94 protein-coding genes, 1 pseudogene and 1 other annotated feature (2 of these 96 running past the window's edge) are annotated in these 115,343 nt (G+C 36.2%); of the genes and pseudogenes, 22 read left to right on the top strand and 73 right to left on the bottom strand.

Annotation, left to right across the window (positions count from 1 at the left end):
* The 8 genes from ccsB to T479_RS05995 form a co-directional block, all read right to left on the bottom strand.
* Positions 1 to 1,146, bottom strand: the 5' portion of a protein-coding gene (gene ccsB / locus T479_RS06030) for a c-type cytochrome biogenesis protein CcsB (protein WP_024361489.1). 36 nt of this gene lie to the left of the window's left edge; the window shows 1,146 of its 1,182 coding nt (coding positions 1-1,146); its start codon is at positions 1,144 to 1,146; its stop codon lies beyond the left edge, outside the window.
* Positions 1,143 to 2,816: a cytochrome c biogenesis protein ResB gene (gene resB, locus T479_RS06025; protein ID WP_025218908.1), complete on the bottom strand. Its 1,674-nt coding sequence runs from the start codon at positions 2,814 to 2,816 to the stop codon at positions 1,143 to 1,145. Before resB ends, ccsB begins: the two co-directional genes overlap by 4 nt.
* A 13-nt stretch (positions 2,817 to 2,829) precedes the next feature.
* Complete coding sequence (resA, locus tag T479_RS06020) at positions 2,830 to 3,363, bottom strand: thiol-disulfide oxidoreductase ResA (protein WP_024361491.1); 534 nt, start codon at positions 3,361 to 3,363, stop codon at positions 2,830 to 2,832.
* A gap of 275 nt (positions 3,364 to 3,638) precedes the next feature.
* Positions 3,639 to 4,370, bottom strand: a complete 732-nt coding sequence (locus T479_RS06015; RefSeq protein ID WP_025218907.1) for a pseudouridine synthase — start codon at positions 4,368 to 4,370, stop codon at positions 3,639 to 3,641.
* A gap of 329 nt (positions 4,371 to 4,699) precedes the next feature.
* Positions 4,700 to 5,281, bottom strand: a complete 582-nt coding sequence (locus T479_RS06010) for a hypothetical protein (RefSeq protein WP_025218906.1) — start codon at positions 5,279 to 5,281, stop codon at positions 4,700 to 4,702.
* Between the two features lie 126 nt (positions 5,282 to 5,407).
* Positions 5,408 to 6,478 (bottom strand): D-alanyl-D-alanine carboxypeptidase family protein, encoded by a 1,071-nt coding sequence (locus T479_RS06005; protein ID WP_025218905.1) that lies wholly within the window; start codon positions 6,476 to 6,478, stop codon positions 5,408 to 5,410.
* A 79-nt stretch (positions 6,479 to 6,557) separates the two neighbouring features.
* Positions 6,558 to 7,151 (bottom strand): SMC-Scp complex subunit ScpB, encoded by a 594-nt coding sequence (gene scpB / locus T479_RS06000; protein ID WP_024361495.1) that lies wholly within the window; start codon positions 7,149 to 7,151, stop codon positions 6,558 to 6,560.
* Complete coding sequence (locus T479_RS05995) at positions 7,123 to 7,902, bottom strand: segregation/condensation protein A (RefSeq protein ID WP_024361496.1); 780 nt, start codon at positions 7,900 to 7,902, stop codon at positions 7,123 to 7,125. Before T479_RS05995 ends, scpB begins: the two co-directional genes overlap by 29 nt.
* A gap of 55 nt (positions 7,903 to 7,957) precedes the next feature.
* Here T479_RS05995 and T479_RS05990 point away from each other — a divergent pair, with 55 nt between their 5' ends.
* Positions 7,958 to 8,461 carry a DUF309 domain-containing protein gene (locus T479_RS05990; RefSeq protein ID WP_025218904.1) on the top strand — a complete coding sequence of 168 codons (504 nt, stop codon included), beginning with the start codon at positions 7,958 to 7,960 and terminating at the stop codon, positions 8,459 to 8,461.
* Here the strand turns inward: T479_RS05990 and T479_RS05985 are convergent.
* From T479_RS05985 to T479_RS05930, 12 genes are all read right to left on the bottom strand, one after another.
* Entirely contained in the window at positions 8,458 to 8,829 is a 372-nt protein-coding gene (locus T479_RS05985; protein WP_024361498.1) for a GNAT family N-acetyltransferase, read from the bottom strand. The two genes, T479_RS05990 and T479_RS05985, sit on opposite strands and share 4 nt — an antisense overlap.
* Positions 8,830 to 9,029: 200 nt before the next feature.
* On the bottom strand, positions 9,030 to 10,349 hold the full coding sequence (gene lysA / locus T479_RS05980; protein ID WP_025218903.1) for a diaminopimelate decarboxylase: 1,320 nt from the start codon (positions 10,347 to 10,349) through the stop codon (positions 9,030 to 9,032).
* Positions 10,350 to 10,574: 225 nt separating this feature from the next.
* Positions 10,575 to 12,017 carry a spore germination protein gene (locus tag T479_RS05975; RefSeq protein WP_024361500.1) on the bottom strand — a complete coding sequence of 481 codons (1,443 nt, stop codon included), beginning with the start codon at positions 12,015 to 12,017 and terminating at the stop codon, positions 10,575 to 10,577.
* Positions 12,018 to 12,032: 15 nt separating this feature from the next.
* Entirely contained in the window at positions 12,033 to 12,821 is a 789-nt protein-coding gene (gene sigF / locus T479_RS05970; RefSeq protein ID WP_024361501.1) for an RNA polymerase sporulation sigma factor SigF, read from the bottom strand.
* A 10-nt stretch (positions 12,822 to 12,831) separates the two neighbouring features.
* Positions 12,832 to 13,272 carry an anti-sigma F factor gene (gene spoIIAB, locus T479_RS05965; RefSeq protein ID WP_024361502.1) on the bottom strand — a complete coding sequence of 147 codons (441 nt, stop codon included), beginning with the start codon at positions 13,270 to 13,272 and terminating at the stop codon, positions 12,832 to 12,834.
* Positions 13,265 to 13,618 (bottom strand): anti-sigma F factor antagonist, encoded by a 354-nt coding sequence (gene spoIIAA, locus T479_RS05960; protein ID WP_024361503.1) that lies wholly within the window; start codon positions 13,616 to 13,618, stop codon positions 13,265 to 13,267. Before spoIIAA ends, spoIIAB begins: the two co-directional genes overlap by 8 nt.
* Positions 13,619 to 14,045: 427 nt before the next feature.
* Positions 14,046 to 15,296: a thymidine phosphorylase gene (locus tag T479_RS05955; protein ID WP_025218902.1), complete on the bottom strand. Its 1,251-nt coding sequence runs from the start codon at positions 15,294 to 15,296 to the stop codon at positions 14,046 to 14,048.
* A gap of 13 nt (positions 15,297 to 15,309) precedes the next feature.
* Positions 15,310 to 16,491, bottom strand: coding sequence for a phosphopentomutase (gene deoB / locus T479_RS05950; protein WP_024361505.1), 1,182 nt, complete (start codon positions 16,489 to 16,491; stop codon positions 15,310 to 15,312).
* A gap of 128 nt (positions 16,492 to 16,619) precedes the next feature.
* Positions 16,620 to 17,522: a site-specific tyrosine recombinase XerD gene (gene xerD, locus T479_RS05945; protein ID WP_024361506.1), complete on the bottom strand. Its 903-nt coding sequence runs from the start codon at positions 17,520 to 17,522 to the stop codon at positions 16,620 to 16,622.
* 201 nt (positions 17,523 to 17,723) lie between these two features.
* Complete coding sequence (fur, locus tag T479_RS05940) at positions 17,724 to 18,188, bottom strand: ferric iron uptake transcriptional regulator (protein WP_024361507.1); 465 nt, start codon at positions 18,186 to 18,188, stop codon at positions 17,724 to 17,726.
* Between the two features lie 124 nt (positions 18,189 to 18,312).
* On the bottom strand, positions 18,313 to 18,825 hold the full coding sequence (locus tag T479_RS05935; RefSeq protein WP_024361508.1) for a hypothetical protein: 513 nt from the start codon (positions 18,823 to 18,825) through the stop codon (positions 18,313 to 18,315).
* A 65-nt stretch (positions 18,826 to 18,890) separates the two neighbouring features.
* The gene (locus T479_RS05930; protein ID WP_025218901.1) at positions 18,891 to 19,436 is read right to left on the bottom strand and encodes an NUDIX domain-containing protein; all 546 of its coding nucleotides are present in this window, start codon (positions 19,434 to 19,436) and stop codon (positions 18,891 to 18,893) included.
* A 76-nt stretch (positions 19,437 to 19,512) separates the two neighbouring features.
* Here T479_RS05930 and T479_RS05925 point away from each other — a divergent pair, with 76 nt between their 5' ends.
* Both T479_RS05925 and T479_RS05920 read left to right on the top strand, forming a co-directional pair.
* The gene (locus T479_RS05925; protein ID WP_025218900.1) at positions 19,513 to 20,412 is read left to right on the top strand and encodes an aldo/keto reductase; all 900 of its coding nucleotides are present in this window, start codon (positions 19,513 to 19,515) and stop codon (positions 20,410 to 20,412) included.
* The gene (locus T479_RS05920) at positions 20,409 to 20,873 is read left to right on the top strand and encodes a VanZ family protein (protein WP_025218899.1); all 465 of its coding nucleotides are present in this window, start codon (positions 20,409 to 20,411) and stop codon (positions 20,871 to 20,873) included. Before T479_RS05925 ends, T479_RS05920 begins: the two co-directional genes overlap by 4 nt.
* A 135-nt stretch (positions 20,874 to 21,008) precedes the next feature.
* Here T479_RS05920 and T479_RS05915 read toward each other — a convergent pair whose 3' ends face one another.
* Together T479_RS05915 and T479_RS05910 are read right to left on the bottom strand one after the other, a co-directional pair.
* The gene (locus T479_RS05915) at positions 21,009 to 21,275 is read right to left on the bottom strand and encodes a YqkE family protein (RefSeq protein ID WP_024361512.1); all 267 of its coding nucleotides are present in this window, start codon (positions 21,273 to 21,275) and stop codon (positions 21,009 to 21,011) included.
* A gap of 22 nt (positions 21,276 to 21,297) precedes the next feature.
* The gene (locus tag T479_RS05910; protein WP_025218898.1) at positions 21,298 to 22,482 is read right to left on the bottom strand and encodes an acetyl-CoA C-acetyltransferase; all 1,185 of its coding nucleotides are present in this window, start codon (positions 22,480 to 22,482) and stop codon (positions 21,298 to 21,300) included.
* Positions 22,483 to 22,739: 257 nt separating this feature from the next.
* Here T479_RS05910 and T479_RS05905 point away from each other — a divergent pair.
* Positions 22,740 to 23,713: pseudogene (locus T479_RS05905) on the top strand (alpha/beta hydrolase).
* 43 nt (positions 23,714 to 23,756) lie between these two features.
* Here the strand turns inward: T479_RS05905 and T479_RS05900 are convergent.
* The 6 genes from T479_RS05900 to T479_RS05870 form a co-directional block, all read right to left on the bottom strand.
* Positions 23,757 to 24,227, bottom strand: a complete 471-nt coding sequence (locus T479_RS05900) for an S-ribosylhomocysteine lyase (protein ID WP_025218897.1) — start codon at positions 24,225 to 24,227, stop codon at positions 23,757 to 23,759.
* Positions 24,228 to 24,801: 574 nt separating this feature from the next.
* Positions 24,802 to 26,256 carry a carbon starvation CstA family protein gene (locus tag T479_RS05890; protein WP_025218895.1) on the bottom strand — a complete coding sequence of 485 codons (1,455 nt, stop codon included), beginning with the start codon at positions 26,254 to 26,256 and terminating at the stop codon, positions 24,802 to 24,804.
* A gap of 340 nt (positions 26,257 to 26,596) precedes the next feature.
* A complete protein-coding gene (locus T479_RS05885; protein ID WP_025218894.1) occupies positions 26,597 to 28,006 on the bottom strand; it encodes an NCS1 family transporter in 1,410 nt (469 codons plus the stop codon).
* A 27-nt stretch (positions 28,007 to 28,033) separates the two neighbouring features.
* Positions 28,034 to 28,873: a carbon-nitrogen hydrolase family protein gene (locus T479_RS05880; protein WP_227665419.1), complete on the bottom strand. Its 840-nt coding sequence runs from the start codon at positions 28,871 to 28,873 to the stop codon at positions 28,034 to 28,036.
* A 362-nt stretch (positions 28,874 to 29,235) separates the two neighbouring features.
* Positions 29,236 to 29,748: a cysteine hydrolase family protein gene (locus T479_RS05875; RefSeq protein ID WP_025218892.1), complete on the bottom strand. Its 513-nt coding sequence runs from the start codon at positions 29,746 to 29,748 to the stop codon at positions 29,236 to 29,238.
* A gap of 85 nt (positions 29,749 to 29,833) precedes the next feature.
* The gene (locus tag T479_RS05870; RefSeq protein WP_025218891.1) at positions 29,834 to 31,516 is read right to left on the bottom strand and encodes a sigma-54 interaction domain-containing protein; all 1,683 of its coding nucleotides are present in this window, start codon (positions 31,514 to 31,516) and stop codon (positions 29,834 to 29,836) included.
* 147 nt (positions 31,517 to 31,663) lie between these two features.
* Here T479_RS05870 and T479_RS05865 point away from each other — a divergent pair, with 147 nt between their 5' ends.
* Genes T479_RS05865 through T479_RS05855 form a run of 3 tightly spaced genes read left to right on the top strand, consistent with a single transcriptional unit; the run spans position 31,664 to position 33,890 of the window.
* The gene (locus tag T479_RS05865) at positions 31,664 to 32,542 is read left to right on the top strand and encodes a polysaccharide deacetylase family protein (RefSeq protein WP_025218890.1); all 879 of its coding nucleotides are present in this window, start codon (positions 31,664 to 31,666) and stop codon (positions 32,540 to 32,542) included.
* An 11-nt stretch (positions 32,543 to 32,553) separates the two neighbouring features.
* Entirely contained in the window at positions 32,554 to 32,889 is a 336-nt protein-coding gene (locus T479_RS05860; protein WP_025218889.1) for a hypothetical protein, read from the top strand.
* Positions 32,886 to 33,890, top strand: a complete 1,005-nt coding sequence (locus T479_RS05855) for a CobW family GTP-binding protein (protein WP_025218888.1) — start codon at positions 32,886 to 32,888, stop codon at positions 33,888 to 33,890. Before T479_RS05860 ends, T479_RS05855 begins: the two co-directional genes overlap by 4 nt.
* A 147-nt stretch (positions 33,891 to 34,037) precedes the next feature.
* Here T479_RS05855 and T479_RS05850 read toward each other — a convergent pair whose 3' ends face one another.
* Together T479_RS05850 and sirA are read right to left on the bottom strand one after the other, a co-directional pair.
* Complete coding sequence (locus T479_RS05850) at positions 34,038 to 34,256, bottom strand: YneF family protein (protein WP_024361518.1); 219 nt, start codon at positions 34,254 to 34,256, stop codon at positions 34,038 to 34,040.
* A gap of 100 nt (positions 34,257 to 34,356) precedes the next feature.
* A complete protein-coding gene (gene sirA / locus T479_RS05845) occupies positions 34,357 to 34,782 on the bottom strand; it encodes a sporulation inhibitor of replication protein SirA (protein ID WP_025218887.1) in 426 nt (141 codons plus the stop codon).
* A 230-nt stretch (positions 34,783 to 35,012) separates the two neighbouring features.
* On the opposite strand from sirA, the gene T479_RS05840 reads away from it, so the two are divergent.
* The 5 genes from T479_RS05840 (at position 35,013) to T479_RS05820 (ending at position 38,432) form a co-directional block, all read left to right on the top strand.
* Positions 35,013 to 35,366 carry a lmo0954 family membrane protein gene (locus T479_RS05840; RefSeq protein WP_024361520.1) on the top strand — a complete coding sequence of 118 codons (354 nt, stop codon included), beginning with the start codon at positions 35,013 to 35,015 and terminating at the stop codon, positions 35,364 to 35,366.
* A gap of 16 nt (positions 35,367 to 35,382) precedes the next feature.
* Entirely contained in the window at positions 35,383 to 36,021 is a 639-nt protein-coding gene (locus T479_RS05835) for a PspA/IM30 family protein (protein WP_024361521.1), read from the top strand.
* 89 nt (positions 36,022 to 36,110) lie between these two features.
* Positions 36,111 to 36,791, top strand: a complete 681-nt coding sequence (gene liaF, locus T479_RS05830) for a cell wall-active antibiotics response protein LiaF (RefSeq protein WP_024361522.1) — start codon at positions 36,111 to 36,113, stop codon at positions 36,789 to 36,791.
* Positions 36,788 to 37,825, top strand: a complete 1,038-nt coding sequence (locus T479_RS05825) for a sensor histidine kinase (RefSeq protein ID WP_025218886.1) — start codon at positions 36,788 to 36,790, stop codon at positions 37,823 to 37,825. The genes liaF and T479_RS05825 overlap by 4 nt, the downstream gene beginning before the upstream one ends.
* Complete coding sequence (locus T479_RS05820; RefSeq protein WP_025218885.1) at positions 37,800 to 38,432, top strand: response regulator transcription factor; 633 nt, start codon at positions 37,800 to 37,802, stop codon at positions 38,430 to 38,432. The genes T479_RS05825 and T479_RS05820 overlap by 26 nt, the downstream gene beginning before the upstream one ends.
* A gap of 90 nt (positions 38,433 to 38,522) precedes the next feature.
* On the opposite strand, the gene T479_RS22735 is transcribed toward T479_RS05820, so the two are convergent.
* The 3 genes from T479_RS22735 to T479_RS05805 form a co-directional block, all read right to left on the bottom strand.
* Positions 38,523 to 39,029, bottom strand: coding sequence for a hypothetical protein (locus T479_RS22735; protein WP_025218884.1), 507 nt, complete (start codon positions 39,027 to 39,029; stop codon positions 38,523 to 38,525).
* 496 nt (positions 39,030 to 39,525) lie between these two features.
* Complete coding sequence (gene tkt, locus T479_RS05810; RefSeq protein WP_025218883.1) at positions 39,526 to 41,520, bottom strand: transketolase; 1,995 nt, start codon at positions 41,518 to 41,520, stop codon at positions 39,526 to 39,528.
* A 297-nt stretch (positions 41,521 to 41,817) separates the two neighbouring features.
* Positions 41,818 to 42,051 carry a DUF896 domain-containing protein gene (locus T479_RS05805; RefSeq protein ID WP_024361527.1) on the bottom strand — a complete coding sequence of 78 codons (234 nt, stop codon included), beginning with the start codon at positions 42,049 to 42,051 and terminating at the stop codon, positions 41,818 to 41,820.
* 172 nt (positions 42,052 to 42,223) lie between these two features.
* Here T479_RS05805 and T479_RS05800 point away from each other — a divergent pair, with 172 nt between their 5' ends.
* Positions 42,224 to 42,736 carry a GNAT family N-acetyltransferase gene (locus tag T479_RS05800; RefSeq protein ID WP_024361528.1) on the top strand — a complete coding sequence of 171 codons (513 nt, stop codon included), beginning with the start codon at positions 42,224 to 42,226 and terminating at the stop codon, positions 42,734 to 42,736.
* Between the two features lie 56 nt (positions 42,737 to 42,792).
* On the opposite strand, the gene T479_RS05795 is transcribed toward T479_RS05800, so the two are convergent.
* Together T479_RS05795 and yneA are read right to left on the bottom strand one after the other, a co-directional pair.
* Positions 42,793 to 43,455 carry a YneB family resolvase-like protein gene (locus tag T479_RS05795; protein WP_025218882.1) on the bottom strand — a complete coding sequence of 221 codons (663 nt, stop codon included), beginning with the start codon at positions 43,453 to 43,455 and terminating at the stop codon, positions 42,793 to 42,795.
* Positions 43,455 to 43,769, bottom strand: coding sequence for a cell division suppressor protein YneA (yneA, locus tag T479_RS05790; protein ID WP_024361530.1), 315 nt, complete (start codon positions 43,767 to 43,769; stop codon positions 43,455 to 43,457). Before yneA ends, T479_RS05795 begins: the two co-directional genes overlap by 1 nt.
* A gap of 165 nt (positions 43,770 to 43,934) precedes the next feature.
* Here yneA and lexA point away from each other — a divergent pair, with 165 nt between their 5' ends.
* Complete coding sequence (lexA, locus tag T479_RS05785; RefSeq protein ID WP_025218881.1) at positions 43,935 to 44,552, top strand: transcriptional repressor LexA; 618 nt, start codon at positions 43,935 to 43,937, stop codon at positions 44,550 to 44,552.
* Between the two features lie 141 nt (positions 44,553 to 44,693).
* Here the strand turns inward: lexA and T479_RS05780 are convergent, their stop codons facing one another.
* The 28 genes from T479_RS05780 to proS all read right to left on the bottom strand — a co-directional run bounded on the left by T479_RS05780 (position 44,694) and on the right by proS (position 98,709).
* Positions 44,694 to 45,278 (bottom strand): GNAT family N-acetyltransferase, encoded by a 585-nt coding sequence (locus tag T479_RS05780; RefSeq protein ID WP_227665418.1) that lies wholly within the window; start codon positions 45,276 to 45,278, stop codon positions 44,694 to 44,696.
* A 123-nt stretch (positions 45,279 to 45,401) separates the two neighbouring features.
* Positions 45,402 to 46,124, bottom strand: a complete 723-nt coding sequence (locus tag T479_RS05775; RefSeq protein ID WP_024361533.1) for a gamma-glutamyl-gamma-aminobutyrate hydrolase family protein — start codon at positions 46,122 to 46,124, stop codon at positions 45,402 to 45,404.
* A gap of 12 nt (positions 46,125 to 46,136) precedes the next feature.
* On the bottom strand, positions 46,137 to 46,889 hold the full coding sequence (locus tag T479_RS05770; RefSeq protein WP_025218879.1) for a prepilin peptidase: 753 nt from the start codon (positions 46,887 to 46,889) through the stop codon (positions 46,137 to 46,139).
* 297 nt (positions 46,890 to 47,186) lie between these two features.
* Positions 47,187 to 49,277 carry a DUF2339 domain-containing protein gene (locus T479_RS05765; RefSeq protein WP_025218878.1) on the bottom strand — a complete coding sequence of 697 codons (2,091 nt, stop codon included), beginning with the start codon at positions 49,275 to 49,277 and terminating at the stop codon, positions 47,187 to 47,189.
* 91 nt (positions 49,278 to 49,368) lie between these two features.
* Positions 49,369 to 49,620, bottom strand: a complete 252-nt coding sequence (locus tag T479_RS05760) for a phage holin (RefSeq protein ID WP_024361536.1) — start codon at positions 49,618 to 49,620, stop codon at positions 49,369 to 49,371.
* Positions 49,621 to 50,159: 539 nt separating this feature from the next.
* Positions 50,160 to 50,750 carry a 4'-phosphopantetheinyl transferase family protein gene (locus T479_RS05755; protein ID WP_052599456.1) on the bottom strand — a complete coding sequence of 197 codons (591 nt, stop codon included), beginning with the start codon at positions 50,748 to 50,750 and terminating at the stop codon, positions 50,160 to 50,162.
* An 88-nt stretch (positions 50,751 to 50,838) separates the two neighbouring features.
* Positions 50,839 to 51,642 (bottom strand): ABC transporter ATP-binding protein, encoded by an 804-nt coding sequence (locus tag T479_RS05750; RefSeq protein WP_025218877.1) that lies wholly within the window; start codon positions 51,640 to 51,642, stop codon positions 50,839 to 50,841.
* 33 nt (positions 51,643 to 51,675) lie between these two features.
* Positions 51,676 to 54,030, bottom strand: a complete 2,355-nt coding sequence (locus T479_RS05745; protein WP_025218876.1) for an ABC transporter permease — start codon at positions 54,028 to 54,030, stop codon at positions 51,676 to 51,678.
* A gap of 55 nt (positions 54,031 to 54,085) precedes the next feature.
* Positions 54,086 to 55,408: an MFS transporter gene (locus tag T479_RS05740; protein ID WP_024361540.1), complete on the bottom strand. Its 1,323-nt coding sequence runs from the start codon at positions 55,406 to 55,408 to the stop codon at positions 54,086 to 54,088.
* A gap of 293 nt (positions 55,409 to 55,701) precedes the next feature.
* On the bottom strand, positions 55,702 to 56,460 hold the full coding sequence (locus T479_RS05735; RefSeq protein WP_025218875.1) for a thioesterase II family protein: 759 nt from the start codon (positions 56,458 to 56,460) through the stop codon (positions 55,702 to 55,704).
* Positions 56,461 to 56,486: 26 nt separating this feature from the next.
* The gene (locus T479_RS23985) at positions 56,487 to 57,317 is read right to left on the bottom strand and encodes a hypothetical protein (RefSeq protein ID WP_174412971.1); all 831 of its coding nucleotides are present in this window, start codon (positions 57,315 to 57,317) and stop codon (positions 56,487 to 56,489) included.
* A complete protein-coding gene (locus T479_RS22725) occupies positions 57,314 to 63,079 on the bottom strand; it encodes a non-ribosomal peptide synthetase (protein WP_025218873.1) in 5,766 nt (1,921 codons plus the stop codon). Before T479_RS22725 ends, T479_RS23985 begins: the two co-directional genes overlap by 4 nt.
* Before the next feature lie 16 nt (positions 63,080 to 63,095).
* Positions 63,096 to 73,787, bottom strand: a complete 10,692-nt coding sequence (locus T479_RS05720) for a hybrid non-ribosomal peptide synthetase/type I polyketide synthase (RefSeq protein WP_025218872.1) — start codon at positions 73,785 to 73,787, stop codon at positions 63,096 to 63,098.
* Between the two features lie 34 nt (positions 73,788 to 73,821).
* Entirely contained in the window at positions 73,822 to 74,298 is a 477-nt protein-coding gene (locus tag T479_RS05715; protein ID WP_024361545.1) for a DUF6790 family protein, read from the bottom strand.
* A gap of 46 nt (positions 74,299 to 74,344) precedes the next feature.
* Entirely contained in the window at positions 74,345 to 76,297 is a 1,953-nt protein-coding gene (locus tag T479_RS05710) for an aminotransferase class III-fold pyridoxal phosphate-dependent enzyme (protein WP_025218871.1), read from the bottom strand.
* A 22-nt stretch (positions 76,298 to 76,319) separates the two neighbouring features.
* Complete coding sequence (locus T479_RS05705; RefSeq protein WP_025218870.1) at positions 76,320 to 79,157, bottom strand: type I polyketide synthase; 2,838 nt, start codon at positions 79,155 to 79,157, stop codon at positions 76,320 to 76,322.
* Positions 79,158 to 79,172: 15 nt separating this feature from the next.
* A complete protein-coding gene (locus tag T479_RS05700) occupies positions 79,173 to 86,666 on the bottom strand; it encodes a type I polyketide synthase (protein ID WP_025218869.1) in 7,494 nt (2,497 codons plus the stop codon).
* A gap of 72 nt (positions 86,667 to 86,738) precedes the next feature.
* Positions 86,739 to 87,713, bottom strand: coding sequence for an electron transfer flavoprotein subunit alpha/FixB family protein (locus T479_RS22720; protein ID WP_025218868.1), 975 nt, complete (start codon positions 87,711 to 87,713; stop codon positions 86,739 to 86,741).
* 23 nt (positions 87,714 to 87,736) lie between these two features.
* The gene (locus T479_RS05690; RefSeq protein ID WP_025218867.1) at positions 87,737 to 88,507 is read right to left on the bottom strand and encodes an electron transfer flavoprotein subunit beta/FixA family protein; all 771 of its coding nucleotides are present in this window, start codon (positions 88,505 to 88,507) and stop codon (positions 87,737 to 87,739) included.
* A 12-nt stretch (positions 88,508 to 88,519) separates the two neighbouring features.
* Complete coding sequence (locus T479_RS05685; protein WP_025218866.1) at positions 88,520 to 89,659, bottom strand: acyl-CoA dehydrogenase family protein; 1,140 nt, start codon at positions 89,657 to 89,659, stop codon at positions 88,520 to 88,522.
* A complete protein-coding gene (locus tag T479_RS05680) occupies positions 89,607 to 90,698 on the bottom strand; it encodes an HAD-IIIC family phosphatase (RefSeq protein ID WP_024361552.1) in 1,092 nt (363 codons plus the stop codon). The genes T479_RS05685 and T479_RS05680 overlap by 53 nt, the downstream gene beginning before the upstream one ends.
* Entirely contained in the window at positions 90,695 to 90,943 is a 249-nt protein-coding gene (locus T479_RS05675; protein WP_025218865.1) for an acyl carrier protein, read from the bottom strand. The genes T479_RS05680 and T479_RS05675 overlap by 4 nt, the downstream gene beginning before the upstream one ends.
* A 16-nt stretch (positions 90,944 to 90,959) precedes the next feature.
* Positions 90,960 to 91,793: a 3-hydroxyacyl-CoA dehydrogenase family protein gene (locus T479_RS05670; RefSeq protein ID WP_024361554.1), complete on the bottom strand. Its 834-nt coding sequence runs from the start codon at positions 91,791 to 91,793 to the stop codon at positions 90,960 to 90,962.
* Between the two features lie 342 nt (positions 91,794 to 92,135).
* Complete coding sequence (locus tag T479_RS05665) at positions 92,136 to 92,765, bottom strand: response regulator (RefSeq protein ID WP_051147706.1); 630 nt, start codon at positions 92,763 to 92,765, stop codon at positions 92,136 to 92,138.
* Complete coding sequence (locus T479_RS05660; RefSeq protein WP_025218864.1) at positions 92,752 to 94,992, bottom strand: sensor histidine kinase; 2,241 nt, start codon at positions 94,990 to 94,992, stop codon at positions 92,752 to 92,754. Before T479_RS05660 ends, T479_RS05665 begins: the two co-directional genes overlap by 14 nt.
* Before the next feature lie 4 nt (positions 94,993 to 94,996).
* Positions 94,997 to 95,173 (bottom strand): competence pheromone ComX, encoded by a 177-nt coding sequence (locus T479_RS23485; RefSeq protein ID WP_137036993.1) that lies wholly within the window; start codon positions 95,171 to 95,173, stop codon positions 94,997 to 94,999.
* Positions 95,174 to 95,185: 12 nt separating this feature from the next.
* Positions 95,186 to 96,055 (bottom strand): class 1 isoprenoid biosynthesis enzyme, encoded by an 870-nt coding sequence (locus T479_RS05655; protein WP_081769859.1) that lies wholly within the window; start codon positions 96,053 to 96,055, stop codon positions 95,186 to 95,188.
* Between the two features lie 1,217 nt (positions 96,056 to 97,272).
* Positions 97,273 to 98,709 carry a proline--tRNA ligase gene (gene proS, locus T479_RS05645; protein ID WP_025218861.1) on the bottom strand — a complete coding sequence of 479 codons (1,437 nt, stop codon included), beginning with the start codon at positions 98,707 to 98,709 and terminating at the stop codon, positions 97,273 to 97,275.
* Between the two features lie 204 nt (positions 98,710 to 98,913).
* Positions 98,914 to 99,129, bottom strand: a binding site (T-box leader).
* 227 nt (positions 99,130 to 99,356) lie between these two features.
* Here proS and T479_RS05640 point away from each other — a divergent pair.
* Both T479_RS05640 and T479_RS05635 read left to right on the top strand, forming a co-directional pair.
* Complete coding sequence (locus T479_RS05640; protein ID WP_025218860.1) at positions 99,357 to 99,713, top strand: YbgA family protein; 357 nt, start codon at positions 99,357 to 99,359, stop codon at positions 99,711 to 99,713.
* 71 nt (positions 99,714 to 99,784) lie between these two features.
* Positions 99,785 to 100,132, top strand: coding sequence for a BRCT domain-containing protein (locus T479_RS05635; RefSeq protein ID WP_025218859.1), 348 nt, complete (start codon positions 99,785 to 99,787; stop codon positions 100,130 to 100,132).
* 143 nt (positions 100,133 to 100,275) lie between these two features.
* On the opposite strand, the gene T479_RS05630 is transcribed toward T479_RS05635, so the two are convergent.
* Both T479_RS05630 and T479_RS05625 read right to left on the bottom strand, forming a co-directional pair.
* Entirely contained in the window at positions 100,276 to 100,887 is a 612-nt protein-coding gene (locus T479_RS05630) for a peptidylprolyl isomerase (protein WP_038510140.1), read from the bottom strand.
* 111 nt (positions 100,888 to 100,998) lie between these two features.
* Positions 100,999 to 101,832, bottom strand: coding sequence for a metallophosphoesterase (locus T479_RS05625; RefSeq protein WP_025218857.1), 834 nt, complete (start codon positions 101,830 to 101,832; stop codon positions 100,999 to 101,001).
* A gap of 293 nt (positions 101,833 to 102,125) precedes the next feature.
* Between T479_RS05625 and T479_RS05620 the strand changes: the two genes are divergently transcribed.
* From T479_RS05620 to T479_RS05605, 4 genes are all read left to right on the top strand, one after another.
* The gene (locus T479_RS05620) at positions 102,126 to 102,935 is read left to right on the top strand and encodes a hypothetical protein (RefSeq protein ID WP_105928921.1); all 810 of its coding nucleotides are present in this window, start codon (positions 102,126 to 102,128) and stop codon (positions 102,933 to 102,935) included.
* The gene (locus T479_RS05615; protein ID WP_227665417.1) at positions 102,925 to 103,314 is read left to right on the top strand and encodes a hypothetical protein; all 390 of its coding nucleotides are present in this window, start codon (positions 102,925 to 102,927) and stop codon (positions 103,312 to 103,314) included. Before T479_RS05620 ends, T479_RS05615 begins: the two co-directional genes overlap by 11 nt.
* Before the next feature lie 269 nt (positions 103,315 to 103,583).
* Positions 103,584 to 103,781, top strand: a complete 198-nt coding sequence (locus T479_RS05610) for a hypothetical protein (RefSeq protein ID WP_025218856.1) — start codon at positions 103,584 to 103,586, stop codon at positions 103,779 to 103,781.
* A 211-nt stretch (positions 103,782 to 103,992) separates the two neighbouring features.
* Positions 103,993 to 104,538: a GNAT family N-acetyltransferase gene (locus tag T479_RS05605; protein ID WP_025218855.1), complete on the top strand. Its 546-nt coding sequence runs from the start codon at positions 103,993 to 103,995 to the stop codon at positions 104,536 to 104,538.
* Positions 104,539 to 105,332: 794 nt separating this feature from the next.
* Here the strand turns inward: T479_RS05605 and T479_RS05600 are convergent.
* From T479_RS05600 to T479_RS05585, 3 genes are all read right to left on the bottom strand, one after another.
* Positions 105,333 to 106,412 carry a saccharopine dehydrogenase family protein gene (locus T479_RS05600; RefSeq protein WP_025218854.1) on the bottom strand — a complete coding sequence of 360 codons (1,080 nt, stop codon included), beginning with the start codon at positions 106,410 to 106,412 and terminating at the stop codon, positions 105,333 to 105,335.
* Between the two features lie 102 nt (positions 106,413 to 106,514).
* Complete coding sequence (locus T479_RS05595; RefSeq protein WP_025218853.1) at positions 106,515 to 106,835, bottom strand: ArsR/SmtB family transcription factor; 321 nt, start codon at positions 106,833 to 106,835, stop codon at positions 106,515 to 106,517.
* A gap of 564 nt (positions 106,836 to 107,399) precedes the next feature.
* Complete coding sequence (locus T479_RS05585) at positions 107,400 to 107,870, bottom strand: hypothetical protein (protein ID WP_025218851.1); 471 nt, start codon at positions 107,868 to 107,870, stop codon at positions 107,400 to 107,402.
* Positions 107,871 to 109,106: 1,236 nt separating this feature from the next.
* Between T479_RS05585 and T479_RS05580 the strand changes: the two genes are divergently transcribed.
* Positions 109,107 to 110,111, top strand: coding sequence for a nucleoid-associated protein (locus T479_RS05580; protein ID WP_025218850.1), 1,005 nt, complete (start codon positions 109,107 to 109,109; stop codon positions 110,109 to 110,111).
* 97 nt (positions 110,112 to 110,208) lie between these two features.
* Here T479_RS05580 and T479_RS05575 read toward each other — a convergent pair whose 3' ends face one another.
* The 4 genes from T479_RS05575 to T479_RS05560 form a co-directional block, all read right to left on the bottom strand.
* The gene (locus T479_RS05575) at positions 110,209 to 111,459 is read right to left on the bottom strand and encodes a DUF4179 domain-containing protein (protein WP_025218849.1); all 1,251 of its coding nucleotides are present in this window, start codon (positions 111,457 to 111,459) and stop codon (positions 110,209 to 110,211) included.
* Positions 111,456 to 111,956: a sigma-70 family RNA polymerase sigma factor gene (locus T479_RS05570; protein WP_024361590.1), complete on the bottom strand. Its 501-nt coding sequence runs from the start codon at positions 111,954 to 111,956 to the stop codon at positions 111,456 to 111,458. The genes T479_RS05575 and T479_RS05570 overlap by 4 nt, the downstream gene beginning before the upstream one ends.
* 127 nt (positions 111,957 to 112,083) lie before the next feature.
* The gene (locus T479_RS22715; RefSeq protein WP_024361591.1) at positions 112,084 to 112,995 is read right to left on the bottom strand and encodes a hypothetical protein; all 912 of its coding nucleotides are present in this window, start codon (positions 112,993 to 112,995) and stop codon (positions 112,084 to 112,086) included.
* A gap of 222 nt (positions 112,996 to 113,217) precedes the next feature.
* A complete protein-coding gene (locus T479_RS05560; protein ID WP_025218848.1) occupies positions 113,218 to 114,210 on the bottom strand; it encodes a zinc-dependent alcohol dehydrogenase family protein in 993 nt (330 codons plus the stop codon).
* 241 nt (positions 114,211 to 114,451) lie between these two features.
* On the opposite strand from T479_RS05560, the gene T479_RS05555 reads away from it, so the two are divergent.
* Entirely contained in the window at positions 114,452 to 115,015 is a 564-nt protein-coding gene (locus T479_RS05555) for a cysteine hydrolase family protein (protein WP_025218847.1), read from the top strand.
* A gap of 165 nt (positions 115,016 to 115,180) precedes the next feature.
* Here the strand turns inward: T479_RS05555 and T479_RS05550 are convergent, their stop codons facing one another.
* Positions 115,181 to 115,343 carry the 3' portion of a GNAT family N-acetyltransferase gene (locus T479_RS05550; protein WP_025218846.1) on the bottom strand. It continues 251 nt past the right edge of the window, so 163 of the gene's 414 nt are visible here — the last part of the coding sequence; its start codon lies beyond the right edge, outside the window — the gene reads right to left on this strand; its stop codon occupies positions 115,181 to 115,183.

The following is a 115,343-nucleotide window of genomic DNA, read 5'->3' as shown; positions in this document are numbered from 1 at the left end:
AACGGCAATAAGGTTAAATAATATAATACCAAAGCCAATTAATGCTAACCAAGCAGATTTTTCACCTTCCCAGCCCTTAGATAAACGTAGATGTAGGAATGCTGCATAGAATAACCATGTAATAAGGGCCCATACTTCTTTCGGGTCCCAACCCCAGAAACGACTCCATGCAAGTTGTGCCCAAATCATCGCAAAAATGAGTGCACCTAATGTAAATACTGGGAAACCAATAATAACAGAACGATAACCGACTTCATCCAGTAATTGGAGATTTACACGTTTAACAAGCGGTTGGAATATCGCGCTTATGCGACGACGTGCAATAAGGCGAATGAATAAGTATAGTAATGAGCCTATTAATAATGACCACACGACCGTTGTTAATTTTTTCGCATTAATCAGTGCAGGCATTTCTACTAATGGAGACATGCCATGTTCCTCTACTACCTCATACTCATTCATCCCAAAAATAGGTGGCAAATTATAAGTAATTTGGCGAGACATACCTTCTTTATCGATATACGTGTATTTCGATTCATAATCCATCGCACTAAATGTAGATGACACAATAACAAAGCCAAGCACAACGACTAAGCAGTACATAACTGCTTCAAGCCAGAAACGTTGCTTTGAAGGTTTGTTTAAATCTACAACTTTTAATAAATAAATTAAACCTGCAACTGCACTAATCGCTAAAATCGATTGCCCCATTGCAGCCGTAATAACGTGAATTGTTAACCAATGACTTTGCAATGACGGTACTAATGGACTTACTTCTGTCGGGAACATCGATGCATAGGCAATGATTAATAACGCTACAGGTAACGCCACTAAACCAAGCGCTGTTAGGCGATAAATAAAGTAAATTAAAATAAATGCACCAACAATAAACATCCCGAAAGCAGTCGTAAATTCAAACATATTACTAACAGGTGCGTGACCTGTGTGAACCCAACGTGTAATAAAATAACCAATTTGCGAAAGGAAACCTATAATTGTTACGACAATTGCCAGTTTACCCCATTTATCTGTGTTTTTGCCAGAAGCATTGGATTGTTTAATGGCGCCGCCAAATAGTAAAGTAGCTACTAGATAGGCTAAGAATGCAACAAATAATAGATTTCCACTTAAGTCAATCAAACTCATAAGGTGTTGTCACCTTCCTTTTTAGTATTGCCACGATTTGTGGACTCTTCGCCTTCTTCAGACGGCTCTAACTGATCCTTATATTGCGGTAGACCAGCAAATGCAGTCACGGCATCTAAATCTTTTTTCATGCTGAACATATTTTTATTGACATGAGCAGCCATCAGCACACGGCCATCAGGCTCTACTTGTAACCAAAGTCGACGGTGGTTCCAATATGAACCGATTGCAACGCCGATCATGAAAATAATACCACCAACAAATAAAATTGGGATTGTGCGGTCTTTACGTATTGTAAAACCAGACATATCGCGTGTTTCCACACTTTCAAACTTCATTTTGTACTGGTTTTCACCTAGTGGCTCTAATGTTTGTTTAATCGCAACGAAGCTAGTTTCACCCTCTGGTGTTTCTGGTGTTGTCATTTTAAATAGAAATGCTGGATTATTAGGAACTGACGTCGCTGTTTGCGGTACACCATTTTCAAACCCAGAGAAGTCTGGTGTGTAAACAAGTAATTTAACAGATACACCATTTCCTAAATCATATTCTTTTTTAGGGTTTGTTAAATCAATTCCTACTTTACCAAGTGATTGCTCTGTTGATTTATTTACTAATTGGAAATTCATTTGCTTCAATTCATTTAAGCGATAATCCATTTGATATAGTGCATAGCCTGCTTCTTTTAAAGGATGATTCACTCGAATTGAATAATCTCTCACCTTTTCTAGATTTTCCGTATCACCAGCAATAGCGTCTTCAGGTTGCTTATATAATGTAATATCCGTTTGGAAGTTTTTCGCAACGACGTTAACACCTTGCTTTAGCTGTTCACCTTGTGGTGTATTATCATGTGTTTCTAAAATAAAGTCTCGATTTTCAATAAAATAACCGTCCATGCCAGTAATTGCACGTGTTTCACCTTCACGTACCCATATCGATTCGTCGACATAGAAACCAGGAACTAAACGCAACATTACCCCAGTTAAAAAGATAATGAGGCCTACATGATTTATGTACGGACCGTAACGAGAGAAGCGGCCTTTTTCTGCTAACAAAGCACTGCCGTCTCGACGAACAATGTATTTCATCTCAGTCATTTTCTTTTCAACTTTACTAAGCGTCTCTTCAGGACTTGCTGTTACCTGTCCTTCTGCAACAATACGTTGGCGCTTTAAAAAACTTTCATGACGCTTAACACGTTGATTTTTCAATGATTTATAAAGTGGTATACCACGGTCAAGACTGGCAACAATAATGGATACCGCAAGCATTCCAACTAAAATTTGGAACCACCAAGAGCTATATAAATCAGACAGCCCTAATGTATAATAGATTTTCCCCACAAAACCATAAACATCCTCGTAATAGGCTCCCTTTTCCATGTCAGAAGCTTTTACGTAAAACTCTTGTGGTAGTAACGTTCCGATTGAAGCTGCTATTAATGTAATAATAATTAATGCTATCCCTACTTTAACACTTGAGAAAAAATTCCAAATTTTGTCGACAATTGATTTGTTGTACGTTTTTGAGCGAATAGCCGTACCATCATACCGCATGTCGACAACTTTATTTTGCTTTTCTTCTTCGGTTAAAGGACGACCGCATTTCTCACAGAGCTTCGTGCCAAACGGATTACTATGTCCACAAGCACAAATAATATTCTCCATCGTCTATTACCCCTCATTTTGGCTTTATTAATTCCATGTAAGAAGCGATTGTCGCCTCCGTCATTTCTCCAGTAGTAATCTTCACTACCTTACCGTCCGGATCAATTAAAACTGTTGCAGGTAAATTTCCAACATTGTAAGCAGTCATTACACTTTTTGTTTTGTCAATTACAACAGGAAATGTCAGGCCGTACTTATCAACAAAATTTTGTACTTCTAAATCCGTTTGTGCAATGTTGACAGCCAATGTCTGTACACCTAAATCCTTGAAAACTTGGTATTGGCTATTCATTGCAGGCATTTCCTTCTCACATGGTTTACACCAAGTTCCCCAGAAATTCAAAAATACCCCCTGTCCTCTATAATCAGACAGTTTGTGTTTCTCGCCATTTAAATCTACTAACGTGAAGTTCGGTGCTTCAGAGCCAACAGCTACTAACTCTACCTTTTCCTTTGTCGCTGTCCCGTATACGGTATACCCAATTGCGATCGCTAAGATGGCTAAAATAATAGTGCGGGTTACGAGACGTTTTTTCTTTTTCTCCAAGTTAATAAACCCCCTACTCAAATACGCCTCGAGGGTATTTGTCGATATTTCACTTCCACTTAAGAAATATCTGTTATCTCTCCCCCGAGACTTACTTTGTTTACGCGCCTGCTGGATAAAATTAAAACAGGTGTACTATTCTCACCTATTATAGCAAAATGATACAAATTCGCTTAGTTATTAATTATGAATGATTTATGAACGTTTTCACACGAGGAAAGTGAAAAACCCACCATACGTATAGCGGTATATACATTTTCCATGTTGTTATTCGTTTAGCCGATTTGCCCAGTTTCAGCTAACACGCGCAGTTGCTTGACTTCATGTTTCGACAATTCACGATATTCTCCTGGTGTTAGACCATATAAATCTAAAAATGCAAAACGTTCACGCTTTAGTTTGACAACCGGTGTACCGATTGCCTCAAACATACGACGTACTTGACGATTTCGCCCTTCATGAATTGTAATTTCACAAATCGCCTTGCCCGCCTGCTCATCAAAGGAAGTCATACTTACTTTTGCTGGTGCTGTTTTGCCATCTTCTAATTGAATACCACGTTGTAGCTTTTTTAAGCCCTCAATTGTTGGTATACCTTTAACACGTGCAATGTATGTTTTGTCAATTTTAAATTTTGGATGCGTTAACATATAGGAAAACTCTCCATCATTTGTCAGTAATAATAATCCAGATGTATCATAATCTAGACGACCAACAGGGAAAATACGTTGCGGAATATGTTTAAATAAATCTGTGACAGTTTTGCGTCCTTTATCATCCGTTACTGCCGAAATTGTTCCACGTGGTTTATATAGTAAGTAGTAAACTTTATCTTCTTTCTCAAGTTTTACACCTTCTACTTCAATTGTATCCGAGTTGGATACCTTCGTTCCAAGTTCACGTACAACAACGCCGTTTACCTTTACTTTACCTTCTACAATCAATTGCTCAGCTTTACGCCTTGAAGCGACACCTGCATATGCAATCACTTTTTGTAATCTTTCCATTGTTTCACCTCTAGTTAAAAATGTAACCTTTTGAAGGTTATTTTTCCCGTCAATCTGTGAAAATTATGTCATACTTTTGTGCAATATAAAAGAGAAACTCATTCCGCACTAGTAATACGATTATTCTAAATAGTGTATTATTTGCTAGTTTCTCATTTAATTGTCTTAGCACTACATAAAATAACCTAGCTATTTTTCGATTTATTTCTAATATAGACCAAACCACCAAATTTTAAAAAAAGGTGCCTGACACCCAAAAAATTCTGAACATTCATATTTGTTTCGGTGTCTGGCACCCTAAAAAAAGCTACCCTTTTAGGTAGCTTTTTTTATTGATATACATTTTCTATGGTAACGCCATTTTTACTTAATTCAAGATTGATAAATGGTTTTGCCTTTACTAACTTAGCTGTTAAAGATTGTTCAATTGTCGAGCCGTCATGCAACGTAAAAATCAACTTATCTGGTTTCGTCACACCATCTTTTTGCACGTTTGTTTGTTCTGCTTTAATGATTTCTTCCCAGCTTGTCAAATCTTCTTGCACACTAAAAAATGCATTCATATGGAGCCCTTTTTCATCCATTATTTGATAATGATTAATACATAAAAATAAAAATAAAAGGACGAGCAACCAAGATGTGCCGACAATCGCCCGTTGTATATTTCTACCCTTTTTTGTTTTTGGGACAATGATTATATTTACCAAAAGAACCGTCGCCATGCCAATTAAAGCAATCATTAATATAATATACGCTTTAAAAGTAGTCTCGAAAAGGTAATAGTCGTTCGGTCGATAAAGTAGCTCTTGAATGGGAAATAGCAAAATAAACGGAGCGATAAAACTTGATAAAAATAAAACAATAATGACTGCTATTTGATTGTGCTTTCGATTCACTTTAGTAGTAGCCATAATTGTCCCTCCTTGCCACCATGCTTTTACAATTCGACTAACATAATTTTACACTAATTACGATAAATATAAAATTCTTTTTTACATCTAGAATATATAGCATAAATAAAAATCAGCGCATCGCTTTTAACGATCCGCTGATTCTACTTTAACGGGTATAGCATAAATTCGCTCTTCCCCTAGAAAAATCGACAATACTGCTTCCTTTCTTTTTCTAGAAATTTGCAGTACTTGCCTTGCAATCTTTTTTTCCTCTTTATTTAATTGCAATTGAATTGGTTGCTCTAATCGGATAGCCAATTTATCACTGACATTATATTTTCCCTTTTTCACAACCGTCTCCATATTATAGTTTTGCCATACTTCATTCGCTAAGCCTCTGTGAACATTCCAATCATCCGATTCATTTAACGTCACAACTATACATGTTTGCCCGTCTTTTTGAAAAGCGGTTGCTAACGTTCGTCCTGCTACCTTTGTAAAACCAGTCTTTCCTGCAAAAGCTGTTCCCGTTGCCGATTTTAATGAGCTTACAGGTTGCTCCGTCTCATCATCTACTTCAACTGCGACACCCGAACCTTCCCGCAATAGACGATGCTTATTTTCCCATAGTATACCATTTACTGTATTGGCACGATAAAGGACGGTAGATGCAATTTTCTCAAAGGTTTTGTTTTGAAGTGCGATTCTTAGCATTTCAGCTGTATCTCTTGCAGAAGACAAATGCTCGTCGTGATGCAAACCTGACGGGTTCATAAAAACTGTATTGGTAAGTCCCGCAATCACAGCTCTTTCATTCATTAATTTGACAAAGCCTTCTACCGAACCGCCTGCATGCTCTGCTAATGCTGTCGCAGCATCATTACCTGACCGTAACATTAAACCATATAATAACGTTTCAACCGTCACCGTCTCGCCCGCTTGCAAATAAATAGAAGAGCCTTCAGCCATTGCAGCTTTAGGAGAAATAATGACTTCATCTTGAAGATCACTATTTTCAATCGCGACGAGAGCTGTCCAAATTTTTGTTAAGCTCGCAATGGGGAGCCTCGCATCACTATTAGAACCTGATAATACTCGACCTGTCTCACCGTCAAGCACGACATACCCACTTCCGCCTCTTGCTAAACCATTTTGTGGGATAGTTAAGATTCCCACAGCTATCATAAACACCATTAATCGTCGTAACCGTAGCAACAAGCCACTCCTTATTTTAAGTGATAGATAAGTAGAACTATGAAAATTAAAAGGAAAGCACATAGTACTTTTCTTTTGATTACTTAACGCCATTAAACGTTTCTTGGAATTTAGTCATAAATAAATCTGTTTCTTGTTCTGCTTCACCATTGTCCTCCTCAGGTAATGGAGGCATTTCTTCAATACTATTTAATCCGAAGTAGTTTAAGAACTCCTTCGTTGTGCCATATAAAATCGCACGACCTGTCCCCTCAGAACGTCCTACTTCTTTCACTAGCCCTCTTGAAGCGAGCGTTTGCAGTGGTCGTTCACATTTGACACCACGTAAATCTTCGATGGCTACCCGTGTAATGGGCTGTTTATACGCCACAATGGCCAACACTTCTAAAGAAGCCTGAGACAATGATTGCGCTGTTGGATTTTCTACTAATTTTTGAATCGTATCTGCTAATTGTGGTTTTGTAATTAACTGGTAAACACCTGCGATTTCCTTTATTGTAATTCCTCTAGTATCATCTTCGTCAAATGCTACACGCAGTGCCTCCATTGCGGGCGCAACTACTTCTTCTGCTTCACCAAGTAGCTGTGCTAATTGCTTAATTGTTAAGCCATCATCTCCTACAACAAATAATAAAGCTTCAATTCTACTCTGTAGGATTATTGTCTTCGTCATCATCCCATTCCTCCTTCTGTAATGTGACCGTTAGTTCTTCAAAATTACCATCTTGCTCTACAATGACAATTTGACGTTTCATCAGTTCAAGCAGTGACAGAAACGTTAAAATAAGTGTTGGTTTATCTTCATAAGGAAAAAGCTCGAAAAATGATGCACGTCCACCTGTTAAACGTAAAGAATTCACAACAGAACGCATTTGCTCCTTTACTGAGCGCTCCTGCCTCGTGACAGTTGTTTTCAATGGCTTCTTTAATTTTTTTCGGCGCATCAGCTTCTGGAAGGCGCCAAGCATATCATAAATATTGACGTTCATATCGAATAACGCCATCTGTTCATCAGGTGCTAATTCCGATAAATCTGAAGGTGGTCTTGTAAATACCTGTGCTCTATCTGTTTCAAGCTCTTGTAGATTACTTGCCGCTTCTTTATATTTTTTATACTCTATTAAACGTTGTACCAGTTCTTCACGAGGGTCAGGGCCATCGATTTCGATTTCCGCATCTTCTAGCTCTCCTTCATGTATTGGTAATAGCATTCGGCTCTTAATAGCCAAAAGTGTTGCCGCCATCACTAAATACTCACTCGCCTCATTTAATTCAAGCACCTGCATCGCATGGATATGATCAATATATTGTTGCGTAATTTCAGCCATTGGAATATCATAGATATCAATTTCCAATCTGTGAATTAAATGCAATAATAGATCCAGAGGACCTGAAAAGGCTTCTAACTTTACTTCATAAGACATTATTTTACCACCCTGATATTCAATGTTCTTTTAGTATAGTGGAAAGGAGTTCAAAATGCATCCACAGCACCATACTTTATTTATTGATTACTGTGCCTATTTCAATGGCAATGGGGATTTTTTTGAATGCCATGAAGTGCTTGAGGAATATTGGAAAGACATTGCGCCCGGCAATAAAAAGCATCCTCTTGTTGGCTATGTTCAACTAGCGACAGGATTATATCATTGGCGTCGTGGCAACGCAACTGGTGCTTTCAAAATCTTACATAAAGCACTCACTAATTTTCAAGTCAATAAAGGCCATGTGTTTTTTAACGAAATCGACTACACAAAACTACTATTACAATTAACCGAAACACTTAGCCATATTCAAATGGGCAAGTCCTTTCAAGCTTTTCAATTATCGCTGACACCTACTTTACAAAGTTTAGTAACAGCTCGCATACAGCTTTTACCGGAAAGCAACCCTAACTATCTTCTTCATAAACATATGCTACGTGATCGCTCACATATTCTTGCTGAACGACAAGAAAGCAAACAAAGAAAAAGCAGACGTTAACTTTCGTCTGCTTTTTCTTCATTACATTGTATACATTTGCTAACAAATTCACGCGTTTCATCCGTTGCACGCAATTGTTCGTATTGGCCAAGTTCTGCCACTTCTTGTAGCATTTCCTTTGCTACGCCTTCTCCTCTGTAAGAAGGAACTACAGAAACGTGCTGAATTGTTGCTGTGTGATTGTCTGTTACAAGCCCGACGATACCAACGTATTCATCGTTCTTTTTCCATAAGTATAATACCCAATTATCATCATTTTCATAGGATTGGATTGTCTCTGTGAGCTTTTTTATGTCTTTTTCGTTAGGCATAAACGAGAGTAGCCCCATTGCTATTTTCTCGAAAGCTTTTTTATATCGAATTAACATATTTGTCTATTCCCTCTTTTTCTAGCTGTACATAATCTTTGACTATCCTACACGATTTGTACTATTACCGCAAGCCAATTTTCTGTCTTACGAACCAGGGCCGAGAATACCTTGCGACGCTAACACCCAATAGACAACGCCCCACAACAAAATAAATGTCGTCATAGATGCCAATAATACCCATTTGTTTTTTCTCAAATTTATTCACCCTTTTTTAACGTTAGCGGGAGATCATTTTGTACAATATCTTCGTAACTTTCACGTTTAATCGCTAATTGATGCTGTCCATTTTCTACAAATACCACTGCTGGACGTGGTACACGGTTGTAGTTGCTTGCCATCGAGTAGCCATATGCCCCTGTACAGAAGATTGCTAGTACATCACCAGAAGCTGCCTCTTGTAATTTTGCATCGATAATCAATTTATCGCCCGATTCACAAAGTTTTCCAGCTACAGTGTACGTTGCTTCTTTTGGTGCATTGGCTTTACTAGCGATGACTGCCTCGTATTTTGCATCATATAATGCAGGACGAATATTATCACTCATTCCGCCATCAACTGCAATGTAGTTACGTACATCTGGTACTGTTTTTTGAGAACCGATAGTATAAAGTGATGTTCCTGCATCACCGACAAGTGAACGGCCTGGTTCAATCCAGATTTCTGGCATTGTTAGTCCAAGTACAGTTGCTTTATTTTTCACAACAGTAATCATGTCTTCTACATACACTTGTGGCTCAAGCGGTGCATCTTCTTCTGTATAGCGAATACCGAAGCCCCCACCTAAGTTTAACACAGTACACGTAAAACCGTGAGTCTTGTTCCAATCAGAAATCTTGTCGATTAGTTTTTCACCTGCTAAGCCAAAGCCAGCTGTATCGAAAATTTGAGAGCCAATATGGCAGTGTAAGCCTAAAAGCTGTAAGTATTCGTGTTTAAAAGTTTGCTCAAATGCTTGATCGGCTTGACCGTTGTTTAAGTCAAAGCCAAACTTAGAATCCGCTTGCCCTGTCGTAATAAAATCATGCGTATGTGCCTCAACTCCTGGTGTGACACGTAATAAAATACGCATTTTTTGTTGACGGCGCTCAGCAATTTCTTTTAAAAGTTGAATTTCATAGAAGTTATCTACAACAATACAGCCAATTTTTGAGTCAAAGGCTAGCTCCAATTCTGCAATGCTTTTATTATTACCATGGAAGTGAATACGCTCTGTTGGGAAACCTGCTTTTAATGCTGTAAATAGCTCCCCTCCAGAGACAACATCCAAGGATAGGTTTTCTTCTGCTGCTAATTGATACACCGCTACACATGCAAATGCTTTGGAAGCATACGCTACTTCAGCCTTTACCCCTAGCTTTTTAAATGTATCGATAAAGCCGCGTGCTCGCTTACGAATAAGCGCTGTATCGTACACAAATAATGGCGTACCATATTCTTTTGCAAGCTCTAATGTATCTACTTGTCCTATTGTTAAATGTCCGTCTTCAGAAATCGCTTGTGTTCCATATAAATGCATTTGCATCTCTCCCTTTTCACGTCTCCATTTTGTGACATTTGCGTACCTCGTGGTATATCAGTCCTTACTCAAACATTTCCATCGAGACATTGTCTTATCTTAGCAGGTATTGGCATGTCACAAGATAAAAACACATAACCATTCACTAGCAAAGATAATTTTTGCAAAAATCACAAAATACTATATGTGAACTTTATCACATGAAAAAAGTGAGTGCAACGGCTCCTATGATCTTTTTCTCTGTTTGGAAGCGACTACATATGGTCTTAGTGCATCCGACGTCATAGGGAAGCGGATAATGACGCGAAGCATCGCAGTTGGGAAAAATGGAACGAGCGGCCATAAATATGGTGCTTGTAACGGACGTAATGAACATAAATAGGTAAATAATAAAAACAATCCAATAAATAATCCATCTTCTCCCCAAATACCTGTCATAATGAGCAAAACAAATCGGAAGAGCTTAATGGAAATACCTAGCTCGTAAGATGGAATAATAAACGTAAAGATGGCTCCTACCGCTGTATACAATACAACTTCGGATGAGAACACACCAACATCAATGGCGATCTGCCCAATGATTACCCCGGCTACTAAACCCATCGCAGTAGACAATGGTGTCGGGGTATGGATGGCGGCCATCCTTAGAAATTCAATCCCAATATCGGCGATTAGAATTTGCAGTAATATCGGAATATGTGATTTATCCTGACTACCTAAAAAAGATAGCGAATCAGGTAATAATGATTCATTCGTTACAAATAAATACCATAAAGGTAATAATAATAACCCCATAATTGTTCCGAAATAGCGCATAAAACGCACAAAGGTCCCGACAGTAGGTGCTTGTCTATATTCTTCAGCATGCTGCAATAAATGGAACATCGTAACGGGCACTAAAATAACGGAAGGTGAAGTATCCACCATAATCGCTACATGCCCCTCTAGTAAATGAGCAGCGACAATATCAGGACGTTCTGTATAGCGTACAAATGGAACTGGGTGAAACTTTTGCTTAAACAGCCATTCCTCTAGTGATTTATCGGCCATTGTCAAACCATCATGATTAATTTGACCAAGACGCTGTCGCAATTTATCGAGCATTTCCTCATTAGCAATATCCTTCATAAACGCAATTGCGACATCGGTTTGACCGAGCTTGGATATTTTATGTAGCTCGAAGCGTAAATTACTGTTGCGAATGCGTCGACGAACTAAAGCTGTATTTTGTGAAATCCCCTCTGTAAAGCCATCCCTAGAACCGCGAATTACTTTTTCATTATCCGGCTCTTCTGGTGAACGCCCTGGATAATTTCGAAGCTCCGCAATATAGCAGTATCCACTTTTCGTAATAAAGGTTACTTGCCCACTTAAAATAGCAAGCAAATAGGCTTTACGTTCCGTTTCTTCAGAACGACCATGAAAGTTGAAATGTGCTTCAAAATATTCTCGCTCATCATCAATATCAATGTCTTCTTCAGGTAACATATTGGATAGTAATTGCGTCAGGGCTTCCCCATCTACTAGTCCGCTAATATATGCACAAAGAACCGGCAAATCTTTGACAAATAAATGCTTAATACCTACGTCAAATGATTCGCCGTCTCCAAATTGCTCTTTAAGAAAATCTTCGGCTTCTTCTAAGCTGTTAAATAGTTTATTTGTCATGCTGTCACCATTTTCTTAGATGTCTTTTTCTACTCCGTGTTCAACCGTGGCACTCGTCGCCATCCAACTTTTCAACTGCGCTAAAATCTTTTTCTCTAAACGAGATACTTGTACTTGTGAAATGCCCAGACGAGTTGCGATTTCAGTTTGTGTACAATCTGAAAAATAGCGTAAATAAATAATGGATTGTTCCCTCGGATCAAGTCTTGTCAACACTTCTTTTAACGGAATATATTCAAAAGGTTGCTCTGATTTTTCATCCTTCATTTGATCCATTAATGTAATGGAATCCCCTTCACTTTCATACAATTGCTCATGTAAGGAAGCTGGATCCCTTAAAGCATCCGACGCTGTCACAATTTCCTCAGTTGTGACGCCAAGAACCTGCGCTAATTCTTGAATGGTCGGTGGATGCTCATTATTTTTAATAAATTCATCCGTCGCATGGCGGATTTTAAAGTTGAGCTCGCGAATTGAACGGCTCACCTTTACCATGCCGTCATCCCTTAAAAAGCGCTGTATTTCACCGATAATCATCGGGACAGCATATGTGGAAAATTTCACATCGTACGCTAAATCAAACTTATCTACAGATTTCATAAGGCCTATACAGCCTATTTGAAATAAATCTTCGAGCTCCACGCCCCTTGTTGTAAAGCGTTGGACGATAGACCACACAAGCCTCGTATTCCCCTCAATCATTCGTTTACGAGCTTCATGATCGCCCTGTTGTGAACGCGCAATTAAATCACGCATTTCCTCCTGTGACAAAAGCTTATCGGACGACTGTTCTATCGGCTTCACGATAGCAACCTCACATTACCGCCGTGCGAACCGAATAAAATTTTTTCGTAAACGTTACAGTTGTACCTTCCTGCCACTTGGACATGACAGTCAACTGATCTGAAAAACTGTCCATAATGGTAAAGCCCATACCAGAACGTTCCATTGCACTTTTCGTCGTAAACAAAGGCTCCATCGCTTGACTGACATCCGCGATGCCTACCCCTTTATCCATCACAGACACCGTTACAATATCATCCTCACGCTTTGCGTGAACTGTAACGACCCCTTTTCCATCTTCTTCATAACCGTGAATAATGGCATTGGAAACAGCCTCTGAGACAACGGTTTTAAATTCTGATAGCTCATCAATTGTTGGATCTAATTGTGCAATAAAGCCCGTTATCGCCACACGTGCTAAGGCTTCGTTTTCGCTAATTGCTAAAAAAGTTAATGTCATTTCGTTATCCATTTACAATCCCCCTAACTCGATCAATCGCTTCTTCCTCTGTTGCATCCATCATCCACGGACCTAAGCCTGAAAATTGAAATACTTTTCGCATCGTCGGCGATGGATTTAATAAAATTGTTCGTCCAGCGACTGCTTCTAACTCACGCATTCGACCAAGCACTAGGCCTACACCTGAACTATCCATAAACGATAGTCGCTCAAAATTCCAAATGATGGTCGTTACAGCCCCCTGAAAAATTGCTGTAGAAATTTTAGCCCGAATTTGCTCTACTGCATGATGATCGAGCTCCCCAAATAAACGTATAACTACTGTCTCCCTTGTTACCATTTCTAATTGAAAATGCATGAACATCGCCTCCTCCTCGTGCAATTCCACATTCCATATAACAAATCCTTGCTGTTGACAGAACTAGTGCAAAGTCTCTTGAAATAGTGTCAAATCGACATTCTTATGGCTTTTAGGTTAAGTGCAGTATGGGATAAATCAAAAGGTTTTAAACGTCGTCTACATTTTTTGTCAGTGTGTCATTGTAGATAGCTAATTTATGTAGGTATTCAATACGAGGAGAACGAAAAAAAGTGTTAGATTGACTGCCATCAATCTAACACTTTTTCGCTGCGCCGTTGTTGTCCGCTTCGGCGGTGCTTTCCGCTCAGCACAGTAAGCCGCAACCCTCGCTAACGCGCAGGTTTGTCGCGTCTTACATTTTGTGCGTTCTGAGCAGAATCACCGCCCTTGCTATCATAAACTAGCGTTTTCTGCTAATTTATACTTATGCCATTAAATAGGCTTGCTGTACTTTAGTGATTGTTTCTTCGTTAATTTCACTGTTTGAATACAGATAGGCAATAGTTTCATCCGCACTGACACGGTCACCTTTTTTGGCAACTAGCTGGATGCCTGCATCATAATCAAGCGAAGATTCCTTCGTTAAGCGACCAGCGCCAAGACTAACACTTGCTTCACCAATCATTAATGCATTAATGGACGCAACAACACCCTCTGCCGCTGCTTTTACAGCCACCTTATGTGCTGTGTCATTTTGCACAATATCCGCTAAATCGCCGCCCTGTGCTACGATAAACTCCTCAAACTTCGCAGCTGCTGAGCCATCTTCCAACACTTTTTTGACAGCTGCTACCGCTGTTATTTCATCTACTCCAGCCGCAATCTGATACATTAGAGAAGAAATAATAATGCACTCTTCTAATAAGTCTGCGTGCGTTTCTTCTAAGCGACCTTTTAGCAAGGCATACGCCTCTACTACCTCAAGTTTATTACCGATCATTTTTCCTAAAGGATTATCCATATCGCTAATATGAGCGACAACTTTACGGCCTAATTTTTCACCAATTGCTGTCATTGCTTCAGCTAATTTCTTTGCTTCTTCTTCCGTTTTCATAAAGGCACCAGAGCCACATTTCACATCTAGCACAATGCCATCTGCACCACTTGCAATTTTTTTACTCATAATCGACGCAGCAATTAACGGAATAGAGTCGACAGTACCTGTCACATCTCGCAATGCATAAAGTTTTTTGTCGGCAGGTACAAGATTGCCTGTCTGACCAGCAACCGCAATTTTATGTTTATTGACATTATCAATGAATTCTTGTGACGATAATTCTGTTTTAAAGCCACGGATTGATTCTAATTTATCGATTGTGCCACCTGTAATACCTAAGCCTTTACCACTAAACTTCGCCACTGGAATACCTAGAGAAGCAATAATTGGTGTGACGATTAACGTGACTTTATCACCGACACCGCCTGTAGAATGTTTATCAATTTTAAAACCTTCGATTGAAGTTAAATCAATTACATCACCTGATTCAATCATTGCCTTCGTTAAATAAAACGTTTCTTCGTCAGTCATACCAAGTAAGCGAATAGCCATTAGCAATGAGCTCGCTTGATAATCCGGAATAGCACCTGTTGTATAGCCTTCAACAAAGTATTGAATTTCAGCTTGTGTCAGTTCTTTGCCTTGTTTTTTCTTTTCAAAAAGCTGCACCATATTCATAGACAATTCCTCCTTATTTTAAATCATTTAAGAAACTCTTACCGAATGGCGGTGCTTCTACTTTGAAGTTTTCAGCGACAGTTGCTGCAATATCTGCAAAAGTCTCACGAAGAGCAAGCTCGCTTCCACCTTTAAAACGTGGTGAATAGACAATTAGTGGCACGTATTCACGTGTATGGTCTGTGCCAGGGAATGTCGGATCATTACCATGGTCAGCCGTAATCATAAGTAAATCATCTTCTGACATTGCCTGTAAAATTTCAGGAAGACGCGCATCAAATTCTTGTAATGCGTTACCGTAGCCAAGTGGATCACGACGATGCCCAAAATTGGCATCAAAATCTACTAAATTTAAGAAGCTAATCCCATGGAAATCTTGTTTTGCGACTTTAGCGAATTGATCCATACCGTCCATATTATTTTTTGTACGAACTGCTTCAGTAACCCCTTCACCATTGAAAATATCAGAAATTTTACCAATGGCAATTACATCAAGACCAGCATCTTTCAAAGCATTCATCGTTGTACGTCCAAAAGGCTTTAACGCATAGTCATGACGATTTGGCGTGCGTGTAAAGTTACCTGGCGTACCGATAAATGGACGTGCAATCACGCGTCCTACTAAATATTCTGGCTGTAATGTCAACTCACGTGCAATCTCACAAATTTTATAAAGTTCGTCCAGTGGAATGATTTCTTCATGCGCAGCAATTTGTAACACAGGGTCAGCCGATGTATAGACAATAATAGCCCCTGTCTCCATATGTTCTTGTCCAAAGTCTTCAATCACCTGTGTACCACTTGCAGGCTTATTACACAGTACTTTGCGTCCTGTACGTTGTTCAAGCTCGGCAATCAGTTCAGCAGGGAAACCTTCAGGGTATACTTTAAATGGTTTATCAATATTAAGACCCATTATTTCCCAGTGCCCTGTCATTGTGTCTTTCCCGACAGATGCCTCTTGCATTTTACCGTAGTATGCTTGCGGTGTATTTGTTGCTTGCAGTCCTTGCAGTGGTTCGATATTCGCTAAGCCAAACGACTCCATCACGGGCATTGTAAGCCCATTCATTTTTTCAGCGATGTGACCTAAAGTATGTGCGCCTGCATCGCCGAATTTAGCTGCGTCTGGTGCTTCACCAATCCCAACTGAATCCATTACAACGACATGGATTTTTTTAAATGCTTTATTCATAATTATTGCCTCCTAATCTCACGATTCCATTTTACCAAAAACAAGCGAAAGGATAAAGGTCAGACATCCGACTAAGTAATTTATTTTCCTTAAACAAGAAAAAAGCTCTATCTGTCACTTATTTTTTATTAGGCACGCGGATGGTACTGCTTGTAGACTTCTGAAAGTCTCGTTTTACTAATATGCGTATAAATTTGAGTCGTGGAAATATCTGCATGCCCTAGCATCTCCTGCACTGCACGTAAGTCAGCTCCATTTTCCACTAAATGAGTAGCGAATGAATGACGTAACGTATGTGGTGTAAGCTCATGTTGGATGCCCGCCTTTAATGCGTGCTCCTTCATTAATTTCCAACAACCTTGCCTTGTTAAACGTTTCCCTCGTTGATTAATAAAAAAGGCATCTGTTTTTGGGTATTTCCCCTGTAATGTACCTCGTGCACCATCTAAATAAACACTCAATGCAGAAAGGGCACTTTTACCAAGCGGAATAATGCGCTCCTTGCCTCCTTTTCCAAATACACGTACAAAGCCCATCGTTAGATGAATATCAGCCAAATCGAGTGCAATCAGCTCACTTATACGCATGCCAGAACCATATAAAAGCTCTAGCATTGCTACATCTCGAACACCTTGTGGCTTGCTGCGATTCGGTACTGCCAGCAATGCTTCGATTTCTTCAATCGATAGAATATTTGGAAGTTTTTGTTCAATCGTTGGCATTTCTAAATGCACTGTAGGATCTGTTTCTGTGCGCTTTTCTCGAAGTAAAAATTGGTGGAAGCTACGAATGGATGAGATATGACGTGCAACAGTACGGCTCGTCTTTCCTTGCATGCGCAGTTGCTCTAAATGGCGCAAAATTGTTGTGCGTTCAATAGTGCGAAAATCAGCCATTCCCTCAGCTTCTTGCAAAAAATGGACATAGTTTTCTAAGTCTCGGCGATAGGATGCTAATGTATTAACGGATAATTGCCGCTCTACTTGGATAAAATGGATATAATCCTCTATTGCATATTGAAATTCATTCATCACAACGCCCCCTCACTGTCAATTATTCTCTATTTTAGCACGCCTATAAAAAAAGTGCGAAAAGCCCACACTAGAGCTGAGTCGTAATTTGCTTAGGCTTTTCCTCCCTTTACTAGAATAATAGAGCATCACATCATGCATAAAAAAACAAAAAACTGCCTGATGCAATCTATACACAAGATTTCATCAGACAGTTTCTCGTTATTGTTCTTCATTTGTGTCGTCGTTTTTATCATGACAACGCCAGCAAATACCGTGGAAAGTTAGTCGGTGATCTTTTATAATAAAGTTCCAACGTTTCTCAACAACGGCTTCCACATCTTCAAGTAAATCTTCTTGAATTTCATCTACAGCACCGCACTCGATACAAACGAGATGATGATGGAAATGCGCAGCTCCCTCTTGGCGTAAATCGTAGCGTGATACGCCATCACCAAAGTTGATTTTGTCGACGATTTTAAGCTCTGTTAGTAATTCTAACGTTCTATAAACAGTAGCCAGACCTATTTCTGGTGCCTTATCTTTTACTAAAAGATAGACATCCTCTGCACTTAAGTGGTCCTCTTCATGCTCTAGCAAAACAGCAACTGTTGCTTCTCGCTGCGGCGTCAGCTTATAACTAGCACTATGCAACTGTTTTTTTATACGATCAATTCGGCTTTCCATGTGACGCCCCCCTAAACTTATTTCATTATACCAAAGGAGTAAATCCTATTACAAGATAGTGAATAGATTTCAAATAAGCTTTTAATGTTTTTAGCTGTTGCTTCATATGAACGTATTTTATGCATCATTTGAGTACATACGTTATAACGATAAACTCAGCAACTATTATGATGAAAAAAGCGATAAAATTCAACAAAATTGTCCGTCCATTCGTCTTTTTCCCGATTTTTCGCTTCGACCAAGCAGGTACTAGTAAATTACATAGGACTAGCAACAATATACAATAGATAAGCTGAAATGGAAACCACCAAATCGTATATAGCCAAAATGCTTCAAGTTTTTGTAGTAAAAATACAGAGCTAAAGCCAAAAAACGTTGCGCGTATTGCTACTGTAACACGTACTAACACTTTTAAGACACTATGTGTTGCAAGTAACAGTACAATACCGATTGAAGCGGCTACAGGTAACACTAAACGAACAATAGATTGCCTGTCCACATCTGCTAAACGAGGTTCTATAAACAAAATAAAAGGCTCTGCATTCGCCCCTCCAATAATATGAAAGCAGATGACGCCACAAACGAAGCTCACTGCAACAATTGATGCGTGATAAAATATAGAAACCGTACGAGACATAAGCATGCTCCTTTTCTATCAAGGTTTGTACAGCTTATGCTCGTCCGCTTCTATTATGCTAAACTTTATTTTTCTTGTTGCAATGCCAACCACAGCACAGCAAACGCTGTTTTCGCATCATAGATACGCCCATCAGCAACCATTGCTTGTGCCTCTTCCAACGAAACTTCTAGTAATTCGACAAATTCATCTTCGTCTAGTTCTGCACTATTTTCAATGTAATATAAATCTGTCGCCACAAATAGATGTATGATTTCATCCGCAAAACCTGGTGAAGTGGCAAAGGCTTGTAAATACTTGAATTGATGTGCACCATAGCCTGTCTCTTCTTCCAATTCACGACGTGCAGTATGAATTGGCTCCTCACCGCTTTCAAGTTTACCTGCTGGAATTTCTACAATGGAACGTTCGAGCGCTTTACGATATTGCTCCACCATTACGAGCTTGCCTTCGTTGGTAATGGCAATGATTGCTACCGCTCCAGGGTGTTTAATAATTTCACGCTTAGCAGACTTCCCGTTTGGTAATGTGACATCATCAACCTGTAAGTTCACGATTTTGCCCTTATAGATAGGTGTCGTCTGTGTCGTTATTTCTTCAAACTTTTTCATTGCCCATAACCTCGCTTGTTCTTCAGATATGTTCATTGTACCATTACAAGTAGAGAAATCGAAGGAGGGCGTTCGTATGAAAAAAAGACAACTCGGCTCAAGTCATTTATTTATTTCAGAGATTAGTTTAGGAGGTATGTCTCTTTCGACAGATAAACATAAGGCAGCAGCCATACTTGATATGGCGTTAGATGCGGGCATTAACTACATTGATACGGCTGATTTATATGATTTAGGTGCCAATGAAGAAATTATCGGTACAGTTTTGGGTAAACGTCGACAAGACCTGATTATCGCAACGAAAGTAGGGAATCGTTGGACAGAAGGGGTGGACGGCTGGCAGTGGGATGCCTCCCCTACATATATTAAAGAAGCTGTTCATAAAAGCCTAAAAAGACTCGGTACAGATTACATTGATGTCTATCAACTACATGGTGGCACAATAGAGGATGACTGGGACGGTATTATCGACACATTTGACAACTTAAAAAAAGACGGTGTCATTCGAGAATACGGCATATCCTCAATTCGACCAAATGTACTGAAACGTTTTTTACCTGCTAGCTCGGCAAAAAGTGTCATGATGCAATATAGTGCGTTAGATCGTCGCCCAGAAGAATGGTTAGATTTTATAGCTAGTGAGGGGGCTTCGGTCGTAACACGCGGCACCATCGCAAAAGGATTATTAACAAATAATTGGAAAGAACGTTTGCAACAGGTCAATGGCTATCAAACATACACTGTAGATGAATTAACAACAACATTAACAAACTTAGCCAAACACTATGAAGATTTACATGCATTAGGGCTAGCCTTTAATTTGAAGGAGCCCACTATAGCTTCAACGGTGATTGGTGCTAGTTCGCAGGAGCAACTCGCCCAAACACTAAATGCCTATGATAAAATAAATGCAATCACTAATTTTGATAAAGCGAACGCTCTGACTAAAGCAGACCAATACGTTGACCACCGATGAAAAAATGGTTCGTTTTACTTTTATTTTTAATCATTCTTGCAATATCCTCTAGCATGACTTATGAACAACAGTCGATTATTCCTGAACTAGAGGAACTATTAGCGCATAAGCCTTATGAAAAACAACTGTCCGTTTTAAAAATTCCCTATTGGGATACAGTCGTTTCTATAGAAGAGCGAGGCTACTTTAAATTTGTAGAATTTCTAATTCGAAAATTTACGCATTTTGTAGGATTTGGTTGTATTGCACTGGGGATTTATTTTGCGTTAAGTAAACGTCGATTCGCTGCGCGTATAGCCATTGCCATTACGGCCATCATTGCCACGCTAGATGAATTTCGACAAAGCTTTACACCTGGACGTACCATGAGCGGACAAGATGTCCTAGTAGATACAGCAGGCGCTATTGTATTTATTAGCATTGCCGTAGTCGTAAAGAAACTACGGTCGCTTAGAAAATAAAATTTTGTTTTTATCAACAATTTCCTAAGAGTTTGTGGCGATTCTCTCGTGGATAGTGGCGTCAAAGCATTCTAAATCAAAATTAACAAAAAAACAGTGAATCTCATTCCAAGAGATTCACTGTTTCTATCAAACTTAAAATTTCGAGCCTTTGTCACCGTATTCGTTCAATAATTCTTCGAACGTTTTGTTTTTCTCACGTTGCTTACGCTCAAAAGCTAACTGTGCTTGACGCTCTTCCTCTGCCGCTTGCTCTTTCGCTGACAAATCTTGTTTCGCAGCTTTTAACTTCGCTAACACATCGCCAGCAAGCTGATCTGCTAATGTAACAGCCTCCTGCTTTGGTAAACTAGCAGAAATACCAGCGTCAACACGTTGCTGTTGTTTTCGTTTTTTTCCCATTACTTTCACCTTCTTACTAACTTTAAGGGCGTTGAACAACTGTTGCTACGCCTTGTCCCCCACCGATGCATAATGTAGCAAGGCCTGTTTTTGCATCACGTTTTTCCATCTCATGTAACAGTGTCACTAAAATTCGTGCCCCACTTGCTCCAATTGGATGACCAAGGGCAATTGCTCCCCCATTTACATTTAGTTTATCATGATTAAAGCCTAGTTCGCGATCGACAGCAATCGATTGTGCTGCAAATGCTTCATTTGCTTCAATTAAATCTATATCTACTAGCGAAACATCCGCCTTCGCTAATGCTTTCTTCACCGCTGTGACCGGCCCAGTTCCCATAATCGATGGATCTACACCTGCGCTCGCATTGGCTGAAATAAGCGCCATTGGCTGAATACCTAACTCGATAGCCTTCGCTTTTGACATAACAACCACCGCTGCTGCTCCATCGTTAATACCTGAAGCGTTCGCTGCAGTTACAGAGCCGTCCTTTTTAAAGGCTGGACGCAGCTTTGCTAATGATTCCGCCGTAACCCCTGCACGTGGAAATTCATCTTGGTCAAAAATAATCGACTCGCCTTTACGTTGTGGGATTTCCACAGCCACGATTTCATTATTAAATTTCCCTGCTGCAATCGCCGCTTCTGCACGTTGCTGTGATCGCGCAGCAAAAGCATCTTGCTCCTCACGAGAAATTTCATACGCATCACATAAATTTTCGGCAGTAATCCCCATATGATAGTCATTAAATGCACACCATAAGCCATCATGAATCATCGTATCCACAACTTTTTGATCGCCCATGCGGAAGCCTTCACGTGCATTTTTTAATACATAAGGCGCTTGGCTCATATTTTCGAAACCGCCTGCCACGATGATATCTGCATCGCCAGCAATAATTGCTTGTGTTGCTAAATGCACTGCTTTTAAACCTGAGCCACATACTTTATTAATTGTTAAAGCTGGCACTGTGTTTGGAAGTCCCGCAGCAATCGAAGCTTGTCGAGCTGGATTTTGTCCAAGACCTGCCGATAATACATTCCCCATAATGACTTCATCGACTTGTTCACCTGCTACACCAGCACGTGCTAATGCTTCTTTAATAACGATACTTCCAAGAGTTGTTGCTGGTACATCTTTTAATGTTCCTTGGAATGAACCGATTGCCGTACGCACGGCACTAACAATCACTACCTCGTTTGTCATAACCATTCTCCCCTTTTCCCCGTTCAAAAATCAACACTGCATGCATATGCTACTAGCAGATATGTATATTTTAACAAATGTTTAGACGATTTTCGATAACAGAAATAATCGCAGTTTTTCAAAAGTTGTTGTAAAATGTTGTCGTGTTTTAAACAAACGTAGTTGGGAACATTACAAATAAGAAATGTGCATTGGCTTACAATCAGTTAAGTACAATGCCTAGACATGAAAAGAAATAGGGCGTGGAGGTGTAGAAGATGAAAAAGAAAATGCTTTTATTTTCAGGTATTACAACGACGCTTGCTGCAGCAGCAACGGGACTGTTCGGCTTTGCGCTTTCCAATAAATTAATGTACATTCAAAAAAAAGATCCCGAATTTATTCGTGAACGCGAGACAACTGCCAAACGTTTTGACGAAGCTTGGTACAATAAAAATTTTAAATGTGAGTTAAATATTGACTCTCCCAATGGTTATTCCATTCACGGCATTATGTTTCAACCATTACAAACAAACAATACAATGATTATTTGTCATGGTGTTACAGAAAATAAAATTAACTCGGTCAAATATGCCCGTCTTTTTGAACGCTTAGGATACAATTCTGTTATTTTTGATCATCGAAGACATGGCGATTCAGGTGGCAAAACGACTAGCTATGGCTATTATGAAAAAAATGATTTAGATGCTGTTGTGAAAACGGTGAAAGCGATGATTGGTGAAAACGCCCTGCTCGGCATCCATGGGGAGTCAATGGGTGCTGCAACCATGCTGTTGTACGCAGGAACGGTTGAAGATGGCGCTGATTTTTATATTGCCGATTGTGCCTTTTCGGATTTTTCAATGCTGCTTAAGCAAATCGCGAAGACCGAATTTAAATATGGCTCCATAATCCCGATTCGTTTCGCAGATTTCTTTATACGGCTACGCGATGGCTATTCATTTAAGAGTGTAACGCCCTCTGAAGCTGTGACCCATATTGAAAAACCGATTCTCTTTATTCACAGTATTCCTGATACATTTATACCTGCTTCAATGTCACTCGATTTATACAATAAAAAAATGGACCTAAGAAATTGAAGCTTTTTGAAAAAGGGGCGCATGCTCAATCCTTTAATGAAAATATGGCTGAATATGAAGATCTCATACATGACTTTTTAGAAAGTTTTATTTATGAAAAAATCAATCATGATGCTTCATCATCCAATGTGATTCCTTTTCACTTTCGATAAGTGAAAAAACCTTGCAAGCTTTGACAACTTGCAAGGTTTTTTATTATTCTGCAAAAACAATATGCCATTCGTCTCGCTTCGCTAAAAATTCTTTTGCCAGCGTCTGTGCACTTTCAAGGCTATGACTTGCAGCCCAGCCACATTGCACTTCATTGCATGCAGGTACAGCTGTTGCCTTCGTTACATCTGTAAATGTTTTTTCTAAAATCGTCAGCAATTCATCATAATCATTATGATTAATCAACGATACATAAAACCCTGTTTGACAACCCATTGGACTAAAATCAACAATGTGATCTGAATAATTGCGGATAATATCTGCCGATAAATGCTCCAAAGAATGGAGTGCTGGCATTTCCATATGCTCTTTGTTAGGCTGTTTTAAGCGAATGTCGTACTTATAAACCTCATCGCCATTTTTCCCTACTTTTACACCCGCTAAACGAACATAAGGGGCTTTCACTTTCGTATGATCTAAATCAAAACTCTCTACATTTGTTTTTTCGCGTTCCATTGCTAACAGCTCCTTTTCTGACAATACTAACTATTATACCTAGTTTTCTATGAAATGTGTAAATTTTTGAAATAGAATGATAATTCAGGTGTGAAATCACTAAAAAAGAAGACAAAACGTCAATTTCGTTTTGTCTTCCTATTTTTGCTGGCGTGTTGCGGTTTCTACAATGGAAATTCAAATTCTTGAACATGACTCGGTATGTTTAGAAGCAATGTAATCACAACACTTATTGAAATTAGAATCAACACTGACTTCCATTGTAATTTAAAATTATTATTTTTCAGCAATAACATTTGATTAATAAAGTGAAAGAACGAAACAAACAGCAACACAACAACAAACTGTAAGAAAAAATTCATTGTCGCCACCACCCTTTTTATGTACAGAGTTCTCACTCATGATTAACTATTATTTTTATCGTCAGCTATCTTTGTTTGTACAGCACTAATGAGGATATTTGAAATATGTTCTGAACACCACCGCTTCGCGTAAAAGGGTGTGTCTTAAAATCATTTTTAAGACACACCCTTTTTTCTAACTTTACTTTACTAAAATTATATAGTAATTAATATTACTTAACATGTTGATAGCTTGTCACATCTTCATCTAACAAGAAGTTTGTGCCACGTTTTTTCAAACCTGTACCAAAGAATATTGCTGTCATGATAAGTGCGGCTATAATCCCAGCAGCATTCGAAAATGCAACATCCTGCCCGAATCCCATAGTTGGTTCATAAATAATATAGCTGAATACCATACTTGTCATAAATGAAGCTGGGATTGTTGCAATCCAATGGTTTTTACGGTCCAAAAATAAATACATTGCCGCTACCCATAAGGCAATTACTGCTGTTACACCGTTTGCCCATGAGAAATAACGCCATAAAATATTAAAGTCTATTTTCGTTAACACATATGACATGACGAATAATGGGATTGCAACCCATAAACGACTAACTAATTTTGCTTGAGCAAATTTGAAATAATCAGCGATAATCATACGAGCTGCACGAAACGCTGTATCACCTGATGTAATAGGTAGCACGATTACTCCTAAAACTGCTAAAGTTCCACCAATTGAACCGAGCATCAGAATAGATGCCTCGCTTACTACAGCAGCAGGTCCACCGGCTGCCATCATCTCATTTAAACCACCATATCCTCCAAATAGGCTCATTGCAGCAGCCGCCCAAATCATCGCAATAATACCTTCAGTAATCATCATCCCATAGAAAATTTTACGTCCTTCTTTTTCTCTTTTAGTTGTACGAGAAATGATTGGCGTTTGTGTTGCATGGAAACCTGATAATGCCCCACATGTAATTGTAAAGAATATTAATGGAAATATCGGTAATTTAGCAGGATGCATATTCTCAAATGTTAGCTCTGGAATTGGTGAACCTTTTACGATCATACTAATACCAATTCCAATTGCTGAAATCACAAGTAGCGCTCCTAGATAAGGATAGAATCGACCGATAATTTTATCAACTGGAAGTAATGTTGCTAAAATATAATAGATAAAAATTAACGTTACAATAATACTTATCGCAACTTTGCCATCCATTAAATTATTTATTAGCATTGCAGGTGATGTAACAAACACAGTACCAACTAACAGGAGCAATAAAAGTGCAAAAATATTTACTACATGTTTCATTGCTTTTCCTAAAAACTTCGCTGCAAGCTCAGGTAAATGGGCTCCTTTATTACGAATAGAGATCATGCCTGTCAAATAATCATGAACAGCCCCGGCAAATATACAGCCAACTACAATCCATACAAATGCAACAGGGCCATATAAAGCACCTACAATAGGACCAAACACAGGCCCAGTACCCGCAATATTTAGGAGCTGAATTAATGAATTTTTAGGTGTAGACATTGGTACATAGTCTACACCGTCTGCATTTACATAAGCTGGTGTAGGGCGCTCATCTTTAGGAATAAATACCTTTTCAACAAATTTCCCATAAGTAAAATAACCTACAATTAAAATCACTATACAAGTTATAAAAGTTATCATAAAAATTCCTCCTTATATAACATTTTTAGTATTTTAATAAAAAAAAATTTCCGCTTTGGCTAAAGTAAAGCTTGCATTTGATAATAAAGTTAACAACATAACGATAAATAAAATTGAAATCTTTTTCATCAATTACCTCACCTCTTCTTAGCTTTTGCATTTTTTATTTATAATAAAAAAAAGTTGCGTTTTTTGTAAATACAATTAATTTAATTTACTGAATTTTTTATCAATTAGTGTTTTTTGATGGCTAAAATAACGCATTCCAACATAAAAATAGAGGGCATTTTTACTGTCTCTCAATCTTTTAAATCTATTACTCGCTCTCTTTTAGACAGTTCTATACAGAAATTTTCCACTCACGATTCACAGATGTGCCTAGGTAGTCATCTGCGTAATTAGACTCTATTTCTTTTTGCGGGAATTTCTTTAAATACCACTGTTTCATTAGGACATAGTAAATAATTGCCGATAGAGGGAATCCGACGAAATACATATAATCAATGAACACAATTGCGAGTACACTACTAATGAGCCAGGCAATCATACCTGCCAAGTTTACACCCCCATTGAATGTGAATTGTCCATCCTGTCGATACAAATCTTTGACATGTAAACGGCGCTTGCGAAGGATGTAGTAATCACAAATAATAACACCTGCTACAGCCGACATAATGGCGCCAGAGTATCCTAAAAAACGGAATAACTGCTCTAAAATAATCCACGGTTGAAACAATGTGCCGACAATCCCCGCCAATATGACACCCCACGTATAAGACAATTTTATGCGAGCTCCTGCATTGACAAACGTTAACGATGCTGGAATTAAATTGGACGCAGTATTCGTCGACCATTGCGCCAATATAACGAGCAATAAAATCATCACCATCACCCAACCAGTTGCTATTTGTTGCACAACTTCAATCGGATTCCAGTTGCCAGTAGCTAAAAAACTAACGGCACCAATAATACCGATAAACGTTTGGACTGTTGGTAACGCTAACAGGTGAGGTATATAATTATTTTTATTGCGCCGGAACCAATTGCGCTCATTGACTGGTGTTTTTACGTAACGAGTAATATTCGGAATATCTACGGCAAGTAAAGACCAAAAGCCCATATTTGCCGCCATAATGAGCAACCATGTCGTTTCCGCTGAACTGCCTTCATACGTAAAAATATTTAACCCTTCTTCAGTAGCAATGCTAGTAATTTTCACAAAAATCCAAATTGAAATTAAAATAATGGAAGGCGCGGCAATAACGGCAAATCGATCGATTGCTTTAATACCAATGGCCGTATTCACGATTTGTACAGCTGCAAATACAACATACCAGACAAACCATGATTCAAAACCCGTTAAATCTGCTACGATATAGTTGATGGCTGTGGCCCCAAGATACGTTTGAATACCAAACCAAATACAAGCAACTATCCCCCTTATTAACGCCGGTATATGTACACCTACTGTGCCAAAAGGTGCTCTTAAATAAGCCGCAAACGATAAACCATGTTCTATCCCAATATCACCAGTTAAACTAGCAACAATCGCGATTAATAAATTCGCAACAAAAATAGAACCCGCTAATTGCCAGAGTGTCATAGATTCAATACCATTGGCACCAATTTGGAATGTTGCAATAATGACCGCCATCCCAACCCAAATATTAAAAAACCCTAATCCGGTTATAATGCGTTCCCTTCTCAAAGTTGGGACGATATCCTTTGTAATGAGTATGTTGCGTTTCATAAAACTCCCCCTAATTAATGAAAGTAATTATAAACTTGGATAAAATAGTACTTTATTTAAATCTCGTAAGTAAGGGACATCTCTTCGTTGTTGAATGACACGCTGAATATCTATCGTTGCTACGATGCATTCATCTTCTTTTGTAGCTTCGATAAGGACATTGCCTTGTGGATCAATAATTCTACTTTTCCCACCAAAATTCGTTGACTGTTTTTCAATTCCTGAACGATTGGCGGCAATTACAAAACAGCCATTTTCAATAGCTCTTGCTTTACTAGCAGTGTCCCACACGTAATAACGCTTTTCGCTAAATGCCGAAGGGTAGATAAGCAGATTGGCACCCTGTAATGTTAATAATCTTGCGCCTTCTGGAAATCCGATTTCATAGCAAATTTGTAATCCCATTTTTAAATCACCTTTTTGGATAACTGACAATGTATCGCCTCTAGTAAATCTAAGATTTTCTTGATCCCAAAGATGTGTTTTTCGGTATTTCCCCAATATGCCATTTTTCGCTATGACAAAAGCGGTATCAAAAATCATACCTTCAATTTCACCTCGTTCTAAAATACAGCCGATAATTGTGATATCGTGTTGAGTCGCTATACGTTGTAAATAACTGGTTGTTTCCCCTGGTATAGTCTCAGCATATTGCCAATCTTGTTCTTCCACCCGATATCCCGTATTAAATAATTCGGGTAACACAATAAATGTTGCATGTTGTTCAAGCGCTTGTTCGATTAATGTTTTCGCTTTTTGTAGATTTCCTTCTTTGTTGCCTAGCGCACAATTCATTTGTATAGCTGCCACTACATGTTTCAACATAATCACTCCCCATTTTTTTATAAAATCAATCACTGCTAACATCTACTACATACAATCCCCCTCCTTTTCTTTCATACATGTTTACTAAGCAAAAATCGTGCCAACCTTTTATTCATTTTCAAAAATATTGTGATAACGCGCGAATATCGCAAATTTTATAAGAAAACAATGAAGATTTTGTTATAAAGTTATGCGTTTGAGCATAGCACCGATGCAATTTTAAACGTTTGGATATAGAGGAATTACACATGGAACTAGCGCTACTAGAAACTTTTGAATCGCTGGAAGACCGTTTCTTGCTTTGAGTTGAAAATGATGTCATAGAGTCTGCAATTGCACGCAAAAAAGTGTTAGATTGATTCAGTCAATCTAACACTTTCGCCATAGCCTTATAAATGTTTAAATCAAAACTCCTCTTCTATAAATCTCAAAAATCTGTTGTTCCAAATATTCTCATAAAAATCAATTGTCCCTCTTGCTGTCATAAATGGATTATTTAACGTAGAAGTAGCATGACGAACCATCAAGTTTTCATATCCTAAACCATGGGCAAATTTAATCGTTGCATCCATGCAGTATTCTGTTTGAGCGCCACAAAATTCTATGCGTTGCACTGCTAATTGCTCTAAAATCGTTTGTAAATTCGTTTTGTAAAAGGAATTTGCATGTTCTTTTCTGACCAAATAATCTTGCTCTTGTACATTTAGTTCGGCATGAATTGCCCAAACTTCCTCTTCTGGTACCAGTTCTTCATCACAATGTTGAACAAAAATAATTGGTTTTTGGTGTTCCCGATATAGTGCAATTCGATTATTTACTTTAGTGAGTAAATTTTGTAAATCAAATAAATGCTCTCCGCTGAAACATACACCATTTTGTAAATCTATTACGATTAAAACATCTGCATTCGCCTTCATCATGTGTTCCTCTTTCATTTGTATTTTCTCTATACTGTTTTAAACCACTCACTTCATTCATTATATACATTATTTATCCATGGCTTTATCGAATATTGAATTTAGCCATTTTTCTACTAATTGTTGACTGATTCACTTCTAATAATTTTGCCATTTCCACAGTCGATTTACATGTGTCAAATGCCAGTTGCAATAATTCCTTTTCCGCAAATTCTACACACTTTTTTAATGGCATAATGTCTTTGACTTGCACAGATTTACTATTATTTTCGTTTAGTGCTAATGCTAGCGTTTCACTTGTCATAGTATTTGAGTCACTCATAACATAACAACGTTCGATTACATTTTGTAATTCTCTTATATTGCCTGGCCACTCATACTTTGTTAATTGTTCGTTAAAAGTTGAATGCAATGTTTTGGATGTATGATATTTATTATTTAGATTCGTTAAAAAATAAGTCGCTAACGGCAGTATATCTTCTTTTCTTTCACGTAAAGGAGGTAAATGGATTGGCACGACATTTAATCGATAATATAAATCCTCTCTAAATGTTCCTTTTTTAACTTCTTCAGCAAGATTTCGATGGGTTGCTGCTATAAATCGAACATTGATACGGATTATTTTAGCGCTACCAATACGCTGTAACGCTTTTTCTTGAATGACGCGAAGTAATTTTATTTGCAAAGATAGAGGCATATCGCCGATTTCATCTAACAACAATGTTCCATTATGAGCAAGTTCGAATAAACCGATTTTCCCTTCTCTATTTGCGCCAGTAAATGCACCCTTTTCATAACCAAATAATTCGGATTCAAGTAAGTTATCAGGAATAGCACTGCAATTGATTTTAATAAATGGCTTGTTTTTACGCTCGCTCATTTCATGAATAAAATTGGCAAAAACCTCTTTGCCAACACCAGTCTCTCCTAAAATTAAGACGGTCGACTCTACTGCTGCCACCCGTTTGGCAAGTGCTACTGCAGTTTCAAGTTTCTTACTTTGAAAAACGAGCGGACTTGTAAATTGCCTATCCTTTTTGTTCAGTTCCTGTTGATACTCATCTATTAAACGTGTCAACCGTCGTATTTCTTGTTGTAAATTATTAATATTTGTTATATCCCTAGAAGCATTTACTACCCTCAAAATTTCCCCTTGCTTATTTTTTATAGGCGTTCCGATCACTAAAAGCCTTTTGTTATTTTTCGTTCGTTGAATCGTCGATATTTTCTTGTTGTTTTCTAATACTAATCTTGTAATCGAAGGTTGATATACCCCCTCTCTTTCCAGCTCTAAAACATTTTTCCCTATCAGTTGTTCTTCACTTACACCCCATATTTGTTTACAAGGAGCACTCACCCTTAATGTCTTCCCTTTGTCGTCAGATACATAAAGCACATCGTAAGTAGACTCAAAAATCGCTTTTAAATCCTCGCTTTCCTCTTTATAACGCTCATACTCTTGCTGATACGGCCATGTTGAATTGATGGAAACTAATATGTAATAATTTCCTTTCTCCATCATTCTAGAAAAGAAAAATTGATATGTTTGGTCAGCGCAAATAAGCTGTTTCATTAAAGGAATCTCGGTCCTTAATGTTTCTTTTAATATCGGGAGTAATTTCCTGTGATTGATAATTTCACGATTACGTTGAATGGCTTTTTGTGCTTTGGTATTTAGCATTTTAATAGAAAAATTTTCATCGTAAATAATGGATGCCAATGGCAATTTTTCGATTATTTCGGCAGAAATTTTTATATTTCCAAGCATAGTACCTCTCCATTCTTTAATTTTTTCAGCATTATAACATAAGTGATATGCAATTATGCATATTTTCTAAATATTTTTAAAAATATATTACAAGCTTTCTATTTTTCGTTAGACTAATGGTAAAAATCATAAAGGGATGGATGCGAGATGCAAAAAGAGATTTTAGTTGCATATGGTATTGACGTTGATGCTGTAGCAGGTTGGTTAGGGTCTTATGGAGGTGAAGATTCCCCTGATGATATTTCACGTGGTTTATTTGCAGGTGAAGTCGGTACGCCTAGACTGCTAGATTTATTCGACAAACATAACATTAAAACAACTTGGTTTATACCTGGGCATTCAATTGAAACGTTTCCAAGTGAAATGAAGGATGTTTTTGAACGTGGGCATGAAATTGGCGCACATGGCTATTCCCATGAAAATCCTATTGCCATGACACCGAAACAAGAAGAACAGGTGTTACTCAAATCAATTCGACTTATTGAAGATTTAACAGGGCAAAAACCGACTGGCTATGTTGCACCTTGGTGGGAATTTTCCAATGTTACAAATGAGTTATTAATTAAGCATGGCATTAAATACGATCACAGTTTAATGCATAATGATTTTACACCATATTATGTACGTGTCGGGGATAGATGGACGAAAATTGATTATAGTAAACAAGCCGAAGAGTGGATGAAGCCTTTAGAAAGAGGCGAAGAAACCGATTTAATTGAAATCCCTGCCAACTGGTATTTGGATGATTTACCTCCAATGATGTTTATAAAAAAATCACCCAACAGTCATGGCTTTGTGAATCCGCGCGATATCGAACAAATGTGGAAAGATCAATTTGATTGGGTTTACGAAAATATGGATTATGCTGTATTTACAATGACCATTCATCCAGATGTTAGTGGGCGTCCGCAAGTGCTCCAAATGCATCATCGCCTTATCACCTATATTAATTCCCATGAACATATTCGTTGGGTTACATTTAATGACATTGCGAATGATTTCGCAAGACGCCATCCACGCGCATAAGGGGTCCGTTTATGTGTATTTTTTGTGGTGATTTTATTTCAAACGTCCATTGGACAGAGTTTAAAAATGATGCTACATCGGAAATTATCGCTGGTGATTTACAACGTGTTCGACAGCAAGCAAGAATGGAACGTGTTCAATTCATCAATCAAATTTTAGTGTTCTATCAGTTAAAGCTAACCGATTGGAATGGCAGTAAATTTATTCTTAGTGATTTAAAAGGCAATACGACAATCGTACATGATTTAGGTACGTTATGGGCTGAAGTAGAAAAATGTATCGGCTATACCATTGACCCACTGAGCACTAATTTAATGAAAAAAATTGAATTGAGTGAAGATACATGAGCACAACAAAAAAAGCAGTGACAATCATTACTGGGAGCTTAGGTAGCGGTAAAACGACATTGTTACAAAACTTATTAACGCATCATCAGCTTAAGGAAAATATCGCTGTTATCGTTAATGAGTTTGGCAAAATCGGCTTAGATCATTATTTGCTAAGCCTGGCAGAAGAACAAACGGGCTTACTACAAGGTGGCTGTATTTGTTGTCAAGCACGTGAAGATTTAGTGGAAGAATTAGAAAACTACTTATTTCGTTATGAACAAGGTGAAATTGAGTTTGATCGGATTATTATTGAAACAACAGGTTTAGCTGACCCCGCTCCTATATTATTTACCATCATAACGAATCCCATTTTACAACATCACTTTTCAGTAGATGGTATCATCACGACCGTCGATGCGAAAAACGGTGCCATGCAAATGCACCATCATGAAGCAACCGTTAAGCAAATCTCAGTAGCTGATACCGTCGCACTAACGAAAATCGATTTAGTAACAAAGGAAGAACTTGATTTTATTCGTGCTGAAATAAAAAGGATTAACCCAACCTGTACAATCATTCAAGTGGAAAATGGCAACGTGGAGCCATCCATTTTATATGTGGACAGTAAATTTTGGAACAGTCGGCTACCTAGCAACTATCAGCTACCACCTTGCAATCATACATCGCAAATTCAATCGATTTCTTTTGCTTTTTTGCAACCTTTAAATTGGAATAGTTTCGGGGTATGGCTTAGCTTATTGCTTTATGCAAGAGGAGAAAACATTCTTCGCGTGAAAGGAATGCTAGATGTCGGTGAAACAGGACCCATCATCTTAAATGGTGTTCAACATATCATTCATCCACCTATTCATTTAAGTGAATGGCCAGAAAATATGAAGATTTCACATATTGTTTTTATTATGAAAGATATCCCCACTACGTTATTGAAACAATCATTACTATCCTTTCAAACATTTCTCGGCACGGAAATCGATTTAATGGATGTACATTCCATATAGGAAATATTGTCAAGACCACCGAAGAATCGTGCTTAGATGAATCCATTCTCTTCCTTCATCTGAGCACCTTTTTTATGCACTTCTTCGAGAAACGTCAACGAAAAAAGCAACCGGTTACCTAAACCAGTTGCTCCTTAAAAACTCCAATTATTTTTGGAATTTGTTCATTTGCGTCATCATTTGGCGTACTTGCTTTTCAGACGGCGTACGACCCATTTGTGCCATCATCATTCGAATCATTTGTTCGTTAATTGGTGGGTTCTCTTTTAAATATTTCATCATAGCTTGACGTGCAAAGTAGAAACCAAGTGCTGCACCAGCTGCTAATGCGATAATTACAATAATAATCCAGCCCCATGTAGGCATACAACCAACCTCCTCCACTACAATATACCGAGAAAAAAACTCTCCACGCTCCATTATACACCAAATACAAGCGTGTTACTATATATTATAGTGAAAAATCCTAGTGCATTGTATACTTCATCGGCTTTAGCCAACCACACTCATTCTCTTGTTTATTAAAGGCAATAAAACGCTCACTCATCTTGGCTAGCATTTGAAATAAGTCCAAATCAAGCATGCGTGAGCCTTCGCAATAGACACAAATTTTACGATCTACTAGATAAATCGCCATTTTCCCTTTTATCGGATGTTCTAAAAATAAAGCATTACGCGCTCTTTCTAAATGTGCATATTTGGAATCTAGCTGTGCTTCTAACATGATGGCAATGTCATCGAAGCGAACAGTTTCACATATATACGCGAGTTCTTTTAAGGATTTCTCATTGGCATCTTCACAGCCTTGCATCATCTCTAACAACTTACGCTCTCTGCCGAAAATAAACGTTAAATGCTCTTCTTTTATTTTATATATGGAATAGGTTCTCACCAGAAATCCCCCTTCGCTCAGTTTCTTTAACGTAAGTATAGCGGATTGTCTCTAGTTAATTTGTCAAACGAAGGAGGCAACCATCTTCTATTTTTGTCGAAAACCTTCTACTTTCAGCTTAAAAAATAACTGCTCCGCCTCAAGACCTAGAGGAAAATCCATTTCCAGTCCGTTTTAGATGTTCTCGTAAGCAGGTAACATAAAGGTACAAACGAAAGGAGCTAAAACATATGAAAAAATTTCTTTTATTAACTGGAGGTATTATTGCAGCATGTGTCGCACTTGCCTTAATCGGACCAATTACTGGCCTAGTATTTTCAGTTGCATTCGTTGCACTAGGCATGCACTTCTACATTGGTAGTAAATCGACATTTGCAAAAATTATTTGGTTTACAGTTGGTTTAATCGGTGTACTATCGGCTATCTCTAATATTCCAGCAATGATTGGTCTTGCAGCAATCGCCATTATTTATGTGATTTATAAAAAATGGAATGGCGAAAAAGTGAACATCCCAACAATTGAAGCGAAAGAAGAAGATCCGTTTACAAACTTTGAAAAAGAATGGTCAAACTTAACAAAATAAAAGGAGCGAACTAAAAATGAACTTATTACAACGTTTTAGATACACAATTGAGGCAGACTTACATCAATTATTTGATAAAAAGGAACAAAAAAATCCTATTGCGATGTTAAATCAATACATTCGCGAGGCTGAAAAACAAACTGAGCAAACGGGTACATTATTAGAGCGCCAGGGCAAACTAAAAGAAAAAATGGAACTGGAGCTTAAACAAAATGCTGATTTACTAGCAAAACGTGAAGCACAACTTCAATTAGCACTTGCGAGTGGCGAGCAAGATTTAATTGATTTTGCTTCCGACGAAGTAGCAGCCTATACAGCTCGTAACCATACATTACAGACAAGTATCGAAGTGAACACGCGTGAATATTTTGAACTTGAACGCAAATTTGAAACAATGAAGCACAAAATAAAAGATATGAAAGTTCGTCAATTACAGCTAATGGGCAAAGAAAATGTGACGCGCGCTCACCATCAAATGGACGGCATGATTGCAAACAACAATAAAACGAATTTCGAAGATTTAGAATCCTATATCGAAAAACTTGCCCACCGTATTGACAAAGATCACGAGGTAACAACTTTCGAAGCACGCCTAGCAGCGCTTGAAAAAAATTCAACTGAAGCTGTTTCACCACTACTCATTGAAAAGAAATAACATGTTATAATAGAAAGAAATGCGCCACTAAAAGCGGCGCATTATTTCTTGTTGTAAAATATTACATAGTAGAAAGAAAGGTGACCCTTTTGCAAAACTTCACAACTAATAAACTCACATTTTGGGTACTATGCTTCTTTTTACTCGTATTTGTAGAGCTTACTATTTTCAATAACGGCGGTGCTTTTTGTTTATTAATCGGTGCTGTCCTGCTCTATTTAAGCTTTTCAAAAAACAAGCGATTTTTAAAATGGACAGGAATTTTCTTTATTGCAATTGCTCTCTTTACGATGTGGAGTTTGCGACTATTTATCGTCATACTGCTCTTATACATGCTCTATCAATACTTACAACGAGAAAACGAACCGAAAATCGTCACATTGGAATTTGATAAGTTACCGGCAACTAAAAACGAACTATTCGGTACAATACCTGCGCCTGAAGATGCTTACAAATGGCAAGATGTACAAATTCAACGACTCGCTGGTGACATTACAATCGATACAACGCAAACAGTTTTACCTGCTGGCCCAAGTCTCGTTACGATTCGACAAGGCATTGGTAAAGTACAGATTTATGTCCCTTATGAAATTCCTTTTCGCTTACACTACACAACGCTATTCGGAGACTTTACATGTTTGCAAGGACATCCACAGCGGCTTCTGAATGAAAGTATCGTGTTCTCAGATGGCAACCCTGAGGATGCAAAACGTACCCTCGTCATTCATGTCGCTACATGGCTAGGAGATTTGGAGGTGCTACGTAAATGATTGCCTTTCTTTCTAGAGCTTTCTCTATATTTTTCATATTGATTGGCGCGGCATTCGGTCTCCTTTTTGCGATTTGGGGTGAACCAAATGAAAAAGTATGGGAACCTTTGTGGCAACAAGACTATGATAATATTCCATTAGGTGGCATTATTTTAATCAGTCTCTTTGCGCTTAGTTTCTTTATTGCAAGCTGGATTAGCATGACTGCACGCGCGCGTGAGGCGCAAGCAACTCGCTTTGTAAAAGAATTAATCGAGCCGGATTTTGTTTTACCTAAAAAACATGCACTACCGAAGCCACTGAAAAAAGCACTTGTTCAAACGAGCGAATTGATTGATACACAGCGAAAAAGCTTACAGCGCCTTTCCAATGAACGAGCAGAAGCCAATGATAAAGTGATTCAAGAGCGCATTATTGCCGAACGTCAACGACTTGCACGTGAGCTCCATGACTCGGTTTCACAACAATTATTTGCCGCTTCAATGTTACTTTCTGCCTTAACGGAAAGCGATGAAAATGCCAAAAGTTTAAAGCAAGTAGAAAAAATTGTACAGCAGGCCCAGCTAGAAATGCGCGCATTATTATTGCATTTACGCCCTGTTGCACTGCACAATAAAACCCTCGCCCAAGGCTTAGAGGAATTGATTATTGAACTACAACAAAAAGTATATTTTCATATAGAATATGAACTAGAAGAAATAGCTTTAACAAAGGCTGAGGAAGATCACCTGTTCCGTATTGCTCAAGAAGCATTATCCAATACATTGCGCCATTCTAAAGCAACAGAAGTTGAATTACTTCTTGTTGCCCGAGACAATCTTGCTATTTTACGCATTCAAGATAATGGTCTTGGCTTTGATGTAGAGGCTGATAAATCGACTTCCTACGGTTTACAAAATATCGCTGAGCGAGCCGTGGAAATTGGTTGTAGGTATAAAATTGTTTCGGTACCTGGAGAAGGTACAATAGTGGAGGTAAAAGTTCCGCTACAGAAGGAGGTTGTTGAAGTTGATTCAAGTATTAATAGTGGATGACCACGAGATGGTACGAATTGGCGTATCTGCCTACCTGTCAGCACAGCCTGATATTACTGTTGTGGGGGAAGCTGAAAATGGCGTCGAAGCTGTTGAACGTGCGCTCTCCCTTCGTCCTGATATTATTTTAATGGACAATGTCATGCCTGTGATGACCGGAGCTGAAGCAACTGTTAAAATACTTGAAGCTTGGCCAGAAGCGAAAATTATGATGGTCACAAGCTTTTTAGATGACGATAAAGTGTATCCCGCTTTAGAGGCTGGTGCGATTAGCTATATATTAAAAACATCCAATGCTAAGCAAATTGCCGATGCCATTCGTAAAACAATGGGCGGAGAAACTGTTTTGGAGCCAGAAGTCACATCTAAAATGATGCACCGTATGCGCTATGGAACAAATACACCCCTTTATGAGCAATTAACTGAACGTGAAATGGAAGTTCTTTTGTTAATGGCAAAAGGCAAGGCAAACCAAGAAATTGCGGATGACTTATACATCGCCTTAAAAACAGTGAAAACCCACGTCAGCAATATTTTAGCCAAACTAGACGTTCAAGATCGAACACAAGCTGTCGTCTACGCCTTTCAAAATGGTTTAGCAAAGTAATTTTTATTAATGTCGCTAGGTTTGTGGCGATCGTAACATCGAAAAGATCAAAAAATACCGCAGCGCTCAATAGGAGCTTGCGGTTTCTTTTTAATTATTTGTTTGTTTTAATCTGTCTAATAAATCAAATAAACTCCAATAACCTTTTATTAAATCCTCATTTGTATTTCCATTCAAAGCAACGCCAAAAGTAGTACCTTGATAATAACCGATAAAATAATCTTGAGCTTGATTTTCAAATGTATTTTCGTACGTGTGGTTAGGAATAATAAAAGCTGAAATTGCTTTGTCTGACTGAACAAATACAATAGGTATAGAGGAATTTAAATAAAATTGAGTATATTGTTCGTCGGAAGCTTCTTGTAAATAATCTTTCGTAATCATGATAGCATCAAAAGAATCTTCATTTTTTTTATGTAAATCTTGTAACATTATTTTTTTAAATTTTATATTGTTTTCTTTAATTAACGAAGGTATTTCTCCTACAATCCCAATTTCTATAACTTCATGTTTTTTGACGATATTTACTTCTTCATTTGAACATCCCACTAATAAAAATAAAAAAGCAAAAAAAGAAAAAAAGTATTTTTTAATCATTTAAGCTCACCTTTTACATTTTTTTATGCTTTATGATAAAATTTCTTTTAATAATATTATCATATTGAAAGGATTGAGGATAAGCGGGTAGTAAAAAGTTTGACGGAAATCGAAGTAGATTTGTAACATAGGATATACTTATGTAGTAATAAAAGAGTAATTAAATAAAATTAGAGTAGCGCTTGCTACTTTAAGATTGTCGACAAAAGGTATCAAGCAATTCAACCCGGATGCCTTTTGTCTTTTTTTACCTTTTTAAGGACAAGAAATATATTTTTACCACATTGAATATAGTCTTCGACAATACCCTTTTCGTTAAGTAGCTTACCATGTACAAGTAGCCAGCTTTTTCATTGAAATAAACGGTAGTTGTCATCTACATATATTTTTAAAATAAAAAAAGGACTGTAGACAACCTCGAAAATTTCCGAGTTTGTCTACAGTCTGACCGTAACGCTTAATTAGAGCTTACGGTATTTTTTATGGAAGCCAAATCTTATAGTGCTTTAACTTTTGCTACAACGTTTTCTACAGTGAAACCGTATTTTTCCATAACTAACTCACCTGGAGCAGAAGCGCCGAACTTGTCGATTGCAAGAACGTCACCTTCAAAACCAGTATATTTGTGCCAACCGAATGATGCACCCATTTCGATTGCTAGACGTTTTGTAACAGCTTTTGGAAGAACCGATTCTTTATATGCTGCATCTTGTTTTTCAAAGCGATCCATTGAAGGCATTGATACGACTGCAACGTCCATACCTTCAGCTTTTAATGCTTTTTGCGCTTCAATTGCAAGTGAAACTTCAGAACCTGTTGCAATTAAAATAGCATCTGCTACTTCTTTCGATGCAGGTGAAACAGTGTAAGCACCTTTTGCTACACCTTCACGAACTGTTTCGATTGACGCGTCAAGCACTGGTAAGTTTTGACGAGATAATACTAATACAGTTGGTGTTTTTTCTGATGATACTGCAAGCTCCCATGCTACTGCTGATTCGTTCGCATCTGCTGGACGAACAACAGAAAGGTTTGGCATTGCACGTAATGAAGCTAAATGCTCGATTGGTTCATGTGTTGGACCATCTTCCCCTACAGCGATTGAGTCATGTGTGAATACATATGTCACAGGAAGACCCATTAATGCAGAAAGACGTACAGCTGGACGTACATAATCAGAGAATACGAAGAATGTTCCGCCAAAGACGTTAACACCGCCGTGAAGAGCCATACCGTTCATCGCAGCGCCCATAGCGAATTCACGGACACCAAACCAAATATTGCGACCTGCATAGTCATCTGCAGAGAAGTCGCCTGCGCCCTTCATCGTCGTTTTGTTAGAGCCAGCAAGGTCGGCTGAACCACCGAAGAATGATGGTGTTTTTTTGGCAATTGCATTGATTGCATCGCCTGATGAAGAACGTGTTGCCACAGATTTACCTGCTTCATACACTGGTAATTCTGAAGCGAAATCCTCAGGTAGTTTCCCATTCATTGCATTTTCAAATTGCGCTGCTAATTCAGGGAACTCAGCTTTGTATGCTGCGAACTGCTTATTCCAAGCTGCTTCTGGCTGTGCACCTTGCACTTTCGCTGCTGCATTAAACGTATCATATACTTCAGATGGGATTTGGAATGGCTCATGTGTCCATTCGTATGCCGCTTTTGTTAAGACAACTTCATCTGTACCTAGTGGCGCACCGTGAGAATCTGATTTTCCTGATTTGTTTGGTGAACCGAAACCGATGACTGTTTTCACTTCAATCAGTGTTGGCTTACCAGTAGATTTTTTCGCTTCTTCAATAGCTTGGTTAACAGCTTCTACATCTGTACCGTCATCCACTTTTAAATAGTTCCAGCCATATGACTCAAAACGTTTTTGTACGTTTTCTGAGAATGATTTTTCTAAATCACCATCTAATGAAATATCATTTGAATCGTATAACACGATTAATTTTTCAAGTTTTAAATGTCCAGCTAATGAAATCGCTTCAGCCGCAACACCTTCCATTAAGTCGCCGTCGCCACAAAGCGCAAATGTATAGTGATCGACAATTTCATGTCCTGGTTTATTATAAGTCGCTGCTAAATGACGCTCTGCCATTGCCATACCAACTGTCATCGCAATCCCTTGTCCAAGTGGACCTGTTGTTGCCTCTACCCCAACCGTATGGCCGTATTCTGGATGTCCTGGAGTTAATGAATCCCATTGACGGAAGTTTTGAATTTCTTCCATTGGTAGGCCGTAACCGCCAAGGTGAAGTAGGCTATATAAAAGCATAGAGCCATGACCTGCTGAAAGTACGAAACGATCGCGGTTATACCATTTTGGATTTGCCGGATTATGGCGAAGTTGTTTTGTCCAAAGCGTATAAGCCATTGGCGCTGCCCCCATTGGTAAGCCTGGGTGACCTGAATTTGCTTTTTCAATTGCATCAATTGACAATGTTCGGATAGCATTAATCGCTAGTTGGTCCGCATGTTGAGTCATTATGTTGTGACATCCTTTCTCGTCCTATATATTGTTCTACTACAGTTTAGTCAACATTGTCCTAGAAAACAATGCTTTTGTTATACTATTTGAGATTTATGACATACTTTATCATCATTCTGTAACTTAGACATAGCAATGATAGAAATAACGACAAAATTACTGCCTATTTTGGAGGAAGGTTTAACAAATAAAAAAAGAAACCTTCTTCAGTGAGGGCAAGGATTTTGCTAGAAATCTATAGTGAAATGTCCACGCGAAATGTGTTTGCTTACATCCTGCATGAAATGTGTCATATTAATTTAGAAATTTATTTTTTTTCGCTTGTTTTACCTTCTCAGGCGTTACGTCATTACCTTCTTGATCGACAACTTTAACATTTTCAATTGTATTGCGCATCGTTGCTCTAAATGTATCTAAATATTCTTTGCGAAGGGATGTACGCTCTTTCGCTTCTTCTTCCGTTAAACTGCCCGCTTTAGCTTTTGCTGCTAATTCATTGATTCGATTAATTTTTTCTTTGGATAACATCGTTACACACCTTTCAATACCTTGATGACTTCAGTATGCAAAGTATAGCATGCTTTCCCTTAAAATGCAGTTATACCAACCCTTAATCACACAGCTTAGCCACAATTTACATGACTTCCAAATGTTAGTAGTGTATAACTATTAATAAAGAACACATATTGGGGGAAATAAGGTGAACATTACAACACAGCGATTACATATCCGAAAATTTGAAATACAAGATTGGCAGGCTGTTGTTAACTATATGTCCGATCAAACCGTGATGCACTATATGCCAGAAGGCGTTTTAACTGCACAACAAGTGCAAAAATTTATATCAGATAATCGTGATGAAGCAAAGCATTTCGCCATTGTTTTACAGGAGCAGTCACAGGTTATCGGTCATCTCGTATTCCATCCTTACTTTGGCGAACATACATATGAAATTGGATGGGTGTTAAATCCTGCGTATTATCGTAAAGGCTATGCGTCGGAGGCAGCACAAGCACTATTAGATTACGGCTTCACGAAAATGAAGCTTCATCGAATCATCGCCACATGTCAGCCCGAAAATATCGCTTCTTATCGCGTTATGGAAAAAATCGGCATGCGTCGTGAAGGATTTTTCAAAAAATGTATACCACATGGTGACGATTGGTGGGATGAGTACTATTACGCTATTTTGCAGGAAGAATGGCAAAGTTGAGCTCTCTACTACACTTCAAGACTGTTAGTAGAATAAAAAAAGACTAGCAGTGCAAATTATTTGCCTGCTAATCTTTCTTGATGTTCTTGATAGCGCCTATGTACGGTTGCCTTACTTACGTCGAAGCCAAGACCTCTCAGTGTCATGGCTATTTCTTCAAAAGTAAAGCCCCGATTTCGCAACTTCACAATTTCTTCTACCGGTACTTCCTTGCGCTCCTGACCATTTGGATTGCCACGATTGGACAAGTTATTTTCTGGACGATAGCCATTTTCTACTGCCCGACGCATACCGCGGCGAATTTTCGCATTATGAATTTTACGCTGATACTCCTCTACAATCGCTAATATTTCAAGCAACATCGTGTCCATCTCATTTAATTGGACAGGCCCCGCATCTCGCATCGAAAAAACATCTGTATCTGTTTTTTGCAATAAATGGAGTACAGCCATTCGCGCATTCCCACGCCCTAAACGTGTTTCATCTTGCACAAATAATGCTTGAATTTCTTTTTCTTTAATAAAATCGAGCATCTCCAGTAAACCTTCGCGTTCCACATCATAACCACTATGTTTGTCCTGAAAAACCTGTAACACTTCATAGTTTTGTTCCTTGGCATAACGCAGCAATTCTTCTTGTTGTCGTTCTAATGAAGAACTTTGGGTCTCTTTTTCCGTACTAACCCGGCAGTACAGTACAGCCGTTCGTTTTTTATTCATCATTTTCCACTTCTCGCAATTTCAATAGAATTGGTGGGCATCTTATTGTCACCCACTACGGGTATAACGAGTGATTTCCCTGCAACAATATTAACGCTATGTAATTCGTTCTCGGCTTTCACAAGGTTAATCCAGTCATCCGTACCCATTTTACCACGGTATTGTTCGGCTAACGACCATAAGCTATCGCCATGCTCTATATGAATTTCAGTGTAGGTAATGTCTCCAGGATCAGTTATAAAAAGATAGCCTGCAAATAAGAAAATCACGCCCAATAAAATTGAAATATGTGTATTTTTTTTAAACCAATTCATGCATCATATCCCCTTTTTAGAATGTTTGTTCGGAATGTATGTTCTTATAATAAAGCGAACAAACGTTTTTGTCAAACACTTTTCGAACCTATGTTTGCATAAGTGTTCGCATTCTGCTATACTATCTAGTAAGAAGAATGATATGAAAAAAAGAGGTGAGCAATCATGAAAAAAGTTTCGAAAAGACAAGAAGACATACTAGCGTTTATCAAAGAAGAAGTACGCGCAAAGGGCTATCCACCATCTGTACGTGAGATTGGTGAAGCAGTTGGACTTGCATCAAGCTCAACAGTTCATGGACATTTAGCTCGTTTAGAGCAAAAAGGCTTTATTCGACGAGATCCTACTAAACCGCGTGCAATTGAAATTTTAGAGCCTGAGGATTCGATTCAAAAGCAAAGTGTTATCCATGTACCACTTGTAGGGAAAGTTACTGCTGGATCTCCAATTACAGCGATTGAAAATATCGATGAATATTTCCCTTTACCGGATATTTACGGGACAAGCGAAGATCAGTTATTTATGCTAGAAATCATGGGTGAATCGATGATTGAGGCAGGAATTTTTGACGGGGACTTAGTCATCGTCAAGCAAAAGGCAACAGCCGATAACGGTGATATCGTCGTAGCCATGACCGAAGAAGATGAAGCAACTGTCAAACGCTTCTTTAAAGAAAAAAATCATTTCCGCTTACAGCCAGAGAACGCTACAATGGAACCGATTATTGTAGACCAAGTTTCGATTTTAGGACAAGTTGTCGGCTTATATCGCAGTGTACATTAATGCATTCTTATACTAATTTTGCGAAAAAATAATGTTCGATTAGGAAAGCCACGAAATGTTGATGGGATAACATTCGTGGCTTTTGCATGTGTGCTCAAACTTACATTTAGGAGCGTTTGATGGCATATATCATTAAGTTCATCAACGTGATAACGATTGTTTAATGTTCTTATGTAGAAAGATGATTCTTTCTATTTCTTCAAAACCATTTTTTTTATAAAATTCTTCGGCAGGTATCCCTCTATCTGTCAGCAGTACAATGTTATCTATTTTGTTATTATCGAGTTCTTTAATTAAATGATTTAACAGCGCTCTTCCAATTCCCTTATTCTGCTGTTGTTGTTTTACGTACATTTCATTAATAAAGAATTCATCTCCGCTCCACCAAACTCTATTGACTCCTAAAATACAGCCTAAAATCTCGTCATTTTCTATTGCTAAAACTCCTAAGAATCCAGGTGTCTGATAAAAATCTAATAAATATTTTTTAGCTTGCGAAAATGTCCATTTATCATTCCAAGGCGCATCATTAAATACTTCAATAAATGTTTCGGTACATTTACTTAAATCCTCTTCCACTAATAATTTATATTCCATTACAACCACCCCTTTATTTAACATATAAATACAATTATAACATTTATTATTAATCCTTTGTTTCACTGTAATTACCTGAAGAAACTCTGCGTAACTGCCTTTTGCCTTGAAGTAATTATCAATTTGCATAGTTAGAATTTCTCTTAAACTATACCTCCAATTATGACAATAAAAATACAGCCTTTTCTATGTGAAAGACTGTATTTAAAGGCTAAACTATTAAATTTTCGTTTGGTTTCTTAGCTGTCATCCCTATGCTTCTCTTTTATATAGCATGCTCGCTTTAACGAAAGCTGAAAAAAGTTTTTGTGCAGCAATATCTCCTACAATTGCCTGTTCTTCTGGGTGCCACTGAACCGCTAGACAAAACGGAAACTCTTCATGGACCACCGCTTCGACTAGACCATCACTAGATTTTGCTGCAACGACTAGCTTCTCTGCTAAAACATTTACTGCTTGATGATGAAAGGAATTAACAGCAATTTTTTCTTCTTCAATAATTGTTTTTAACAATGTATGAGGTGTTATGTGAACATAATGCGTTGCGACGCCACGAGCTGCTTGTTGTGCATGTTTTAACAGTTTACTACTATGATATTCACTATCAACATCTTGGTATAATGTTCCACCTAATGCAACATTGAGCATTTGAATACCACGGCAAATACCGAATATCGGCATTTTCCTTGTAAAGGCTGCATTAAGTAAGGCCAGTTCCACCTTGTCTCTCTCCGGGTGTATCTTTCCTAGCCTTGGTAAAGGTTCAGCACCAAATTCAAATGGATGAACATCGTGCCCACCCGATAAAAGTAAACCATCCGTTAACGATAGAATTTGTGCCGCATCTTCCTCTACCCCCAGCGGAATAATAAATGGGATCCCTCCAGCCTCAATAATGCTTTCGCTATAGGCTACATTTAATCTCGATGATAAATCATCTTCCGCAAACGCCGTTATACCTATAATTGGTTTCATCTATCTCCCTCCTTACCATAATCCTACATACCACTGTATTATGACATTTCCATAGAAATACACTATGACCGCTGCTAGTGCGATGGCAGGGCCAAATGGAATCGCTGTTTTTCTACCTTGCTGGCGCACTTGCAGCACAATCATTCCAGCAACCATTCCAATAACGGCTGCTATAAATAATGTCAATAGTGTGTGGATTGTACCTAATACAAGGCCGAGTAAAAAGAATAATTTTATGTCGCCACCACCAATTCCACCACGCGACACAACTGCGATACTATATACTACGCCAAAGCCAACGACAGCACCTACAATACTATCCCACCAAGGCGTCAAAGGCGCTAGCATACGCCCAATCACTAATAATGGCAAAAAGCACAATAGCACTTTATCTGGTATAAGCATATAGGTAATATCCGATACAACCACAATCACCAATAATGAAGTCAATAATAATGCCACGATAAATTGTTCACTAAATCCATATTGCCAATATGAAAAGGCAAATAATATCCCGGTCAGCAGCTCCATGAATGGATAAATCCATGCAATTTTTTGCCCACAGCTACGACATTTACCTCCTAAAAATATATAGGACAATACAGGTATTAAATCTATTGCCGTCAATTGCCTCTGACAGGTCGTACAGTGCGATGGTGGTTGGATTAGTGACTCCTTCATCGGCACACGTAAACCTACCACATTAAAAAACGAACCAAATACAAGTCCAAATACGAATACAAGTATTGTATAAGCCATTTCCATTTTTCTTACCCCCTAAACTAACATAGTGCTTATACTTGTTGTCCTTTATAATAAGGTTGTGACCTCGACGGTCGTGGTAATAGTAGACTCTACATTCTGCTAATGTTTCTAGTTTGATTTCACTATTGGTGAATGATAATTATAAAATTCTACAGCCGCTATGCGTGTTCCTGTCACCACTTTATTGACAATAATACTTTCAAAGAGCACGTATTTGAGTGGCTTTTTTACGTCAAAAGAAATTTACCGTAAAATAAAAGACCATTTACTAGTCACACTAGTAAACAGTCTTTATTTTTATTTCCTCAACAATCGGCCCGACAGTAGCATGCCGATGCCACCGATTGAGATGAAAAGTATTGCGCGTATTAATAAATCGAGTGCGGATAAGTCGAAGAATATCAGCTTTATAAAGGCGATGGCTAATATGATAAAGCCGGAAAGTCGCAGTATTCGTAAGTGCCGCACTGCGCCAAGCCAAAGTGATAGGCTTGCCGTTAGAAAGAGCGTAATTGTTGTTAGTGCAATGCTAAGCTTCCAATCTAGTAAGTCGTTATAAGCGAGTTGTGACACAAGACCACATACTGCTAGCATCGCACTTACTACACCTATACTAACAATGGCATCTAAAAATTTCGGCATATAGTCTTGATAGATTCGATAAATACGTCCCTTCATGAGCAAATCCAGGATGATAGCCTTAATCGTAGCAATGAAGGTTAACCGTGTCATAATATTGAGCCATTCAATCCCCTGTATATTAGAAGGAATAACGTTTAACATAAATGTAAATAACAAGAATAACACAGTCAGCACTGGCGTTAATGCCCGCCCTTTAAATGTTACAGGTAGAAACAGTGACCCTACAAACAACAATACAATGCTAATACTCATTAGATGTGGGGTATTACTAGCACTTACAATATAAACACTATCCAGCTTGCCTATATAGGCGATAAAGTAACTAGCTGTAATAACTGCTATTATATCAAGCACATATAAATCTTTCATCCATTTCTCAAAGGCATTTAATGTTTCTTTACGACGTAATGCATACATATAAATAACGAAGAGATATACCCCTGGCATCAATAAGGCCATATGTTCTATACTAAAAAATGGGGTTGGCTCGTGTATGATAAAGCTCATCATAAGTGCAATGACAAACCCTATTGAACTGACAACCTTCATCATACTTGCTCGTAGTCGTAAGCTCATCATAACGCCTGCAAATAGTATGAATGGAAGAAGTAAATCATCCACTTTTTCTGGTATATTCATAATCAACAGCGTATTACAAAGTGTAATAAATGCGAGTGTTACGGCACTATCAAATGCCTCCTGCCATTTTTGCTTATAGCCATAACCCGCTATAACTATAAATAACATACATAAACCGAACAGTAGGAGCTCTTTATAGTCAAGTGGACTACTTATCAAGTTCATCATTAGTAAGCTAAAGACCCCTAAACTAAATTGCAATCCAACATAAATGTGCTTCCATTTCGATTCAGCATTATACAAGCGACACCAACTCGTGTAGAAAATAGCAAGTGTCATAAACAAACCTAATGCAAACATTCCTTGGTTATCATTATTCATAAAGGCGACAATACTAATTGCCAAAATTGAGAAAAAAGTAGCGACATAAAGCGCAATTTTTTGTTTATGTTGAAGAATAACAAATTGCAACATTGTAAATAAGACAATGACAAAGAATAATATAATGTATGCGCTAAAATCCATGTATTCTAGTAAATAAGGTAATAACAATGAGGTGAAACTGACAAATAAAGTAAGTACCTCATTTTTCTTTAGATAGCTGATTGCTATGCCATAGCCAATGAATAGGATGGCAATAAACAATGCTAATGTTAAGCCCAATACATCGTATAGCATAGCACCAGCAGCAGTAGTTAAAATACCTACGATAAATGCCCCCCCATATAAGGAAATGGTTACGGCTGATGACCCTAGCTTTTTACGTTCTGCTACATATGCTATGGTTGCTAATGCGATGGATAATAAATAAGCGAGGATGATTTTTACCTCGTTTGATAAGTAGCCATAATCACTAACTAGTTTTAGCCCCCATAACACACCCAATACTAAAATAACCATAAATACTTTCGGAAGCGCCCACATAATTTGCTCTTCGATTGAACGCCCTTGTTGTACATTTGTTTTTGCTGTTGGTATTGGTGAAGTTGGTGGTGTTGGCTTAGCTTTTGCGATTGGTAAGGCAGATTGGCCAGTGATGGATTTGTTGATGTTTTGTATCGTAGTCTTTTCTTGTGACTGTTGGTGCTTTAACTCATCCATTTCCCGCCGTAACGCTACCATCTCTTTTTCTAGCTTAGCAATTCGCTGCTCCATTTCTAGCGACAATTCATCATCCCCCTTAGCGATTAGAATTTTCTTACATTATACCACATTCACTTTTATTGTAAAATTACACTTTTTATACATATCATAAATTTTATCGAGGTTTTCGATACATTAAGGCACGTTCACTATCACTGGTACCGCTCGTAGTCGGATCGACAACAACCCCCATTAAAACAAGAATCGATAATACTGTATTTAAAATGGACGTTAGTTGCTCACTCATTGCACTTGTTAAATCATAACCAAACAAGGCGCCCACTTGTTGAGCGAGTAGTAACAGCATGGAAAATAAAGCTAATAAAAACGGCTTATGCATGAATCGAATCTTCCAGTTAATTCTCATAAATGCTCACCTCCCCCCTCCTCACCACAGTATATGCACCACGTCACTTGACACATATGCAAAAATATAGCTTTAGCAAGGAATAAATGAATGCTTCCTCCTAAATTGTCGTTACACTTTCTATCAACACTAGGCGCTAATGAATCAATGATTTACATGGGTTAATCGGGGATTTACATCGACTGATCAGCGCTTACAACCTTTTCTATGAACTAAAAGTTACAACTTCACATACTATAGAAAGGAACGATTTGATAAAGGGGATGTCAAATGTCTTGTAGGGAAAGACCCGATGTGTGGGACGAAGATGGAAGAGATATTGAGCGTTGGGAAAATGACGGTGGTCGAAGTAATTTTACTAGATACTTCTAAGCGGCTATATAACGGTTTCCAAAAAATCTGTAAAAAAAGCAGGCTGTCCTCTAAATAACTAGGACAGCCCGCTGAACATTACCATATATCAAGATGGTCAAAAGAAACAATGGAAATCGGTTCTTTCGATAACTGCTTGGAACACAAGGCAACGATATGACAATCATCTAAATCAAACAATTGAAAGCTATACTTTTGTGACAGTTGGTTGCTTTCATACAGTTGTATTGTTTCGGGTTGAATGCAAAACGAAAAGAATCAAGTGGCATAGTCAATCCTTTTCCCTCAGCCTTTACATAACTTTCTTTCAATGTCCAAAGTTTATAAAAAAACTGTATTTGTTTGTCTTTTGGTTGACTTAAAATATCTTGATACTCACTGCTTGTAAAATAGGCTTTTGCAATGTCCATCTCTATCATTGCTACTTGTTCTATATCTATTCCAATAGGCGTATCACTCACTGCACATACAACCCAGTCACCTGAATGCGCCAAATTAAAATGAATATGGTCGAAATTTTGAAGATTAGGCTTACCATATTCATTGATAGTGAAATGAATATGGTCATTTGTCATGCCAAAGTCCCTCTTCAAAGAATGACGCAGAAGAACTTCTGCCAATATAGAGCGCTTTTTATCTTCATCAAAGTGAAATTTGCTTACTTTTTCTTTTCTTTCAGCAGATATCCTTAGCTCAAATTGTTGGAAAATATCTTGATACGCTTTTTCTGTTATTTTTATTGCATATTTATATATCATTATTGTGCTCCATATAAATTTTAATACTGCTAGTCTTTGGATTTCACTTTATAGTATAATTTTGCAACAAGAAATACAAAAGCGTTAATTACTTGGCCATTTTCTCTTCATCCTTGTTGCTATAAGTATCGGTACTTTCCACTATCCATTTCATAATGCTTTCTTCTCTTTCCTTAATATTGTCAACCTTCGCATCAAATTTATTCATTTTCTTAGAAGCGACAATTTTTCCATCTACCATAAATAGAACTCTTTCAGTTTTTGCAGCAACTTTTGCATCATGTGTTACCAGCATAACTGTTGTTCCTTTTTTATTGATTTCTGTTAAAAGTGACATAATCTCTGTCGCAGATTTAGAATCTAATGCGCCTGTCGGTTCATCTCCAAATATAATATCTGGATCATTAATTAATGCCCTACATATCGCGACCCTTTGTAACTGGCCCCCTGAAGCTTGATTAATATTATTATTTTCAAGCGCTGCAATTCCAGTCATCTCTAGTAATTTTTTTGCTCTTTTATACACTTTAGTTTTATCTGCATCTTTGGATACAAGCGCAGGGAACATAACATTATCAATTAACGAGAGGTTTTTTAAAAGATTTATATTTTGGAATATAAAACCCATATTATTTAAGCGGATCTTCGCTAGATTTTCTTCTTTTAGTTTGCCAATCTCATTCCCTTTAAAAAGTACATCGCCAGAAGAAATTCGGTCCATACCACTTACATTATATAAAAGTGTTGATTTTCCACTGCCTGATGGGCCCATTACGGCTACAAATTCGCCCTCTTTAATTTCTAGATTTACATCTTTTAAAATATGCAGTTCATTATTTTTTCCTAATTCTACTATTTTGTTAATTCTTGTCGCCTCTAAAATATTATTCATATCTATTCCTCCATTGCATCGTCTTTCTACTTCTTAACCCTTTAAAATAACAGATAAATCATCTTTTACAGTTACTTTACAGCACACAGATATCGTAATACCAACTACTACAATTAATGCTAAAGGACATAGTAGCCAAGTCTGCCATGCAACGTTTACTAACTCTATTTTCGCAGCGCCCATAGAAGACATCCCCATACTTACAAGATACTCTCCTAAGTAATTCGAAACTAGTACACCTAAGAAAATTCCTACTAGTAGTACTAGTAGTGTTCCTGCCATATATTGTTGTTTAATATGATTGGCTGTTAATCCCATACTTCGCATAATAGCGATTTGAGACATATCTTTTGATAATAACATTCTCAGGAATAGGGCTGTAATTAAAACAATAATGATTAATGAAATGGCAATTCCACCGATAACAACCGTACTCATTTGGCTAATAATATTGCCAAGCGTTTGCTGAGTATATTCTTTAATATCATTGACCTGAGCAGAGGCATATTGGCTTTGATAATATTCCATTTTTTCTGGAATATTGACATCTTTAGCCACATCCATGTTCACTATATACCAAAGAATCGCATTTTCATTTAATTCAAGACTTGTTGTTGCTTTTGCCGTTTTCCCGCCATTTGTAATATCTTGATAGATACCACTTACTGTCATCTTCTTATCTGCTCCGGCAACCTTTACAATTACCGTATCTCCGACTTTTTTATCTAATCCATCTTTAGAAGCATTCGCATAAGATAGTGCAATTTCTCCATCCTCTTTCGGCGCATTTCCCTCCAAATAACTTAGTGGAAATACTGAAAAATCACCGGTTTCAATATTTATATAATCCCATGCACCTTCTGCATTTTTAACTTGAAACGAGCCTGTAATATAAGCAGCGTATTTTTCAATATCTGGATCATTTGCTAACTCTTCTTGCAATTTTTTATAATCTTCTGTAATCGTATCTGTTTTTCGAAGGTCAATCCTCATATCAGATTTCCCTACACCCATATAAGTAGAGAATTCCGGTGAATTCATCGTATTATATACACTTATTGGAAGTATGATAATAAATGTACAGATAACAAATATAACGATAAGTAATCTATATAATTTGAAACGCTTAAATACATCCCTAATCCCCATATAAATATTGGTACTGAAAAATTTATTTTTTAGCAGGGAGAAGCTATATTTCTTATTCTTACCGCGTTGCATAATATCTGAACGTAGTGCTTCTACAGCAGAAATCTTATCAATTCGTTTTAGCACTTTCTTGAAGTACAACGTAATGATGAAATAAACAAATAATGGCGCTATAAGAGAAAGTACATATTTCAAGTTACCTGATAAATCAGAAGATATGTAAAGTCTCATATTCCCCGTAAACAGATTAACAACTACAAAGGACAGTAAATATCCAACAATACCTGCAACTACAGATATAGCTCTATACTTATTAAGATATACCTTTTTAATATCTTTCTTAGAGATTCCGATCGCTTTCATTACACCGATTTCTCTTAAATCCTCATCAATCGTTGCTAAGAATGTCAGTCTAATACAAAGCGATGCAATAATAATAAGCAAAATACTAATCAGTATAATAACCATTGCTACAATCGTATCTGACATTGCATTAAAGATTAAGAATATTTTTCCGCCAACTGTAGGTCCATTTGCTGGAAGACCTGCATCAATATATGCTGTCTGAACAGCTTGAGCATCGCCAGTCTCATGTAGTTTGAATTGAATTAAATATTCGCGTTCGCCTACTTGATTGACCAACATTTCATTATAATCAGATTGATTGATAACAAAACGTTTGGACGAAGTAAGTGAAGAATTCATCTCATAATCTCGGGCATAATCTGAAATGGTAAAGTCCTTTTCATAATCGCCTCTTTTTACCGTAATCGTTTCGCCAACTTTTAAGTCATATTGCTGCATAAAATAAATAGGAACAGCTACAGTCCCTTCTTTTACGTCCAACTTATTGTTGTTTAAATCCAATATATAGTCAAAACTTTTATTTTGAACAACAAATGATATGTCCTGTACAGTACCTGCCATCGTATTGTTGTTTCCAAAATGTATATTATTCCCATCTAAAGTGAGAAGAACCATCGTTTCCTGCATAGCAATATTTTCACGTTGTTCTTCTGTAAATTTATCAATATCTCGCTGATTATAATCTCCTGCATGCATCTGCGTGATATCGGCTGGGTGTGCTCTTTCTTGTAGTTCTGACATTGACTGCGTTAAATTTGCAATGATATTTGTTGCACTAGCTCCTAAGATTACTGCCATCGTTATAAAAATAAATATTGTTGCCGTAACAATTTTCTTTCTGTAGCAATCATTCTTTACCATCTTCAGAAACAAAGCTATTCCTCCTTCATCTAACTACACGACTTTACTATTTATTAAATTTTTATTATTAAATTGACTGCTCAGTTGGTATTAGCTCAGTATCTTTTTGTTTTTCCATTTCTCGAATACCTTTAGATTTTGAAACAAATAATGCCGTAATTATTAGTCCTACTCCAGAAAGAATGATTAAAAAACCAATTCCCCTTGTTTCACCAGTACCTATAATTTTTCCAACAGAATTTGCTAGAACGCCTCCTTCAACTAACGCTGGGTTAAATACGTAATCGGCCAGAACACCTGCAATAACGTAAGCAACGACGAAACCTATTTGTGATATTAAAGAAATCAGTCCCCATGCTCTACCTTGCTTCTCATTGTCTATCGATTTTCGTATTAAAACATCAATACATGTCGTTGCAAATGGTAATGAAGCAAAGAATAAAAATCCGGAAATAATAATAACTGGGATACTTGTTGTGGCGCCGAATCCTGCCATCGTTATACCAGATACAATGAAACTAACGACCATTACTTTTACAAAATTTCTTTTGATAATTCCTGTACCGATTAAAATACTGGATACCATCATACCGCATGCTACAACTGTCTGAAGTATTCCGGTTGTTTTCTCACTCGCAAATGATAAAATCATAGGTTTTGATAGTACTTGAATAATTCCCATATAGAACATTAAAACGGAAACCAGTACTATAAGAAGCATAACCCCTTTTGATTCAACAATAATTTGCCAGCCTTCTTTTAAATCTTTGAAAAAGTCTAAATCTTTTTTCTCCAAAGGCTTTACCGAAAGCGATTTTCTTACAAAAAGAATTGTTGAAACTGTTACAGCAAGTGTCAAAATATCAATGATGATAATTAATTCCATACTGTAAAATGCTAAAATTAGACCACCAATAATTGGTGAAATCAAAAATTTAGAAGAGGAAGCAATCCCCACCATACCACTTGCCTTTGCATATTCATCCTCTGATAGTAAATCCGTTAGTGTTGCTTTATACGCTGGATCTAATAATGATGCGAAGGCTGAACTAAATCCTACACAAAGACAGATTTGCCATACTTGAATATTTCCTGTATTCATTAGCACTAATAACAAAACGAGTCCCAACCCTGAGACACAATCACCAATAATCATAAGGAGTCTTCTGTCAAATCGATCTGCAAGAACTCCTGCAGCCGGACTGAATAAAATCATGGGAAGTAGCGCTGCCATCTCAACCATAGCAACATCCAATGCGGATTTCGTAAGTTGCCAAACATATACGCCAAGACCGAAGGCAGTCATACCAGTACCGATATTAGATATCAGCTCCCCCATCCAGATGACCAAGAATTTTTTAAACCCTGCATCTGTCTTTACGTCATTCATAATTCGAGTCCTCCTTCTTTTAAAAATTCACTCCAATATTATTTTACAATTTTATCCGTTAAATAACATATATATATTTGAAATTTTTTAATTTTTTTCCATAATCTAATACTTTTTCATATGTAAAAACAACTTCGATTTCAGTTTCTCATTTTCAAGTTTTATTGTTATGCAAGTATCCCTCTTTTTATTTCCGTAAAGCATTCCTCTTTCCGTCTGCGACACTCTGTTTATACAAGGTGCACTATTCAATTCCCAGATCTAAAATTCCTTAGACCTGGGAAGAACAGTAACTACTTGCCCTTAAGTTCTAACACTTCTAAGTTAAGAAACTGATTAATGTACTCGACAACTTCCTTTTCGAAATTATGAATAAACATATGCTCTGCATTTTCAATAGAAGTTACATTTAAATCTTGAACAAGGTAATCATTCCACATGATCGCTGAACGAATATTCTCTGATTTATCATTTTCTCCCCATAACAAATGTGTTTCGATATCAATTTTTTTGTATGGCGCTTTTGCTGAGGATTCTAAAATGCCATAATCAGCGCGAAATATTGGAAGCATAATATTCATTAACTCTTTGTCTTTTAATACAGCCTCTGGCATACCACCATAAACCTGTATTTGCTTTATCAAGTCCTCATTACTCAACTTGCTATACTGTTTATTTGCAAAACTGGATGGTGCAACAGATGCAGATAATATTAATGTTTTTGGAAGAATTTTTTCTTGATTTTGAAACATTCTTTCCAACAAAAAATATGAAACTACGCCACCCATGCTATGCCCCAAAAATACGCTTCCTGGGCGAATAATCTTTGATATCTCCTGATAATATAGCGAAATCAGTTCATGAATATCACTAATTAATTCAAGTTGAGAACCAAAATGTCCAGGAGGATTCGCCACCCATATTTCAACATCCTCCGGCATTGCACGCACAATTTCATTGAATGAGTTGACATAGCCCCCTAGATAAGGAAAACAAATTAACTGCCCCTTACTACCTTCTTTGGATTTGAAAAATGTTTTTAGCTCCATCATGATATTTCTCCTATTTCAACTAAATATTATGCTCCAATCCCAACATAATCGGGTAATACTTGAAGCTTTTGTTCAATATTTCTCTTCTTCGTAAGGAAATGCATAATAACAACAGATATTGCGAAAAATGCAATCTGCAATAATTGAACTTGTGCATTAAAATAATATAACTCTAGTCTCGCACCTGATGAAATGAGCCAGAATAATAAAACGTAAAACAGTAGATTTCCGTTTGTCGCATTAAACATATAACTAATAAAAATAAGGAATAACATTAATTGAATAACGTACAATGGGAAGATAGCTGCCAATTCAAATGATGTAATTACATATCCAGGTAATACATAGATGCCGAATATAAGACCTGTTATCACACCCGCTTTTATATTACTGTTATATTTTTTCTGAAGATACGGCATTAAAAACCCGATCCAGCCAAGTACTCCACCAAGAATTCCTGCTTCTTCAAACAGATTTTTAACTACTTCTATGACCATTTGCTTAAAAGTTAATGTCATCTCTGGTACTTCAAAACCAACAGCAATGGAACCGTAATGAATACTACCTACATAAATAAGAAACAAACCGATTATGATTGGAAACCATATGAAATCTTTTTTTCTAGGAATAAACTTAGAAAATAGATTTTTTATCGCCTCAAAACCGCCCATTAACCAATAAACAAATAAACCTGCAATGGATGGCGAATACAAAGCAATCATAACAATCGGGTTCGTAAAGGACGTTTCACCAAAAAGTTTTGTAAAAAAATCATTGAAAATCATAGATGCTGATGCAAGCCCCCAACATAAGCCAAATGTAATAATTAAATAAATCGTTAAATATTTATTTTTCATTGTGATACCCTCCCTTGTTCGCTTCTTTTTTCTACAATAGTTCTAAATCTTTTCTCATCAATTCCAATAACATCTTCAATTTCAATGTAAAGGTGGTCACTATCATAATTTAATGTTACAGACATACGGGCAAGGCTGTTTTCAGTATTGTTATGACTAAATGCTTGTTTCTCCTCCGCTTTAACAAATCCTTGGAAATTATAGAGGATGAAATTACAGTACTGTTTATCATTGAAATAGTATTTTCTAAGGAGTTGATTTAATTTTGGATAGTCCTTACTAAATCGTTCTTCCCCAAGTAATGCGAGATAATTGATGGAATGATCTTTACAAAGTTGAATGGCCGTTTCAACCGATGTTCTATTTCCTTTTTCACTAATAATCGGTACAATATCTAAAAACTCGCCTACGCTATTATAAAAATCCTTCCCCTGATAACTTCTTGCATACTCCAGCACTGCAAAGGGAATGACTTCTGTATTTGTGTAATCTCTTAAAATATCAGATACAAAATCAAACGCATACCACCAAATATCTAAATGCTCTATATCTGATAAAGGAATGATTATTTCTATATTATTTTGTAAGGTTGCGTTACCTTTTGGTTGTGCCATTACCTTACGATTATTTTCACTCCACTTCACCAAATGAAATTTTTCAATTAGCTCCTTCTCACTAATCCCTAATGGCCCTTCGTTTAGCACATCAACATACTCTTTAAAACTTCGAATAGTATTTTCCATGCTCGTTGTACCTTTTAACCCCTGTTCAATCTGAGTTTTGATAATCTCGGCACTCATGCCATCGAATATCAAATGATCGGCACCCCAGATAATGAGATGTCTCGTATCACTTTCTTTTAATACACACATTCGCCATAGTAGTTCATTATTTGAGTAGGTTCTTAAAAGTATTTCTTCACTAAGCTTATTGATGATAGTTGTTTTTACACTCTCGGTATACATAGATATATCTACATATGTAAGATAATTACTCATAATGGTTTCTAATTTGAGTACTTCATACTCACACCATTTCTTTTCGCCATTGGTTTCCACCAATGAACAACGCAGCAACTGATTGTTACTTATTACGTCTGCAATAGTATTCTTTATTCTATTTTTCGAAATTATTCCATCGAAATGGCTTATAAATCCACTATAGTTCGACCCCTTTGACATATGACCTTTCTGAATTGGGGAAAGAGAAAACGCCATTCTCGTATCAGATGCAGTAATAATGTCAGAGAGACCTTCAATACGCGCAATAACATTCTTTACGAGACTAGTAATTTGTTTCGCATTTAATTCTATATCTTTGCTTGTCCTTATTTTATCAATCATAGGCGGCGATACTTCCGCAAGCGGTTCTATGGATGCAGCAATTTTTTCTGCTGTCTGGTACTGGAAAATTTCATTAATTTTGAGGTCCACACCTTTGTTAGACAATGCCTTTACTAAAGCAATGGCTTTAATTGATTGACCACCGAAATGAAAGAAGTTGTCTTTCAATCCAAATTCCTTAACATCCAGTATCATCTGCATTGTTTTCAGAACCGTTTTTTCTAAAGTTGTTCTTGGCTCATCCTGCACCATCACTTTTTGAGAATATTGTTCTGCGTTTACAAGCGCTTTTCGATCAACTTTTCCGCTAAAGTTGAGAGGAAATTCTTTTAAGACCACAAATTTAGATGGAATCATATATTCAGGTAATCTATTATTTAAATGATTGCGCACATACTCTCCATCATATTTTTCTATATGATGATTTTCATTCACCGTATAGTAAGCCGTCATATATAGCGTGTCTAGATGATCCCTTTCGGCAGTAACAATGACATTTTTTATTCCATCGATATTTTTTATATGTCGCTCAACTTCACCAAGCTCGACTCTGAATCCTCTTAGTTTTATCTGAAAATCTTTGCGACCTAAAAATACAAGTTGGCCTCTGCTGTTCCACATCACTTTATCACCGGTACAGTACACTCTTTTACCGCCTACTGCATCAAGGGTAATAAATTTTTCATTTGTAAGGTCTTCTCTATTTAGATACCCTACTCCTACCCCATCTCCACCTAAACATAATTCACCTGCAACGTTCATCGGTACCAACTGTTTCTTTTCGTCCACAACATAAACTGTTGTATTCGATATTGGAATACCAATAGGAATAATGGAAACATCCTCTATATCATCTATCGGGTAATATGTTGCAAATACTGCCGATTCGCTTGGACCATAGGCATTAATAAGCTTCCCCTTGCCAATTTGATTTACTGTTTGTTGCGCATGTGTGAGCGAAATCTGCTCTCCCGCTACAATGATTTTACGTACATTCTTCAAAAATTCGACTTTTCCGTCAACTAACATATGGAATAAAGCGGTTGAAATACAAAAAACACTAATTTCTTTCTTCTCTATAAATTCCGCTAGCAAAGGAATATCAAGGGAGGTCTCTCTTGGAATAATGACAAGATTGGCACCATTCAGTAAAGCGCCATAAATATCAAATACAGAACAGTCAAATACATAATTAGATATCTGCATAATTCGGTCATTTTCGTTAATATCGATATAGTTCGTATTCTTCACGACACGCACGACATTTTTATGCTTAATTAATGTTCCTTTCGGTTTTCCTGTAGAACCGGACGTATAGATAACATAAATCAGATCATCACTATTGAAATATTGCGATGTATAGGTGGATTCTATGCCCATATCTTGTTCTCGATTGAGTGTATTTTCATCTTTATCGATTAGGAATTTTTCAATATTTACACTTATTTTTTCTTCCAAAGAATAATCTGTAACGATTACTTTGCTGTGACAATCCTCTAGAATATAATCAATTCTCTCTTGAGGAAATTTAGGATCAATCGGCACATAGACAGCGCCAAGTTTCATAATGCCCAACATACTGACAATTTGCATATAACCGCGGTCTAAAAGTATGGCCACCTTATCTTGGTATCCAACATTTCTATCTTTAAGTTTTTCAGCTAACTGATTTGCCATATTATTTAACTGTTTGTAAGAAATTTTATCTTCCAACCATTCAATAGCAATAGCATTTGGCGTATCTCTAGCATAGTCTTCAAAAATAGTTAACACTGTTTTATGTGCTGGATAATCCGTAGTCGTTTGATTTACTGTTTCAATAAGCCAGTTCCGCTCTTCCACAGTCATCATATCAATATCTTTAAGCTTTACGTTTACATCCTTGAGCATTTGCGAAATGATATAAATAAGTCGCTCGCCCATGATTCGAATCGTATCTTCTTTATACAATGCTTTTGAATAGTCAATATCCATATAAAATTGCTGATTCTTTTCTTCTAATGTAAAACTAATATCAAATTTCACATTCATTTCGTTATTTTCATATGGTGTTAAGGAAAGTCCTTCAATATTGACCTCATCCGTACCAATATTTATATAATTAAACAAAATATCAAATAACGGATTTCTAGATACACTCTTTGGTATACCAAGTTCCTCCACTAGCAATTCAAACTGACAATCTTGATTATCATAAGATTTGACTAGCTTATTTTTTGTATACTGAAGAAATTCTTCTAGTGGTATATCTTCATCGAGCTCACTTTTAATAGCCAAAGTATTAACAAACATACCGACAATCGATTCTAATTTTGCATGGTTTCTGCCTGAAATAACTGTACCAATGACAATATCTTTTTGGTTTGTATATTTCCAGAGCATGATATTAAGGGCTGCCATAATAAACATGTATGGTGTGATTCCATGCTTCTTAGTGAAAGCAAGAATTCCTTGATTTATATCACGTTCAAAAGAATAGTGAATTTTACCGCCTTCATAGCTTATAAACTCTGGTCTGTCATAATCGGTATACAAATCTAGTACTGGAACACCTTCTTTAAATTCATTTTTCCAATAGTCCAGTTGCTTTTGCACTTTTCCGCTGTTGTAAAAATCGTTTTGCCATTTAGCAAAATCTTTATATTGAATCTCTAAATCTGGAAGCTCCTCACCCTGATACATACAGCCGATTTCTTTTAGCAGGATATCTAAAGAACTCTGGTCCGAAATAATATGATGCATATCCAGAACCATGACATGTTCTTCCTCATTTAAGCTAATAAAAGTTACGCGCAATAATGGTGCATTTTCAAGGTTAAATGGCTTTAAATTTGCTGTTATTGCTTCTTCTAACCGCTCTTTTTCAGACGTTTGAAACTTTACTTTGAAATCGACATTGTCTTCAATAATTTGAACTATTTCACCATCGACCATGTCGAACCGAGTTTTGAATGCCTCATGTCTTTCGACCACTTTAGAAAAGCATTGTTGGATTTTAGTATGCTCTAATCTTCCTTTGACATGATAGACGGCTGCAAAATTATACGGGATTGCATCCTCCACCAATTCGTTCATTATGTACATTCTCTTTTGTGCAGAGGATGCTTCATAATATTTCTGAACGCCCAGCTTTTCAATTACATCTACTGATTTTTGATCTAAATGCGCATCTATATATTGTTCCATTTTGCCAAATGTTGAATGAATAAATACGTCAGACACTGGAAACTCAATTTTTAATGTTTCCTTGATTTTCGAAGAAAGCATAATTGCATTCAGTGAATCTCCACCCATTTCAAAGAAATCACTCGTTTTCTGAATATCTGTTACACCAATTACTTCTTCCCAAAGCTTCCTTAATACAACAGCAGGGTCGAGTTGCTCCATTTCAACTTTTTCTATAGTAGAATGTATTGAATTATTACTTGGTAAAGGATTTATGGAATTCACTACGTCACTATCATATTCTTTTTTATCGAAGACATATGTTGGTAGTGCAACTCTTTTTAACGAAGAAGTAGTAGCAGCACTGATCATATCCCAATCAATTTTCAGCCCTCTACACCATAGGTCCCCGATAAGGCGGTAAACATTATTGATAAAGCTATCACTCGAATTTTCTATCAGATTCAAGACATTTTCAGCTTCAACATTTGTCATACATCGTTTTGTAATCGAATTTTCTAGATCACTACTGCCAAGTTTTATGACAAGTGCATCTTCAATATGTTGTTTAGCTTTTATACCAGGCTTTTTTATTAACGGAATCTGTTTTTTTCTTAAATCATATTTTTCATAAATGGCTTCATACGTAGCAAGTTGTCCATATGTTTGAATTATGCTAATTGCATCCCTCAAGGTCACTGCACCTGCGCAAACCATAGATACAAGTTCAGCAATCCCTTCCCCAACTAATGCGGATGGTTGAACGCCAAGCTCCCTTAGCATCTGGACACATGCATATCCACCTAGCAATGCTCTATAACACTTGACCTCATTATCATCATTTTCAATGTTTATTACTTTTTCTGCAGTTTGCTGTGGTAACATTTTTAATAGTTGCTCTATTGTACGTTCATAACCTTTTAATAGGGGATAGAGACCTTCTACCGTCCCGCTTTTTCTCCATAAAATATTAACATCTTGTACACCAGGTAATATTAATACAAGGTTTCGTTTCCTTTTCCCATTGTTACTGCAGACATGGAAAGTACTACTTTCCATGTCTTTTCTGCTCGTAACAAACACTTTTCTATGTTCTAATGCTCTTCTCCCTTTTTGAAGGGTCCAGGAGGCATCTGCTAAATCAATTTGATGGAGTTCCTTTAAATAACTCATCACTTGCGCAGAGGTATTATTCAAAGCCTCCCAACTCTTTGCAGAGAAAGGTAAAATGTATGAAATATTGTCTCTTTGCATGTTGTTCCATACCTCCTTACTTTGGCGCTTCTTCTAAAACAATATGTGCATTCGTTCCACCGATGCCAAAAGAGCTGACTGCTGCTTTTAGTTTCCCATGAGTTGTTTCTAGCTTCTTCGCCTCAGTATTGAAATAAAATGGACTGTTGTTAAGATCTAGTTTTTCATTAGGCTGATTAAAATTAATCAATGGTGGTACTACTTTTTTATCAAGCACTAAAACTGTTTTTATAAATCCTGCCACTCCTGCTGCTGCATCAAGATGACCGATGTTTGCTTTTACCGCTCCAATAGCACAGTAATTTTTTTTATTCGTTCCCCACGCCTGTTTTAAAGCTTCTATTTCAATTGGATCTCCTAAAGAAGTTCCCGTGCCATGTGCTTCTACAAAACTAATCTCCTCTGGTTTAATACCAGCGTTGCCTAAGGCAGATTTAATAACATCTGTTTGGCCTTTAATACTTGGTGCCGTATAGCCAATTTTATCAATACCATCATTGTTAACTGCAGAGCCTTTAATGACTGCATATATATGATCGTTGTCTTTTAAAGCTTTTTTCAAAGGTTTTAACAATACGACGCCGCATCCGTTCCCAGAAACCGTACCTGATGAATCATCAGAGAAAGGTCGACAATGGCCATCTTTTGAAAAGATCATACCTTCATGCCATAGATAGCCTTCTTTTCGAGGATAGGAAATACTTACTCCACCTGCGATTGCCATATCCGCCTCTCCATTTAGAACAATCTGTGCTGCTTGATGGATTGCAACAAGAGACGTAGAACATGCCGTCTGAATGTTCATATTAGGACCTTTTAAATTCAACTTGTAGGCAATTCTAGTTGTCAGAAAATCCTTCTCATTGTATGTGATTGCTTCGAATGCATCGATGATATCATTCTGGTTGTTCCCAAACTTTGACATCCATAACAGATTGGAACCACTTCCAGCGTACATAGCAATTTTTCCGTCATAGTCGAATGAATTGTATCCCGCATTTTCCAATAGTTCATACGTACATTGATGCAATAAACGTATTTGAGGGTCCATCATGCTCGCTTCTTTATCCGAATAGTCAAATAGTTTTGCGTCAAAATATTCTACATCCTTTAAGAAGCCTTTTGCCCTTACATAGTTCTCTTTCTCAAATACTTCTTTAGGAATGCCACTTTGTAAAAGGTCGTCATCATTAAAGAAATGAATACTCTCCTTGCCATTGACAATATTCTGCCAGAATGAATGAATGTTTTCTGCGTCTGGGAATCGACATGCCATACCGATTACAGCTACATCATCATTACGAATTCCCTCGGTATTCACCGCTTCAGTTGAATCCTCGAAGGCTTCATCAAATCCGTCGTCATCAAAATAATCTTGATCAAATGATGGTTCCTCGGCAGTCGTCTCGTTTTGGCTACCATTCTTACCACTTTCCTGTGATAATTCTTGAACTAAACCATCTATGGTCGGATATTCAAAAAGCTTCATTACTGGAATCGTTAGCCCTAACTCACTATTAATCTTGTTATTGACCATCATTAATGTTAATGAAGTCCCTCCTACATCAAAGAAGTTATCATAGACACCAATATGGTCTTTTTGTAAAATCTCTTTCCAAATTTTCAGTATTTCACTTTCAAGTACTGATTTTGGTGGCATATTAACCTCAAGTACTTTCTTTTCCTCTAAGGTTGCTAATGCATTTTTGTTAATCTTTCCATTTGGAAGAACAGGCATGTTATCTAATTGCATATATTCAGTAGGTACCATATAATTTGGCAATTTTGACTGTAACCAGTTCTTTAGCCATAGTGAATCTTTTCTTGCTGCACTAGGAGCATCATCCTTTAGGCAATAATATAATGTCAAATTTTTGTTATAATCTGCATCTTCATTTGCCTTTACTACAACTATGTTGACATTTGAATGTTCTAAAGCAGCTTTTTCAATTTCACCAAGCTCAATTCGATACCCTCTGATTTTAATCTGATTATCTAATCTACCAGAAATTTCGATTTCACCATTAGCATGCATTCTCCCTCTATCACCCGTTTTGTAAACTTTAATACCAGGTAAATCTTCTACTAAAGTGAACTTTTTATCTGTTTCTAGCTTATCGTTGTAATAGCCCCTTGCAAGGCCTTCTCCTGCAATACATATTTCTCCATAAACACCATACGGTTGTAACTGTTGTTCTTCATTCAAAATAAAAATTTGTGTATTGGCAATTGGCTTACCGATACTTATATAATCTGAATGTGTAAGATCTTTTGTAGTTGACCATATAGTAGTTTCAGATGGTCCATACATGTTATAGATACTTGCTAGAGATTTTGACCTTATATCTTGAAGTAGTTGAATTGGGAAATTCTCTCCACCACTTAAAATACATGTCAACTGTGATAATGCCGGTGCAAACGCAGGATTATCGACAAATGTTTTAATTCTAGATACCGTACTTAAAATATGCGTAACCCCATATTTTATAATTTTTTGTGCAGCTAAAGTTGAATCTAGCTGTTCGATTTCATCTGCCATGTATATAGAATGACCTGTGCACATTGGTACAATGGATTCAAATGCAAAAATGTCAAATGATAATGTCGTTAAGCAAATGACTCTATCCTCTTCATTTCTAAAAATCCTTCTATTGACAATATCGTATATAAAATTAATGACAGAGGCATGATTGACCATAACGCCTTTTGGTTTTCCTGTTGATCCAGAAGTAAATATCGTATAGGCTAGGGAATTTACGGTGCAGGTAACTTCAGGATTTTTAATATTCTGTTCGTTTGCTTCTAATGCCCTACAGTCTATAGAGACCCCGTTATAATCGACTGTTCCTACATGATCTCTATCTACTAACAATGCCTTTGGTTTGCTTAATTGCATCATATGGTCAATTCGCTCTTTTGGATAATTATGATCAATCGGAACATAGGCAGCCCCTGCTTTTAAAATGCCAAGCATACCAGCTAACATATTTTCATTCCTTGTTGTCATAAGTCCAACTAAATCTTCGTGTGCGACATGTAAGGATAGTAACTTGTGGGCAATTATATTGGCTTTTTTATTCAATTCTCGGTATGTCCAGACTGTACCATCTGAAGTAATCAATGCTGTTTTATCTGGATGTTTATCGACATTTCTTTCAAACATTTTGTGAAGTGTTACTTGTTCTGCTATATCAAGCTTGGTCTCTTCTAATTGTCTTAAGATGTTGTCTTTATCTATAGAAGAAACTACAGTCATTTTGCCAATTAGCGTTTCGCTATCCTTTAAGATACTTTCAAGAATTGTCTTGTAATTACTTTGCATTCTCTCCATCGTATCCTCGTTAAATAAATCAGTTGAAAAGTCAATAAAACAGTCAATTTCTTTATTCTTGCTCTGTTGTTGACATGTTAGAACTAAATCATAAGCAGAAGTTTGCGTATCAAATTGGAATGGACTAATTTTTATGCCATCAATATTCAAATCGTGAGTCTCCATGTTTTGGAAATCAAAACAAACATCAAACAGTGCGTTGCGGTTTAGTGTCCGCTTAATATCCAGTTGCTCAATCAAATCATCGAATTGATATTCTTGATTTTTTAATGCTTGAATGGTATTTTCTTTCACTTCATGGAAGAAATCGATAAACTTTTTCTTTGCCATTGGCTTGTTTCTTATCGCAAGCATATTAACAAACATACCCATGATATCCTTGACTTCATCTGTTGTACGTCCTGCTACTGGTGAACCAATCACGATGTCTTCCTGTCCAGAATATCTTTGAAGCAATACATACCAAGCACTTAGTAACGTCATATACATCGTGGCACTATTTTTTTGTGCAAACTTTTCCAATCTCTCCGCCATTTCACTTTCAATAGAAAAATAAACTCTTTTTCCTGCGAAAGTTTTGATTGCAGGTCTTTCCTTATCAATCGGAAGCTCCAATACAGGAATCCCATCTTTAAACATCTCAGTCCAATATTTTTTAGATTCTTGTATTTTTTCAGATGCTAGATACTGATTTTGCCATTCTGCAAAATCTTTATAGTGCACAGTTAATGGTGGCAACGAAGAAACATATAAATCATTAAAATCTTTGGTTAAAATTTCAACAGATGTTCCGTCTGCAATAATATGGTGTACATCGAATAGTAGTATGGATTTTACATCTGAAACTGTCACTAATTTCAGTCTACATAAAGGCGCTTTCGATAAATCAAAAGGTCTTATGAAGTCGTCAATTAAATCTTTTATTTGATCATCATTGTCTATCAATTGTTCTGTAAAAGTTAATTCCATATCTACATGGTCTTCAATCAGCTGGACAACTTTATTATCTTTAATGTCAAAGGATGTTCTTAATATTTCATGTCGCATCAATAGTTTTTCAGCAACTTGTCGCACCTTTTCCTCACTTAGTTTTCCTTCTATTATTGTGGCTGAAGGAAGATTATAGGCGGTACTTGTTTTATCCAGCAAATGCAAACTATACATACGCTTTTGCGCTGAAGAAGTATTATAATAAGCAGCTTTTTTTAATGGGACTATTTTATTTTTATTTACAGAATGTCCATTCAAACTAGCGATATAGGTATTCATTTTCTTTGGTGTCGTATGTTTAAATATTTCAGTAACAGCTATTTTTATACCTGTTTTACTCTCTATCACATTAGAAAGGCTTACCGCTTTTAATGAATCTCCGCCTAATTCAAAGAAATCCTGATTTTCTGTGATATTTTCAAATCCTAGTACGGATTTATAAGATTCAATAATGCATTCCTCTAAAGAATCCTTGCTTTCAATTGTTGCCGTAACTTGCTCTGAAGCTTCGAGTACTTTTTGTATTTCCGGATTACTTCTCAATGTATTTCCTTCTTGAGCTATTGTAATCGTAATAGGGTATCGTTTTTTCTCGAAATGATAGACTGGTAGCGACACTCTATTGCGGACGTTACTGCCCATAAATTTCTGCCAATTTAGTTTTACTCCAGCACTCCAAGCAAGTCCAAGTTTTGCATAAACATATTCCAAATCATGTTCTTTTTCTATTGCGTGCCGTAAAATATTTAGGAATATTTGTCCTTCTTTTCTCTCTTTATGCTGTAATGCAAAGGTACATAAAGATCTTCCTCCACCTATCTCGATAAAGGCTGCATGCTCATCTTGTAAGATTAATGCTAGGTTTTTATCAAATTGTACTGGGTTTATAATATGTTCTGCCCAATATGTTGGCGTGCACATTTCATTTTCCTTCACCCATTCACCAGTGACATTTGAAACAATCGGAATGGATGGATTGTTAAATTGAAATGCTTTGAGATATTCGCTGAACTCCGTTGCGGCATCCTGCATCATATAGGTATGGAATGCATGTGAGGTTTTAAGTATTGTCGCACCAATGCCTTTTTCTGACATTATTTTCTCAAATGCCTCTATTTTTTCTTTCGTTCCACCTACGACACAACGATCCGAAGTATTATTTAATGCTAACGATACGCCATCAATTAGCATTTCTTTCACTTCGTCTACACCTTTCATTACAGCAAGCATGACACCTGACTTCTGCTTCTGCATAATATCTCCACGGGCTCTGACAATTTTTACGGCATCAGCAAGACTCCATACGCCTGCAACTGCTGCGGCTGTTACTTCACCAATACTGTGTCCGATAAACGCCTTTGGCATTATCCCTACATCTATCAGTATTTTGGCAAGTGAAAATTCCGTAACAAACAATGCAAATTGACTATATTTTGTCTGATTAACGAGAGAGGAATCTGCATTGCCATAGATAATATCAAAGAATTCATGTTGTTCTTCTTCATTGAGATAGCCGAATATTTCATCAACATACTGACGGTAACGTTTACCTATAAAGCTGTCTGTTGCGTAATATAACTCTCTTCCGATTCCTTGATATTGGCTGCCCTGTCCTGAAAACATAAAGTAAACATTCTTACCTTCGTCAGCTTTTTTACATTCACTGTCAAGAATATCTTCTATAAATTCATCGACATTTATATCCTTTCCAAGATGCTCATTCACTACAATAGCTTTTCTATATTTGAAATGCTTTCTGCCCGCCATCAATGTCCAAGCAGCATCGGAACGGTTTATACTTTGATCTGACGCAACATACTTTAGCGTTGATTTTATATTTTCAATTAATGCATTTTTTGTTTTTGCTGAAAACAGGAACAGATTTGTTTTTTCTTCCTTACTGCTGTTTTTTACAGTTGGTGCTTCCTCCAATACCATATGTGCATTCGTTCCACCAACACCAAATGAATTAATGCCAGCTCTAAGAGGGAGATTGTTGTTATTTTGCCATTCCATGCCATTACTTTGTACAATAAATGGTGTCTCATCAAAATTAATCTTTGGATTAGGATTTTTATAATTTACTGTCCCAGGTATAAATCGATTTTTTAAGCTTAATGCAACTTTTATCAATCCTGTTACACCTGCTGCCGTATCAGTATGGCCGATATTGCCTTTTACAGAACCTAATAAACTGTATCTCTTTTTATCTGTGGCAAATGCTTTTGTTAACGATTCAACCTCAATCGGATCGCCTAATATAGTACCTGTCCCATGTGCTTCAATATAGCCGACCGTTTCGGGATCGATTTCTGCTCGTTTATAAGCTTCCCTTATTACCTCCGCCTGCCCATCTACACTTGGCGCAGTAAAACCTGCCTTTTGACTGCCATCATTATTAATAGCAGAGCCTTTAATAACTGCATAAATATGATCTCCCGCTTCCAGTGCCTCATCTAGTCTCTTTAATACAACAATTCCCATTCCATTTGAAAATATTGTACCGCTAGCTTCTGCATCAAATGGACGACAGTGCCCATCAGATGAAAACATCATCCCATCTTGATACATATAACCACCATCATTTGGAAGTTCAACAGTAACACCGCCAGCAATAGCTATATCACATTCTCCTAACATGAGAGATTGACATGCTAGATGTGTCGTAACGAGGGTCGTTGAGCATCCAGTAAGTGATGAGAACACAGGCCCTTTAATATTAAATTTGTAAGCTAACCTTGTTGCAAGAAAATGATTCGTACTCATTGTAAATGCTTGATACATATCACTGTAATTGTCATTATTGCCCAATGCTTCGTTATACCATTGGAAATCATCTGAACCACCGATGAAGATGCCCATCTTATCTTCTGTCGATTCTGGATAATATCCCGCATCCTCCAAGGCCTCCCATGTTCCTTTGTACAAAAGCCTTAACTGCGGCGACATAAGATTTACTTCGCTCGGTGTATATTCGAAAAATTCTGAATCGAAGTATTCAATGTCATCTACACGACCTTTAGCCTTTACATAATTCCTGTTGTGAATCGTTTCTTCACTAATGCCAAGGTTGCGAAGTTCTTCATCATTATAAAAATGAATACTCTCTTTTTCATGTTTCAAGTTATGCCAAAAATCCTTAATATTATCGGCACCTGGAACGTCAATTGCCATTCCAATAATGGCAATATCAGAATAGACTGATTTTTTCTTTCTCTTGAAAAAATTCTTTCTGTCCTGAATTTCTACCTTTTCGTTTTTCATCATTTGCTCAGATAATAGACGTATCGTTGGGAATTGATATAAAACAGTAATAGAAAATTCCATATCAAGTACTTGCTTTAATCTGCTATGTACTAGAATCGCAGCCATGGAATGCCCACCGATTTCAAAGAAATTATCTTCTATTCCTACATGATCAATTTCTAATACCTCTTTCCAAATACGAGCAATAATTGTCTCTAATTCAGATTCTGGTACTTGATTAATTGTAGTAGTGTGATGATTATAGGTAGTATCTGCAATAAGTATTTTCCGGTCTATTTTCCCACTACTATTAATCGGCATTTTCTCCCTATGAACAAAGAATGCTGGAATCATATAGTCTGGTACATAATGACTTAAAAATGCTCTTAATTCAGCTACAGGCACTTGTTGTGGAGCAACATAATAAGCACATAGTACAGGTAAATGGTTGGAAGATTGCTTCGTAACTACTACAGCTTCTAAAATGCCATCAAACTGAACCATTGCATTTTCAATTTCTCCCAGTTCAATCCGTAATCCGCTAATTTTAACTTGGTGATCCATTCTCCCCATAAATTCGATATTGCCGTCAGGAAGCCATCTCGCCAAATCACCTGTTTTATACATCTTCTTAAACCAAACGGGATCTTTTCTTTCATCATAGAATGGATTTTCACAAAATTTTTCATTTGTAAGTTCTTCTTTATTGAGATAACCTCGGGCCAATCCTACTCCACTTAAACATAACTCACCAGGTACACCTACCACCTGAAGTTGATTATTTTCGTCAATAACATACCATCGAATTTCATTTAACGGATGTCCAATCGATACATTCGAAACACGCTCGCATTTTTGAATAGAATGGTGTGAAGCCCACATTGTACATTCTGTCGGACCATAAACATTTTCAAGATTTACAGCTAGTTTCATGTCAAAAAATTTATCAATTATATCAGCAGTTAATGCCTCTCCTCCAACAAAAATCCATCGTAAGGAGTGTAACTTTTCTTTATTATTTTTTTCATTCAACAGTTCTAAAAATACCTTGAGCATGTTTGGTACAAAGTTTATATGGGTTACATGATAGCGATCTATAAATTCTAAGATAAGTTCTGGATTTTTCTCGCCATCATGTTCTAAAATACACAGAGCACCTTTTCCCATAAACCAGCCATACAGTTCCGTTCCCGAAATATCGAATGAAAAAGGCGTTTTATATAGATAAACATCGCCTTCTTGAACAGGGAAACGTCTTTCCAAATCCATAATGGTATTGACTACACTATGGTTTTCAATCATTACCCCTTTTGGCTCCCCAGTCGAACCTGAAGTATACTCAATGTAGGCCAAGTCAAAAGGATTTAATACAATATCAAGATTGCTATCATCCCCGCTGTATGTTTCATTATCATCAACAAAAATAATTTGTTTATCCTGACAAAAATCATATTGCAAGTCTTTCGATGTAATTAAAATATTGATATCGGCATCGTTAAAAATATAATTTTTTCGATTTTCAGGATAATAATTTTCGATTGGTACATAAGCACAGCCAGCTTTCAAAATTCCTAATATAGTAAGAACCATTTCTTTAGAACGTTTTAACTGTACGCCAATTACTTCATTCTCTTTTTTCTTGTGTTGCAATATTTTTCTTGCTATCTGATTCGCTTTTTTATTGACTTCTTCATAGCTCATGCTGCCATTATCAAAAAGAAGTGCTGTATGTTCTTTATACGTGCCAACTCGCTCATGGAAAATATCTATAATGTGCATTGGTTTATAATCGAAGAATGCACTTTGATTGAAAGTATTCAAAATATGCACTTTTTCATCTTCCAAAAATAAGTCGATATCTTTCACTAGTACATCCGTATGCGCTGTTACAGTTTCTAACAGTTTAATAAAACGTCTTCCTAGCATTTCGATCATTTCTTCTGCATAGATATCAGACTTGTACTGAATCTTAATCATGTCACCATCAGGCATTTCAGCAAGAATTACCATCATATTTCCAGGGAACATCGTATTGTCCATTTCAAATGTGTCACATTCTACGCCTTCCCATGTCGGTTTACTATATTTGTCATAGACGAAGGTAATATCGAAGATTGACTGAATCCCTGTATAGATACTAGATTCCGTTTCACGGGCAATTAAATTGTTGGGATATCCGATATTTTTATATGCTCCAATCATTTCCTCATACATTGCCTCAATAACATCTTTAAATGGTTTATGATTGTCGATTGTTAAACTTAATGGCAATGTATAAATAAAGCATCCTATCGTTTCTTCAAAGTCGAATCCCGGTCTATTTGTGAATGGACTGGAAACTACTACATTCTTTTCATTGCAGCATTTTCCCATCAATGCACTAAATGCCGCTAAACAGAAAATAAACGGTGTCACTTCTTCTTTTTGAGATGCTTTCTTTATACTGTTCATTAAATCCTTAGAAATTCGATAAGACTTCTCTTTCCCTATCCCGTTATGATGAGCATTCGAGAAGTCCTTTGGAAAGTTCAAAGCATTTGCATCTTTTACTTTTTCTCGCCAATATTCCTTTTGTTTTTCATAGCTGCCATTCGCCAGTTTTTTATTTTCGCTTTCAACAAAATTTAAAAATCCGCAGTCTTCTTTTAATTCAATTACTTCACCATTTAGCGAATTGGAATAATAGGTAAATAGTTTTTTGATAAAAATATCAAGTGACACTCCGTCAGCAATAATATGATGAAGATTCAGTACTAGAATAAATAAATTATTATCCTCTTTAATTAAGGACACTCTAAAAAGTGGTGCCTTTGATAAATTAAACTCATAGCCAACCTCTTCGTTAACTATTTCATCTATTCTCTTATTATGATGTTCCTTGAAAACATCATAATAATGAACAGCAGCATCTACTTCTTCATTAATTACCATGGACAGACTGCCATCTAGTAATTCAATATGACTGCGCAGTGCTGCTTGTTCATTCACCAACATTTGTAATGCCTTTTCGAACTTTACAATATCTATTTCATTCTTTATTTTTATTGCCGCTGAGATATTATAATTATTTTTTTCTCCTGTTTGGCATTCAAAATAGATTCCCTTTTGGATCTCTGATAATTCAATCTTTTTTTTCAGCATTTACACAGCACTCCTAAAATGGATTTTTATGTTTTTAGCCAATTACCCATATTCCACCAATAACAATAGATAATACGGTTATAAAGGTCTGATATGCAATATCCATTATGATATTTGCAATGCTGTCCGCGTCTGCCTTTTTATTCATTTTCATAACATTCCAGTGTGACCAAAGACCACTAATTCCATATATATACATAGCTACGATTGTTCCTAACCAGAACCCATCTCTAAACCAAATACACATAACGCCCATAACACCTAGACCCAATTGTGAAAACCCGTATTTTATCTGGAACGGCCCACCTGGCCAACCGACCATTTTGGCATTTTGTTTTGCAAAAATCATATTACTTAATAATCCTGTAATACCTAAAAGTCCAAATGTTACTACGAACTGATGAAGTAAAATTACCGAGCAGATCAACTGAGGGTCAGACGGAAATCCCTTCATATATAAGTCGATAACAGCTGTAACAATTCCTAATCCCCATAACACTAAAAAGAACATATTTTTATCTCCTATTTATATAAATCTATTTTCTGTCCAATCTTATTTATTGATTAAAAAAATTGGCTTCTTTCATTTCATATACAGTTTTCTTGACAGCCTCTATAACGTATTCGATATCTTCTTTGGAATGCTCTGTAGATAAGAAACAATTACGTCCTTCCCAAATATAGATACCTTTTTCTAACAAACCATAGTAGAATATTTCTTTTTCTAAATTTACGGTAAATCTAAATAATGAACCAAACTGATTGATACGAATATCTACGTGTTCACGTTCAAAGAATTGATTTAATTCGTTGACAAATTCAGTAGTTTTTAGATTCAATGTTTCATAAATAGTGTGCTTGTTTTCCTTTATATATTCGAGCACTGCATTTGTAGCTGCCATCGCCATCGGATGATGACAGAAAGTACCTGCAACAAATGTTCTTTTGTCTTCATTAGGAGGAACAGAGTTGTCTCCGAAGTTCCACATGCCACCATCTATACTATCTAAATATTTTTTCTTACCCGCTAAAACACCTATTGGCATTCCGCCACCAATAACTTTTCCATACGTTACAATGTCAGCTTCCACACCAAAGTATTCTTGTGCTCCACCACTAGCAATTCGGAAACCTGTAATAATTTCATCAAAAATTAAGGCAACGTTATTGTCTTGTGTCACTTGTCTTAATTTCAACAGGAAATCCTTCGGTTGAATATCTGGTCGTCGGCTTTGGATTGGTTCCGTTATAACGGCCGCAATCGTATCACAATGTTGTTCGATATATTGCAAAGAAGATTCGGAGTTAAAATCCAACATCACAACGTCTTGCACTGCACTATCAGTAATTCCCGGTACTAATGAAGTAGTTGTATGGTTTGAATCATCTAAATAATTCGGCATTCCTAAAAATCCATCGTAAGTTCCATGAAAAGCTCCTGTAAAACAGACGATTTTCTTTTTGCCTGTAACAGCTCTTGCTACTCTAACTGCAAACATATTTGCTTCTGTTCCAGAATTACAGAAAAATACTCTGTCTACTCCCGCTAACTCGGAAATATTTTGGGCTACTCGTCCAGTAAGCCTGCCCATTGGACCAACAGGCATTCCCTTTTCAAGTTCATTTCTCAATGCTTTTCTAACAAATTCTGGGCTATGTCCAAACATTAAGACCCCAAAGCCCATCGTCAGATCAATCATTGTATTGCCATCAATATCTATTATCTTAGAACCTTGGCCTTCTTCCGCAATAATTTGATAGAGCATTTCTTTATATAAAGGTCTAAAGCCCGCAGAGTTTCGATTACTCGCATATATATTTCTATATTGTTGGGTTCTATCCTTTGAATTTTTAGTAAAAATATTAATGCGTTGTTCTATATTTTTAATGTATTTTAATTGAAGTTCATCTACTTCATCTTCTTTGTTAAAATCTAGCTTTTTATAAGGCTTGTAATAATCATCGGATTTTGTCGGGGCTATTGCCGAACTGACTTCCTTTTGCACACCCTTTGTTTTCTGGCCATTTTTTTGTGCTTTCGTTGTACTAGCTATTACTTTTAAAATCTCATTTTGTTTTGTCATAACATCATATTGGTTGTTAAATACTTGCACCATCATATTCATATCTAATTTTCCTACATTCTGATAAGCGACTTCATTTGTAGGATTGTGAAGTTCTTCAGGTAGCGCATCAATAACATCCATTACTTCTTCATACGTTTCCTCTTGTTGTTCAGCCTCCACAATGCCATTTTCTGCAATGTAATCTGCAATTAGTTGTAACGTATTTAAAGTTGTAAAAAATACATCTAAAGGAATTTCTACCTTGTACTTTGCATGGATTTGCTTGGCAAGTGTTAGGAGAAGGATTGAATCAAGACCATAGGAAATTAATCTCTTCTTTTCATCTATTTCTTCTTTTTCCATGGCGGATATAATATGAACAATTTCTTTTAATTCTTCTATTACGATCATCGTTTTTGTTTCATCTAGAACTAGATTCTTCATTTTTTTACTCCTTTCTTGCTGTTTATTTAAAAATATTTTCAAGAAGCTGTTTCTGTAACATTAGTTGCTCATTTTGTTTTTCCAATAACTGTTCCAAATTCACATAGCTTGTATCCGCTACCGAAGTTGCTTTGTTTTTCCACAAGGTCTTTCTCTCAAAAGGATAGTTAGGTAAAATAATTTTCTTTTTATTGTAATTTTTATAGAAGCTATTCCAATCAATTTTCATCCCTTTAAGATATAAAGATTTCAAAGATTCCAACAACTGCTTATAATCGCCTATTCCTTTTCTAAGTGATGGAACAAAAATGGCATTGTCATTTTGCAAACATTGGCCTGCTAAGCCACATAAAGTTGCATTACCACCAATTTCAATAAATGTGGAAACGCCTAATTTATCTACTTCCTGCATCGCTTTCATAAAATGAACCGTTTTTTCAAGATGTTCTGTCCAATACCCTTTATTTTCAAATGTACCGACGTCCTCTAGCTTTCCTGTTACACTTGAAATAATTGATTTTGGCGTTTTATTGCAAACAACATGCGCTAAACTTTCCCCATATATTTCTTTATATTCTTCCATTGCAGTTGAATGATAAGGATATGGAATATTTAAATCGGTAACAAAAGCTCTGACCTTTTTATGTAATTGATTAATTACCATATCAACTTCTTCACTTAGACCAGATACTGTAATATTTTTAGGTGCATTAACAGCAGCTATTGATACATTTTTACATCCGCTTTCCAATATTGCTTCCTTCATCGTCAATTCATCTACTAACACGCCCACCATTTTGCCATTCGGTGTCACACTAACCATAAGTCTACTTCGCATCGCAATCATGTTCGTAGCATCTTCAAAACTTAGCATGCCGACATAACATGCTGCGGCATACTCGCCAACACTATGCCCAATCACATAATCTGCTTTTATATTGAATGAATCCCAGATTTTCGTTAAAGCGTATTCCAACGAGAATATAATTGGTTGCGAATAAAGCGCATTTGTTAATAGTTCTTCGTTTGCTCCAAACAAAGTGTCTTTGATAGAAATGCCTAGGAGCTCCTTAAATCGATTATCACAAAGATCGAAGGTTTCTCTATACGCTTGCGAATTTTCATAAAATTCTCTTGCTGCATCTTTGTAGATGGAGCCTTGTCCTGTAAATAAAAATGCAATTTTTTTCTTTTTACTTTCTGCTTGTCCAATGTAGTATGCCAGTGAATCTTCATTTTTGAGCACATGATCTATTTCTTCAATAATTTGCTCTTTATTGTTACCAACTATTGCGAACCTGTATTCATGTTTATCTCTTGTAATATTTGTTGAATAGGCAATATCACTAAGTAGTTCTGTGGAAACGCTAAGATAATCTCTTATTTGAGAAATTGCTTTTACTAACACATTTTTGTTCTTTGTTGAAATCGTTAGCATACTTTCAGGTAGATTACTTTTTTCAGTTTGTGGTGTATTTTCTTCGTGCTCTGCTTCTTCTAGTATTAAATGAGCTAATGTTCCACTAATGCCATACGCACTAATACCCGCTCGTCTTTTTTTCCCATTACTTTCCCATTCCGAGAGCTTATCGACTACTTGAATTTTATCCCAATCAATATTGGGGTTTGGATTTTTAAAATGGATACTTGGCAAAAGCTGTTTATGTTTTAAGGAAAGTAATACCTTGATCATACTTGCCATCCCGGATGCCGCCTCTAGATGACCAATATTCGACTTTACAGAACCAACCTTTATGGGTGCTTTTCTGTTTTTAAATACCTCACAAATTGCCTGTGCTTCAATAAAGTCACCAAGAGAAGTTCCTGTCCCATGAGCTTCAATATAATCAATATCGTCTACATCTAGCCCTGTCCTTTTCAACGTTTCTGCAATCACTCTTTGCTCTGCCAGCCCATTTGGTGCAAAGAAGCCATTGGATTTACCATCTTGTCCGACATATATCCCTTTTACTAATGCCTCTATACTGTTGTTATCTCTTTTAGCATCACTTAATCTTTTTAATATGATAATTCCACAGCCTTCGCCTCGGCCAAATCCATCAGCGGATGCATCAAAAGTTTTACAACGTCCATCTGGTGATAAACCACTGTTTTGAGATAGTCCCACATAGGGCTCTGGATTTAGCAGCAGATTTATCCCTCCAACAATGGCTACATCACATTGACCACTTTTTAGGCTGTCTACTGCCATGTTCATCGCCGTTAATGACGATGAACATGCAGTACTTAAACTTACTGCTGGTCCTTTAAAATCATAAAAATAAGATATTCTACCTGCAGCAGAATGAGAGGATGCTCCAACAAGTGAATATAAACCAATATCTTTTATATCCCCTGACATCATTTCTCTGTTTACATAGTCAACTGCGTCGATTCCTATGAATACGCCTGTTTTACTGCCCTTCATCTCTTCGATATTCAGACCAGCATTCTCCATTGCCTCCCAGCTCACTTCCAATAGAAGTTTTTGCTGGGGATCGACAGATACTGCCTCTAGTGCAGAAATTTCAAAATGCACATTATCAAATGTCTTAATATCTTGATCTATAAAGGAACCATAACGCGTATACATTTTTCCCTTATCTTGCCTATCTTCGCTGAAAAACGCTTCAACAGGGAATCTTTCAGGTTTGATATTAGTAACAGCATCATATCCTTGTGATAATTTGTCCCAGAATAAACTGCTGTTATTTGCACCGCCTGGAAATCTACAATTATAGCCAATTATTGCAATTTCATTTTCCTCTTTTGATTTTTTCAATTCTAAATCTAGTTCTTTAATTTTTTTAGCAGCCTTTAATAAGGCCTCTTTATATTTATTTTCAATGTCATTGTTCATATATAACACCTCTGACTATATCGTTAACTTATCAATTTCAGATAATAAGTCATCTATGTTTTCGGATTGTTCTTCTAATTCACCCATATTTTCATTTTCAAGAATTAGAACTTCACTTAATAAATAATCAGAAAGTTTTACGATGGTTGGATAATTGAAAAATACAGAGACATTGACATCGATACCTAGCAATTTATTAATCGCTGTTCGCATAGAGAATATCATTAAAGAATCTGCACCTTGTTCTTGGAATGCTTTATCTATGGATAGTACTTGGTTATGATCAAAGCCCATAATTTTCCCGCAAATACTTTGCAGTTTTTCAATTAGGATTTCATTTTGGCCTTCACCTGATAAACTCATAAGCGTTTCCAAGAAATTGTCCTTTTCATCTTGAACTATATCCACATGTAGGTCCTTTTCAGACACTAATTTGGATAGGAATTCTGTCTTGCCTGCTGCAGTTTCCAAAGATTTTACTAGGGTATTCCATTCTATATCGGCAATTAGCAGATTCTCATATGGTTGATCCATAAAATCATTAATAATGCTTTGTCCCTGGCCTTTTGAAAAAGTTTTCATACCCATTCTTGCCATCGTACTCGATATCGCATCATTATCTGCTGCCATCCCACTTTCATTCCATGGTCCCCAGCAGAAAGTATAACCAGGGAGTTTATTCATGTTCATATATGTTGCAAATGAATTCATAAAATGATTGGCAGCAGCGTAGTTGCCTTGTCCCATATTTCCAATAACACTAGTGATGGAGGAAAGCATCATGAAGAAATCCAATGTTTCCTTGTCAATTGCATTGAAAACATTAAGCGTTCCAACAACTTTTGGATTCATAACCTTTTCAAAATCCTCCCAATTGAGGTCAATCAACATCTTATCGTTTAACACACCTGCTGCATGAACGACGCCTCTAATAGGAGGCATCGTAAATTGAATGTCATCCAGCGCTTTTATCAAACTTTCATCATTACATACATCCGCATGGACAATCTTTACTTGCACTGCTTTGTCTATCAATTTTTGAATCGCTACTTTGGCATGTTCACTTGGTTCGCGTCTGCTTATTAAAATAAGGTTTTTAGCACCTGCATTTACAAGTTGTTCAGCATAAGCAAGACCCAATGCTCCTGTTCCACCTGTAATTAAATAAGAAGCTTCTTCTTTTAATACAATTTTCTTATTTTTTTCTAACCCTTTTTTCAAATAATCCGCATGAGTAATTAATCTTCCTACATAACGTTCGTTTTCTCTGAAGCAAACTTCCTGTACACTATCCCCTAATACTTCATGGATAAAATCACTATTTTCATAGAAAGTTATTTCATCCGTATCAATGATGCCACCAAAAATTTCAGGATATTCTATACTCATTACTTTTGCTAATCCCCAGACCATTGATCCTGATAAATTTAGTTTTTTCTCATGACGAAGCTTTTGCACATCTTTGGTCACGATTTTAATTTTGCTACCTTGTGTGTAACCCTCTTCATTCATAACTTGAACCAAATAGTGTAATGCTTTAATCGCTCTATAATTCACCTTATTATTCGCTAGATTCTGAACACTATCCTTAGTAGTACAATAAATAATATTTAAGTTTTTCTTCCCGCTGTCTTTGCATACATCTGCAAAAAGCTTCGACCACTCTTCTTTATTGTCCTGATTGATTGTATAATCATGGGTATTTTTCTTTAGGAATTCATCTCCATGTAGTACACATATTGTGTTTAAATGGTGTTTCTCCATATTTTCTTTTAAACTTGCTGCCGCAATTGCCTCATCTGCAATCAGAAGGTACTGTTTATTGACTGGCAACTCCTCTAATTTTCTAATAGCATCTGTTTGCACCCAGTCTGTATGGTAATACAATTTGTTTGCACTACTCATTTCTTGTAATAAACTTTCGCTTTCTGTAATTTTAGCCATGAGGTTATCTATTTTCATTAATACTTCGCCTTTTTCGTTATATACAATAACGTCCGCATACGTAATATCATTTTTTACAGTTGATTTTGAATAACACCATAACTGATCGGATTCTCGATAGTTAAACGTCAATTTTTCTAAATAGTATGGAATAACTGTTTTATTGCCATCTTCATTGACATTTGTGCGTTCTTTTAATTTTTCCAAAACTAAGGCAATACCTGTTTGGAATATCGAGTCAATTGTTCCTGGGTAAAGTACATAATCTTTAAAGTATGGAATAGTTTTTAAAGGCTCTACTACACAGACACATTCATCTTCTCCGTAGCTAATACGCTTAATCCGTTGGAAACCTTCTCCTAATTCAAAACCAGATTTACTCATAAAATAGTAGATACTATTTTCAATATTTTCTTCATAGGACAGGCGTTTATAATCATCCATATTTGCTGTCATTTCTGAAAACGCATATTCATCTTGCATGCATACATTGCCTTTAGCATGCATTAGCCATTTATCATATTTAGAGTTAAAATCTCTACTGACAATATTAAATTTGTAATCATTGTCTTCTTTTTCTAAACAAATTTGCACCTGTTTTTCTTCATCATCTGTTGCAGCTAATGGTACTCTGAAATCTACTTTACTTAACACGCAACTTTTAGCATTTCCAATTTCTTTCACAGCCGAAAGTATCATGGCCATATGGGCTGCTGCTGGAGAAATAGCTGTTTTGAAAATTACATGTTCTCTCATAAAGTAAGGTTCCAATGCAGTAAATTTCCTTTGGAATACTACAGCGTCACTCATTGATGGAAGATCAATTCTTTGGCCTAGAATATTATGATAATCTTCAGCATTGATACTCTCTGATGCTCTATCGTATTTCAAATCCATCCAATATTTGTTCTTCTCATATGGATAGTTAGGAAGTTTTACTTTGTTCCAATTTGTGTTACCAGCGAACGTAATATTGCTCCAATCCACATCTACACCCGTTACATAAAGCAATGCAATTTCATTTGCCAGTTGTACTTTATCTTCCTTCTTCATGTTTAAAGTAGATGCAATGACTCTTTCATCTTCAAAAATTAATTTACAAAGTGCTGCCAACACTCTATTACTTCCTACTTCTAGCAATAAATAGTTTTCTTTTTTATCAATGCTTGTAACCGCTCCAAAGAAGTCAACTTTTTCTCTAATATGACTAGTCCAATAGTCGCCATCAAGAATTTGACCTTCTTCTAATTCTTTGGCGTAGAGCGACGAAACAAATTTTACCTTAGATTCTTTATAATCCAATTCTTTTGCTATTAAATGGAAGTCATCTAATATTGGCTCCATTAGCATAGAGTGAAAAGCATGAGATACCTTTAATTCTTGTACACGCATGCCTTCCATCTTTGCCTTCTCAACCACTTTTTCTATATCTTCCGCCATTCCAGAAATTACACAAGTTTCTTCAGCATTGTGTGCCGCAATACATACCGTCTCTTGGAATCCAGTAAGAAGTTTTTGTACTTTCGCTTTATCTGCAAAAACAGTTGCCATCTTGCCTTTTCCAGGTGCAGCATCCATCAGTCTTCCTCTTATTGAAACTAGTTTAATAGCATCTTCCAGTGTCATAATCCCTGCTACAACTGCTGCTGGATATTCACCAATGCTATGTCCCATCACTACCTCTGGTTTAACACCATAGCTCTCCCACAGTTTGTATAACGCATATTCCACCGCAAAGATTAATGGTTGCGCATAAACCGTTTTTTCAATCACTTGTTCGTCTGCATTTTCCCCATATATTAAATCGGCAATGGATTTTAATAAATACGGTTTAAACAATCGATCACAAGTGTCAAATGCCTGTTTAAAGACAGCATTAGAATCATAGAGTAGTTTCCCCATATTGAGATACTGTGAGCCTTGTCCAGTAAACATAAAGACAACTTTTCTATCTTTTTGCATCAACTGGTGCTTATCTATATTTTCAAAGACCCCTTCTGCATACCCATCTTTTAGATAGCTTTCTAGTCTCTCAGCAATCATTTTTCTGTTACTGCCACATACAGCAAATCGGTATTCTAAATCCGCTCTTCCTAGATTGGCTGTATAAATAATATCTTCTAATTCATTGTCCGAACTATTTGCTATCAAATTATAGTACTGTTCAATTAGTTCATTTAATGATTTCTTGCTTTTTGCTGAAATTTTAAGTATATAATCTATGCCATCTTGGATGTTTGTTTCGTTTTTACCGAAATCCTCATTTTTGTATTCTTCGATAATCGCATGGGCATTTGACCCACCAAATCCAAAGCCATTAATAGCTGCAGCTCTTAAGCCATCCTCTTTTTTCCACGATGCATGTTCGCTTATAACTTCTACATTTGCACCTTCCCAGTCAATAAACGGATTCGGTGTATGGAAGTGAAGATTTGCAGGAATCATATTATGCTTCATGGATAATAAAACTTTAATTATTGATGCTACCCCTGCAGCAGCCTCCAAATGACCAATATTAGATTTTACAGAACCTATCTTTAATAGATTATTTTTACTTCTGTTCTTTCCGTAAGTTGCACCAACTGCATGAACTTCGATTGGATCTCCAAGTTTTGTGCCTGTTCCATGCATTTCTACAAAATCAACATCATGAGGATCCATACTGGCATGCATCAAAGTTTTTTCAATCAATTTTTCTTGCGCTTCCCCATTTGGTGCAGTTAGGCCGTTACTCTTACCATCTTGATTAATTCCAGTTCCTCTGATAATGCCTAGAATTTCATCTTGATCTTTAATAGCGTCAGATAATTTTTTCAGTATAAGGACGCCACCGCCTTCTCCACGCCCATAACCATTTGCCGCTTCATCAAATGCTTTACTATGCCCATCTACTGATGTCGCTTGCAGTTTCGAAAAACCGATATTAGTCGTTGGAGATTCCATTAAGTTAACGCCAGCTACAATTTGCATATCGGCTTCTCCGGCCTGCATTGCGGTACAGGCTAAATGCAACGCCGAAAGCGTTGACGAGCATGCGGTATCAACTGTAATACATGGTCCTTCAAATCCAAACGTATAAGATACCCTTCCACATGCAGTACTCATACAGCTTCCTGTCAGAGCATATGCACCAATAGTTGATAATTCTCCTGAATATAATTGCGCTAGATTGTATTCATTATTAGACATGCCTACATATACGCCGGTGTTCGATCCGTTGTATTTAGTAATATCCATATTTGCATTTTCAAAAGCTTCCCATGTGAGCTCTAATAGCATTCTTTGTTGGGGATCAAGGGCAGCTGCTTCTTTTGGAGATATATTGAAAAACCCTGCATCAAATTCATCAATATTGATATTTAAAAAACCACCCTTTTTGCAATACATTTTTCCCGGAACGGTTTTATCTTCATCATAATACTTTTCAATTTCCCATCTATTTTCAGGAACATCACATACGCCATCTACTCCATTTACAAGCAAATTCCAGTACTCATCAATACTATTAGCACCACCTGGAAAGCGACAACTCATTCCAACGATTGCTATTTTATCTTGCATATGCTGCTCTTCGTTCATGTTCCCTAGACTCCTTTGCTTCTCTTCTAAATTAACAAGTGAATAAATATGTTCAGACAAATCATATATAGTGAAATACTTAAAAATATCAGCGACAAGAATATTTACGTTAAATTCTTTATTTAAATTTTCAATAAACGATGGGATATTAATAGATACAATGCCATATTCAGAAAAAGGAATGTCATGCGCTAATACTTTTACATCGAAACGACTCTCAATATATGTCACAATTTTCTTCGCAATAGAATTTCGAGAGTATCTCGTTTTTTCAGTATTAACCATTTGGCTTTTCTTACTATAATTCAAGTTATTTAGTATTGTTTCATATGTGCCAGCATTATATTTTTCAGTTAACCCACGTCGAAATGCTTTGCCACTGTTTGTTTTAGGAATATCTTCAACGGGTACTACCTCACTAATAGTCAGTCCCATTTTTTCAAAAACCATTGAAATAATGTCGTTTTTAAAGTCCTTAAATTCTTCTATATTCTTGTTATTTTCAAAGTCCATTTGTGTTTTTATAAAAACAATCACTTTCTCATTGTCATTTTCCTGTTTTGTTCCATTGCATACTGCACACTGTTGGTGCTTTGTATTATGCAAATGGTTATTTATTAGTTCTTCAATCTGTGCGCACGAGACTTTTTTCCCGTTGGCTACAACAAGTTCTTTTTCTCTTCCAATAATGATAAGATTGTTATCTTGAATAAATCCTATATCCCCTGTACACAACCATTTCTCTTCAAAAAATACTTTATCGGTCGCTTCTGAATCTTGATAATAACCTGCTGTAATACAAGGACCACTTGCACAAATTTGTCCTAAATGCCCTTCTGGGAGCTCTTGGAAGTTATCATCGCGGATACTAAGTTGTACAGTTTCCAAAGGCGTACCCATTTCAAGAAATACATTATCTGCTGTTTCGCCATCCGCTAATTCCCTACACTGCACTTTGTCACCAATCACAAGCTTATCGTTTGTAATTTCGAATGTTCTAGCATGCTTTCCTAATCTATTTGCGGTTAACATAATTGTCGCTTCAGTCAATCCATATAGCGGATAAACCTTATCTATAGAAAATCCATAAGCATTTACTTCGTTACAGAATTCTTTGTATAATGCTTGACTAACCGACTCCCCACCTAAAAACATGCTATCTACACAGGACAAATCCCATTTAAAGCTTTTCTCCGAATTCATATAAACATTATTAAAATGCTTCAATGCGAATGGCAGTGAACCAATTCTAGTTGCGCGATATTCATTAATGGTTTCCGCCCAAATTAACGGCTGATTCATGTACAATTTAGTAGAAAGCAGGCATTGATCTGCGCCCGCCATTAATGGTACAAGGTGGAATATGACTAAACCATAACAATGTGTTAATGGTGTCCATGATAAAAACTTATCATTTTCATCTATTGCATAATGTTTAACAAAGCCATATACGTTAGCAGCCACATTGGATTTGCTAATCATTACCCCTTTTGGCGTGCCCGTTGTTCCAGAAGAATATAAAATATATAGGATATCTTCTGGTGAAGTTTGATACTCTACATTCAGATTATTCGGACACTTTAAAATCTCAGTATAGAAGTCCTGAAGGCATAGCACTTTCCCTTTGTCCTTATCCTGTTCACTATCACTGACGATGATTGGATGAACCGACTTTTCCAATACATGTGTTAAAAGACTATCGACATTACTATTTTTACTTGCATCAATCGGAACAGCGATATAGCCTCCTATTGCACACGCCCAAAATGAATATAAAAAGAGCTCTAGATTTTCACACCGAATAATAACTTCTGCATTTCTGCTAACACCTTGCTTTTTAAATATTTCAGAAACATAAAAACTTCTATTCCATAGTTCTCTGTATGAAATAAATTTTTTATCCTCTTTTGAAAGGACAATTGTAATTCCTTTATCTGTTTTACTAAGTTTTTTTAGTGCTCCTAATATATCGTCTGTTTTTTTCATTCCATTCCCTCCCCTATCAAACCTTCTAAAAGCTTTTTATGTCTTATAAAACACTAAGTACATCTCTTGTACCTATCCTTCAGCCATTTTTTCTAATTCAGCCAGTACTGCCTCCACATCATCTACGATAGCGTAATCCGCATATTCGAATATGGGTGCATTTTTATCTTTATTGATGGCAACGATTATTTCAGCATTTTTAACGCCAATCATATGTTGGCTAGCGCCCGATACACCGAATCCTACATAAATAGGTGAAGCCAGCATTTTCCCAGACTGACCAATCATTCTCTCTTTTTCAATATATCCCGCTTCAACGACTGCTCGGGTTCCAACTATTCCAACATGTAGTTTATTTGCGATTTGGCAAATTTTTTCAAAATTATCTTGATTTTTAACTCCTCTACCAATACAAAAAACTTTATTTAAATTGTTCATCTCTTTCTTTTCGAACTTTTCTATTCGCTCTAGAACACCCCATGAATTGGACAACTTCTCCATATCATCATCGTATGTAACTTCCTCTATCATTCCACTACATTGCCCAGCCTTCATTTGTTTTGCAAAGATGTCTTTTTTCACAGTTGCGATGATAAATTCGCCATTAGAACAATTGTTTTTGGCAATTGTCACACTATTAAAGGCAGTTCTCAAAAAAGACAGTTCGTTATTTTCATCAAATTGAATATCAGTACAACCTGCTATAAGCCCGACCTCAAATCTGGCAGATAATATCGATGCCGTTATTTTTCCATTGCTAGATTCCGGAACCAATATGACTTTTGGGATGCGTGTCTTTATCATATTTGAGATTATATTTGTAAAATATGTCATATCAAATGGTTCGTTTTGTTTACAGATCACTATATTGTCTGCTCCATATTGAAAGAACTTATCAAGTTGCTCACTATCCTTATGTCCAACACATAATACTGTTACCTTACAGTTGCATTGATTACTGAGACTGCTAGCTTTTGTGATGACTTGTAATATATTTTCATCGTCGTATTCTTGAAAATCACATATGATAACAATTTCTTTTTCCATTCAACGTTCATCCTTCATGCAGGTTATCGTTTACTATTGTGTGCCTTATCTGTTACTAAGTTATAGATTAAAGCCGCTTTTTCTTGTGCCGTTTCTTCTATATATAGCTTTTTCTGTTTTGCTTCTTTTTGAACATGCCATTCTTTCACCTTTACACTAGCAAAACCACACTTAACTACATCAACAGCTAAATCAGTAGCATTCCATACAAGGATCTCTTTTTTTCTTGCTTTTTTTAATGCTAGTAAATTGATTAAAGGCTGCGTAACTACATAATCGTAAAAAGAAATAACAGCGGGTGGTTTCAATCTCCCAATAATTGTTTCAGTGTCTTTTACTTGTTTTAGCTGAATTGCTGAAGCCTCATTCCCTAAAATCTCAGCTATATCAGTTAAACAATAATAGTTAAGACGTTCTCCTATGCCATATACTGCTTGTCCAACTTCTCCATCACTACTCCGTCTTCCACATGCTACAAAATCCACATCTTCTATTTTTTTGATTGCCTGTACTAAAATGTATGAAGTAGCGACTGTATCCGAACCTTCGAATAGCTCATCATTTAATAGAATGGCTTTATCTGCTCCTAAAGCAATAGCCTTTTGAAGCAATCCTTTTGTACTGTGATTACCCATACAAAGACAGATAATTGTGCAATCAATCGATTTTTTTAATTCTATAAATTGTTGTAATGCATATAAGTCATATGGATTTATAATAAAGTCCTCTGTTCGTAATTCATTTGGAAACATCTCTTCAGCTTTGATTGGTTTTAAACATACTACAACTTTCATGAGCACTCCTTATCACATATATCTTGCATTGGCCATATTATAAATTGTATTTTTTTGCATTTCATTTGTGCCTGAATAAATACTGCTTGCCAGGGCATCCCTTAGCTCTCGTTCCATTTCATACTCTTTTGTATATCCATATGCACCAAAAATTTGCATTGCATCTCTACACGTTTTTATGTAATTTTCACTTACAAAAAGTTTAAAAATAGAAGTTTCAAGGTAAGCAGATTTTTTTTGATCTTTTAACCATGCGATTTTATATAACATTAATTTCGCCATTTCTATATTTACTTCCATTTCGGCAATTTTATGAGATACTGCCTGATTTGAACCTATTGGCTTTCCAAACTGTTTTCTTCCATTTGCCTGTTTGATGCATTGTTCCATAACTCGTTGCATCACACCAATATGTGGCGCAAATTCAAAACATCTTTCCCATTCTAGCGCGCCTGTGAGAATATTATTACCATAGTTAAATTTCCCTAATATATTATTCTTTGGCACTTTTACATTATCTAAAATAAGTTCACTCGTCGGACATGCATTCAAGCCCATCTTTTCGATATCATTCCCTGTCGTAACGCCTTCAAAATTGCGCTCAACAACAAAAGCAGTGATTTTCTTATCTGGAACTTCCTCCGTAACAGCGAAAACAATAAAAATATCAGCGATAGGACCATTGGAAATAAACATCTTTGTACCATTAAGTACATAACAATCATCTTCTTCCTTTACATTTGCAACCATCGCAAATGCATCAGATCCTGCTTCAGGCTCTGTAATAGCAATTGCCCCAATTTGTTTCCCTTCAACCATCTGTGGTAAATACTTTTCTTTCAATTCATCTGAACCATATAAATTGATTAAATTTTGACATACCCATATATGATTATTAATCACAAAAATAAATCCATTATTTTTACATGCATATCCAAGACTTTCAAAGACCATTGCCGCAGTCTCGTAGCTTTCCCCAAGACCTCCGTATTTTTCATCTACAGTTATCCCTAATAATCCAAATTCACTAACCTTTTTCCACATATCCATGGAGAATTCTTCGTAAAATTCACGTTCATTAAGATTTTCTCTCGCGAAATCAATGATTTCCTGACTGTATTGTTTCTGCTCTTTCTTTACTGAAAAATCCATCAACGTTCTCCCCTTCATAAACAAACGTTACATAGTCTGGTATAATTCGCTCGTACGACATATCTGCTTCAAATATTACGACATCACCGTCTTTACCTAACTCTTTAAAGCCGTTAAATTTGTATGTAATGTACATAATTCTATTTTTATCTGTTGGAATAAATTGTGCTCGTAAAGTTTTATTATTTTTTATCGATTCATTAATAAGAAAATTCATGAAAATATTACCAATACCTTTGGACATTACTCTGCATGACATAAGAAGTAGCTTCAAATCCCAAACGTCAGCCTTCTTTTCTACAAGCGCCAAGCCTATTTTTCCGTAAGTACCATATTTATCATCAAGCTGTGCAACATACACTTCATAATCATCTGCTTCAAGAAAGTTCTTTAATTCATCATAAGAATAAATGTAACCTGTGGAATTTAACTGGTGTGTTCTGACTGTAAGCTCTTCAGCTCTCTGAAGATCGTCTTCCTTAGCTTTGTCAATTTTGAAAGTCATATTAAGCGTGGATAAAAATTCTTCTTTAGTACCACTATACGCTAGCTCTTCTTTATTTCTTTGAATATCACTGTGGTACATTTTCCTTCTATTTTTCGAATCATTTGTTATAAATTTTGGCATCATTCTTTCCATATCTAGGATTTTGTCAATATCATTTGCGTCGATACATAAAATTTCTGGATAACTGAATAACACTTCTTCTCGTTCAAATTCTTGGTCATCTACAAAACTCAAAGTATCTATACCAATATTGATGTCTTTTGCAATTTGAGCAACAGCTTCTGACTTACTGTTCCAGCTAATTTGAGGATAAATAAAATAGTCCCACAAACCAAATTCTTCAAGTTTTTCTTTGGCCATATCATAGTTGTTTTTACTGCTTATTGATTGCAAAATTCCTCTTCTATCTAGTTCCTTTATTACTTCAACTACATTTTCTTTTAAAGTTAAATTGTCATTCTCTATTAAAATTCCATCCCATAATGTATGATCTAGATCCCAGACAACACATTTTATTTTCTCCCCACTCATACTGTTTCCTCCATTGCTAACTTCTTTTCAACTAAGGCAACAATTGAATTGATATCTTTAAAATTGTCCAAATCTAATTCCATATTATCGATGGAAATATCAAATTCAGTTTCAATAAAATTAACTAGGTTCATTGCAAATAAAGAATTAACTAATCCTTTTTCAAAAATATTGTCTGTGTCATTGATCTCCGTAATTTTTATAAACTTTGATAAAAACCCTTTAATTTTCTCTTTTGTATTCATTATTATCACCTTTCTTTTAGTAAGAATAAAAACCTTTTCCGCTTTTTCTTCCAGTTGAACCTGCATATACCATTTGTTTTAAAAGGGGACAGGCTCTAAATTTTGGATCTTCATAATGGGTATATAATACTTTTAATGAATCTAATACCGTATCAACACCGATTAAATCAGCTGTTTCCAGCGGACCCATTTTATGACCAAAAGCATTTTTAAAAATGTTGTCAATTTGCTCTGCAGTTGCCACTCCCTCATACACTAGGGCTGCAGCCTCATTCATAAATAAATGAGATAATCGATTAGATACAAATCCCGCGCTGTCCTTAATTACTTCAATTTCCATTCCTGCTTTATTTAATAACTCACGAACATGCTGAACGGTCTCTTCAGATGTTTTCCATCCCTGTATAACTTCAGCAAAATTTTTCATAGGAACTGGATTCATAAAATGAACACCTATCACTTTTTCAGCTCTATCGGTATATGAACCAATAAGCGTAATCGGAATGCATGAAGTATTCACCATGTAAATACATTTTTGTTTACAAACCTTCTCTAAATTTCTATAAACGATTTCTTTCGTTTTAATATTTTCATCTACATTTTCAATAATAAAATCCATATCTGCAAAATCTTCATAACCTGATGTAATGTCGATATTGGCAACAATTTTTTCAGCATCTATCGTTTTATTAAACATACCTGCTATTTTTAAATTCTTTTTTATCTCTTCCCGTGCAGTTTCAAGAACATTTGAAGAAATATCATATAAAACAACATTATGACCATATTGTGCAAACCTTTGGGCTACACCTTTCCCCATTACACCGGCTCCAATTACACCTATTTTCATGTTAACCTCCAATAGCTTTGAACTTTTTTATTATAGTTTGTAGTAAAATTTATTAATGTCGATATACTAAACTACCCCAGTAACATCACTTGTCTCTCGTTATTTAAATTCTACCAATACATTTACCGTACTTTATAGGGCGGGTTTCCGATTAAAATAATGCGGAAAACCACACTTGACATAAAAAAATAAATATTTACACTAGTTGATAGCAAAGTAAAAAAAACGACAAAACACTTTACCAGTGTTTTGTCGTTATTAGATGTGTATTAATATTACAAAAAATTGTTGCTTTATTAGCAAAAAATGCATAATTTATGAACTTCAGTCGAATCTTTATACCTAATTAAAATGATATTTATCAGTTTCTAAAGTAGTTAATTCATTCCATTTAACGGCTGCCTCTGCTCGTGATTCAACACCAAGCTTAGAAAAAATTGTGGTTAATACTTTCTCTATTGTCCGTTGGCTTAAATGAATTTCTAGTGCAATAGCCTTATTCGTATAGCCATCTCTGACAAAATCTAAAATTTGTCGTTCTCTCTCTGTCAAGTTTATAGATTCTTTAGCTCCAACATTATGTACACACAGCTTTTTAAGAAGCGAAAGTGAAATAATAACTTTCCCTTCAAGTGCATATTGAATTGTATCAATCAATTGTTTTCTACTTTCCGTTTTACTAATAAATCCTGATATCCCCTTGTTTAATAATTCGGGTAAATATTTCTCGATATTATAACCTGTATAAATAATCGTGATTGCTTCAGGATGAATTTTGAGTAACTTTTGAATAAATTGCAGTCCATCCATCCCTGCTAAATTAAAATCAATTAAGTAAATATCATAAAATGATTCGGATAAGTGCTGTAATGCAATACAGGGATCTGTAAACACCACTGCTTGACAGTCTAGTTCAGCTTGCAATATGGCCCGTGTGCCTTCACCAATAGCAATATGATCATCCAATACCATTATTTTCAAAATCCTCACCTATTTTCATAGATAGTTTAATGTTTGTCCCTTGCGGCTGATTTGAACTTATTAAAAATGTCCCCTGATAATACTTGATACGCTCCTTCATCCCCATTAGTCCTATACTTTTCATACAGTCTTGTTGAATATTTTCATCAATACCAATTCCATCATCCCAATAGTCAATAAAAACTTTTTGTGCTTTGGATGTTAATGAAATATGGACAGACTGTGCTTGTGAATGTTTATTTGCATTGGAGAGCAACTCTTGAATAATACGATAAATTGTAGTGGATTGCTGCAATGATAAACCTTCAATCCTTTGAATATCCACTTTAATCAAGAAGTTAAAACGAATTTTACATTTCTGTATTAACTCCTCTAACGAGCGGTGGAGACCAAGCCTATCGATTAAAGGCGGATATAAATTTTCACAAATTTCTCTTGTATTATCCACAATATCCAGTACTTCTTCACGCAAATGCATAAAAGCCTCTTTGTCATCTTTTTCTTTTGTTGCAGCTTCTTCCATATTACGACTCATATGAATCAAATCTTGTAAAATCGTATCATGTATCTCTGTAGATAACCGTAAACGTTCTTTCTCTGAAGACAAAATCCATAGCCTATTATACCATCGTGGTGCATGCAATTTGTCTAACTTCGTCAGTTGTGCCATAAGTTCATCCAACTTAAGTGAATTATCGATAATGCTTTGAACATAATACAAAAAGAGTTCAAGCATTTTTAAAGATTCGGACGGTATTTTACGAAATTTTGTGTCTGTGATTGCCAACAACTTAGAGTCTACTGTTTCATAGAGTACCAATATGTATTTCGTGTCATGTTTATAAATTAAATTAGGACAAATAGCACGACATTTATGTTCTTCTATATAACCAAGAGATTGTGTTAACTGGTCTTCTATAATCTCAATATCATTCAGCATTAACATTAGATTAAGCTCTTGTTTAATATATTCCATAAGTTTGTCGAAGTTAGTAGCATAATGTGCTGATGATTTAATGAAGCGATAAAAATTGGAAAAATTGTAGTTCTTTAAAGTACTTAAATAGCGAGCATTCCGTACTTCCATACTTTCCTTGTATGACAACAATAAGATGGAGGAAATAAACGTAATCAAAAAATAAAGACTGTATATGTAAAACGAGCGTACTTCCTCAAGAGATAGTAAAATAAATGAAAGTACCAGACTAAAAGGAATCGCCAATTGTAAATGTGAAAACATGCGATCAAGCGCATATTGTAAGTTAACAAAATTCCCCGCCATTTCTAAGTAAATCAGACAAATAGGGACCACTAACAAAAATAACGCCGTCACATCTGCAGGTAGAAATGGATGCACATTAAAAATTGTTGGAATGCCATAACATAATGCGAACGGTCCGATTCCTAAAAAAAAGATGCAGAATAATGGCTTGGCATAGTATTTAGTATTGCTTTTAGCTGCGACAATAATATTAATCGCTAGTAAGCAGGATAAAATTAAATAGACTGATAGTTCAAATATAATTTGTACTTTAAGAAGATCTTCAATAAAAATACGCGCTATATTTATCACTACAATCATTATACCAATAACAAAAAAAGCATTACGCAACTTTTTTTGAAAAGCATCACTCATTGTTCTTAAAAAATAATTACAGTAGAAAATACAATTCACAATGCTAAGGAAAATCGCTAATGAATTAATAACATTACTAATGAAATCTCCTCGTCCTGCTGCACCTGCACTTATATACGCTAATGCTGTAAACTGTAAATGAAAAATCAAATACTGTTTGTTTTTAGTAAGTATTTGTTTAAATAAAAAAAGACATAAAGCAGTTGTGATTAAGGTATATAATAACGGCATTATTAATTGCTTTATTAATTGTGCATTTATATTCTTATTTGAGACGATTAACTTTTCCACTTTTCCTTCATGCCAAATTGTTATGCTATGCGCTTGTGTAATTAGAAAAGGGGATGAAGTATTGGCTGTCAGCTTCATCCCATCTAATTCTAAAACTTTCGTATAGGGCACTATATTTTGAGATGCTGCCCAACTTTCCTCTTCAATCTGTTGAATATACCAACTTTGATCTTGTGATTGAGCCAGTGTAATCCCAATAATAGGCCCGCTAACGACAACGGATAAACAATACAATTGTATGAAAAAAATGAGAAAAAGCGAAATTAAGATTTTAGCTTTTCCTTGTTCCATCTGTTTACGTACGCCAATACATTAAATATGAATCCTTTAATGTTTTCTTTTCACCGTGTTCAAAGGATTCTAAAATTAAACTTTGCTCTAACTCATTTACATTTAAAAGTGAAACTCTTTTTTCTTTTAAAAGATCTAAAATATTGCGATTTTTATGAATATATTGAACGATTTCTAACATATCCTTCACCTCTTAAATATATTTTTTAAATAATGATACATCATGAGTTGGATAAATTTCTTTTAGTAATTCAAGTGCAAGATTACGGTATTTAGACTGTAATAGATGCATGTATATAGATAATCCTGAAGCTTCGATTTGCTGTGGCGTAATGCAAATATTCATTGTTGAATCGCCGTGCTGACTATAATACAAGCGTAATTCATCAAATGCTGAATCTTCATATTGTAATAGATACAATATTGGCAGTGTTCTTTTTTTGTCTCGTAAATCTCTTTGTAAGTTTAATAAGTCGCCATAATCATTATTTAACTGAGCAACCATTGCAATATAGTGTGCACTCATTTCAAGCTTTGCCGTATACTTTCCAGTTGCTAATACTTCTCCGAGCAATGAAGAAAGTGCTATTAACGAGCCGGATTTCTTTTTAACAACAGCTTCATACATCTCTTCAGATGTAATCTCGTTTATTAGGTCATGATGCTGACCATCAACTGCTTGAAGTAAGTAATGGCAAAATAAACGGGTAACCTCACTTTTATAAGGTATTTCCACCTTTTGTAGCTCCAACATAACGATACTAACGAAAGCTGTCGAAGCATTAAGCAATACATTCCCCTCTATCCCCCATTTTGATTCATCACCGTCTTCGATATCATCAACAATATCTGTAAAAAGAATCCAAAGTTCTAAAAGATTAAAAACTTCTTGGATAGATTTTGTTAATATACCGCCATTCAATTGAAAATGTAATTTACTTAAATCACTAAAATCACCACCTTCATGTTGATCTAACAAGTAGGTTAAACAACGGCTAAACTCATCCGATAGTTGATAATTACTGACAATTCGCCTTAATGATTGTTTTATTTCTTCCATCATTCACCTTACCAATTATTTATTTTAATTGCGATTTGGCTTTGAGCTACTTCTAACAATCAAAATGAATAGTTAACAATGCAGATATTCTTGGTGTTTGACTTCGGGTATTTCAAGTAAATATTACTTCCACCTTCAAATAACAAAGAAGTTGTGCTTCCTAGAATGAACAAAAGGCAGCGCACATATTGCTAAGAATTCATTACATTAAACATACTTAATTTTGACTGTTATGTATCACCACTTTCAAACGGCATCAGAGGCATAAATAATAAAGGTGATTTCGCTCTTTTGCATGAATGGAAAAGCCCATCTATTTACAATCTGTTGAAGAGCTAATCAATTAAATTTGTCATCTACGACTCATGACAGTTATCCTTTTTTTCCAATCATTAACTATTATACCTAAAATACTAAAATTGTAAATATATTCATAAATATTAATACCTATTAACAATATAATGCATTAATTTACATAATTCCGCAACTATAGTTTCATAAATTTTATTAGTACAAATATAGCAAGAAAGAATTTAAGTAACTCACTATAAATGCTGTATTTCACAAAGGATACGCTCTATTGACAGGTAAAAATAAATTAAAAGGAATGTTACACAGTGTAAAGAAGTTTTCAATAGGTGACTGCATTATTGTTTCTATATGAGGGACAGCTTCAAAATCAGCTATAAACATCAAGACGAGAAAGGCAATATCGCCGGATTTTTTCAGTTTTGGGAAGAAGCTATTCTGGAGACTATAAATACAAGCATTAAAATATTAGTAGAAGATACATTTCAAAGAGGAGGAAATCATAAGGAAAATACTTTAAATCTAAGCACAATTCAGTTAGAAGGAGGCTGGGACATAAGAGAAAAAGTGTTAGATTGACTGCCATCAATCTAACACTTTTTTGCTATGCCGTTGTTGTCCGCTACGGCGGTGCTTTCCGCTCAGCACAGTAAGCCGCAACCCTCGCTAACGCGCGGTCTGTTGCGTCTAACATTATGTGCTGTTCCCGCTGGAGTCACCGCCTTCGCTACCAACAACTAGTGAACACCTCTAATTTTTTTAATTGCAAAAGCAAGAATAGCTAAGGTCTCCATATAGCAAAAAATTATGAACAGCTTTCGTCTGTTTCTTAAATTTTTTTTGTTATGTCCCAGCCCCTTTTGTCCATACTCTGAGCATGTTACCATGCTTTCTACCATACAAAGTTAGATTTAGTAAGCGCGTGCAAACCAAACTGTATGTTGTGCTTCTTTCCTACAATGAATGCAAGTATGCTTTGTAACTGGTGGGTTAAATGGTATATTACGAGTTGTAAATTTTGTTTCTTCTTTTACCTTTTCTTCACACGCATCATCTCCACACCAACCTGCTAAAATCCAACCTGGGATTGTTTCATTTTGTTCAGATTGAGCTAAATGCTGTTTTAACTGTTCCATTGAATCGATATGGGTATGCGAGTTGTTTGCACGGAAAGCTTTTGCTTTTTCAAATAGTCGCGTTTGCATCGTTTCAAGTTCTGTTTCTATGCTTTCAACAATTGTGTCTAAAGAAACAGTTACTTTTTCTTCTTCATCACGGGCTTTCATTAAGCTTTGCTGATTTTCTAAATCACGTGGCCCCAATTCAATACGCACAGGTACACCTTTTAGCTCCCATTCATTAAACTTATAACCAGGTGATTGGTCTGAATCATCAAGACGCACACGAATGCCCTTTGCTTTTAACACTGCAAAAATTTCATCTAATTTCTCGATAATCTTAGGGTTCTTTTTCCACGGACCAACTGGGATTAACACAACTTGCGTTGGAGCGATTCTTGGCGGTAAAACAAGACCTTGTTCATCACCATGCACCATAATAACAGAACCGATTAAACGGGTAGACGTGCCCCATGATGTTGTATGCACATGGACATGTTTATTTTCTTTATTTAAATATTTGATATCAAAAGCTTCGGCAAATTTCGTGCCTAAATAGTGGGATGTCCCTGCTTGTACGGCCTTGCCATCCTTCATCATCGCTTCAATCGAAAATGTATCAACTGCTCCAGCAAAACGTTCTGATGGCGTTTTTTGCCCATCATAGACAGGAATGGCTAACAGTCCTTCGACAACTTCTTTATAAATAGCTAACATTTGCATTGTTTCTTTCCGTGCATCTTCTTCATCGACGTGCGCCGTATGACCTTCTTGCCATAAAAATTCTGAAGTACGGATAAACGGTAGCGTTTTCTTTTCCCAACGGAATACATTGGCCCATTGATTGATTAAAACAGGAAGGTCTCGATAACTTTTAATCCAATTAGAATACAAATGCCCAATCATTGTTTCCGAAGTTGGGCGCAGCGCTAAACGCTCTTCTAATTGTTCACCTGCCGCTTCGGTTACCCAAGGAAGCTCTGGTGAAAATCCTTCAATATGATCCTTTTCCTTTTGGAAAAAAGATTCTGGAATGAGCATTGGGAAGTAGGCATTGCGGTGCCCTGTTTCCTTAAAACGCTTATCCATCTCCGCTTGAATATGCTCCCACAGTTCATAGCCATCAGGTTTAAAGGCAATACAACCACGAACCGGCGTATAATCCATTAAATCCGCCTTTTGTATCGTTTCCACATACCATTTTGAAAAATCATTTGTTTTTTGAGACATCTTCTTTTCCTCCTATTTTGAAAAATCTATTTTGCTTGGGCAAAATTGCATCTGATTTTTTTCGAGCCTGCTCAAATAGCCCCTTTTAAAATCTGCGATACCCACAGGGGCATTTAACTTAATTTGGCATGCATCCATATATTTCGTCTTCATCGCCTAGCTAATGCTAAATCAAGTTCATAAAAAAAGCATAAAGCATCCTATATAAAGGACGTCTTTACGCTAGTTGACGTGGTACCACCTTAGTTCGGCATAATATGCATATTACGCCCTCTAAACGTTTGTAACGAAACGACTCGGTTAGTTGTTAACTGACATCTCCGTGGTAGGGTTCAATAAGAAGGGGTGCTATAGCTCTCAGCCTAGGCTATATTTTCTGTTTCACAATTCTTATTTACTTAGTCACATCATCGAATGTATATGTATACATTAATATACCAATTTGCTAAATGTAATTCAATCATTACGATAGGTAATTGAATGATAAAATATAGTTAGTAATACTACGCTGCTCTTGTATCATCCTACCCAAGTTCTCCTATTTTTAATAAATGCTTTACTAAAATAAATACCAACATTAAAACATTTTGATGTTTTCATTAAATCAAGTAGAATAAGTTTGAAACACTTATATGAAAGGTGATTATATGCAACGTCAACTAACAGAAAAATTATGGCGTGAAGAAAAATATCGCGTCATGTTCCATAGCCAAAAGCATTACAATCAACTCCGTCTGGCAATGCGCGACATGATGAGCCATGAGCAAATTAAACAATTAATCGAAGTTGCATTACAACAAACGCCAACTGAAGGCAGCATGCGCAATGCCTGTCAGCATATGTGGGGGTATTTCCGTAAAGTAGCCTCAATAGAAGAAAAACAAACATACGAGCAATTGCTTCTTACTTATCAAATACCAGCACTTCTTTGTTTTTTACAACAATTAGCCATTCAATACAACGTTACTTATTTACGTGAAAGTACTATTTTACAAATACAGTAGAAGTAGTTATTGCCTTTATGCAAGTCTACAAACAAGCCCCCTCTTACTATCAAGCTCTTAGGAGAATCTATATGAACACCAATAAGGACAACCATGACGTTATCTTTCTTACAAATCCAACCGAACGTATAACGCATCCATTTTATAATAAACAAATCGTCTTTACAGGGGCTCTTTCCACGATGACACGCGCAGAAGCTGCAAAAAAAGCACGAGCTTGTGGCGGTTTAATGCAAGGGGCTGTCACTAAGGACACCGCTTTTGTTATTCTCGGTCATAACCGACGAGGTAAAAGCACGAAACATTTAAAAGCAGAGCAACTCATCCAACTTGGACACGACATTCAAATTATTGCTGAAGATGATTTTATTTGGCTTATTTCCATGCAAAAAGAGTATATACCTTCTTCTTTACAATAACTGCTACTTTGAACTAGCGAACTGCCATAAGCTTGACTATGAACACCGTATAGACGGAACAAATGTAATCTCCTACATAAAAACACGTTGACCAGCTGCGCATCATCGCATCCAATCAACGTGTATTTTAATGTGATTATTTACTATTTTTGCACTACTGGTGCAGGATAGTCAAAGCCCTTTGTATCCACTTCGACTTTTTTCATGATTTGATCTTCTAATGGCTTATCTGTGGCATCACGTTCCACAGCAACGATTTCATCTACCGTTTCCATTCCTTCTATCACTTTGCCAAATGCAGCATATTGTTTATCAAGATGTGACGCTTCTTCTGTCATAATAAAAAATTGAGAGCCCGCAGAATTTAGGTCGTCGTTTGTTCGTGCCATTGAAATGACACCACGTTCATGTTTTAAATTATTTTCAAAGCCATTCTCAGTAAACTCACCTTTAATCGAATAATCGGGACCACCTGATCCATTTCCTGAAGGATCGCCCCCTTGAATCATAAAGCCAGGAATTACACGATGAAAAATAAGTCCATCATAAAATCCTTTGTTTACTAAGGAAATAAAATTCGCCACTGTATTCGGCGCTACTTTAGGTTCTAGTTCAACCACAATTTTTTTATCATCGTTCATTGTAATCGTCACAATTGGATTTTCTTTCACAGCCGATGCATAATCTACTTTTTCTTCCGCTGTCTTCTCCTCTTTTGACGTCCCACAACCCGTCAGAACAAAAGCTGCTGCCATTAGGCTAAAAACAATATACAATACTTTAGATCGTGCCAATAGTTTTTCCACTCCTATATCATCAGTTTATTAAAGTATATAACTATGAGATTATTCATCACAACTTTAAACTTACAAATGAATAGTAAAAACAGCGATTTCAGGCGGAACCATAAAACGAGCAGCAATTCTAGACGTGCCAATACCTGTATTGACATAAAGCTGCATGCCATTGTCTTTATTAATCGTATAAAATCCATCATCATATTTTTCAGCCAACGACGTCTTTATAGTTTTCATAAAGGGAATCCTTATTTGCCCTCCATGACTATGTCCAGCTAACAGCAAATTAACGGAAGTATCTTGTAAAAGCTCTGCCATATCTGGCTCATGCATCAGTACAATTTCATAATCATACGTATCATCCATTTGCGATAGCAATAGGTCTATATCTGGCTTTCCAAGTAACCCATCATCCATTCCTCCGATAAATAGTTTTTTATCATTCGTAACGGGAACCGTAACGCCACTATTATTCAATAATGTAAACCCAGCATTCGTTAATAAATCTTCATATATTTTAAAAGCTCCGCCACCATAATCGCGATTTCCCCATACAGCAAATTTTCCAACCGTCGCGTTAAGTTGCGATAAACTATCAGTGACTTCTTGTTTTTTTGGAAACGTAGAAAAATTTTCGAATAAATCCCCCGTAAACACAATTATATCAGGCGAAATTTGATTAATCTTTTCGACTAAACGATTTAATTGATTGACGGTATATGTTTCACTAACTTGAATATCTGATATTTGAACTATTTTCACTGATGCGCCTTTGTCTTCATTCAAATGATACGAATGAACGACGAGCATCTTTGGTTCAATTTTAAAAGCGTATCCTACAAGTAAACCTATAAATACTATGACTAATAAAACGATTTTTACAACTCTTTTAAAGTTCTTCATTCGACTGCGAATACCCCTTTCAAACTGATAGGTGCGTATTAAGCTCTTTTCACAACTGAAAAGGTACTAAAAAAGAACGTGCACCCAACCGATGCTCGTTCTTTGTTTATGTTGATTTAACTAAATCAAACCTTATGGTAAAACGAATATACGAGTCTACTACCACCACTCCATACTGTAAATCATTTTTATCGAAGATGCCATACATTATTACCGAAAAATTGCTAAAGCTATAGGGTTTTAAAGTATCACTTATGTATAATAGAGGAAAGTCATATTAAGGACGTGGTACAATGCGAATCGAAAGAGTCAGTATTCCTAAATCGGCACAGCCTATAATTAGTACATCTAGTAAAGGCGACCAATCAAAATGGCGTATTGGTGACAAATGGGTAAAACAAAATGCTCGTGGCTATGAGGGTCATGCAGAAGTATTGGCGACTCTTGTACTTAGCTGCTCCTGTTTGCCTATCAACCGCTACGTTCAATACTTTCCTTGTGAAATTGAATTACCTGATGGTGAAATGACTAAAGGATGTTATTCATATGATTTTCGTGGAGATTTACAAGAAGTTACACTCGAACGGTTATTTGAGGCAAATTTCACCTCAACTGATGCTATTACTACGGACAAGACACTATCAACAGCAGAGAAATTTCAGCAACTATCTGCACAAATTGAAAGCTTTACAGGGCGTAACGTACGAAAAGAATTGGCACAATTATTTGCTTTTGATGCACTCATTTTAAATGAAGACCGTCATACAAATAACATCCTTTTTTTGTATGACCCTAAGCATAAATCATGGTCACTCGCCCCTATTTTTGACAATGGGTTAAGCCTATTATCTGATGAAAAAGATTATGCACAAGGTAAACCGATTTCCATTTTAAAACGAAAAGTAAAAGCAAAGCCACTTAATTCATCGTTTGCAAAGCAACTTTCACTTTATGACGGCCCACCGTTTATTAATAAAAAGCTTTTAATGGCACGCCTGGAAGATAATCCTTTAGATTTTGGCCGTGCAAAAACCGTTTTACTATCACAACTGAACGACCCTATATTTCAAAAGTTATGGATAGAAGGTGATAATGATGATTGATTTTATGAAATTTGATGTCATGTGGATGGACGAGGTGATTGCTTCCGTAGATTTAAAGCCAGCTAATGGTGGTACACCTTATGTTGTTAATTATATTGAAGATTTCAATAAGCAGTTTTCACCAAACATGGAAGGGCATATTACCCTCGAAGAATTAGAACGTTGGTTGAAATGGCGGACTTTCCCCCCTACTCGTATGAATGCACAGGAACTTCTTGAAAGTCTAGGTTTACAAGCCTATAATCGCTGGGGCATTGTCCGTAAAACACATGGCGTTATGGCAGATGACGAGATTTGGTTACGCTTTAAAGGTGAAACATTGACACATCGAGATGTCTGTTTACGTAAAGATTTATACTACCCTGATTTGGAAACATAATGGAGAATAGCTATTAATTAAGTATTTGGCCAAACTTTGCAATCGCTTTCGAGCAGCCATTTATGCTCGGCTTCAAATATCCGTTCTGTCCATGGGGCATTTTCTGCTATTGCAATAAATATTTTTTTGCAAAAAATATTCTAACCATACAATTTTTAATCCTTGAAACAGCGAATTAAGTGTTGGATTAAAATGATAACCCTCCACTATAACACCAGCGAGATTCTTTTTGATAAACTGGGTGAAAAATTTGAGATGGAGGGATTCTTATGATAGATCCAAACGAAATAACATATCTTGAAAAAACTTTAAAGCAATTAACAATTACAAATAAAAAACTTTCAACAGATATAAATCATCAAGATTATCGTTTTAAAGATTTACAAAAATATATGGTTGAATATAAAAGTGAACTGGATAAATTTGAAGTGTATAATTACCAACAAACGTTAAGTATGATTTATTGATACGTGAGCACATAAGAAAACTTAATACCTCGATACTACTACACCAATTTTACAGTATCTATACTATAGAGTTATGGACACGTTATTTTAAATGGCCATTTAAATGAGTATCACTTGTTATTCGTTTTGGTTATTTATGTTAATATTTAGATGTAACGAAGCAACATGTTCATTCAATTGTTGAACTACAAATAACGGAGGAAAAGTTAATATGGTAGTTACTTATTGGGCAGGACAAAACCTTACATTGCGAGCGATTCAACCTGAAGATATTGTTATATTTGAATCATTAGATGATGAAATTCTACGAAATATGGACTCACTTTATTTTCCACGTTCGGTTGATAAAATGAGAGAATGGATAGAAGAACAATTGGAAGAAGATGAATTCCGTTTTATTGCAGTGGATAGAGATAATAATATTGTTGGTATGATTGAAACATTTGATTGTGATCAAAAGAATGGTACCTTTGAGTATTATTTGGCTGTATTTGAATCATATAGAGGTAAAGGTTATGCCAAAGAGATGATTTTGATGGTTTTTCGCTTCTTCTTTTTGGAGCTTGCTTATCAAAAAGTAAATGCAACTGTTTATTCTTTCAATAATCCATCCATGCGACTGCATGAAAAATTAGCATTCATGAAAGAGGGGCAACTAAGGAATATCATTTTTACAAAAGGGGCCTATTATGATGGTATTTGTTATGGGATGACAAGAGAAGAATTTGAACTGAATCATGTAGAATATCACTTGTAAAAAAATAAAATAGAAATTACCATATAATTCGGATTATTGGTAGAACTGAAACGCAATAAAAAACTATTATACGGTACCCTAAATAGAATTATTCTTCAAAATAATTTTCCAAAAAAGGGCACCATAACAGAATAAAAATGTTTAGGTTGATTCTCAAACTTTGGAATCAACTTTTTTTATGTCTTGAAAAACTATAACAGACTATAACAACTCTAGTCGGTGTTAGGGTAAGCACATGCGTTCACACCATTTATCCGCGTCATTTACTAGCTACAGCATTTGACAGAAAGAGCTTTGTTTTGTAATGCAAACTCACTCAACCGTATCTAGCCGCATATGAGATTCGTGTTCCTCGGACCATGCTTTGCCGCCAACTTCCTTCAGATTCCGCGTCGCCACGGACACCTTTGCTCTTGGCTAACCTCTACTTCTGTCTTCATGGCCCGGGACTTGCACCCTATAGTTTATACACATGCCGAGCGCACATTAAAAATGAGTCCGGTGCAATACCGAACTCATTTTACACAAGCTACCTAATGAAATAACTGTGTCTAACTTTTAGGGGTCACTTCAATGTTGTTAAATCAACGTTTTGTGTCTTTTCTTATGAACATTACTTATATGTCTTTTTATACAGGTGGCGTATACGGTTTACGTAGCAGTATTTTTACTTGTTTGGTTTGTTCTTCTACTTTGCATTAAATCGTGTATATTTCTTAACGTTGTAAATCCGCATAAATCTGACGGGATCCCTATCAGGGTTTATATACCGATTTCGTCCTGCGAAATTTGAGTTAGTGAGATATAAGAACTCCATATTGTTTGAAAAAATCGCTAATTTCAGAGGTATCCATCCGTACATCAGGTAAATCTTCTGGAAAATAAATTTCTGGAGCTAGCGGTTTGTCCTCTGGTATGCGCAATAGCTTTTCTGCTTGGACAGCAGCTCCCAAGGCGGTAAGATGAGTCTGACCAAGCGGATCAGAAATTGTGATTTTTCGTTCAACCCAGTGCCCATTCTGATCTCGTCCCTTTAGATGAATAAGGATGTGATGTGCACTGCCAGTACCCGGATTGTAGAGCAGGCTTCGTCTAAGTGAACGGAATCGCTCTCCACTTATCATTTTCCATATTCCGCTCTTAACCATTCCGACAAGCATCGAGGTAGCGGCTTTGCTGTCGAAAGAGATGCGGAAGTTGGCTGAGTCGACATTGCCAGCCCTTAGCAATGTCACATGATCAGGAGTGTCAAGCCGGTAGCATTTTGCAGTATATCCATCTGGAAATTGGACTTTCACCGGCTCTGTCATTGGAAATACAAGACGTCTTCCTTCCGGTTCCGTAATATAGAATGGAATGGTCATACGATCCATGTACGCCGCAGAATCAGGTCCTGCTTTGTCCTGCAGCGAGTATAGCGCATGAATATTAACGACGACGTTCTGAAGTGAGGTCGAATGCAGCTTGGCGAATAGTGAAGCAGTTCCCGCCATCCATCCGGAAGACAGCACGACAGGGGAATGAAGATCTGTTTTTTTTAACTTGGTGACCGATTGTTGGAATAGCTCTGTCCAGCGAGTAAGATCGATGAGTGGAATTTTCCTTTTAACTGCCGACAGAAGCAGCCGATCCTGCAGATCGTTGACTGAGTTAATGATTAGCGATACATTGTCGGTTACATAAAGTAGTGGATCATCCGCATTATTATCAACTACGATTGTTTGGACCCGTTCGGACTCGAAAGGTGCCGCTTTTTCCGGTGACCTTCCTCCCAAAGTGATATCCAGTTCGGGGTGCCGATCATGTAATATTTGAGCAATCTGTCTGCCTACTGCACCGTATCCTCCTACAATAAGTACCATTTTTCTGTTCATATTATCAATCTCCTTTTAAATAATTAAATGATTAAACGTTTAATCTTATAAACGTAATGCTTATAAAAAAAGGGATGACATGTGCTAGTCAAGTTAATGACATTAGCACTGGCATTCCTCTTCAACGAAATGGACAAGCTGTTTCATAAGGGCTATTACTTCGTCAAACTCAAGACTGTAGAACATTTGCGTGCCCTTCTTCTGAACCTTAAGCAGCCCTGCTTGCCGTAATACTTTCAGGTGATGAGAGACGTTAGGTCGTGACATGGGAATAAGTTCTGTAATTTGCGTCACATTCATACTCTCTTTGTCGATCAGCAACGCTATGATTTGCTGCCGAATAGGGTCTCCCAAGCCATGAAAATAGAGGCTTAAATTCTCGAAAATATGAATTGCCTTCTGATTGCCAATAAATTCGTCCATGCTCATTGCACACTCCGTTATAATGTTTAATTGTTTAAACATATTGTAAAGCGTTTCACAAAATAAGTCAATGTGTTGATGAGTTTCATCCATCTATATGTATAGTTTAACAGCAGGGAAGTTGTAAATCCGTATAAATCTGACGGGACCCCATTACTCCTTCCCCCTTTATATTGAACCCATTTAAATGGTATGCCTAAAATAAAAGCGATACTCAAATTAAAAATAGCAATGTTTTTCCGCACAAAATTACCTCCTTTTTGTGATACGTTCCAAGCTGAACGAAGAATTGCCACCTAGCAAAATTGTATTATTTGCAAATATGTTATTTGTTATTATTAAATTCTATTATTTATGTAGTTTATAAAATCTATAATTTTCTAAATAAAATGGTTGATTATCGGCATAAAAAAAGCACCCAATGAAGCAAGATATGCTCCCAGGTGTAGGCATATAAAACAAATAAAATTTTGAGAGCATATCATTTGTGATAGTGAGGTGCTGTCAAAGTAGACCCTCTTTACTTCCAAACGGTTATTTACTTTTTACATAGCAGTTGTATTTTTAATGGAGGACATCCGTATTATTTGAAATTACAATGTTTTCTTTACTAATATTTGCTTCCACCGAATCTTGTTTGAAAACATGGATAATCCCATCTACTACGTTTTGAATAATTTGGTCATCAAATATTGACTCCGTGCGCAACACAACCGAACATGTTATTTCTTGATTCTTCGTATCGCCTATATTTGATTCAGTGGTTGCCGAAACTAGAACATCTTCACCTTTTAAACCTGTTTGTTCTGCTATGAGTGATTGTATATCTGCCTCTTTTGCCCTCCGCCACTGCGTTGTTTCTTCATCGACTTCTTCCATCACTCTTACCTTCTTTTCACCATTTGGCAAAAACTCAGTCAATTCACTTGTCACCTCGGGTTTTGGTTTTTTTTGCCCAATAAGATAGTACGATATAGCAATCATCACAATCAGAAGCAGCGAAATATAGTATATTTTTTTAGATTTACTTTTCAACGAAATCACACCTTTTTAATTCACTCGATATGAATAGTTAACTACTAAAGTTCCGCCCACAAGGCTTCCTAATGAAACATCATTGAAATTTATAGTTTTATCTGCTAGAAGAACACGTTTATATGTGATGTATCCTCCAGTACTTACAATATATTATTGTTATTTTTTATGTAGGTATTTGTATTCCCTACGCTAAAGCCAGAAGGGGATGTACCAAAAATAGAAACATTATTTACTGTTATTCTATATACATCTTTTCCAGGAGCTATTGGGCTACCCGTAGTATAGTTCACAGTATATATAGTTATATCTCCAGAGCCTACTATGTTCGTAAGTCTTAAACTATAATTATAATTTGTATTTGCTTTAAAAGAATCTCTACTACTACCAATTGCTCTTGTTCTTAAAACCTCTTGATTAGAAATTTCAGCATTAACAATAATCCCTTCTCCAACTGGAATATCATAAACTAACGAAGATTCATTATTAAAATCCTGATTTGCATGTTCATTTAAGTAGTCAAATACAATTCCTAATCTTCTATCAATTTCTTCTTGATTAATATCATTTTCATTACCGTAATTAACTTCCGCGGTAATTGATTCTGCTAAAGCTTTATTTTCTCCTATACCTATTGAAACTATAATAAAAGTAATACAAACATGAATTTTTTCATAAATTCTTCACTCCTATATTTTTTTACTTTTAAGGATGTTTAGGTTATTTCTTTACTTTTAAGATTTTAGTAAAAAATTAGTATCATTAGACAAATTTGTATTCTCTAAAAATACTCCGCTACACATCATTTGCTGTAAAATTGATAGAAGACAAACAACATCATTTACATAAGTTTAACTACTATTAAAACTTGTATGAATCATCATAGCTTCAATCTCCCTTCAAGTATTTTTTAATAATTTATCAGAATTTTTCGTTTAATTCAATTAAAAATAGAAGGATATTATTAAAAATTCTATTTCACTTTGCTAAACTTATTGTAAAGAAAAAACTAGTTTGCAGGAGGGTTAAAAATAACAAAGAAGCAACTACGTTTATGCGTCTCCTTTCCTATAACCTAATTTTCTATATTAAATATATCAAAACACTAGCATTACATTAAAGTAAAATCCGAATCTACACCAACTCCTGGTCTATCAACATATAAAATCCATATCAAAATTGTACGGGGTGTGCTATGGTAAATTATCGAAACAAATATATCAAAGGTGGAAAAGTATGTTAGAAGTTAGTGAAAGTAAATTAGCCCAATATGTTGTACATTATGTAAGCGATACCCTTGTTTATGGAGAGGAAGCATTTTCTCAACCTGAAGTTATGCTGGAAGCAGCGTTTACACAATTAGCATTTAACAAACTCGACTTTGAGCAGCAATATGAATTTTTTCATGAATCAACTATCAGCTTAAATGAAGTGTATACGTATGTGAAAGCTATTTTTGATGAGGACGCTAGTTTTCTAGAACAATCCAAGCATATCGCTACGCACTTACATAGTGCATCTGGGCATCCGAATATTAAAAGTGGCGAGTTGTTTATTGGCTTATTTGACAATTGTTTTCTGTCTACAGAGCCAAAGAAAGTTATTGCCATTGTCAAAATTGAAGAAAAAGAAATGTTTTTAGATATAAAAAATGAACAAAATAAAATGACTGTTAATGGCATCGACGGCATTAACGTTAAGAAAATGAATAATATGGCTGTCATCGTTGATATGGGAGCTGATGAAGCGCCAGTTGTCTTTATGAAAACGAAGAAAAAAGAAGATGTCGTGTACTGGCAAGAACGTTTTTTAAAAATTAAAGTAGCTGATGAACATTACCATAAAACAAACTTGGCATTAACAGAATGTAAGAAGTATATTTTGAAAGAAGATCGTTTTACCAATACCGAGAAGTTAGGCTTGCTAAATAAAACGCTCGATTATTTCCACAGTGAAGAACAATTTCAAGTCAACGATTATATTGAAACTGTATTCGATGCAGCCGATTCAACGCAAAAAGACATTATCGTCAATTCAGTCAAGCCCTATGAAACCGTGATTTCCGAAAGTGCCCTTGCTAAAGCTGAAAAAAGTTATAAACGTAAAATTAAATTGGATTCCGCGATTGAAATTCAAGTGAACGTCCGTGATATCGAGCAACTGGAAGAGCTTATTGAGGTAGGCTTTGATGAGGAAACAAATCGAAAATTTTATAAAATCTACTTTAATGAAGAAATATAGTCCTACGTAATAAAAATAGTGTTAGATTGATTGCGTTCAATCTAACACTATCGCCTTAAAAATAGGTGAAATCGCCAGTAAAACCATACCAGCAAAATTATTGCAATGGAATCTTTACTTCAATATCTTCCCCAATCGGGTTATAGTAATAGTTGAAAAATATTTTAGCTTTACCATTATATTGATCAAAGTACTCTGTTGAATAGAGATACTCATCATCATCTGAAAATGTGCCGCCTTTATATGCTAATGTCGTGCCATCTGCTTTTAAACCACTTCTATAAAATATATGTCGTATACGACCATCCCAATTTTTTGCAGCCGTTTTTAAACTTTGTTGCTCTACAGAAATATCCCAATCTAAAAAATCAGGTTTTGAGAGTACTTCTTGTCTACCAAAATCAACTTCGATAAAGTCCTCCCCCTTTGGAACAGCTTGAACAGCGCCTATCAACACCGTTAATGACTGTGGATTATCAAAATAATTACTTTGCAAATAGAGCGTATATTTGCCGTCCCGAATATCTCCGTTCATTGAATGACTACTACGAATGCTTTCTCTACGCTCACCACTTTCCGTTACGACTGCAATATCATCAAGTGCTAATATTTGCATTGTATTTGCTTTGTCTACTTCAATGTCAAGTGCCAATTTTAGTGGGGTACGGCGAATTTTTGTAATAGTAAACTTTTGACCTTCGACTTCAACAGTACGATTAGCAATAAAAACTTTTTCCTCCGCGATTTCGTTTTGTAAGGAAAACGGTATCGTCATTTCAATTTCCCCTTGATTCTTATCTTTAAAACGAAATACGGCTGTAAAGTCCCATGAAGTATAGGCCATTGGCTCAGAAAAACTATATTCCACTGAAGATGAAATAAATGCTTGATTTCCCCCACCCATCGTAAATGAACAACCACATTTAATTTCATCGTCTCCTTGGAACAATTGGACTTCCTCCAGATTTAATTCAAATGAAGCATCCGCATCATAGTAAAGGACAAAACCTGACTGATCTGCTATCACGCCTTGTAATGTAAGAGATAGACCATCTTTCGTCTGCGTCTTATTAATTTCTTCATAATATTTATGCTCCACAATATCTTTTATCCCTTTATCTCTTACTACCGCTGATACAATGGCGTCCAAGCCAGGTATTTTTGCAACATAGCTAGCAACAGTTGGCGAAACGCGAATAGAAAGTAATAGACTTAAGCAACACAAAAATACGATTGCTACAGAAGCCATACGCTTCTTTGTTCTTTTTTCTCTCTGTACTTTGCGCAATACATCCATTCGAATTTGTTGAAGTTGCTCCTTTGGCACATCAATTGGTGGTTTTTTCATAGCCAGTCCTCCTTTTCTCTTGCGAAGTTTCTAAGCTTCTTTAGAATGTGATGAAGTTTAGACTTTACAGTACCTTCTGGAATTTGATTGAGCTCGGCAATTTCCTTGTTTTTAAGTTGTTGAAAATATTTCATATAGACGATTTGTTGCTCTGACAAGGTTAATTGCGCTAATAATCTCTCAATATCTGAGTAAATGGCCCATTCAAATACATGATATTCTTCGATCTGAACGGTTTGTTGACGTTTTCGCAAATGGTCTTTACAGCAATTGATTAAGACGCGCACGAGCCATGTTCTGGCATATTCGGGTTGTTGAACGGTATGCATTTTTTTAAGCGCCTTATAAACTAGCTCTTGCATCACGTCTAAAGCGTCTTGCTCATTTTTCATATATGTAAAGGCCATGCGATATAAAATTTCTTCGTCCACTTCAATAAGAGAAAGTATCGCTTGATGATCTCCACGTATGGCACGCTTTGTGATTTCGAATTCCATTCTTTTCGCCTCCTTCCTCCATTAGACTGTAAAATACTTTATTTCGTTCAAAAATGATTTAATCTAACAAAAAAACCTTCAAATTCTTAATGAATCTGAAAGTTTTTGAATGAATATTTAAAATTAGTTAATCTTGGAAGCTTGTTAAAATGCCATCTTCAAAATAAAGGTATTGACCATTTCCATAAACCCATTGTTCATAAGACCCGTATACTGTTACGGTTCTATTAATATCAATTGGTTCACCCCATAAAGATGCTTTTACTTCGTCATAGGTCATTCCTAAAGTAGGATTCATCCCTCTAGCAGCTTCAATTTTTTCGTCTCTTACTCTCGCCTCTTCCTTTCTTATAATCATCGTATTTAAATTTCGCTGATATTCACTTTCAATATAGTTCCAATCGGTTTTCGTTATAGGTCCGAATGATAAAGGACTTTTATAAGATGTATTCGTTACCCCTGCAATAATTTCATCTTTCATTCTTCCATAATATTCAGGATCAACAGCAAGTGCTAAAGCTCCAGAAGCCTTGTACGAATTTTGGTCAGTTTGTAAATAAAGAGCATAATTATACATTGCTAAAAATTCATCATTATCATGAAGTCCTTTTTCATTATCATACACTTCTTGAACCTTTTGAAAATCCTTGTTTCTAACTGCTTGTTCCATTTCATCTAGCACTAACTCTTTACCTTGTTTCGAAAACTTCTCCATTTTAATCCAATTCTCACGACTGACCGCTGACCTAATTCTGTAATACTTCGAACTTATAAAAGTATAATTATTTTCACTTATCAATTGGTCCACAAATTTTATACTAAATTCATCTACTTTATCAGTTTCCGATTCAGGTAAATCTAAAGTTTCCAATTTCACCAAAAGATCCTCATATTTCTTTTCCTTTAAAAGCGTTTCTAATGCAAGGATTTCAGATTCTGCCCTTATTTCATTTTCTTCCTTAACAGTTTTTTCACTATTACAACCTGATAATAGTAAACTGAAGCCCAATGCTAATACTAAATGTTTAATCTTTATCAATCAGTACACTCCCTTACTATGTTCTTTTTATGTATTCATAAATCGCCATTATAAATCTATTTTGGTAATCTATAACAAAGTCTATTTTATATTTTCATATAATTACAATCAACCTATTTAGTGATCAATTAAAAGGAAGCTATCCATTCTACCCTATCGATAAACAAAAATGGACCTCACGAAAGTGAAGCCCATTAATCGACTCGTGGCTTAGAAATATACTTAATAGCTTGTTAAAAATACTTTACCGTTCGTCTTTTTAGTAGCTTCAACAGCGTCAATTGCCTTTGTTAAATCTGATAAGTCATAGGTGGAATCGACCTGCATAATTCCCAATTTTTTGTCATTGATGAGCCTAGTCACATGAGTAAACGTTTCTTGCCATTTGCTCACGGATACATTTTTATTCCAATTCCTTAAATGAAACATATTCGCATTCAATTGTGCGCCATTTACAATATGTGCCCAATTGACTTGAATTCCTGATAGTAGACCTATCGTTAAGAAGTGCCCATTAGGATGGACACATGTAGCTAATTCATTGCCATCAGAGCCTCCAATCGAATCAATTGCTGCATTTGCACCTATTCCATTTGTCAATTCCATAACGGTTTCATAAAGACCACTTCTAGATGTATCTATTACATCAGAAGCTCCTAGATGAAGTAATTTCTCTGTATGCTTATTATTTCTTGTCACGCCAATCAATCGAAAACCTATTATTTTAGAAAATTGAGCAAAAATGTGTCCAATAGCTGAACCACAAGCATTCACCAATAAAACATCATTTGCTTTTAATTTTAAAACTTCTGTACAAACTACCCACGCAGTAACTGGATTGATATACATTTGAGCAGCTGTAAAATCATCTATTAAATCAGGTACAGGAACGCTAAATTCTGCTGATGTTTTAACAAATTCTTGCCATGTTCCTTCTCCACGTAAAGGTAACACACGTTTACCAATAAGATTCTTCGAAACAGAAGAACCTACATTCTCAACAATTCCAACTCCTTCATAACCTGGAATGTTGGGCAATGCTATACGATGAGCATACGATCCTCTAATAGGAATTAAATCAGAGGGATTAATTGGTCTTACTAGCATTCTTACAAGCACTTCATTATCCTTAGGTGGTTCAATCGTTTTATACTCGAGTTTTAATACCTCTTTAGGGCTACCAAATTCATTGAAATGAATATATTTCGCATCCATCTTATCATGCTCCTTATTAGTACTAGAGTAATTGAAGTATAGCATTATATGATGTATTACTTCGTCAACAGTATATTGATTTTCATCACAGATGGTATAATTTAACTGACTAGTAGTCAAATTTTGTTTAGGAGGTTGATAGGATGATAAACAAACGAAATGGGCACTTAAAAAACTAGGGGATTACGACTAAGTAACCAATCTTTTAGCGTCTCCCCACATTTTGAAAGGGGAAAATTATTTGAAGCAACTATTATTAATCATCGACGCACAACAAGCATTGATTGATGGAAATCAAGAAACAGGTCAAATTTTCAGTAAAGAGAAGCTTATTATTACTATTAATAAAGTAATTAACAAAGCAATAGCAGCAACAGTTCCAGTTATTTTTGTAAGGGATCTTGATGTAGCTGAAGGACAGGGAGATGGATTTCAAATTCACAATGAAATTACTGTACCTACTGAAGCAAAGATCTTTGATAAATCTGCAACAAATTCTTTTTATGGGACAGGACTGCTTGAACATTTAACAACACAGCATATTGAACATATTGTTATGATGGGCTGTGAAACACAGCACTGTATAGATAGTGCTGTTAGAACAGCAACAATCAGTGGTTTTGATGTAACGTTAGTCGAGGATGGGCATTCAACATTGGGCAATGCTGTTTTAAGTTCCGAACAAATTATACAGCATCATAATACTACCCTGCACGGTCATTATAATGTTGACCACTTTTCTATTGTTAGAAATTCCGAGAAAGATTTATTTCGTCCCACTCATAATTCTTATCGGAATAGTTAAAATTAGTCATTCAATGAAGAAAGCCGGCAATATAGTACAAAGGACTTGCATGTATTTATGCGCAAGTCCTTTATGTGGTATGTTATTTCGACTGTTGGAAAGTCAACTTTTATTCTCATTCGTGCACACAGCCGCCATTTCAGAACTTTATAGTACAAACGTTTTTTAAAGCTTTTTTGTGTAATAATATCGCTTACCTGTTAGTGGATAATGGGTGAATACAAATTCTTCTTTATAGCCAAGCTTCACGTAAAAATCAGGTGCCTGAAAACTAAACGTATTTAAAAATGCATATTTACAACCTCTATCTCTAGCAATCTTCTCAGCT

The sequence above is a fragment of the Lysinibacillus sphaericus genome, from assembly GCF_000600105.1.
In the GTDB taxonomy this organism is placed as follows: domain Bacteria; phylum Bacillota; class Bacilli; order Bacillales_A; family Planococcaceae; genus Lysinibacillus; species Lysinibacillus sphaericus.
This window is presented reverse-complemented; position numbering and strand designations above follow the sequence as displayed.

Excerpts from the sequence above, each read along its gene's own strand:
- T479_RS05780 (WP_227665418.1), bottom strand. The coding sequence starts at position 45,278 with ATGCAAATTGATAATTACTTCAAGGCAAAAGGCAGTTACGCAGAGTTT.
- T479_RS05675 (WP_025218865.1), bottom strand. The coding sequence starts at position 90,943 with ATGAATACAAAAGAGAAAATTAAAGGGTTTTTATCAAAGTTTATAAAA.
- T479_RS05640 (WP_025218860.1), top strand. The coding sequence starts at position 99,357 with ATGCAACGTCAACTAACAGAAAAATTATGGCGTGAAGAAAAATATCGC.
- T479_RS05870 (WP_025218891.1), bottom strand. The coding sequence starts at position 31,516 with ATGCTTGGAAATATAAAAATTTCTGCCGAAATAATCGAAAAATTGCCA.
- T479_RS05610 (WP_025218856.1), top strand. The coding sequence starts at position 103,584 with ATGATAGATCCAAACGAAATAACATATCTTGAAAAAACTTTAAAGCAA.
- T479_RS05635 (WP_025218859.1), top strand. The coding sequence starts at position 99,785 with ATGAACACCAATAAGGACAACCATGACGTTATCTTTCTTACAAATCCA.
- T479_RS05910 (WP_025218898.1), bottom strand. The coding sequence starts at position 22,482 with ATGACAAACGAGGTAGTGATTGTTAGTGCCGTGCGTACGGCAATCGGT.
- T479_RS23985 (WP_174412971.1), bottom strand. The coding sequence starts at position 57,317 with ATGAAAAATAAATATTTAACGATTTATTTAATTATTACATTTGGCTTA.
- T479_RS05825 (WP_025218886.1), top strand. The coding sequence starts at position 36,788 with ATGATTGCCTTTCTTTCTAGAGCTTTCTCTATATTTTTCATATTGATT.
- T479_RS05760 (WP_024361536.1), bottom strand. The coding sequence starts at position 49,620 with ATGAGAATTAACTGGAAGATTCGATTCATGCATAAGCCGTTTTTATTA.
- T479_RS05890 (WP_025218895.1), bottom strand. The coding sequence starts at position 26,256 with ATGATAACTTTTATAACTTGTATAGTGATTTTAATTGTAGGTTATTTT.
- T479_RS05935 (WP_024361508.1), bottom strand. The coding sequence starts at position 18,825 with ATGTCTCGTACGGTTTCTATATTTTATCACGCATCAATTGTTGCAGTG.
- spoIIAA (WP_024361503.1), bottom strand. The coding sequence starts at position 13,618 with ATGCATTTTCAATTAGAAATGGTAACAAGGGAGACAGTAGTTATACGT.
- T479_RS05925 (WP_025218900.1), top strand. The coding sequence starts at position 19,513 with ATGAAAAAAAGACAACTCGGCTCAAGTCATTTATTTATTTCAGAGATT.
- T479_RS05685 (WP_025218866.1), bottom strand. The coding sequence starts at position 89,659 with ATGGATTTTTCAGTAAAGAAAGAGCAGAAACAATACAGTCAGGAAATC.
- lexA (WP_025218881.1), top strand. The coding sequence starts at position 43,935 with ATGAAAAAAGTTTCGAAAAGACAAGAAGACATACTAGCGTTTATCAAA.
- T479_RS05705 (WP_025218870.1), bottom strand. The coding sequence starts at position 79,157 with ATGAACAATGACATTGAAAATAAATATAAAGAGGCCTTATTAAAGGCT.
- T479_RS05775 (WP_024361533.1), bottom strand. The coding sequence starts at position 46,124 with ATGAAACCAATTATAGGTATAACGGCGTTTGCGGAAGATGATTTATCA.
- T479_RS05975 (WP_024361500.1), bottom strand. The coding sequence starts at position 12,017 with ATGACAAATAAACTATTTAACAGCTTAGAAGAAGCCGAAGATTTTCTT.
- tkt (WP_025218883.1), bottom strand. The coding sequence starts at position 41,520 with ATGACTCAACATGCGGACCAACTAGCGATTAATGCTATCCGAACATTG.
- T479_RS05670 (WP_024361554.1), bottom strand. The coding sequence starts at position 91,793 with ATGAAAATAGGTGTAATTGGAGCCGGTGTAATGGGGAAAGGTGTAGCC.
- T479_RS05625 (WP_025218857.1), bottom strand. The coding sequence starts at position 101,832 with ATGAAGAACTTTAAAAGAGTTGTAAAAATCGTTTTATTAGTCATAGTA.
- lysA (WP_025218903.1), bottom strand. The coding sequence starts at position 10,349 with ATGCATTTATATGGAACACAAGCGATTTCTGAAGACGGACATTTAACA.
- T479_RS05955 (WP_025218902.1), bottom strand. The coding sequence starts at position 15,296 with ATGAATATGGTGCAGCTTTTTGAAAAGAAAAAACAAGGCAAAGAACTG.
- T479_RS05575 (WP_025218849.1), bottom strand. The coding sequence starts at position 111,459 with ATGAAAAAACCACCAATTGATGTGCCAAAGGAGCAACTTCAACAAATT.
- T479_RS05880 (WP_227665419.1), bottom strand. The coding sequence starts at position 28,873 with ATGTTAGCAGTGATTGATTTTATAAAAAAATGGGGAGTGATTATGTTG.
- T479_RS05735 (WP_025218875.1), bottom strand. The coding sequence starts at position 56,460 with ATGATGGAGCTAAAAACATTTTTCAAATCCAAAGAAGGTAGTAAGGGG.
- proS (WP_025218861.1), bottom strand. The coding sequence starts at position 98,709 with ATGTCTCAAAAAACAAATGATTTTTCAAAATGGTATGTGGAAACGATA.
- T479_RS05985 (WP_024361498.1), bottom strand. The coding sequence starts at position 8,829 with ATGTTAATTCGATATAAAAAAGCTTTCGAGAAAATAGCAATGGGGCTA.
- T479_RS05600 (WP_025218854.1), bottom strand. The coding sequence starts at position 106,412 with ATGAACAGAAAAATGGTACTTATTGTAGGAGGATACGGTGCAGTAGGC.
- T479_RS06015 (WP_025218907.1), bottom strand. The coding sequence starts at position 4,370 with ATGGAAAGATTACAAAAAGTGATTGCATATGCAGGTGTCGCTTCAAGG.
- T479_RS05750 (WP_025218877.1), bottom strand. The coding sequence starts at position 51,642 with ATGAATAATATTTTAGAGGCGACAAGAATTAACAAAATAGTAGAATTA.
- spoIIAB (WP_024361502.1), bottom strand. The coding sequence starts at position 13,272 with ATGGATAACGAAATGACATTAACTTTTTTAGCAATTAGCGAAAACGAA.
- T479_RS22735 (WP_025218884.1), bottom strand. The coding sequence starts at position 39,029 with ATGATTAAAAAATACTTTTTTTCTTTTTTTGCTTTTTTATTTTTATTA.
- T479_RS05660 (WP_025218864.1), bottom strand. The coding sequence starts at position 94,992 with ATGGAACAAGGAAAAGCTAAAATCTTAATTTCGCTTTTTCTCATTTTT.
- T479_RS05990 (WP_025218904.1), top strand. The coding sequence starts at position 7,958 with ATGCATCCACAGCACCATACTTTATTTATTGATTACTGTGCCTATTTC.
- yneA (WP_024361530.1), bottom strand. The coding sequence starts at position 43,769 with ATGAATTGGTTTAAAAAAAATACACATATTTCAATTTTATTGGGCGTG.
- T479_RS05700 (WP_025218869.1), bottom strand. The coding sequence starts at position 86,666 with ATGAAAAAAACAGACGATATATTAGGAGCACTAAAAAAACTTAGTAAA.
- T479_RS05900 (WP_025218897.1), bottom strand. The coding sequence starts at position 24,227 with ATGGAACGCGAAAAAACAAATGTAGAGAGTTTTGATTTAGATCATACG.
- T479_RS05835 (WP_024361521.1), top strand. The coding sequence starts at position 35,383 with ATGAACTTATTACAACGTTTTAGATACACAATTGAGGCAGACTTACAT.
- T479_RS05805 (WP_024361527.1), bottom strand. The coding sequence starts at position 42,051 with ATGTTATCCAAAGAAAAAATTAATCGAATCAATGAATTAGCAGCAAAA.
- T479_RS05615 (WP_227665417.1), top strand. The coding sequence starts at position 102,925 with ATGATGATTGATTTTATGAAATTTGATGTCATGTGGATGGACGAGGTG.
- T479_RS05915 (WP_024361512.1), bottom strand. The coding sequence starts at position 21,275 with ATGGGAAAAAAACGAAAACAACAGCAACGTGTTGACGCTGGTATTTCT.
- T479_RS05840 (WP_024361520.1), top strand. The coding sequence starts at position 35,013 with ATGAAAAAATTTCTTTTATTAACTGGAGGTATTATTGCAGCATGTGTC.
- T479_RS05720 (WP_025218872.1), bottom strand. The coding sequence starts at position 73,787 with ATGCTGAAAAAAAAGATTGAATTATCAGAGATCCAAAAGGGAATCTAT.
- T479_RS05850 (WP_024361518.1), bottom strand. The coding sequence starts at position 34,256 with ATGCCTACATGGGGCTGGATTATTATTGTAATTATCGCATTAGCAGCT.
- T479_RS05560 (WP_025218848.1), bottom strand. The coding sequence starts at position 114,210 with ATGGATGCGAAATATATTCATTTCAATGAATTTGGTAGCCCTAAAGAG.
- T479_RS05570 (WP_024361590.1), bottom strand. The coding sequence starts at position 111,956 with ATGGAATTCGAAATCACAAAGCGTGCCATACGTGGAGATCATCAAGCG.
- T479_RS22720 (WP_025218868.1), bottom strand. The coding sequence starts at position 87,713 with ATGGAAAAAGAAATTGTTATCATATGTGATTTTCAAGAATACGACGAT.
- T479_RS05605 (WP_025218855.1), top strand. The coding sequence starts at position 103,993 with ATGGTAGTTACTTATTGGGCAGGACAAAACCTTACATTGCGAGCGATT.
- T479_RS05865 (WP_025218890.1), top strand. The coding sequence starts at position 31,664 with ATGCAAAAAGAGATTTTAGTTGCATATGGTATTGACGTTGATGCTGTA.
- T479_RS05595 (WP_025218853.1), bottom strand. The coding sequence starts at position 106,835 with ATGGACGAATTTATTGGCAATCAGAAGGCAATTCATATTTTCGAGAAT.
- deoB (WP_024361505.1), bottom strand. The coding sequence starts at position 16,491 with ATGAATAAAGCATTTAAAAAAATCCATGTCGTTGTAATGGATTCAGTT.
- T479_RS05995 (WP_024361496.1), bottom strand. The coding sequence starts at position 7,902 with ATGTCTTATGAAGTAAAGTTAGAAGCCTTTTCAGGTCCTCTGGATCTA.
- T479_RS05715 (WP_024361545.1), bottom strand. The coding sequence starts at position 74,298 with ATGTTCTTTTTAGTGTTATGGGGATTAGGAATTGTTACAGCTGTTATC.
- T479_RS05620 (WP_105928921.1), top strand. The coding sequence starts at position 102,126 with ATGCGAATCGAAAGAGTCAGTATTCCTAAATCGGCACAGCCTATAATT.
- T479_RS05930 (WP_025218901.1), bottom strand. The coding sequence starts at position 19,436 with ATGAAAAAGTTTGAAGAAATAACGACACAGACGACACCTATCTATAAG.
- T479_RS05655 (WP_081769859.1), bottom strand. The coding sequence starts at position 96,055 with ATGATGGAAGAAATAAAACAATCATTAAGGCGAATTGTCAGTAATTAT.
- T479_RS05795 (WP_025218882.1), bottom strand. The coding sequence starts at position 43,455 with ATGAATAAAAAACGAACGGCTGTACTGTACTGCCGGGTTAGTACGGAA.
- T479_RS23485 (WP_137036993.1), bottom strand. The coding sequence starts at position 95,173 with ATGTTAGAAATCGTTCAATATATTCATAAAAATCGCAATATTTTAGAT.
- T479_RS05885 (WP_025218894.1), bottom strand. The coding sequence starts at position 28,006 with ATGAAACGCAACATACTCATTACAAAGGATATCGTCCCAACTTTGAGA.
- xerD (WP_024361506.1), bottom strand. The coding sequence starts at position 17,522 with ATGAATGAATTTCAATATGCAATAGAGGATTATATCCATTTTATCCAA.
- T479_RS05875 (WP_025218892.1), bottom strand. The coding sequence starts at position 29,748 with ATGAAGGCGAATGCAGATGTTTTAATCGTAATAGATTTACAAAATGGT.
- T479_RS05740 (WP_024361540.1), bottom strand. The coding sequence starts at position 55,408 with ATGAATGACGTAAAGACAGATGCAGGGTTTAAAAAATTCTTGGTCATC.
- T479_RS05580 (WP_025218850.1), top strand. The coding sequence starts at position 109,107 with ATGTTAGAAGTTAGTGAAAGTAAATTAGCCCAATATGTTGTACATTAT.
- fur (WP_024361507.1), bottom strand. The coding sequence starts at position 18,188 with ATGGAAAGCCGAATTGATCGTATAAAAAAACAGTTGCATAGTGCTAGT.
- T479_RS05710 (WP_025218871.1), bottom strand. The coding sequence starts at position 76,297 with ATGAAGAATCTAGTTCTAGATGAAACAAAAACGATGATCGTAATAGAA.
- resB (WP_025218908.1), bottom strand. The coding sequence starts at position 2,816 with ATGGAGAATATTATTTGTGCTTGTGGACATAGTAATCCGTTTGGCACG.
- T479_RS05855 (WP_025218888.1), top strand. The coding sequence starts at position 32,886 with ATGAGCACAACAAAAAAAGCAGTGACAATCATTACTGGGAGCTTAGGT.
- T479_RS05690 (WP_025218867.1), bottom strand. The coding sequence starts at position 88,507 with ATGAAAGTTGTAGTATGTTTAAAACCAATCAAAGCTGAAGAGATGTTT.
- T479_RS05755 (WP_052599456.1), bottom strand. The coding sequence starts at position 50,750 with ATGATATATAAATATGCAATAAAAATAACAGAAAAAGCGTATCAAGAT.
- T479_RS05630 (WP_038510140.1), bottom strand. The coding sequence starts at position 100,887 with ATGGCAGCAGCTTTTGTTCTGACGGGTTGTGGGACGTCAAAAGAGGAG.
- T479_RS05920 (WP_025218899.1), top strand. The coding sequence starts at position 20,409 with ATGAAAAAATGGTTCGTTTTACTTTTATTTTTAATCATTCTTGCAATA.
- T479_RS05770 (WP_025218879.1), bottom strand. The coding sequence starts at position 46,889 with ATGGAAATGGCTTATACAATACTTGTATTCGTATTTGGACTTGTATTT.
- T479_RS22725 (WP_025218873.1), bottom strand. The coding sequence starts at position 63,079 with ATGCAAAGAGACAATATTTCATACATTTTACCTTTCTCTGCAAAGAGT.
- T479_RS06010 (WP_025218906.1), bottom strand. The coding sequence starts at position 5,281 with ATGGCTACTACTAAAGTGAATCGAAAGCACAATCAAATAGCAGTCATT.
- scpB (WP_024361495.1), bottom strand. The coding sequence starts at position 7,151 with ATGACGAAGACAATAATCCTACAGAGTAGAATTGAAGCTTTATTATTT.
- T479_RS05860 (WP_025218889.1), top strand. The coding sequence starts at position 32,554 with ATGTGTATTTTTTGTGGTGATTTTATTTCAAACGTCCATTGGACAGAG.
- T479_RS05665 (WP_051147706.1), bottom strand. The coding sequence starts at position 92,765 with ATGGTATTGGATGATCATATTGCTATTGGTGAAGGCACACGGGCCATA.
- T479_RS05680 (WP_024361552.1), bottom strand. The coding sequence starts at position 90,698 with ATGAGTGGGGAGAAAATAAAATGTGTTGTCTGGGATCTAGATCATACA.